91 protein-coding genes and 1 tRNA gene (2 of these 92 only partly in view) are annotated in these 115,343 nt (G+C 44.5%); 51 read left to right on the top strand and 41 right to left on the bottom strand.

Features of this window, described 5'->3' with window-relative positions:
• A protein-coding gene (locus AMBT_RS13825) for a tRNA nucleotidyltransferase/poly(A) polymerase-related protein (RefSeq protein WP_013785255.1) crosses the window boundary here: on the bottom strand, positions 1-580 show its start. The gene continues 599 nt to the left of window position 1, outside the view; only the first 580 of its 1,179 coding nucleotides appear in the window; the start codon lies at positions 578-580; its stop codon lies off the left edge, out of view.
• Between the two features lie 129 nt (positions 581-709).
• Here AMBT_RS13825 and AMBT_RS13820 point away from each other — a divergent pair, with 129 nt between their 5' ends.
• Positions 710-1,621, top strand: coding sequence for an ExeA family protein (locus AMBT_RS13820; protein ID WP_013785254.1), 912 nt, complete (start codon positions 710-712; stop codon positions 1,619-1,621).
• A complete protein-coding gene (locus AMBT_RS13815; protein ID WP_013785253.1) occupies positions 1,614-2,858 on the top strand; it encodes a general secretion pathway protein GspB in 1,245 nt (414 codons plus the stop codon). The genes AMBT_RS13820 and AMBT_RS13815 overlap by 8 nt, the downstream gene beginning before the upstream one ends.
• Positions 2,859-2,924: 66 nt before the next feature.
• Here the strand turns inward: AMBT_RS13815 and AMBT_RS13810 are convergent, their stop codons facing one another.
• The 5 genes from AMBT_RS13810 to leuA all read right to left on the bottom strand — a co-directional run bounded on the left by AMBT_RS13810 (position 2,925) and on the right by leuA (position 8,981).
• Positions 2,925-4,148 (bottom strand): cyclic di-GMP phosphodiesterase, encoded by a 1,224-nt coding sequence (locus AMBT_RS13810; protein ID WP_013785252.1) that lies wholly within the window; start codon positions 4,146-4,148, stop codon positions 2,925-2,927.
• A 151-nt stretch (positions 4,149-4,299) separates the two neighbouring features.
• Positions 4,300-4,911, bottom strand: coding sequence for a 3-isopropylmalate dehydratase small subunit (gene leuD / locus AMBT_RS13805; protein ID WP_013785251.1), 612 nt, complete (start codon positions 4,909-4,911; stop codon positions 4,300-4,302).
• A 3-nt stretch (positions 4,912-4,914) separates the two neighbouring features.
• Positions 4,915-6,315 carry a 3-isopropylmalate dehydratase large subunit gene (gene leuC / locus AMBT_RS13800; protein WP_013785250.1) on the bottom strand — a complete coding sequence of 467 codons (1,401 nt, stop codon included), beginning with the start codon at positions 6,313-6,315 and terminating at the stop codon, positions 4,915-4,917.
• Positions 6,316-6,323: 8 nt separating this feature from the next.
• A complete protein-coding gene (leuB, locus tag AMBT_RS13795; protein WP_013785249.1) occupies positions 6,324-7,421 on the bottom strand; it encodes a 3-isopropylmalate dehydrogenase in 1,098 nt (365 codons plus the stop codon).
• Positions 7,422-8,981: a 2-isopropylmalate synthase gene (gene leuA / locus AMBT_RS13790; protein WP_013785248.1), complete on the bottom strand. Its 1,560-nt coding sequence runs from the start codon at positions 8,979-8,981 to the stop codon at positions 7,422-7,424.
• A gap of 503 nt (positions 8,982-9,484) precedes the next feature.
• Here leuA and AMBT_RS13785 point away from each other — a divergent pair.
• On the top strand, positions 9,485-10,474 hold the full coding sequence (locus AMBT_RS13785; RefSeq protein WP_013785247.1) for an alpha/beta fold hydrolase: 990 nt from the start codon (positions 9,485-9,487) through the stop codon (positions 10,472-10,474).
• Between the two features lie 91 nt (positions 10,475-10,565).
• Here the strand turns inward: AMBT_RS13785 and AMBT_RS13780 are convergent, their stop codons facing one another.
• Entirely contained in the window at positions 10,566-11,360 is a 795-nt protein-coding gene (locus tag AMBT_RS13780; protein ID WP_232363144.1) for a hypothetical protein, read from the bottom strand.
• A 600-nt stretch (positions 11,361-11,960) separates the two neighbouring features.
• On the opposite strand from AMBT_RS13780, the gene AMBT_RS13775 reads away from it, so the two are divergent.
• Entirely contained in the window at positions 11,961-14,918 is a 2,958-nt protein-coding gene (locus AMBT_RS13775) for a TonB-dependent receptor (RefSeq protein WP_013785245.1), read from the top strand.
• A gap of 268 nt (positions 14,919-15,186) precedes the next feature.
• On the opposite strand, the gene eno is transcribed toward AMBT_RS13775, so the two are convergent.
• From eno to mutS, 3 genes are all read right to left on the bottom strand, one after another.
• On the bottom strand, positions 15,187-16,479 hold the full coding sequence (gene eno, locus AMBT_RS13770) for a phosphopyruvate hydratase (protein ID WP_013785244.1): 1,293 nt from the start codon (positions 16,477-16,479) through the stop codon (positions 15,187-15,189).
• A gap of 60 nt (positions 16,480-16,539) precedes the next feature.
• Positions 16,540-18,171: a CTP synthase gene (locus AMBT_RS13765; protein ID WP_013785243.1), complete on the bottom strand. Its 1,632-nt coding sequence runs from the start codon at positions 18,169-18,171 to the stop codon at positions 16,540-16,542.
• 178 nt (positions 18,172-18,349) lie between these two features.
• Entirely contained in the window at positions 18,350-20,983 is a 2,634-nt protein-coding gene (mutS, locus tag AMBT_RS13760; protein WP_013785242.1) for a DNA mismatch repair protein MutS, read from the bottom strand.
• Between the two features lie 306 nt (positions 20,984-21,289).
• Between mutS and AMBT_RS13755 the strand changes: the two genes are divergently transcribed.
• The 4 genes from AMBT_RS13755 (at position 21,290) to AMBT_RS13740 (ending at position 25,281) form a co-directional block, all read left to right on the top strand.
• A complete protein-coding gene (locus tag AMBT_RS13755) occupies positions 21,290-21,778 on the top strand; it encodes a CinA family protein (protein WP_013785241.1) in 489 nt (162 codons plus the stop codon).
• Between the two features lie 263 nt (positions 21,779-22,041).
• The gene (gene recA, locus AMBT_RS13750; protein ID WP_013785240.1) at positions 22,042-23,079 is read left to right on the top strand and encodes a recombinase RecA; all 1,038 of its coding nucleotides are present in this window, start codon (positions 22,042-22,044) and stop codon (positions 23,077-23,079) included.
• Between the two features lie 214 nt (positions 23,080-23,293).
• Positions 23,294-24,094 (top strand): ABC transporter ATP-binding protein, encoded by an 801-nt coding sequence (locus tag AMBT_RS13745; protein WP_013785239.1) that lies wholly within the window; start codon positions 23,294-23,296, stop codon positions 24,092-24,094.
• Positions 24,085-25,281 (top strand): ABC transporter permease, encoded by a 1,197-nt coding sequence (locus AMBT_RS13740; RefSeq protein ID WP_013785238.1) that lies wholly within the window; start codon positions 24,085-24,087, stop codon positions 25,279-25,281. Before AMBT_RS13745 ends, AMBT_RS13740 begins: the two co-directional genes overlap by 10 nt.
• Positions 25,282-25,348: 67 nt before the next feature.
• On the opposite strand, the gene AMBT_RS13735 is transcribed toward AMBT_RS13740, so the two are convergent.
• A complete protein-coding gene (locus AMBT_RS13735) occupies positions 25,349-25,660 on the bottom strand; it encodes an EscU/YscU/HrcU family type III secretion system export apparatus switch protein (RefSeq protein WP_013785237.1) in 312 nt (103 codons plus the stop codon).
• Complete coding sequence (gene fliK, locus AMBT_RS13730) at positions 25,657-28,245, bottom strand: flagellar hook-length control protein FliK (RefSeq protein ID WP_013785236.1); 2,589 nt, start codon at positions 28,243-28,245, stop codon at positions 25,657-25,659. Before fliK ends, AMBT_RS13735 begins: the two co-directional genes overlap by 4 nt.
• Positions 28,246-28,429: 184 nt before the next feature.
• Between fliK and ccmA the strand changes: the two genes are divergently transcribed.
• The 10 genes from ccmA to AMBT_RS13680 are packed head-to-tail and all read left to right on the top strand — an operon-like array spanning position 28,430 to position 36,592.
• On the top strand, positions 28,430-29,083 hold the full coding sequence (gene ccmA / locus AMBT_RS13725) for a cytochrome c biogenesis heme-transporting ATPase CcmA (protein WP_013785235.1): 654 nt from the start codon (positions 28,430-28,432) through the stop codon (positions 29,081-29,083).
• 32 nt (positions 29,084-29,115) lie between these two features.
• Positions 29,116-29,748, top strand: coding sequence for a heme exporter protein CcmB (ccmB, locus tag AMBT_RS13720; RefSeq protein WP_041453014.1), 633 nt, complete (start codon positions 29,116-29,118; stop codon positions 29,746-29,748).
• Positions 29,748-30,497, top strand: a complete 750-nt coding sequence (locus AMBT_RS13715) for a heme ABC transporter permease (protein WP_013785233.1) — start codon at positions 29,748-29,750, stop codon at positions 30,495-30,497. The genes ccmB and AMBT_RS13715 overlap by 1 nt, the downstream gene beginning before the upstream one ends.
• Complete coding sequence (gene ccmD, locus AMBT_RS13710; RefSeq protein ID WP_013785232.1) at positions 30,497-30,712, top strand: heme exporter protein CcmD; 216 nt, start codon at positions 30,497-30,499, stop codon at positions 30,710-30,712. The genes AMBT_RS13715 and ccmD overlap by 1 nt, the downstream gene beginning before the upstream one ends.
• Positions 30,713-30,747: 35 nt before the next feature.
• Positions 30,748-31,332, top strand: coding sequence for a cytochrome c maturation protein CcmE (gene ccmE / locus AMBT_RS13705; RefSeq protein ID WP_013785231.1), 585 nt, complete (start codon positions 30,748-30,750; stop codon positions 31,330-31,332).
• Positions 31,333-31,334: 2 nt separating this feature from the next.
• The gene (locus AMBT_RS13700) at positions 31,335-33,380 is read left to right on the top strand and encodes a heme lyase CcmF/NrfE family subunit (RefSeq protein ID WP_013785230.1); all 2,046 of its coding nucleotides are present in this window, start codon (positions 31,335-31,337) and stop codon (positions 33,378-33,380) included.
• On the top strand, positions 33,377-33,997 hold the full coding sequence (locus AMBT_RS13695) for a redoxin family protein (RefSeq protein ID WP_013785229.1): 621 nt from the start codon (positions 33,377-33,379) through the stop codon (positions 33,995-33,997). The genes AMBT_RS13700 and AMBT_RS13695 overlap by 4 nt, the downstream gene beginning before the upstream one ends.
• Entirely contained in the window at positions 33,994-34,437 is a 444-nt protein-coding gene (locus tag AMBT_RS13690; protein WP_013785228.1) for a cytochrome c-type biogenesis protein, read from the top strand. The genes AMBT_RS13695 and AMBT_RS13690 overlap by 4 nt, the downstream gene beginning before the upstream one ends.
• The gene (ccmI, locus tag AMBT_RS13685; protein WP_013785227.1) at positions 34,434-35,732 is read left to right on the top strand and encodes a c-type cytochrome biogenesis protein CcmI; all 1,299 of its coding nucleotides are present in this window, start codon (positions 34,434-34,436) and stop codon (positions 35,730-35,732) included. The genes AMBT_RS13690 and ccmI overlap by 4 nt, the downstream gene beginning before the upstream one ends.
• Positions 35,732-36,592 (top strand): MlaA family lipoprotein, encoded by an 861-nt coding sequence (locus tag AMBT_RS13680; protein WP_083820197.1) that lies wholly within the window; start codon positions 35,732-35,734, stop codon positions 36,590-36,592. The genes ccmI and AMBT_RS13680 overlap by 1 nt, the downstream gene beginning before the upstream one ends.
• 156 nt (positions 36,593-36,748) lie before the next feature.
• Here AMBT_RS13680 and galE read toward each other — a convergent pair whose 3' ends face one another.
• From galE to AMBT_RS13640, 8 genes are all read right to left on the bottom strand, one after another.
• On the bottom strand, positions 36,749-37,771 hold the full coding sequence (galE, locus tag AMBT_RS13675; RefSeq protein ID WP_013785225.1) for a UDP-glucose 4-epimerase GalE: 1,023 nt from the start codon (positions 37,769-37,771) through the stop codon (positions 36,749-36,751).
• Positions 37,768-38,070 carry a DUF6170 family protein gene (locus AMBT_RS13670; RefSeq protein ID WP_041452577.1) on the bottom strand — a complete coding sequence of 101 codons (303 nt, stop codon included), beginning with the start codon at positions 38,068-38,070 and terminating at the stop codon, positions 37,768-37,770. The genes galE and AMBT_RS13670 overlap by 4 nt, the downstream gene beginning before the upstream one ends.
• A 144-nt stretch (positions 38,071-38,214) precedes the next feature.
• Positions 38,215-39,735 (bottom strand): peptide MFS transporter, encoded by a 1,521-nt coding sequence (locus AMBT_RS13665; protein WP_041453010.1) that lies wholly within the window; start codon positions 39,733-39,735, stop codon positions 38,215-38,217.
• Positions 39,736-40,106: 371 nt separating this feature from the next.
• Positions 40,107-41,231 carry a KpsE/RkpR family capsule polysaccharide export protein gene (locus tag AMBT_RS13660; protein ID WP_013785222.1) on the bottom strand — a complete coding sequence of 375 codons (1,125 nt, stop codon included), beginning with the start codon at positions 41,229-41,231 and terminating at the stop codon, positions 40,107-40,109.
• Between the two features lie 11 nt (positions 41,232-41,242).
• Positions 41,243-41,917 carry an ABC transporter ATP-binding protein gene (locus tag AMBT_RS13655; protein WP_013785221.1) on the bottom strand — a complete coding sequence of 225 codons (675 nt, stop codon included), beginning with the start codon at positions 41,915-41,917 and terminating at the stop codon, positions 41,243-41,245.
• Positions 41,914-42,693, bottom strand: coding sequence for an ABC transporter permease (locus AMBT_RS13650; protein ID WP_013785220.1), 780 nt, complete (start codon positions 42,691-42,693; stop codon positions 41,914-41,916). The genes AMBT_RS13655 and AMBT_RS13650 overlap by 4 nt, the downstream gene beginning before the upstream one ends.
• 2 nt (positions 42,694-42,695) lie before the next feature.
• A complete protein-coding gene (locus AMBT_RS13645) occupies positions 42,696-44,516 on the bottom strand; it encodes a polysaccharide biosynthesis/export family protein (protein WP_417874139.1) in 1,821 nt (606 codons plus the stop codon).
• Between the two features lie 7 nt (positions 44,517-44,523).
• Positions 44,524-44,928, bottom strand: coding sequence for a hypothetical protein (locus AMBT_RS13640; RefSeq protein ID WP_013785218.1), 405 nt, complete (start codon positions 44,926-44,928; stop codon positions 44,524-44,526).
• A 420-nt stretch (positions 44,929-45,348) separates the two neighbouring features.
• On the opposite strand from AMBT_RS13640, the gene wecA reads away from it, so the two are divergent.
• The 4 genes from wecA to galU all read left to right on the top strand — a co-directional run bounded on the left by wecA (position 45,349) and on the right by galU (position 49,563).
• Positions 45,349-46,404, top strand: a complete 1,056-nt coding sequence (gene wecA, locus AMBT_RS13635) for a UDP-N-acetylglucosamine--undecaprenyl-phosphate N-acetylglucosaminephosphotransferase (protein WP_013785217.1) — start codon at positions 45,349-45,351, stop codon at positions 46,402-46,404.
• Between the two features lie 127 nt (positions 46,405-46,531).
• Positions 46,532-47,419 (top strand): glycosyltransferase, encoded by an 888-nt coding sequence (locus tag AMBT_RS13630; RefSeq protein ID WP_013785216.1) that lies wholly within the window; start codon positions 46,532-46,534, stop codon positions 47,417-47,419.
• Complete coding sequence (locus AMBT_RS13625; protein WP_013785215.1) at positions 47,416-48,285, top strand: glycosyltransferase family 2 protein; 870 nt, start codon at positions 47,416-47,418, stop codon at positions 48,283-48,285. The genes AMBT_RS13630 and AMBT_RS13625 overlap by 4 nt, the downstream gene beginning before the upstream one ends.
• A gap of 384 nt (positions 48,286-48,669) precedes the next feature.
• A complete protein-coding gene (galU, locus tag AMBT_RS13620; protein ID WP_013785214.1) occupies positions 48,670-49,563 on the top strand; it encodes a UTP--glucose-1-phosphate uridylyltransferase GalU in 894 nt (297 codons plus the stop codon).
• Between the two features lie 110 nt (positions 49,564-49,673).
• Here the strand turns inward: galU and AMBT_RS13615 are convergent, their stop codons facing one another.
• The 7 genes from AMBT_RS13615 to queF all read right to left on the bottom strand — a co-directional run bounded on the left by AMBT_RS13615 (position 49,674) and on the right by queF (position 57,470).
• Entirely contained in the window at positions 49,674-49,991 is a 318-nt protein-coding gene (locus AMBT_RS13615; RefSeq protein ID WP_013785213.1) for a ComEA family DNA-binding protein, read from the bottom strand.
• A gap of 227 nt (positions 49,992-50,218) precedes the next feature.
• Complete coding sequence (locus AMBT_RS13610; protein ID WP_013785212.1) at positions 50,219-51,226, bottom strand: isocitrate dehydrogenase; 1,008 nt, start codon at positions 51,224-51,226, stop codon at positions 50,219-50,221.
• A gap of 201 nt (positions 51,227-51,427) precedes the next feature.
• The gene (locus AMBT_RS13605; RefSeq protein ID WP_126872033.1) at positions 51,428-53,134 is read right to left on the bottom strand and encodes a histidine kinase; all 1,707 of its coding nucleotides are present in this window, start codon (positions 53,132-53,134) and stop codon (positions 51,428-51,430) included.
• A complete protein-coding gene (locus AMBT_RS13600) occupies positions 53,091-53,465 on the bottom strand; it encodes a DUF3192 domain-containing protein (protein WP_013785210.1) in 375 nt (124 codons plus the stop codon). The genes AMBT_RS13605 and AMBT_RS13600 overlap by 44 nt, the downstream gene beginning before the upstream one ends.
• A gap of 166 nt (positions 53,466-53,631) precedes the next feature.
• Positions 53,632-54,990 carry a nucleotide 5'-monophosphate nucleosidase PpnN gene (gene ppnN, locus AMBT_RS13595; RefSeq protein WP_041452576.1) on the bottom strand — a complete coding sequence of 453 codons (1,359 nt, stop codon included), beginning with the start codon at positions 54,988-54,990 and terminating at the stop codon, positions 53,632-53,634.
• 2 nt (positions 54,991-54,992) lie between these two features.
• The gene (locus AMBT_RS13590; protein WP_013785208.1) at positions 54,993-56,546 is read right to left on the bottom strand and encodes a GGDEF domain-containing protein; all 1,554 of its coding nucleotides are present in this window, start codon (positions 56,544-56,546) and stop codon (positions 54,993-54,995) included.
• Between the two features lie 72 nt (positions 56,547-56,618).
• A complete protein-coding gene (gene queF / locus AMBT_RS13585; RefSeq protein ID WP_013785207.1) occupies positions 56,619-57,470 on the bottom strand; it encodes an NADPH-dependent 7-cyano-7-deazaguanine reductase QueF in 852 nt (283 codons plus the stop codon).
• Between the two features lie 99 nt (positions 57,471-57,569).
• Here queF and syd point away from each other — a divergent pair, with 99 nt between their 5' ends.
• Positions 57,570-58,127, top strand: coding sequence for a SecY-interacting protein (gene syd / locus AMBT_RS13580; RefSeq protein ID WP_013785206.1), 558 nt, complete (start codon positions 57,570-57,572; stop codon positions 58,125-58,127).
• Between the two features lie 106 nt (positions 58,128-58,233).
• On the opposite strand, the gene AMBT_RS13575 is transcribed toward syd, so the two are convergent.
• On the bottom strand, positions 58,234-58,524 hold the full coding sequence (locus AMBT_RS13575) for a hypothetical protein (RefSeq protein ID WP_013785205.1): 291 nt from the start codon (positions 58,522-58,524) through the stop codon (positions 58,234-58,236).
• A gap of 245 nt (positions 58,525-58,769) precedes the next feature.
• On the opposite strand from AMBT_RS13575, the gene AMBT_RS13570 reads away from it, so the two are divergent.
• The 3 genes from AMBT_RS13570 to AMBT_RS13560 all read left to right on the top strand — a co-directional run bounded on the left by AMBT_RS13570 (position 58,770) and on the right by AMBT_RS13560 (position 60,435).
• Positions 58,770-59,135, top strand: coding sequence for a DUF3192 domain-containing protein (locus AMBT_RS13570; RefSeq protein ID WP_013785204.1), 366 nt, complete (start codon positions 58,770-58,772; stop codon positions 59,133-59,135).
• A 141-nt stretch (positions 59,136-59,276) separates the two neighbouring features.
• Positions 59,277-59,960, top strand: a complete 684-nt coding sequence (locus AMBT_RS13565) for a GNAT family N-acetyltransferase (protein ID WP_041453007.1) — start codon at positions 59,277-59,279, stop codon at positions 59,958-59,960.
• A gap of 46 nt (positions 59,961-60,006) precedes the next feature.
• Complete coding sequence (locus AMBT_RS13560; protein WP_013785202.1) at positions 60,007-60,435, top strand: GFA family protein; 429 nt, start codon at positions 60,007-60,009, stop codon at positions 60,433-60,435.
• Positions 60,436-60,493: 58 nt separating this feature from the next.
• On the opposite strand, the gene AMBT_RS13555 is transcribed toward AMBT_RS13560, so the two are convergent.
• Positions 60,494-61,750 carry a Y-family DNA polymerase gene (locus AMBT_RS13555; RefSeq protein ID WP_013785201.1) on the bottom strand — a complete coding sequence of 419 codons (1,257 nt, stop codon included), beginning with the start codon at positions 61,748-61,750 and terminating at the stop codon, positions 60,494-60,496.
• Complete coding sequence (locus tag AMBT_RS13550) at positions 61,750-62,163, bottom strand: LexA family protein (protein WP_013785200.1); 414 nt, start codon at positions 62,161-62,163, stop codon at positions 61,750-61,752. Before AMBT_RS13550 ends, AMBT_RS13555 begins: the two co-directional genes overlap by 1 nt.
• A 344-nt stretch (positions 62,164-62,507) precedes the next feature.
• On the opposite strand from AMBT_RS13550, the gene AMBT_RS22605 reads away from it, so the two are divergent.
• Positions 62,508-62,675, top strand: coding sequence for a hypothetical protein (locus AMBT_RS22605; RefSeq protein ID WP_158306774.1), 168 nt, complete (start codon positions 62,508-62,510; stop codon positions 62,673-62,675).
• Positions 62,676-63,245: 570 nt separating this feature from the next.
• Here the strand turns inward: AMBT_RS22605 and AMBT_RS13535 are convergent.
• Both AMBT_RS13535 and AMBT_RS13530 read right to left on the bottom strand, forming a co-directional pair.
• Positions 63,246-63,551 (bottom strand): DUF3301 domain-containing protein, encoded by a 306-nt coding sequence (locus tag AMBT_RS13535; RefSeq protein WP_013785197.1) that lies wholly within the window; start codon positions 63,549-63,551, stop codon positions 63,246-63,248.
• 3 nt (positions 63,552-63,554) lie between these two features.
• Positions 63,555-64,601, bottom strand: coding sequence for a DUF3549 family protein (locus AMBT_RS13530; RefSeq protein ID WP_013785196.1), 1,047 nt, complete (start codon positions 64,599-64,601; stop codon positions 63,555-63,557).
• Between the two features lie 168 nt (positions 64,602-64,769).
• On the opposite strand from AMBT_RS13530, the gene AMBT_RS21970 reads away from it, so the two are divergent.
• The 3 genes from AMBT_RS21970 to AMBT_RS13515 all read left to right on the top strand — a co-directional run bounded on the left by AMBT_RS21970 (position 64,770) and on the right by AMBT_RS13515 (position 66,406).
• Positions 64,770-65,087 carry a YqcC family protein gene (locus AMBT_RS21970; protein ID WP_158306773.1) on the top strand — a complete coding sequence of 106 codons (318 nt, stop codon included), beginning with the start codon at positions 64,770-64,772 and terminating at the stop codon, positions 65,085-65,087.
• Positions 65,088-65,090: 3 nt separating this feature from the next.
• The gene (truC, locus tag AMBT_RS13520) at positions 65,091-65,888 is read left to right on the top strand and encodes a tRNA pseudouridine(65) synthase TruC (RefSeq protein WP_013785194.1); all 798 of its coding nucleotides are present in this window, start codon (positions 65,091-65,093) and stop codon (positions 65,886-65,888) included.
• Positions 65,889-65,956: 68 nt separating this feature from the next.
• A complete protein-coding gene (locus AMBT_RS13515) occupies positions 65,957-66,406 on the top strand; it encodes a flavodoxin (RefSeq protein ID WP_013785193.1) in 450 nt (149 codons plus the stop codon).
• An 85-nt stretch (positions 66,407-66,491) separates the two neighbouring features.
• Here the strand turns inward: AMBT_RS13515 and dapD are convergent, their stop codons facing one another.
• From dapD to map, 3 genes are all read right to left on the bottom strand, one after another.
• Positions 66,492-67,316, bottom strand: a complete 825-nt coding sequence (dapD, locus tag AMBT_RS13510) for a 2,3,4,5-tetrahydropyridine-2,6-dicarboxylate N-succinyltransferase (protein ID WP_013785192.1) — start codon at positions 67,314-67,316, stop codon at positions 66,492-66,494.
• Complete coding sequence (gene glnD, locus AMBT_RS13505) at positions 67,313-69,964, bottom strand: [protein-PII] uridylyltransferase (protein ID WP_013785191.1); 2,652 nt, start codon at positions 69,962-69,964, stop codon at positions 67,313-67,315. Before glnD ends, dapD begins: the two co-directional genes overlap by 4 nt.
• Before the next feature lie 483 nt (positions 69,965-70,447).
• Positions 70,448-71,242 (bottom strand): type I methionyl aminopeptidase, encoded by a 795-nt coding sequence (map, locus tag AMBT_RS13500; RefSeq protein WP_013785190.1) that lies wholly within the window; start codon positions 71,240-71,242, stop codon positions 70,448-70,450.
• Between the two features lie 362 nt (positions 71,243-71,604).
• Between map and rpsB the strand changes: the two genes are divergently transcribed.
• The 17 genes from rpsB (at position 71,605) to tilS (ending at position 91,206) form a co-directional block, all read left to right on the top strand.
• Entirely contained in the window at positions 71,605-72,336 is a 732-nt protein-coding gene (gene rpsB / locus AMBT_RS13495; RefSeq protein ID WP_013785189.1) for a 30S ribosomal protein S2, read from the top strand.
• A gap of 123 nt (positions 72,337-72,459) precedes the next feature.
• The gene (gene tsf, locus AMBT_RS13490) at positions 72,460-73,332 is read left to right on the top strand and encodes a translation elongation factor Ts (RefSeq protein WP_013785188.1); all 873 of its coding nucleotides are present in this window, start codon (positions 72,460-72,462) and stop codon (positions 73,330-73,332) included.
• A 241-nt stretch (positions 73,333-73,573) separates the two neighbouring features.
• Entirely contained in the window at positions 73,574-74,311 is a 738-nt protein-coding gene (gene pyrH, locus AMBT_RS13485) for a UMP kinase (RefSeq protein ID WP_013785187.1), read from the top strand.
• Between the two features lie 22 nt (positions 74,312-74,333).
• Positions 74,334-74,891, top strand: a complete 558-nt coding sequence (gene frr / locus AMBT_RS13480) for a ribosome recycling factor (RefSeq protein ID WP_013785186.1) — start codon at positions 74,334-74,336, stop codon at positions 74,889-74,891.
• An 8-nt stretch (positions 74,892-74,899) separates the two neighbouring features.
• Positions 74,900-75,682 carry a polyprenyl diphosphate synthase gene (uppS, locus tag AMBT_RS13475; protein ID WP_013785185.1) on the top strand — a complete coding sequence of 261 codons (783 nt, stop codon included), beginning with the start codon at positions 74,900-74,902 and terminating at the stop codon, positions 75,680-75,682.
• Between the two features lie 54 nt (positions 75,683-75,736).
• Complete coding sequence (locus AMBT_RS13470; RefSeq protein WP_013785184.1) at positions 75,737-76,600, top strand: phosphatidate cytidylyltransferase; 864 nt, start codon at positions 75,737-75,739, stop codon at positions 76,598-76,600.
• Complete coding sequence (gene ispC / locus AMBT_RS13465; RefSeq protein WP_013785183.1) at positions 76,600-77,787, top strand: 1-deoxy-D-xylulose-5-phosphate reductoisomerase; 1,188 nt, start codon at positions 76,600-76,602, stop codon at positions 77,785-77,787. The genes AMBT_RS13470 and ispC overlap by 1 nt, the downstream gene beginning before the upstream one ends.
• Positions 77,781-79,133, top strand: a complete 1,353-nt coding sequence (rseP, locus tag AMBT_RS13460) for a sigma E protease regulator RseP (RefSeq protein ID WP_013785182.1) — start codon at positions 77,781-77,783, stop codon at positions 79,131-79,133. The genes ispC and rseP overlap by 7 nt, the downstream gene beginning before the upstream one ends.
• 58 nt (positions 79,134-79,191) lie before the next feature.
• Positions 79,192-81,669 (top strand): outer membrane protein assembly factor BamA, encoded by a 2,478-nt coding sequence (gene bamA / locus AMBT_RS13455; protein ID WP_013785181.1) that lies wholly within the window; start codon positions 79,192-79,194, stop codon positions 81,667-81,669.
• Positions 81,670-81,725: 56 nt separating this feature from the next.
• Positions 81,726-82,241 carry an OmpH family outer membrane protein gene (locus AMBT_RS13450; protein WP_013785180.1) on the top strand — a complete coding sequence of 172 codons (516 nt, stop codon included), beginning with the start codon at positions 81,726-81,728 and terminating at the stop codon, positions 82,239-82,241.
• A 174-nt stretch (positions 82,242-82,415) separates the two neighbouring features.
• Positions 82,416-82,865 (top strand): 3-hydroxyacyl-ACP dehydratase FabZ, encoded by a 450-nt coding sequence (gene fabZ / locus AMBT_RS13445; RefSeq protein WP_013785179.1) that lies wholly within the window; start codon positions 82,416-82,418, stop codon positions 82,863-82,865.
• 1 nt (position 82,866) lies between these two features.
• Positions 82,867-83,637 (top strand): acyl-ACP--UDP-N-acetylglucosamine O-acyltransferase, encoded by a 771-nt coding sequence (lpxA, locus tag AMBT_RS13440; RefSeq protein WP_013785178.1) that lies wholly within the window; start codon positions 82,867-82,869, stop codon positions 83,635-83,637.
• Between the two features lie 15 nt (positions 83,638-83,652).
• On the top strand, positions 83,653-84,801 hold the full coding sequence (lpxB, locus tag AMBT_RS13435) for a lipid-A-disaccharide synthase (RefSeq protein WP_013785177.1): 1,149 nt from the start codon (positions 83,653-83,655) through the stop codon (positions 84,799-84,801).
• Entirely contained in the window at positions 84,794-85,369 is a 576-nt protein-coding gene (gene rnhB, locus AMBT_RS13430; protein ID WP_013785176.1) for a ribonuclease HII, read from the top strand. The genes lpxB and rnhB overlap by 8 nt, the downstream gene beginning before the upstream one ends.
• A gap of 2 nt (positions 85,370-85,371) precedes the next feature.
• Complete coding sequence (gene dnaE / locus AMBT_RS13425) at positions 85,372-88,836, top strand: DNA polymerase III subunit alpha (RefSeq protein ID WP_083820161.1); 3,465 nt, start codon at positions 85,372-85,374, stop codon at positions 88,834-88,836.
• A 68-nt stretch (positions 88,837-88,904) separates the two neighbouring features.
• Entirely contained in the window at positions 88,905-89,861 is a 957-nt protein-coding gene (gene accA / locus AMBT_RS13420; RefSeq protein ID WP_013785174.1) for an acetyl-CoA carboxylase carboxyl transferase subunit alpha, read from the top strand.
• Between the two features lie 31 nt (positions 89,862-89,892).
• Positions 89,893-91,206, top strand: a complete 1,314-nt coding sequence (tilS, locus tag AMBT_RS13415) for a tRNA lysidine(34) synthetase TilS (protein ID WP_013785173.1) — start codon at positions 89,893-89,895, stop codon at positions 91,204-91,206.
• A 275-nt stretch (positions 91,207-91,481) separates the two neighbouring features.
• Here the strand turns inward: tilS and AMBT_RS13410 are convergent, their stop codons facing one another.
• Complete coding sequence (locus tag AMBT_RS13410; protein WP_013785172.1) at positions 91,482-92,381, bottom strand: GGDEF domain-containing protein; 900 nt, start codon at positions 92,379-92,381, stop codon at positions 91,482-91,484.
• A gap of 262 nt (positions 92,382-92,643) precedes the next feature.
• Here AMBT_RS13410 and AMBT_RS13405 point away from each other — a divergent pair, with 262 nt between their 5' ends.
• The gene (locus AMBT_RS13405) at positions 92,644-94,611 is read left to right on the top strand and encodes a monovalent cation:proton antiporter family protein (RefSeq protein ID WP_013785171.1); all 1,968 of its coding nucleotides are present in this window, start codon (positions 92,644-92,646) and stop codon (positions 94,609-94,611) included.
• A gap of 93 nt (positions 94,612-94,704) precedes the next feature.
• Here the strand turns inward: AMBT_RS13405 and AMBT_RS13400 are convergent, their stop codons facing one another.
• On the bottom strand, positions 94,705-94,938 hold the full coding sequence (locus AMBT_RS13400) for a hypothetical protein (RefSeq protein WP_013785170.1): 234 nt from the start codon (positions 94,936-94,938) through the stop codon (positions 94,705-94,707).
• Positions 94,939-95,328: 390 nt separating this feature from the next.
• Between AMBT_RS13400 and tadA the strand changes: the two genes are divergently transcribed.
• Positions 95,329-95,871, top strand: coding sequence for a tRNA adenosine(34) deaminase TadA (tadA, locus tag AMBT_RS13395; protein ID WP_013785169.1), 543 nt, complete (start codon positions 95,329-95,331; stop codon positions 95,869-95,871).
• A 284-nt stretch (positions 95,872-96,155) separates the two neighbouring features.
• Here tadA and mltF read toward each other — a convergent pair whose 3' ends face one another.
• Positions 96,156-97,523: a membrane-bound lytic murein transglycosylase MltF gene (mltF, locus tag AMBT_RS13390; RefSeq protein WP_013785168.1), complete on the bottom strand. Its 1,368-nt coding sequence runs from the start codon at positions 97,521-97,523 to the stop codon at positions 96,156-96,158.
• 176 nt (positions 97,524-97,699) lie between these two features.
• Here mltF and purL point away from each other — a divergent pair, with 176 nt between their 5' ends.
• Positions 97,700-101,599 (top strand): phosphoribosylformylglycinamidine synthase, encoded by a 3,900-nt coding sequence (purL, locus tag AMBT_RS13385; RefSeq protein WP_013785167.1) that lies wholly within the window; start codon positions 97,700-97,702, stop codon positions 101,597-101,599.
• Positions 101,600-101,834: 235 nt separating this feature from the next.
• Complete coding sequence (locus AMBT_RS22710; RefSeq protein ID WP_013785166.1) at positions 101,835-101,975, top strand: hypothetical protein; 141 nt, start codon at positions 101,835-101,837, stop codon at positions 101,973-101,975.
• Positions 101,976-102,066: 91 nt separating this feature from the next.
• Here AMBT_RS22710 and smrA read toward each other — a convergent pair whose 3' ends face one another.
• From smrA to AMBT_RS13370, 3 genes are all read right to left on the bottom strand, one after another.
• Positions 102,067-102,657, bottom strand: a complete 591-nt coding sequence (smrA, locus tag AMBT_RS13380) for a DNA endonuclease SmrA (protein WP_013785165.1) — start codon at positions 102,655-102,657, stop codon at positions 102,067-102,069.
• A 484-nt stretch (positions 102,658-103,141) separates the two neighbouring features.
• Positions 103,142-103,216 (bottom strand) — tRNA-Arg (locus AMBT_RS13375).
• A gap of 222 nt (positions 103,217-103,438) precedes the next feature.
• On the bottom strand, positions 103,439-115,343 hold the 3' portion of the coding sequence (locus AMBT_RS13370) for a BapA/Bap/LapF family large adhesin (RefSeq protein WP_013785164.1). The gene runs 7,205 nt beyond the window's last position; the window shows 11,905 of its 19,110 coding nt (coding positions 7,206-19,110); its start codon lies beyond the right edge, outside the window; the stop codon is at positions 103,439-103,441.

The following is a 115,343-nucleotide window of genomic DNA, read 5'->3' as shown; positions in this document are numbered from 1 at the left end:
AAAATACCTCGGGCGTGGCTTCAAGTAAACTTCGCTTGGTTTCTTGCCATACTCTCTCTGCACTTAGGCTAGTTAATTCACCAGACTTGGCCATGTCGGTCATCAGGCTTAGGGTTTCTTCAGCAATGGTGAATCCTAAGTAGGCATAGCGGGTGGCGAAACGGGCAACGCGAAATACCCGCAGAGGGTCTTCACTGAACGCTTCAGAAACATGACGAAGTATTTTTTGCTGTAAGTCTTTTTGCCCATGATAGGGATCGATAAGTTCGCCGTCTTGATCTCGGGCAATGGCATTTACCGTTAAGTCGCGGCGTTTTAAATCCTCTTCTAACGTGACCGACGTAGAAGCATCGCACTCAAAGCCTGTATAACCGCTGCCCATTTTACGTTCGGTACGGGCAAGTGCGTATTCTTCTGAGGTTTTGGGGTGTAAAAATACAGGAAAGTCTTTACCGACTTGCGTAAAGCCTTTAGCTAGCATTTGCGCTGGTGTTGCTCCTACCACAACATAATCACGTTCGGTAACGGTTCTTCCCAAAAGGGTGTCGCGTACCGCGCCGCCAACTAAATAAACCTGCATGTAACCTCTATTTTAAAATTTAACTCAGCCAATAGTTATTATTACAGAAGCAGATCGTATAAGCACACTTTGACTTCTGTTCACGCTCTGGTAGTTTAAATCGCGTTTTCAACTTCAACAGCGAATACCATGTATTTGAATTACTTTGGGTTAAGCGATAATCCGTTTTCAATCGCACCAAACCCCGATTACCTCTATATGAGCCCGCGGCACAAAGAGGCGCTAGCTCACCTTACTTTTGGGCTAAGTGAAAGTGGCGGTTTTGTTATGCTTACCGGCGAGGTAGGTACAGGGAAAACCACGGTTTCTCGTAAGTTATTGCAACAATTGCCAGATAACACCCAAGTAGCAATGATACTAAACCCAACGCTTTCTGCGCTGGAGTTGCTCGCCACGGTATGCGATGAACTTGGTTTACCGTACCAAGAAGAGAAAGCCAGCTTAAAATACTTCACCGATTTGATTTTATCTAAATTGGCAGAAAATCACCAACAGGGCATGAATACCGTGTTGATGGTTGATGAAGCGCAACATTTATTGCCAGAAGTGTTGGAGCAGTTGCGGTTACTCACGAATCTAGAAACCAACCGCGAAAAACTACTAAAAGTGGTATTAATTGGTCAGCCTGAATTACAGCAACTATTGAAGCGTAACGAGCTGAGACAGCTCGCGCAGCGTATTACTGCCCGGTATCATTTACTGCCCCTTACCGCCCCGGAAGTTAGTGCTTACATAGCGCATAGGCTTAGTGTGGCTCACGGTGATGTGAGTATTTTTAGCAAATCTACTTTGCGGGCAGTGCATCAAATAACCGGTGGTATTCCAAGAGTTATAAACTTGCTTTGCGATAGAGCATTAACGCTTTCTTTCACCAAACAACATGCCGTAGTGCAAAAGCCTATTTTCCTTGCTGCGGCACAGCAAATTCTTGGTGAAGATGTGGTCAGCCAGCGTATACAGGGTAACCGTAAATGGTGGCTTGCTAGCGCATTTGTAGTGGCTGTGTTTTGTGGCTATGGGCTAGGGAGTTTATATGTCTAACATTCTTAGTATTAGTGACCTAAAGCCCGGCATGGTGATTGTTAGAATTACGCAACAGAATGGCCCAGTTAAAATTCGAAAATCCGGCTTGGTCTCCAGTGATGCTATGGTGGAAGGCTTAGCAGAAATGGGGGTTCAGGAAATAGAAATAGATCCCGATCAAACCGTAGAGATTGCGCCTGCAGCTACAGCTGGCGTTGGACATCGAACGCAAACCCAAGCGCTATTACGTGGCCAGCACGATACCAGCGCAAAGTTCGACAAAACGCTATCTGACCAATTTAATCGCAGTTTGTTTTTGCCTACCGTGCAAGGGCTGCCTTCCATGTGGAAGGTATATGGTAAAGAGCTGGCGACTTACTCAGCGATTGTTGCAGGTGGTTTATGCTTAGGGTTTCTGATTGCCACGCGAGGGGAGTGGTGGCCTGCCGTTACCGCGTCGGTTGTGGAATCTATTCGACCTGAAGCTTCAAACACCACTGGTATCTCGAAGCAAGGCTCCCAAGCGCTTGCACAAGCCCCTTCACAGTTACCTGCGCCAGTGAACGGACAAGACAGTGAACAAGGGGCTGGACAAACGTCAGCGCCTGAAACTACGCCACTCATAGTGCCCAATGCATCTGAACAAGTATCAACGACTAGCGATAATTCACCTTCTGAAAATATCGCTTCGCAAGAAGATGGTTCAGATCGCATAGCGCAAGCCTCTAATACCAACCCAAATTCGCAGTCACTGCCAAGCTACGCAAGGACGGGAAGCCAAGCACGGACGGAAGACCAGACGCGGTCGGGAAATCAAAATGACGCTGATGATACCTTCGATTTAGCCGCGGCTGAGGAAGAAGGGCGGGTGCTTAATTCTCAAGGTAACCAAGGTGACAACAAGATTGAAGTATCGCCAGAACTGTTAGCGCGTTTTAATCAAGCGGTGGCAGCGCTGGATACTCAAGCTGAGAACAATGATTTTGAGCCGGAAACGAAAGTAACGGTACGAGATAATATTCAGCGTGTTGATCAGTTGCCTGTACGGCTATTAACGCGGTTGCCCTCTATGAATTTCAGTGCGCATATGTACGCATCACGACCAGATGATCGTTGGGTGCGGGTGAATGGCATACAAATGAGTGAAGGTGATTGGATTGACGATAAAGTGCAAATTGTTAATATTGAAGCGCAGCAAGTGGTGCTAGGTTTTGAAGAAGAACTCTTCACCATGGCGGCGCTTACTGACTGGTAGTAAAGGCGCTAGGCATTGGGTATTAAGGTGAATGTTAATACCCTTGGCTTATAGTCAGGATGCTCATTAGTCTGGCGCTTGATTTACCAATACGTCTTGAAAGAAATTCGATAAGTTCACGTTGAAATCATCGGGCCGCACGCCCGAAACAATTTCATCATCATTATCACTTAAATCTAACCGAGTAATATCATCATATTGCTGGGATGAAACGCTATAAAATGTCATCACAATGGGGCTCATCGTAATAAGTGGGTTTTGTTGGCTGACAATGGCAAGTTTCCCACTTTTTAGCCTAACAATTGAGCCGACAGGGTGCACTCCCATGCACGTGACAAACTGGTTAACCAAGGTCTGATCGAGTCTGTTATCTTCGGTGAGTCGTTTGAGGGCCTGGGTGGGGCTAATACTTTCTTTGTGGGGACGGTTGGACACCATAGCATCGTAGGTATCAATAATGCCTGCAATGCGCGCAAATTCGGAAATTTCCATTTCTTTGAGTGCTTTAGGGTAGCCACTGCCGTCTATGCGTTCGTGATGTTGCGCAATAATTGATAACACTAAATCCGAAATATCCCCGCATTGCTCCACAAGCTCAACACCAATATCAACGTGGGTTTTCATCAGTTCCCAATCTGCCGCTGACAAATCTTGAACACTGTTATGAACATCCATCGGTATCGACGACATGCCCACATCCATTAACAATGCCCCTAGACTCGCTTGGTCTATGGTTCCTCTGTCATAGCCAAGAAACTGGGTAAACATACCCATTAAAATACTACAGTTGATGGAGTGTTCTAGCAGGTAAGCGTTATTGTTTTTTATCAGAGTTAAGCAGGATAGGGCGTCCTTGTTATCAAATATGCTATCGATAAGGCTCTGGGCTAGTTCTTTTACTAATTTCAAGTCGTTTACTGCACCACGATTAAGTGCAGATAAAAAGCCGTTTTGTATATTTACCGCATCAAAGTAAAGCCCATTCGCTTCTTTCATTGCGTTTCGTGTAAGGCTAGTAGTCGCTGGCGACGGCTCTTCTCTTACCTTAGTAGGCGCTTGAACGATTGTTTCTGATGTGGGGTTGGGAGCTGAGTCGGTTGCTGGTTCGTGATTGGGAGACTTGTCGAAGTCTACTTGAACAACCTGTATCCCGCGAGATTTTAATGTATTGATAACCGTTTGGTGTTTTACAAGACCCTTTGAACGCATCCGTAAGCTGCCAGTTTGTTTAAGTACTTGGTTGATGTACATCCCCGGTTTGAGATCATCAATAGGTACTGCTTTCAGCATAAAGACTCCATTCAATTTTATAAGCGATGTTAATTACTTACTAAAGTTAGGCGAAGTACGAGTACTTCGCCATCACTACGGCGCAAAATTCCACTGAACGATACTAAAGTTTAAACTTTACGTTTAAGAGTGAGTATTTTACAGCCAGTATTTAAATCCAAGCAGGTTGCTTAGCTTCGTAAGCCGAGATTTTGTCGGTAAGCTCAAGCGTTTGGCCAATTGCATCTAACCCTTTTAGCAAGTTAGTTTTATGGTGATCCGCAATGTCGAAGCTAAAGCTATTCTCACCAAAAGTTACAGTTTGCTCTGGTAAGTTAACCGTAATTTCTAGCGCTGGATTGGCTTCTACTGCTGCAAATAGCGCGTCCATTTCACTGCTGGCAAGCGCAACTGGCAACAATTGGTTGTTAATGCAGTTGCCGTAAAATATATCAGCATAGCTGGTGGCAATAATGGTTTTAAAACCAAAATCGTTCAGCGACCATGGCGCATGTTCACGGCTAGAACCACAACCGAAGTTTTCTCTGGTAAGTAGAATACTTGCACCGGCAAACTCAGGTTTGTTCAATGAGAACTCAGGGTTAGGTACTTTTTCTTCTAAATCCAAATAACGCCAATCGTGGAACAAGTGCTTTCCATAGCCCGCACGGGTTACACCAGTTAGAAACTGCTTAGGAATAATTTGGTCGGTATCTACGTTAGCTTGGTCTAGCGGTACCGCTGTACCTGTATGCGCGGTAAAACCTTGTGTTGTATCAGACATTATTTACTCCTGAAAATCTCTAACGTCGGCGAAACGGCCCGTAATAGCGGCTGCAGCTGCCATCGCTGGGCTAACCAAGTGGGTGCGTGCACCACGGCCTTGGCGGCCTTCAAAGTTTCGGTTACTGGTTGATGCGCAGCGATCGCCAGCCACCAGTTTATCGTCGTTCATACCCAAGCACATAGAGCAGCCCGGCAAGCGCCACTCAAAGCCAGCATCGGTAAAAATTTTATCTAACCCTTCAGCTTCCGCTTGTTTTTTCACATGACCTGAACCCGGAACCACAATGGCGGTAACCGAATCGACCACTTTGCCGTTTTTAGCAATATGGGCAGCTGCACGTAAATCTTCAATCCGACCATTAGTACAAGAACCGATAAACACATGGTTTACGGCAACATCGGCAAGTTTATCGCCTGCTGATAATCCCATATAGCCCAAGGCTTTTTTGGCACTTTCTTTTTCGATAGGATCAGAGAAATCATCTGGGCCCGGCACGGGTGCATCAACACCAATAACTTGGCCTGGGTTTGTGCCCCAAGTAACCTGAGGTGCAATGTCAGCCGCTTCAAGTTCTACTACTGTGTCAAAGCTTGCGCCTTCTTCAGTGTAAAGGGTTTTCCAATAGGCTACTGCGTCTTCCCAGTCTTGGCCCTTCGGCGCATATTCACGGCCTTTAAGGTATTCAAAAGTAGTGTCATCTGGTGCAATTAAGCCTGCTTTAGCACCGGCTTCGATACTCATGTTACACACGGTCATGCGCTCTTCCATGGTTAAACCGGAAATAGCTTCACCCGCGTATTCAATAACGTGCCCCGTTGCGCCTGCGTGACCAATTCTACCAATGATGGCAAGAATAATGTCTTTCGCAGTAATACCAACAGGAAGCGTACCATTTACCTTAATAAGCATGCTTTTCGCACGGCTTTGCTTAAGGGTTTGGGTGGCTAATACGTGCTCAACTTGAGACGTACCAATACCAAATGCTAGGGCACCGAATGCGCCATGGGTGGCAGTGTGTGAATCGCCACATACTACTGTCATGCCCGGTTGAATCAGGCCTAGTTCAGGGCCCATAACATGCACAATACCCTGCTTTTGATGGCCAACAGGGTACAGCTGAATACCGTGTTGTTCACAGTTATTCGCAAGGGTGTGAAGTTGAAGCGCATTTTGCGGGCCGCATGCATCTATCGCCAACGAGCGAGTAGAAATACTGTGATCCATGGTACCAACAGTGCGCTCAGGGCAACGTACTTTACGGCCTTTTTCATTTAAGCCAGCAAAAGCCTGAGGCGAAGTTACTTCGTGTATAAGGTGGCGATCGATATAAATTAAGCTGTCTTCGCCCAATTGATCGATAATATGTGCTTGCCACACTTTGTCGTATAAGGTCTTGGCCATGGTGTTAATTACTCCTGCGCCATTAATTGTTTTACTATTTCATCACCTACTTGTGAGGTGGTAGATGCGTTCTCTCGCTTATCATCAGGAAGGAGTTCGCCTGTAAGAACCCCCGCTTCTAATGTGGCAATAACCGCTTTTTCGATAGCGTCGGCAGCATCAGTTAGGTTCATACTGAAACGCAACATCATGGCGGCAGAAAGCACCTGTGCAATTGGGTTGGCAATACCTAAACCTGCTATGTCAGGTGCAGAACCACCCGCTGGCTCGTATAAACCAAAGCCATCTTCATTCATACTAGCAGAAGCCAATAAGCCCATAGAGCCTGTCATCATGGCACATTCGTCAGAAACGATGTCGCCGAATAAGTTTGAACACAGCATTACATCAAACTGCGCTGGGTTCTTCATGATTTGCATTGTCGCGTTATCAATGTAGATGTGGTCAAGCTCTACATCAGGGTAGTCTTTTGCCACTTCTTCAGTCACTTCGCGCCATAAGCGGCTGGTCAGTAATACATTGGCTTTATCGACTGAAGTTACTTTACCACGACGTTTCTGTGCAGCTTCAAAAGCGGCAACTGCAATACGGCGAATTTCGCGTTTGCTGTAACGCATAGTGTCATAAGCAAACTCTTCTTCGCCTTCACCTTCGCGACCCTTGGGCTGGCCAAAGTAAATGCCGCTGGTAAGTTCACGAACCACCAACACATCTACACCCGATTTAGCAATGTCTTCACGCAGTGGAGACAAGGCTTCTAACCCAGGATAAATGCGGGCAGGGCGTAAGTTACTGAATAAATCAAAATGACTACGCAGTGTTAGTAACGCAGCGCGCTCTGGGCGCTGTTCTAACGGTAAGGTGTCCCACTTAGGGCCGCCAATACTACCAAATAAAATGGCATCGGCTTGCTCACAACCTAACAAGGTTTTTGAGGGCAGGGCTTCACCTTCAGTATCGATAGCATAACCACCTACAGGGTAGGCTGTGCGGTTAAATGCTACGTTGAATTTCTTTTCTACCGCATCTAAGACCTTGTTAGCCTCTTGCATTACTTCTGGGCCTATACCGTCTCCGGCTAATACGGCAATTGAGAACTGGCTCATTTAAACTCCTGCAACGCGTTCTTGTTGATTTTTCTGCTGGTCAATTTGATCAGCTAAATAAGTGTTGTTTAGTACGAAAATAAGGGCTTTAACACCAGCTTCAACAATATCGGTGGCAAGACCAATGCCGTGGAAACGACGCCCTTTATAAGTGGCGATTACACTTACTTGTGCTAGGGCATCGGCCCCTTCGCCTTTTGAATCTAATTTGAAGTCTACAACTTCAACATCTTCATGGCCCAAGATGGCTCTAATCGCATTGTATGCTGCATCAACAGGGCCGTTACCAATACTAGATTGGATAATCTCTTCTTCACCTACCTTCAGTTTAACCGTCGCGCTTGGAATGATTTCTCTTCCTGACGTTGCTTGAAGGTTCATCAATTGATAGTGAGCGTGGTCGTGCTTTTGCTTATCGAAGAATAATAAAGCTTCTAAGTCGTAGTCATAAACTTGACCTTTCTTATCAGCCAACTTCAAGAAGGCGTCGTAAACCGCTTCTAAGTCGTAATCTTCTACCTTGTAACCCAATTCAGTTAAGCGATGCTTAATCACATGGCGTCCTGAACGAGAGGTTAAGTTTAGGTTGTTTTTATTAATACCTACACTTTCCGGTGTCATGATCTCATAGGTATTTTGCGCTTTTAATACACCGTCTTGGTGAATGCCCGATGAGTGACTAAATGCGTTCGCACCTACAATGGCCTTATTCGCTTGAACGGGCATGTTACACAATTGGCTAACCAACTTAGACGTACGCGAAATTTCTTGCGAATTGATGTTGGTGTTAATACCCAACATGGCTTGACGGGTTTGCAAAATCATTGCAATTTCTTCAAGGGACGCATTACCCGCACGTTCACCAATACCGTTAATAGTACATTCAACTTGGCGTGCACCTTGTTCTACAGCGGCTAACGAGTTAGCTACTGCTAAGCCCAAATCGTTGTGGCAATGCACAGAGATAATGGCTTTATCGATATTTGGAACGCGGTTAAACAACTGCTGAATAATGCCGCCGAATTCTGTTGGCGTTGTGTAACCTACCGTATCGGGAATATTCACCGTGGTAGCGCCGGCATTGATGGCGGCTTCTACCATACGGCATAAATAGTCTATGTGAGTACGGCCAGCATCTTCACATGAAAATTCAACGTCATCAGTGTATTTGCGAGCATGTTTAACTGCTGCAACTGCCATATCTACTACTTCATCGTGAGATTTACGTAATTTCGCGCCTACGTGAATTTCTGATGTAGCAATGAAAGTGTGAATTCTAAATTGCTCAGCCACACTAAGTGCCTGTCCGCAGGCATCAATATCGCCTGCCAATGCACGAGATAAACCACAAACTACAGAGTTCTTAACTTCTTTTGCGATCATTTGAACCGAGCGGAAATCACCAGGCGATGAAACAGGAAAACCTGCTTCAATGATATCAACACCTAAACGTTCGAGTGCTAGAGCGATCTGCAGCTTTTCTTTGGCACTTAAGCTTGCAGGTAAGGCCTGCTCACCGTCTCGCAATGTGGTATCAAAGATTTTCACTTGATTTGTCATAACGCTCTCTCGTTTATAAAAGTTAAAAAAAAACCCGTGCTAAGCACGGGTTTCTGTGTAATTAATCGCTGGTCGCAATCTACCCGTGCAGTCTTGCTGCCATAAGGAGTAGAGTTAGAAGAAAGCGATTGCGCATCATTTGCGTATTTTCTTTGCCGACCAGTTGATAGCGACAATGTACCGATCCACGCCTTTAAGGTCAACCTTTGATTCTAATAATGCGTATAAATTTTGGTTATAAATAATGGTTTTTTGAAAATAGGGTTTTTATCCTACTTTTTGTTGTAATTTAACACTTTCATTTCACCTGCTTTGAATCCAGTGGGTAAAAAGCGGGTCGTTAGGATGTATATACTAATTTCATCAAATTGGTGAAGCGCTGGTATTGCCTGTTTAATTTGCCAAATTGCGATGGAATAGCGAAATTTGCTGCTTAACCAAGGCGTATTGTTTTAGTGATTTTGATAGGGTAAATCACTTACTATCTTCTTGAGAGAAAAATGATGAAGCGCGCTATTTTTTCTTTAGGTTATTCGTTTCTTATCTTCACGTTTTCAACCATTGTTTTTGCAAAACCCTTTTCGAAAAATCTAACCGACTTCGAGTATCCCTTTGATGTTCACACTTTGACATTTGAATCTCAAGGGCAGGGATTGAACATGGCATACATGTATTTGCCGGCAGAAGAAGGGCAACCAACAGTACTGTTGTTGCATGGTAAGAACTTTGCCAGTAGTTATTGGGAAACGACAGCTAATTGGCTACACAATCAAGGATATGGGGTGGTTATTCCTGACCAAATTGGCTTTGGCAAATCAGATAAGCCGGTTAATTATCAATACAGCTTTGCAGCATTAGCGAATAATACCAAAGATTTGCTCACCTCTTTGAATCTAGACGATGTGATTGTGACAGGTCATTCAATGGGCGGCATGGTGGCATCGCGATTTGCACTGCTTTTCCCTGAAATGACGAGCAAATTGATATTAATCAACCCTATAGGATTAGAGAATTATCTGCATTATGTTGAGTACAAAGATGTGGAATTTTTCTATCAAAATGAACTGAAAAAAACGCCTGAAGATATCGTTAATTATCAAAAGAAAAACTATTACGATGGTGATTGGAATAGTACCTATGCGGAACATGCTAGTTTTCTAACAGGGTGGATTGAAGGTGATGATTGGCCTCAGCTAGCCAAAGTGAGTGCATTGACCTACGACATGATATTTACTCAACCGGTTATCGAAGAATTCGGTAATTTACAAATACCTGTCACCTTAATTTTAGGTTCACGGGATAGAACCGGACCTGGGCGAGGTTGGAAAAAAGAGGGCGTTACGCGAGAGTTAGGTCGTTACGATAAACTTGGCGCTGAAGTTAAAGCCCGCAACACTGCCATAACGGTGAAAGAGCTTGACGGTTTGGGGCACTTACCACACGTTGAAGCCTTTTCTCGCTTTATAAAGCGCTACGAAGAAGCGTTGGATTAAATACCGACACTGTGCAGGGAAGTATGTATCAAGGTAATCATTGCGTTGTTGTTAAAGCCTGCCATAGGTGTGCCTTAAATAAGAACTCGGCTTAACCTTTCAGGGTGAAATTTTTCCAGTTTATGTGAGTAGACAGACGCATTTCTCGCAATGAAAGTGCTCGAGGTGCTCCCTTCGATTTATGTCGCCACATATGTCCGCTGCACGCAGATGCCATAATTGCCGTCGTAGGTTTTAGAAGTTGCCGTTTTAATACCGCATTTGCGTCGGTGAAGCAGGGAGTGTCTTTTTCTGGGGTGTACTGATTGGTTTCAATCTCACTATGCGCCACCTCGCCGTCAAGAGAAAACCATCCGTGTTTATTAGTATGAAGCGTGTTTGTGGTGCGGTTCACGCTATCTATTGAGTCGAGCTCTATATGCATACCTTCTAGCGTAGTGATGCATATCGGTACAACCAAACCGTAATCTGCATATTGCCTATACCACTGATATTTTTTATCAATAGATTGGGTGATCCCAGGGCACTTTCCAGGTTGCTTGATAAACCAACTTCCATTGTGGGGATCGATGTCTAGCGGTGAGTTATTGTCAATGAGGTATCGCGCCACACTTCGAATATGGTGGGGCAGGCCGGCTAATCGGCGGCGCAGTATCGACACATTGGCTGGGCCCTTGTGCGCGATAAGCAAAAGCTCTCTTTCGTATAACGCAGTACAAATTTCAGTGAACTGTGGTTGTGCACCACCTAGCTCGCCTGAATTGCTAAAAAAGCCTGATTGTGTGGAAGACGTATGTCCGTCGGATGCCATAATACTGGTAAGACAATAAAAAAGACGCAATAAACCTACGTTAGCAGGATTTAGGCTGGGTATCCAGAAACCCAATGCTACCAACTAATAAATATAAGTCACAGTTTGGCAGCAGGAGAATTATAGGCTGCGTGACTGAATTAACAGCCTTGAAACGCTAACTAGTTTTTCTGTAATGAATGCCCACAAATGAAAGTATCTATCCCGCCAGCGTACGGCAACAATAGCCATTAACATTTTACATTACCAATCTAGTCGCATCGAATATATTTATATAAGCAATTAGTATTACCACTTTCGAATTGGTCTTCATTTGACGAATCAATACTAAAGAATAATTATTTAATTTATCTCACGTTTTTTACCTAAAAAATAAACTCAAATTGCAGTCATTTATAGCTAACCGTCTGATAACTATAAATTAGTATCTGATTTGGATGGTGGGTGCTTTTATTGGTTAGTTGTTGTGTTGTTAATTGGCATTACAATTTATGTTAATGAGTCTGTGTTTTTGAGTGATCAAAGGTTGACCATTGTATGTTTTTCGTCTAGCTTTGTAATCATTTTGTAAATGAAGTGTATCTTTAATAGTGCAGGATGTAACCACACATAACTTAGCAACGCTGTTTTGAAAGCCTAAAAGCTCGGTTCAAAACGCTGCAAGAGGAAACACACATGGGACACAAATTATCTAAAATTACCTTAGCGATGTTATCTGCAACATCGTTGAGTTTTGCCACTTCTACCCTTGCTCAAGACGCTCAACAAGAAGCTGAAAAAGACGTAGAAGTTATACAGGTTTCTGGTATTCGCGCCTCGCTTGCCAGTGCACTAAACGAAAAACGTTTTACAAACAATTTAGTAGAAGTCATTGAAGCTGAAGACATTGGTAAATTGCCTGACCAAAACTTAGCGGAAGTGTTAGAAAACATCACGGGTATACAAATTACGCGTGAAGCGGGTGTTGGAACAGGGGTTCAGATTCGTGGTACCGACGCTAACCGAACAGAAATAAACGGCGTATCTACAGTGAGTTCAGGCGCAGGCCGAAGCGGTATCGATTTTGAAGATGTGTCAGCAGCAATTATTGCCGGTTTGGAAGTTACCAAGTCACCAGATGCGAAAACAATTGAAGGTTCTGTTGGTGGTACCATCAACCTTAAAACAATTCGTCCTCTTCAATTAACTGAGAGATTGACGTCGATTCGTATTCAAGGTGAAAACAGCAGCTTGTCTACAGACAGTGGTTTCCAACCTCATCTTTCAGCGACGTTTGGTGATAACTGGGAAAACGATCACGGTAAATTCGGTGTGGTAGTGAGTGGTAGTTATTCGGAGCAAGATGTATCGGCGTTCAGACCACGTGCTGACCGAGATAACTTAATTGCATCAGATAGCGGCGTGGCCAGTGCGCAATCCTTCGATTTCCTACCCATTCAGTTTTTCGTACAAGATTATGATAACTACGAATATGAAACGAAAAACTTTGTAGGTACCTTTGAATGGCAGCCAAACGACAACACTAAGTTTTTCTTCGATGCAATCATCAATGACCAAGAACGTTTGCAAGAAAGCTCACGTGTTCAAGCGTCAGGCGTAAGTGCACTTAACGATATTTCAGTACCGGATGCCTTCGAAACGATTAATTTCGGTTCTTTAGGTGGCACTGATTTAGGTTCAATGCAGGCTGCTCTTCGCGGTGTGATTCCAGTGAATCTTGATAACGATGACGACGATCCTAATCTTCGTTTGTCTACCGATACAAATTCTCGTATTACAGAGAGCCAAATCTTTAGATTAGGTGGTGAGTGGCAAGGCGAGAAATGGTTTGTAAGTGCTGAAGTTGCCTCTTCATCTTCAGATACTACCACTCCTAGCTTTAATACTACGCTTAACTTTATCAACCCCAATGCACCGCTAGATGCTGGTGGTGGTAACGACAACAGTGTTCCGTTTGAATATGACTTATCTGGCGGTTCACTAGCGTTCGGAATTGCTTCTGGTGCAGAATACGCACCAACAGTAGAACAGCTTTTAGACCCTGCTAACGTTGTTTTACGTGATGTGAATATAGGTAGAGATACCACTGAAAACTCAGAAGATGCGATCCGTTTTGATTTTTCTTATTACGTAGACTCGATGATCACGTCAGTCGACTTTGGTTATCGCTACAATAAATCAGCGAGCACCCGTGACGATGTTAACACCAGTGTTGGTTTAAGAAGTATGGAAGACAGTCCTCGAGGTGATTTATTCTCTGAATTACTAGTCGCTGGGCCTAATAACTTCAACGATGCGGATGGTCGCGAACTTTACGTTAGAGATTTCTTAATCATTAACCCTGAATTAGTGGCTTCAGATCCAGATGGCGTATTAGCTACACTACAACAAGCTATGGACGCACACGGTTCGACGGCTACATTGAATGCGCCAACATCAAGTTCATCAGGTTTCTTCGACATCGAAGAAGAAACACATGCACTTTATGCGCAAGCAAACTTTGAATATGAGATGTTCCGCGGTAATTTTGGTTTGCGTTATTTGCAGACAGACGTTACCTCTGTAGGTAACTCAATTACTGTTGACGGTGATGGAAACGAATTGGTATCGCAAGTAACTAATACCGGTGATTATGATTTCATTCTACCTCGATTAAATATTGTTGCTGATGTGGCTGATGATGTTGTCCTTCGCTTCGGTGCCGGTAAAGATATACGCCGACCTGACTTCGACGACTTATCTACTTCAGTAACATTTAGCACAAGCCCTAACCCAAATGTAGCTATCGGTAACCCTGGTTTAGAGCCTGAAGAAGTAACCTCTTTCGACTTAGCGGCAGAATGGTACTTTGCTGAAGCGAGCGTGTTAAGTGTTGGTATATTCCATAAAACACGTAAAGCGCTTCATGTTGACCAGATTGTAAGTGCATTTGAAGATCCAGTAACAGGTTATCGTGATCTTACCGACCCTTGTGAAGGTGGCGGTGTGTTTAACCCAATTGCTGATATCAACGTTTTTGGACCTGAACTAGGCACAGGTATTTGTGTAGGTACAGAAACTAAGATTAACGACGCTGGCGAAACCACGCAAAAAGGTATCGAAATTGCGGTTCAATATGACCTTTCAGGTTTTGAAAAAGAACTTGGTTGGGCTTCAGGTTTCGGTGTACTTGCTAACTACACGATTCAAGAGTTCGATGGTGGTGATTCAGAGAATACAGCCACTAGTCGTGCGGCAAATGTATTTGCAGCTTCTACGGGTATCGATGATATTGAAGTGTCAACAGTTCAAGGCTTACTAAACTTATCTGAAAATGCCTATAACTTTACCTTGTACTACGAGAAGTTTGGTTTGTCAGCCCGTATGCGTTACACATGGCGTGAAGCGTACCGCTCGGACGACTTCGGAAGCACATCTAGTTTCCCTTGGGGTTTCCCAGTAGTTCAGGAAGACCGTGGTCAGCTTAACGCTAGCATCAACTACGACGTGAACGAAGACTTGAACATAGGTATTGAGGCGGTAAACATTACTGAATCAGAAGTTGAGCAGTCTTGTATTAATGAAGGTGCACTGTTGTGCTTCCAAGGTCTTACCGACCGCCGAGTGACTTTAGGTGCTAACTACCGCTTCTAAATAGCGTGTAGCTTCGCTAACAACACTAAAATTGAAATACCCCAGCACGAGCTGGGGTATTTTTTTGTCTTAAATTAAGCTCGCTAGTCCTTAATTATTGTCATCTTTTTTGAAAGGGACGTTATTGAAGGAGCATTATTGAAAGGGTGTTAGGAAAAGGCTTCAAGCAGACACAAAAAAGCTGCGTTAAGAGACCATAAAATATGGGCCTTAACACAGCTTTCAATTAGATAAGTAATAAGCGCTTATTTAATATAAGCGCGTGCTATTACTGACCTTTAATTTCAGAGCGACCTTTATAAGTTGCAGCATCACCTAGCGCTTCTTCAATGCGAAGAAGTTGGTTGTACTTAGCAACACGGTCTGAACGACATAGTGAACCAGTTTTGATTTGGCCAGCTGCAGTACCTACGGCTAAATCAGCAATAGTGGCGTCTTCTGTTTCGCCTGAACGGTGAGAGATAACAGCCGTGAAGCCTGCATCTTTCGCCATCTTAATTGCGTTCAAGGTTTCAGTTAGTGAACCAATTTGGTTGAACTTGATAAGGATTGAGTTACCAATACCGTTATCAATACCACGCTTAAGAATCTTGGTGTTAGTTACAAACAAATCGTCGCCAACAAGTTGTACTTTTTCGCCAATTTTATTGGTCAAACTTGCCCAACCGTCCCAATCACTCTCGTCTAGACCATCTTCAATAGACACAATAGGGTACTTGTCAGAAAGGTCAGCTAGGTAATCACCAAAGGCTTCAGAATCGAAGCTCTTGTCTTCACCAGACAATACGTATTGACCATCTTTGTAGAATTCAGATGCCGCACAATCGAGTGCTAGCGTAATATCTTCATTCATTTTGTAGCCAGCGTTTTCTACTGCTTCAACGATAACCGCTAGCGCTTCAGCGTTAGAGCTAAGGTTTGGTGCGAAACCACCTTCGTCACCAACAGCCGTGTTTAGGCCTTTAGCAGAAAGTACTTTCTTCAGTGAATGGAAAATTTCAGCACCCATGCGAAGGGCTTCTTTGAAGCTCTTTGCGCCTACTGGCTGTACCATGAATTCTTGAATGTCTACGTTGTTGTCAGCGTGCTCACCACCATTGATGATATTCATCATAGGTACTGGCATCGAGTATTGACCAGGAGTGCCGTTAAGATCTGCAATGTGCTCGTAAAGGGCAACGCCTTTCTCTAAGGCCGCTGCTTTAGCTACTGCTAGCGATACCGCTAGAATGGCATTTGCACCATGAGTTTCTTTATTTTCTGTTCCGTCTAGGTCAATCATGATAGCGTCAATATCAGCTTGTGCTAGTGCGTCTTTACCTAAAAGCGCAGGGGCAATTTCATCGTTAATAGCGGCTACGGCTTTCATTACGCCTTTACCTAAATAACGAGACTTGTCACCGTCACGAAGTTCTAATGCTTCGCGGCTACCTGTTGAAGCACCAGATGGAGCAGCAGCACGGCCCATAACGCCTGATTCTAAGTACACATCGGCTTCAACGGTAGGATTACCGCGTGAGTCCAAAATTTCGCGACCAATAATGCGACTAATTTTCGCCATGTTTTTTCCTTAACAATTGTTTGGAAACACAAACGGGAGCAAGTGTTCCCTTATTAGAAATTAATGATTCTCTTTTTGATACTGTCCAGCAGCAGCGACAAACCCTTTAAATAATGGGTGTCCATCACGAGGGGTTGACGTAAATTCAGGGTGGAATTGACCCGCGATAAACCAAGGATGGTCAGGTATTTCGATAACTTCTACAAGTCGTTTATCAGTGGACAAACCACTTACCTTTAACCCGGCGGCTTCAATTTGTTCACGAAGGTTGTTGTTAACTTCGTAACGATGACGGTGGCGCTCGTAAATTTCACCACTGCCATACATTTCATGCACCTTAGTGCCCTCAATTAAGTGGCAAAGCTGACTGCCTAAGCGCATAGTGCCGCCGAGGTCTGAATTTTCACTACGTATTTCTGTGGTACCTGCTTCATCAAGCCATTCTGTAATTAAACCAACAACCGGATACGGTGTCTCAGGATCAAATTCAGAACTATTGGCATCTTCCATACCCGCTACATTACGCGCAAACTCAATAAGCGCTACCTGCATACCTAGACAAATACCTAAATAAGGCACTTTGTTTTCACGGGCATAGCGTGCAGCGGCAATTTTGCCTTCGATACCGCGCTCACCAAAACCACCAGGCACTAATATAGCATCTAGTTTTTCTAAAATTTGCGCGCCTTTACTTTCAACGTCTTGAGAGTCGATATAGTGGATATTTACGGTTAAACGGTTCTTCAACCCAGCATGTTTAAGGGCTTCATTAACTGACTTATAAGCGTCCGGCAATTCAACGTATTTACCAATCATACCGATGTTAACTTCAGCAGTAGGGTTAGACTCTGCATAAAGCACTTGTTCCCATTCAGATAGGTCGGCTTCTTTACAGTCTAAACCAAAGCGGTCTACCACAAGTTGATCCATACCTTGCGCTTTAAGGGCAGCTGGAATGCGGTAGATGCTGTCTACATCTTTAAGCGAAATTACCGATTTATCGTTTACGTTAGTAAATAACGCAATTTTAGAACGCTCAGTAGAAGGAAGCGCGCCTACAGAGCGGCACACTAAAATATCTGGTTGTATACCAATAGAACGGAGTTCTTTCACCGAATGCTGTGTTGGTTTCGTTTTTACTTCGCCTGAAGCTGGCATATAAGGCACTAAGGTTAAGTGCATGTACATCGCTTTTTCTCGACCTAGTTCGGTGCCTAGTTGACGAATTGCTTCTAAGAAAGGTTGTGATTCGATGTCACCTACCGTTCCACCAATTTCAACAATAGCCACATCGTGGCCTTCAGCGCCTTCAACCACACGGCGCTTAATTTCGTTGGTAATGTGTGGAATAACCTGAATAGTGGCGCCTAAGTAGTCACCTCGACGTTCACGTTTTAGTACTTCTTCGTATACCCGTCCGGTAGTGAAGTTGTTACGCTTGGTCATACGGGTGCGAATGAAACGCTCGTAGTGGCCAAGGTCAAGATCGGTTTCTGCGCCATCATCGGTAACAAATACTTCGCCATGTTGAATAGGGCTCATGGTGCCTGGGTCGACATTAATATACGGGTCGAGTTTTAACATGGTGACGGTGAGCCCGCGAGCTTCAAGAATTGCGGCTAACGACGCAGCGGCAATACCTTTACCTAGCGATGAAACTACACCACCGGTGACGAAAATATAATTTGTCATGCGAAACCTAGAACGTTGAGTTGTATTGGGTAAATATGAGTGTAGTTTAGGAACTAAACTACCCATACTTTGGACGGGTTAATAGTATACGCAAGTTAGTGTGAGCAAACAATCTGTTTGCCCACACAATCGCTTCTTTTACCTATTTGAGCGTGGCTTTCGCCGCAAGCGCTGTTTTTTATGACTGACTTAAACGCTTGAGCGTGTAAATAAGGTCTAGTGCTTGGCGTGGTGAAAGTTCATCTGGGGATAAATTTTCCAATGCTTCTACAACCGGATGGGGTTTATCTGGGAACAACAGTTGTGACTGAGATTGTAAGGAACCATGCGCCGTTGACGCTGCTTTTTTGTTGGCGCGTCTATCGTGCTGCTTGCCAGTTTCATCCCCAATGTTAGATGATTTATCAGTTTTAACATCAGCACTGGATTCAGTTTCAGAAATAAGATGCGCGTTTTCCAAAATAGCGAGTTTTTGCTGCGCCGCTTTAATAACCGGCTTAGGTACACCTGCAAGTTGTGCAACCTGTAAACCAAAGCTTTTACTCGCCGCGCCATTTTGTACGCTATGCATAAACCGGATGGTGTCGTCGTGCTCTACCGCATCCAAATGTACATTAACTACACTTTTCTCGGTATCAGGTAACTCGGTAAGCTCAAAATAATGGGTTGCAAATAGGGTATAAGCATTCAGCTTTTGGGCGAGATAGCTGGCGCATGCCCATGCGAGCGACAAGCCATCGTAAGTACTGGTGCCGCGGCCAATCTCATCCATTAAAACTAACGAATGCTCGGTGGCATTGTGCAGAATGTTGGCGGTTTCCGTCATCTCTACCATGAAGGTTGAGCGACCAGATGCTAAATCGTCAGAAGCGCCAATACGAGTAAATATTCTATCAATTTTACCAATATGGGCGTTTTGTGCGGGCACATAGCTGCCAATATACGCTAATAGTGCAATTAACGCGGTTTGGCGCATGTAGGTTGATTTACCGCCCATGTTAGGGCCGGTAATAATAAGCATGCGCTGGCTATCGTTGAGTGTTAATGGGTTAGCAATGAACGGGTCTTTCATAACCTGTTCCACCACAGGATGCCGACCTTCTTCGTAGGTCAGCGCACTTTCCATACTTAATGTTGGCCGATACCAATCCAGACTTAACGCGCGCTCGGCAAAACAGCATAATACGTCGAGTTTAGCCAGCGCCGCAGCGGTTTCAATTAACGCATTTAAGCTTGGCGCGACTTCATCGAAAAGTGCTTCATAAAGCTGTTTTTCTAGGGCTAGAGCACGACCTTGACTGGTAAGTACTTTATCTTCGTGCTCTTTAAGTTCTGGGGTGATAAAGCGTTCAGTATTTTTAAGCGTTTGCCTGCGAATATATTCGGCGGGTGCTTTGTCGCTATTGGCACGGCTAATCTCGATAAAGAAACCGTGAACCCGGTTGTAGCCTACTTTTAGGGTTGAAATGCCCGTGCGTTCACGTTCGCGTTGCTCCATGGCGTCAAGATAATCAGTAGCACCTTGAGACAATTTTCGAAGCTCATCTAATTCGCTATTAAAGCCTTCAGCAATAACCCCGCCATCGCGAATAACCACAGGCGGGTTATCGATAATAGCGTTATTTAATAAAGCTTGTAGTTCTGGGTAAGTACTGACGGCCTGTTTTAATTCATTTAGCTGTGCAACGTTATACGCCCCCAACGCTTCTTGAAGGTCGGGTAGGGTATTCAACGCGTTTTTAAGTCTAGCGAAATCCCTAGGCCTTGCTGAACGCAATGCCAAACGTGCCATTATGCGTTCAATATCGCCAATCGTTTTTAAATGACCGCGAATAGCATCTGGCTCATTGTCGATAAGTGCTTCAATGGCATCTTGACGGTTATGTAATTCGTGTTGATCGGTAATAGGCGAGTGAATATAGCGTTGTAGTAACCGGCTACCCATGGCGGTAGTGGTCGTATCCATCACGCTAAACAGGGTATTTTCAATGCCGCCGGCTAAATTGTGGGTAAGCTCTAGATTTCTGCGGGTAGCTGCATCTAATTGTACGCGGCTGTCTTGCTGTTCTTTTTGAATACGGCGAATATGGGGAAGGGCTGTACGCTGGGTATCTTTCACATATTGAAGCACACAACCGGCGGCGCCAATGCCTTTGGTTAAATCTGATACCCCAAACCCCGCCAGTTCTTTCGTTTGAAACTGAGCGGTTAATTGTTCGGTGGCGGTATCGATATCGAATTCCCACTCGGGCCGCCGACGCAAGCCTTTACGCTGTTCAATCAAGGGTAAGCTTTCAAAGCCTTCAGGATAGAGTAGTTCAGCAGGATTAATTCGTTGTAGTTCACCTAACAAGGCATCGTCAGTGTCGCACTCGACCACTACAAACCGGCCACTGGTTACATCTAATGTAGCCACGCCGTAATGCATACTGTGGCCGCAAACTGCCGCTAGTACATTATCGCGGCGTTCTTCTAATAAGGCTTCATCGGTAACCGTACCTGGGGTAACAATGCGCTGGACTTGGCGCTCTACAGGGCCTTTGCTTGTAGCTGGGTCGCCAACTTGTTCGCAAATCGCTACCGACTCGCCCATTTTCACCAACCGGGCTAAATAGCTTTCAACCGCGTGGTAAGGAACGCCAGCCATAGGAATAGGATCGCCACCGGATTTGCCCCGTGCGGTTAATGATATATCAAGCAGTTCTGCGGCTTTCTTGGCATCGTCGAAAAACAACTCATAAAAGTCGCCCATACGGTAAAACATAAGAATGTTAGGGTGCTGCGCCTTTATCGTTAAATACTGGCGCATCATAGGAGTGTGTGATTCCAAAAAATGCCTCGTGCTTTTTTTATTGCTGCTACTTGCGATAACTCAATTTGTTATATTAACAGAAGAATTATTAACAGAAGAGTGATTAAAAGAGCAGGAGTGCTAAAATAATCGCTTTTCGTATTTGCTGTGTATTATTGATACGAGTATGGAATTTTCAACCATTTCCTGAACTCATTAGTTAAGTGGTAGCTCTCACCAATGAGTACATCGGCACAGCTTAATGCTTCAAATTAATGCTTCAACGGCCGATGCTGATGATAGCGCTGATAGCAATAAAGGACATTCATGGTATCTGACAATACAACAGAGATGGTGACCGCGTTGGGTAATGCGCTTCGCCGTAAAAGCTGGACGGTTTCAAGCGCAGAGTCTTGCACCGGAGGCGGCGTTGCGTTCGCCTTTACCAGTATTGCTGGCAGTTCAGACTGGTTTAACCAAAGTTGGGTGACGTATTCAAACGACGCTAAAATGCGTGAACTAGGTGTGAAACCAGAAACCCTCAATGCGCATGGTGCGGTGTCGATGCAGACCGTTGGAGAAATGGCGGCGGGCGTTAAGTACAAGAGCGACGCGAATGTTGTGGTAACCGTAAGTGGAATTGCAGGCCCAGGTGGCGGCAGCGAAGAAAAGCCTGTGGGTACAGTTTGGTTTGGGTTTATCTGTGGTGCTAAATCAGAAACGATTAAGCAGGTTTTTGCTGGAGACCGCGAGACTGTTCGTCTGCATGCAATAGAATTTGCGATTACCCATCTATTGGCGATGTTGGCTGATTGAACAGACGATCATCTAAGATGCTACTAATAAGAACCCAACAAGCAAAATAAAATGAAAACTCAGGTTGAAACTGTATGCTTGTACAGTATAGAATGCACGCAACACTTGGTAAGGTGTCGGTAAGCAAATGTTGATGCAATGAATGCTAGCTGTATGGATGAATAATACTGTTAGTAAAGATAGTTAGTATAAATAGCAAAGGCAGCTTCAACAAAGACATCACCAACTAAAGAATTTAACCGCTAATCCTAGAGGATATTGACGTGGACAGTAATAGATCTAAAGCTTTAAGTGCCGCACTTGGGCAAATTGAAAAGCAGTTCGGTAAAGGCGCTATTATGCGTTTAGGCGACAACCAAGCGATGGACATTGAGGCTATCTCTACTGGTTCACTCACCATTGATATTGCTTTGGGCATAGGCGGCTTGCCATGTGGTCGTGTGGTAGAAATTTACGGACCTGAAGCCTCGGGTAAAACGACACTTACCTTGCAGGTAATTGCAGAGGCTCAAAAGAATGGTAAAACTTGTGCCTTCGTAGATGCTGAGCACGCACTTGATCCAATTTACGCGTCGAAGCTAGGTGTAAACATCGATGAGCTTTTAGTTTCTCAGCCTGATACGGGTGAACAAGCGCTTGAAATTTGTGACATGCTGGTTCGTTCTGGCGGTGTTGATGTCGTTATTGTTGACTCGGTTGCTGCCCTTACGCCAAAAGCGGAAATTGAAGGTGACATGGGTGACTCACACGTTGGTTTGCAAGCGCGATTAATGTCGCAAGCATTGCGTAAACTCACAGGTAACATCAAGCGTTCAAATACCTTGTGTATCTTCATTAACCAAATTCGTATGAAAATTGGTGTAATGTTCGGAAGCCCAGAAACAACAACTGGTGGTAACGCACTTAAGTTCTACTCTTCAGTACGTTTAGATATCCGCCGTATCGGTGCGGTCAAAGAAGGCGATGAGGTAGTAGGTAACGAAACTCGCGTTAAAGTAGTGAAAAACAAAGTAGCACCGCCATTTAAGCAAGCTGAATTCATGATTCGCTACGGCGAAGGTATAAGTAAAGAAGCTGAGCTTATCGACTTAGGTGTTAAGCAGAAATTGGTTGATAAGGCCGGTGCTTGGTACAGCTACAAAGGTGATCGTATCGGTCAGGGTAAAGCGAACGTAATGAAGTTCCTAAAAGAAAACCCAGCTATTGCCGATGAGATTGAAAAACAAATTCGCGCTGAGCTACTTTTACCTAAGACAGTGAAAGTAGAAGAAGCACCTGCTGCAGAAGATGATCAGCAGTAGCGACTAAACTGACTATAAAATAGCGCATTTGTGTTATTTAAAAGCCCACCAAATGGTGGGCTTTTTTGTGTTCAAAAAACATACTTCTTAACACTTTAATTCTATATCTTGGATTGAATTAAAATAAAAAAACAGTAAAGCTGTAATAAAAATAGAAAGGCAAAGACTAGTACTGTAAGCATTCGATTTAAATAATAAAAAAAGGGAAGGGATAATGATTGATATATCTAGTCTTGCTAAACGCTTTGAGGTGGAGAACCCCAAAAAGCTAAGTGAGCAAGAGAAAAAGGATCCACGATTAAAAGGGCGCTACTTTCAATCAGTGAAGGATGTATCGTTTTCATGTGGTCAAGGAGAAGTGCTTGGTTTGCTTGGCCCTAATGGAGCAGGAAAAACCACTACATTACGCATGCTTTCAACCGCACTTAAGCCAGATAGCGGCACCGTGGTAATTGATGGTGAAGACGTGCTAGCCAACCCAATAATTGCGCGTAAAAAAATAGGGTTTCTGTCTAGCTCAACTGGTTTATATGGCAGACTGACTGGGCGAGAAAATATTGCTTATTTTGGCGAATTACATGGCATTACTAAATCGATAATTTCTGCACGTATTGAAGAAATGGCTGACTTACTCGACATGCAGAGCTTTTTAGATAGACGCGCAGAAAACTTCTCATCTGGTATGAAACAAAAAACAGCCATTGCCCGCGCTGTTATTCATGAACCTTCCTTAGTTGTGCTTGATGAGCCTACTACAGGCTTAGATATTATGGCCACCTCAACAGTGATGGACTTTATTCAGCGCCTTAAAGATAAAGGAACGCCAGTTATTTTTTCTACCCATCATTTGGATGAAGTTCAAATGCTTTGCGACCGTGTAACGGTGATCAATCAAGGCGAAAGTGTATTTAACGATTCCCTTGCCGCTTTTAGTGCGCTATCTGACGGACAAATGCATAAAAGCTTTTTGCACACTTTAAAAATGAATACAGCGGAGGTGGGGCAATGTGGTTAATTTTTAAAAAAGAATTCAAAGAGTTATTGCGCGACCGTAAAACTATTATTTTCATGATTGTGTTGCCTTTACTGCTTTTCCCATTAATTTTCGGTGTCGCCATGTTTTTCATGAATTCCGCCGCTGAAAAGGCCGAAAACGTTGTATTGAAATATGCCATTGTGGGCGAGCAATATGCGCCAGAGATGTCGCAACAATTCGCTAATGAAGCTGACAAATTTACGATGGTGGATATCCAAGGTGAAGCTGACTATGCCAAGCTCATTAAAGATGAAACACTAGACTTTGTTCTAGTTATCCCAGAAACCTTTAACAACGAGGTTCTCACTTCTGGTCAGCATAAGCTGCAATTGTATTTAAATGACGCAGGCTTAAATAAAGTGTTAGGAAGAGTGTCTGAAATTGTCGATGTTTACACTGATGAATTTCAAAAAACGGCCTTTGCTAATTTAGGACTGAATGAGTCACAGCAGCAAGCGTTACTCGCGCCTATTGTCATTGAAAAAGAAAACATAGCGGATGATCGTGAAGTATGGGGTGAACGCTTGGGCGGGTTATTACCTTATTTCATTTTCATTTTATGCCTACAAGGTGCTATGGCACCAGCATCAGACTTAGGTGCGGGTGAAAAAGAGCGGGGTACGCTAGAGACACTATTAATATCGCCGATGGAGCGTTATAAACTGGTATTGGGAAAATTCTTTACCATCGGTGTCGCGGGTCTAATTACAGCACTTATCACCGTATCTTCCATGGCCATATGGGGCATAGTTTTGTCTCAAGGGTTGGCAATTGAATTTGTAGCAGAGGTGATGGCGATGATTGGCATCATTGATTTTGTGCTTATCTTTTTAATGCTAATTCCGGTGGTGGCAATATTTGCCGCGGTCTTATTGTCTCTTTCTATTTATGCTCGATCATTTAAAGAAGCCCAAAGTTATATGGGGGCACTTGTTATGGTAGTAGTTTTCCCTGTGTTAATTGCAATGATGCCGGGGGTTAAATTAGAAGGTGGTTGGATTTGGGTGCCACTCACCAATGTAGCATTAGCGATGAAAGAGTTATTCAAAGGCACTATGGATTATTTTGCCTTGTTCGGCATATTTACTTCTACAGTCGCCATCGCCGCCGCACTCATTGCATTTTGTGTGTACTGGTTTAATAAAGAGAAAGTACTATTTAGATAGTAGGGTAAATCAACCCAACATAACTTAAGATGAAAAGCAGCGACTTTGATAATTTCAAAGTCGCTTTTTATACCTCATAATTTATATGCTTAACCACACCTTCCCAGCCAGGCGGTATTTTTCCTTGTAGTACATAGGAATATGCTAGCAGTTCGGCGATAACAAAATACAACGATTCGGGTATATCTTGCCCTAAATCTAAGGTGCTAAGCACTTCGCTAAGATAGGGGTCTTCATGAATAAGAATGCCAGACTCTTCAGCCATGGCGATAATCGCTTCTGCAAGATCTCCGTAGCCTTTTGCGACAACTTTTGGGGCTGTTTTTTTATCGCCACCATCATACTTAAGCCCAATCGCACGCTTTGCTTTCTCACTCATACTCGTGTCTCAAAAATTTGATGTGGGCGTTTATTTAGTGTGTCAGGAATATGACCCCGCTGAAAACTCATTTTCTCGACATTCAGCCCTAAATCAGCCAATCGTCGTTCTAAATACGGCAAGGTATCAGCAACACGAGTCAGTACGGTTTCGTTGGAAGTATAGAGGTCGATGGTAATGGTATCGGTGTCTATCTTGGATTTAGCGAGGAGTTGGCCCGCATCACCGATATCTAGCTTCATTGTGACATTCCATAAACGTTTCTCGCCATCTTTGTCTTCTTTTCCGTGTTGTCGATCTGGCTCTCTTTGCACTAAAAGTTCAGCCGGTGCGTAATGTTGAGATACAGAAGGTAATGCATAGAAAAAACGATCTTGCCCCTGAACCCGGTTTTCGGCTTGAGCCACTTTGCTGTGTTGATGGTTCGCTAATAAGGTTTTTAAATTAGCCAGTAAGTTTGTGCGACTATCAAGATTGGCAACATCTTGCGCAACGCGGCTAGAGGGGGCAGAACCAGAGGTATTCGTTATTGTTTTACTTATAATGCTATCAGGTGAATCAATTTGTACTTTGAGAGATGGCTGTCTCGATAGTGCTCTACCCGCTAAAGACAGTTGTAACAATGCCACTAAACCTTGTACAAAATTAGAGGCGGCAATGGGGGACGTCAATGATAACGGCGTTACCGCGATAGCGGGAGCGTTAAGTAAACCATAAATGCGCGACGCTATAGATGAATCGGTATTATTTTGAGTCGCCTGCATGCTCTGTTGGTTGTTTGGCGTTGAGGTTTTTGCCTCTACATTATTTTTCTCTATATCCTGTGAACCAGTAACTTGATTTGCAGTTTTATCGTTTGTAGTGGGCGTATTTGAAGCTGCCCCAGTGTGATTACCTAGCGTATCTTTACCTTGAGTGGCAGTACCTTGAGTAGCAGTACCCTGAGAGCCTGTACCTTGAGAGGTATTGCTCTGTATAACATTACCGCGAATGCTGTTCCCCGAGCCACCGAGCAAAGCTATTAGCTGAAAAATGCCTTTTCGTAAACTGGTATCAACGTTACCTGTATTAATATCTCCAGCGCCCGTTTTTAAACTAACAGTATTGTCATTTGTAAAAGCGTTAGTCTCGTGGCTCGAGTTAGGTGAAGCAGGTGTGGTAGTTGCATTGGGTACCTGCGGTGTTACTAATGGTCTAGCACTGGGTAATGCGTTGCTGTTCATTCCTGTAATTTGCTTTGCAATTTGTCCTAATACGGCAGTGGTTTTATCGCTGCCTTCTGCAGTCCCGCTAAGTATTGATGTTAATTGTGTTAGCGCTTGTTGAGTGGACCCCGTCTGACTAAGTAATGCTCGAGATAAAGTAACAATAGCCTTGTGAACATCGGTCCCTTGTATCGAAGCACCTTTGCTATCTACCGCAGTTGAGAATTCTGGTGACAACGTAATTGATGACGAATTTGAAGCATGATTAGCACTGTCTGTTTTTGCTCGTTGAGCTACATTTTCACTACCATTTGCCGAAGTTTTTCCTGTAGTCTCAGTCAAAGCGGAACTATTTCCAGCCGTTTTTTCAATCCCTTTTCCAATCCCTTTTCCAACTATTGCTCCCACAGGAATAGCTAAAGCGCTAAGTTTGGTGGTAAGTTGCTCTGAAGCTCTTGGAATGACAGTACCGCTATCGGATGTGGGGAACGTCAATACTGCCTGACTGGCAGCGGAATACGATGTTAACGTATTGCCCTTAAGGCTGAGCATAGATACTTGCTGCAAAGTATTTTGTGATTGAATATTAGGGAGTAGCTTAGCGATGGCATCAGGCACATTCCCGTTAACAGGGTTACCATGCCCGAAGGCGATACCTTGGGAACGCAATGCATTGGTGAGCACAGTCGTAATTTTGCTGTCGGTCACTGATAGAGGCGCGGCTTGTAACGTGGAAGCTGCTGATTGAGTACCTTGACTCGCTAAGTTTGCTTGTTTCGCTGACGTTACTGAAACAGTCAATTTACCAGTATCACCAGGCACTTGATTAAGTGAAAGTGAAACCAGCTTGCCATTGTTTTTGATATCGGCGCTCAATTGCGCTGCGGCGTCAGGCTTTAGTGATAAATTTAACGGCTGACCATCTGCCAGCGTTAGACTCAGTTGATTACTCGTTAATTGCGTAACGGTTGCTTGCACGTCAACACGCATGCTTTGTTGTGGTGTCGGCATAGACGCCAGCATTGTCGCTAGAGAAAGTGAAAGGGTTTTAAGCTGCATCGCGGTAACTTGACTGGTACTCATGCCTGTTTCAGTGCTAATAAGGGCAGCTTGAGTTACTCCACCTTGGCTGAAAGAGGTTAATTGAGGGCGCTGTGGCGGCAATAAATCTGCGCTTTTCAACAGTGAAACCTGTGTTGCCGGTTGCCCTTGCGTTTGAATAGCAAGTATCTGTTCAGGCAATCGCGCCACCGTTACCTTTGCGGCGGTATCGAGCGCCGCAGCTTGGGATAAATTATTCAACACGGATGCTGCCGACGATTTCGACCCTGAAGTATCCTGAGTAATGTTTGAAAGCAGTGCGCTTAACTGTGATGTCATATGGAGCTTATCGGCCAGGGGAGCGACGAGTTTAATCCGTAATGGAAAGTATAGGTAATAAGCGGGGCATATCACCGTGTTTGTTGTTGAAGTAAATCATATTTAATCATAATTCGCGACTGCGAAAGAAACTTACTGTGATAAACTACGCCGGTTTTGAACAGTGAATAGTAAAGGAGCGTGTGTGTCCGATTTATGTGCATCTGGACTAACTTGCATAAAACGCGATCGTGTTTTATTTGACGATTTTTCGTTAAATCTTAATGCAGGGGAATTAGTATATTTGCGTGGGCCTAACGGTGCAGGCAAAACCAGCCTTTTGCGTATCCTTACTGGCTTAAGTTCGCCCGAATACGGTGACGTGACTTTCGACGGCGTGAATATCAGTAGCAATCCTTCATTATATTATCAAAATCTTATTTATTTAGGCCACAAAAGCGCATTAAATGGTGCATTGTCTGCCATTGATAATTTACGCTTTTGGCTAGCGCAACACGGTATTCAAAATCAAGATGTTACCCAAGCATCCGATATCGGATGCACCATTTATCAAGTGCTTGAACGCTTAGGGTTAGTTGGCCTTGAAGATGTGCCTGTCAGATTCTTATCTGCTGGACAACAACGTCGTGTTGCACTGAGTCGGCTTTGGCTCAAGAGTGCAACAGTATGGGTATTAGATGAGCCTTTCACCGCACTTGATAGCGCAGGTGTAATATTACTTGAGCGTAAAATGAAACAGCATGTGGCAGACGGCGGCATGATTATTACTACTTCCCACCAAGCGCTGTCTTCTGAAGCGGGTCCGCACCGCTGTGTCGATTTGGAGTACCGGTTTTGAATCCCTTACTACTCGGTATCTTCAAACGTGATATGCAGATTGCGTTTCAGCAAAAAGCTGAGCTGGTTCAACCCCTCATGTTTTTATTGATGGTGGTTACCCTATTTCCTTTGGGCGTAAGCCCTTCTCCAGAAACGCTGCAACGTATTGGCCCCGGCGTTATTTGGATCGCGGCTATATTGTCATCCTTATTAGGGATGGAACGGCTTTTTCGTGATGATTTTATCGATGGTTCTTTAGAACAATATACCTTAAGTGGCATGTCATTGCCGGCCGTTGCTACGGTTAAAGTACTGGCACATTGGCTAGTGAGTTTTGTTCCATTATTGATTTTGTCGCCGTTGCTCGCGATGTTTTTAAACCTAAGCATGGATATGTTTATAGCATTAATGCTTACTTTGCTAATTGGCACACCTTTGCTGTCGCTAATTGGCGCTATTGCAGTGGGATTAACGGTGGGGTTAGCACGGGGCGGACTGCTTTTAGCATTGCTTTTAATTCCCGTTTTTATTCCGTTACTGATTTTTGCCACGTCTGCTGTAGATTCTGCCGCACTGCAATTACCTTATCACCCTCAACTTGCTATTATTGGCGCCATGCTGTTACTGGCTGCTGCCGCTGCGCCGTTTGCCATAGCTTATTCTTTGAAAGTGAGTCAAAACTGATGTGGAAGTGGTTACATCCTTACGCTAAAACAGAAAATGCTTACCAATTGTGCCTAACTTTGCAGCCTTGGTTGTGGATTGGTGCATTGTTATGCTTGGCCGTAGGTACAGTGTGGGGGCTAGCCTTTGCACCACAAGATTATCAACAAGGTGATTCGTTTCGCATTATCTACATTCATGTGCCCAGCGCCATGTTGTCTATGGGCACCTATGTGGCTATGGCGATTGCGGCCTTGGTAGGAATGGTATGGCAATGGCGAACGGCCTATATGAGCATGATAGCCATGGCGCCAGTGGGTGCTGTCATGACTTTTATTGCGTTATTTACCGGTGCAGCCTGGGGTAAACCTATGTGGGGCGCGTGGTGGGTATGGGATGCACGCCTAACCTCAGAACTTATTTTGTTATTTTTGTATATCGGGGTTATTGCGCTCTATGGTGCCTTTGAAGATAAACAACAGGCGGGTAAAGCAGCAGGCGTGATGGCTTTAGTCGGCGTAGTAAATATTCCTATTATTCATTACTCCGTAGAATGGTGGAATACCTTGCATCAAGGGGCCACCATCAGCAAGTTCGATCAGCCTTCTATTGCGCCTGAAATGTTGTGGCCGTTATTAATTAGTTTATTAGGTTTTGCATTTTTTATTGGGGCAGTGACTACGGTAAGGCTACGCAGCGAAATTGTGCGCCGTGAGATGCATCGCCCTTGGGTGCAAAAATTAGCGCACGCAACAAGTGAGAATAGCTAATGCAGTTTGATTCATTCTCAGCATTTTTAGACATGGGAGGTTATGCCTTCTATGTTTGGTTATCTTTTGGTGTGACCTTTGGAGCAATGATACTGCTAGTAGTATTAAGCTTTAGGCAACATAAAGGGTTACTGAAGTCGGTTTTAAAAGAACAACAGCGTCAGGTGCGAATTAAAGAAGCGAGAGAAAAATCACACGCTTCATCAGCACAGTAAGTTGTAGTCAGTAGTTTTTAAAGTGAGATAGTGGCATGAACCCTAGAAGAAAGCAGCGTTTGGCGGTAGTGGGCATTGTTGGGCTGTTAATCGCCAGCGCAATTGGTTTAATGCTTTATGCATTAAACGACAGTATCGATTTATTTTATACGCCAAGTGAAATTATTGAAGGTAAGCAAGGGCAAATGCCTCATGTTGGTCAGCGGCTTCGTATTGGCGGCATGGTCGTACCTGGTAGCGTGAGCCGAGACAGCAAAAGCCTAGCGGTGTCCTTTGATTTGATAGATACGGGCCCCATCGTTACGGTGACCTACACGGGGATACTGCCTGACTTGTTTCGTGAAGGCCAAGGGATTGTGGCTACCGGTGTGCTTACTTCGGCAACAGAAATTACTGCGCAAGAAGTTCTTGCTAAGCATGATGAAGAATACATGCCACCAGAGCTGGCAGAAAAAATGAAGGGAATTAAACATGAAAAACCTGCCAATATGCCCGTCACCGATGCGTCATCTTCTTATCAGTATGAAGCAAGTCCAGAATTAGCGTCAGAAACAGCATCAGTGACGGGAGCAGAGCCAAGTTCAAAGCCAATATTAAAGTCTAAGCCAGGAGGCCAGTAACCATGGTGCCTGAGATTGGGAACATTGCGTTAACACTCGCCTTAGTATTATCTATATTGCTTGCAGTTTACCCGCTTTGGGGGGCTCATCGTCAACACGACACGCTAATGGCTACCGCAAAGCCCTTGGCGATTGGATTGTTTGTTTTTACCCTAATCGCGTATTTGTGCTTAACCTATGCCTTTGTTACCGATGATTTCAGTGTTGAGTATGTGGCGCAGCATTCCAACAGCCAGCTTCCACTTGTCTATAAAATTACTGCAGTTTGGGGCGGGCATGAAGGTTCGTTTTTGCTGTGGGTTTTAATGCTGTCAATTTGGACGGTAGCAGTCGCCATATTTAGCCGAGGTATTCCTCTTACCATGGTTGCAAGGGTGCTATCGGTGCTAGGTATGGTTGGTATTGGCTTTTATTTGTTTATGCTGCTTACCTCAAATCCCTTCAATAGCATGTTGCCGTTTTTCCCTGTCGATGGCCGAGATTTAAACCCGCTTCTGCAAGATTTTGGCATGATCATTCACCCGCCAATGTTATACATGGGGTATGTAGGCTTCTCAGTGGCGTTCGCTTTTGCTATTTCTGCATTGATTTCAGGTCAACTCGATTCCACATGGGCGCGTTGGGCTCGTCCGTGGGTCATTGCTGCCTGGGCGTTTCTTACTGTAGGTATCGCTCTTGGTAGCTGGTGGGCTTACTACGAACTTGGCTGGGGTGGCTGGTGGTTCTGGGATCCCGTAGAAAACGCATCCTTTATGCCTTGGTTGGTGGGAACCGCCTTGATGCACTCTTTGGCGGTAACGGAAAAACGAAAAGCCTTTAAGTCGTGGACGGTATTACTCGCTATTGCTGCGTTTTCGTTGAGTTTGTTGGGAACCTTCTTAGTTCGCTCAGGAGTGATTGTTTCCGTTCACTCTTTTGCAAGCGACCCAACACGTGGGCTATTCATACTCGGTATTCTTATCGTGTTGAGTGGCTTTGGCTTGTTGCTATATGCCATGCGCGCTTCAGCTTTAAAGAGCCCCGGTCGATACCAAGCGTTTTCTCGTGAAGTATTGCTCATGGGTAATAACGTATTTTTGTGTGCCGCTACGTTAGTGGTGTTACTTGGTACCTTATTGCCACTTGTTCATAAAGAACTAGGGCTAGGCAGTATTTCAGTGGGGGCGCCATTTTTTAATCAAATGTTTACCCTGTTGATTGTGCCGTTTGTGTTGTTCTTAGGCCTTGGGCCTTTAACTCGCTGGAAACACCAGACTGCAGGTGCACTCAAAAATCAGTTGCTTGTCGCTGGTGGAATTGCAATAAGTGCAGCGCTTTTGGTCAATTTTAGTTACGACACTCCACAGTATATGGGTGTACTGGGCATGATACTCGTGTTTTGGATTTTGATTACTACCGTGCAAGAAGTGCTTCAGCGCGTTAATGCTAACCCAAGTAATACCAGTACATTTACAAAGCTACGCAAGCTTACGCCAAGTCATTGGGGCATGGTATTAGGCCATATCGGGTTTGCCATCAGTATTATCGGCATTACTTTAGTGTCTAACTATGAGTTAGAGCGGGATGTAAGAATGGAAGTGGGCGAAACAGTAGAGCTTGGCGGTTATGCTTTTACTTTTACCGATATTAAGCCTTTCCAAGGCCCTAATTACACCGCTGATGTGGGTGTATTTGATGTGAACAGGGCGGATGAATTTGTTGTACATTTAGAACCAGAAAAGCGTATGTATACAGTTCAGCGTATGCCAATGACAGAAGCGGCAATTCATTCTACGGTATCGCGGGATTTATTTATTGCCATGGGCGAGCCCCTTGATGATGGAGCCTGGGCAGTTCGTATTTACATAAAACCGTTTGTAGCATGGTTATGGGCAGGCGCGGTTGTCATGGCGATTGGCGGTATATTCTCGATCAGCGATAAACGCTATCGCATGACCAAAGTGAAAAAAGTGGCGAAAGCTATTAACCGCATGACAGGAAAGGCACACCCCCTTGAAGCGGATAAGAAAAATACAAGTGATGCCGGCAGTCAGGAGGTCACACAATGAAAAAGGCGCCTTTAGTTGTCATTCCATTGGTGCTGTTCTCTATGCTGGTGATTTTCTTGTTCCAAGGGTTGTTTTCAGACCCACGAGAGCTAGATTCACAAGTTAAAGGCAAGCCACTGCCCGAATTTACATTACCCGATTTAATGCAACCCGATACCACCTACACCCCAGATTCACTGAAAGGTGAGGTGACTATTGTGAATGTATGGGGAGTGTGGTGCGTAACCTGTGCGGTAGAAATGCCGTATTTAACCCAGCTTAAAAATGAGCTAGGAGTAAAGTTTGTAGGTTTGTACTTTGACCAAGATCTTGACCCTGACTTTGGGACAAAAACACTCACCCGAGTGCAACAAGAAGTTACTAGTATGCTAAGGCGTTACGGTAACCCTTATGCATTTAATATTTTTGATGTATATCGCGATACGTCTCTAGATTTAGGGGTTACTGGCGCCCCAGAACACTTTGTACTGGATGCTAACGGGGTTATTCGCATGCATCATATTGGTGATATCAACGAACGTGTATGGCAAAACAAAGTGGGGCCGCTTTATCAACAGTTAGTGGCCGAGGCCGATGGTAAAAAGGAAGCAGAAAGCACTAAGAGAGTCGGCGAATGAAACGTTTACTATTCGTTATCACTTTATTTATCGCTTTTTCTGCTTGTAGCGCTGAAGATAACTTTGCGTTTGATACGCCTGCGCAACGTGCTCAGTTTTTGAGTTTAACCGCCGAACTACGTTGCCCTATGTGCCAGAACCAGAATATTGCCGACAGTGATGCCATGATTGCCCACGATATGCGCCGTAAAGTTTATGCGTTGTTGAAAGAAGGCAAGTCTGAGCAGGAAGTTATTGATTTTATGAAAGCCCGTTACGGGGATTTTGTGCATTACCAACCACCGGTAACCATTGCCACCATGTGGCTGTGGGCTGCACCTGTGTTGTTTGTCGTTTTCGCGCTTTTTTTTGTAGTACGCCGGAAGTCTTCGACAGCTCCGCAGGATATCAAAGCCAAACTGGCTAAGGCAGATGCATTGCTTGAGCAGGAAAAAGAATGAGTTGGACTGAGTTTTATATTGTTGTTTCAGGGTTAATTACCTTAGTACTTATGCTGTTGGCATTCCCTTGGCTTCGTAGAAAAAATCACGCTAAAGCGGATAACCTAAGCAACACGCAAATTGTAAAGCAGCGATTGCAAGAGCTTGAAAGAGAAGTGCAAGAAGGCTTAATCACCGAGCACGATATGCGAGTGGCTGTTGATGAACTAAAAGTCGCATTGGTTGATGAAAGTAGTTTTGAATCAACACGTACTGGCACGGCAGGTCTTCCTTTACTTATTGGTGGTCTAGTCGCCGTCGTTGCGGGTGTAGTGGTATACGCTTCGGTGAATCAATTTAGCCAAGTGCAGCGTGCCTCTGATGCTATTGCAGCGTTACCAGAGTTAAGCGCACAATTAGCCAGTGGCAATGGAAGTGATTTAGGGCCCGAAGACGTGGCTAATTTGGCATTGGCCATTCGTCAACGCCTACGAGAAGCCCCTGAAGATGATACGGGCTGGCTATATTTGGGGCGGCTTATGTTAAGCCTAGGCCAAGAAGTGCAGGCCATTGAAGCCATAGATAAGGCCGTTGCGCTAAAACCTGGAAATACGTCTCACCAAATTACGCTAGCCCAAGCTTTGATGACTACGGGTGATGTGAATAACCTCAATCGCGCACAAGGTGTGCTTAAGGGGTTATTACGCAGTACGCCAGAAAATGATAATTTAGCGCTAATGATGGCGGTGGTTTCTGCGCAGCTAGGCGATTTAGAAAACCTAACCCGTTATTACGGGCAAGTTAAAGATAAGCTACCTGCGGGTAACGATATTGGTCAGCGACTTGCCATGCGAGAGCAAGAACTTCAAGCGCAAGACGGGCAAGTGCTTGTACTAGATAATAGTCCCATAGATGAATCATCTGGTACGCAAGCGCCCGCGATTGAAAAGACGACTAGTACGAAAACAGGTTTTAATATTACCGTTAATGTATCTGATGAAGCCCGTTCAGCGTTACCGCAATCCGGCTTTCTTATTGTGTTTGCGCAAGATGCTAACTCAGAAAACAGAATGCCGGCGGCCGTGGTTAAGATCCCGTTACAAGATTTTCCTGTCACTATTGCATTAGATACGGATAATGCAATGATGCCGCAATACACATTAGACTCACTCAGCAAAGTTACGCTTACCGCTCGAGTATCTGCTGATGGCGATGTATCTGTATCGCCTGGGGAATGGGAAGGTAGTCAAGTTACCGAGGTGGCACCTCAAAACGTGAAAGACATCAACGTGATGATAGAGAAGGAATTATTGTGATTAAATTTTCAAAATGGGTCTCGGTAAGTGCGCTTTTATTAGCGAGTTTGTTAGGCGGGTGCGCAAGTCAGCAAGTGTCTCAACAAGTTGAGCAAAATAACACATCCGTTCAAGATGCTGGCGACCCTAGAGATCCCCTCGAGCCTGTGAACCGCGTGATGTGGGATTTCAACTGGGAAGTATTAGATGCTTACGTTTTAAGGCCTATCACGGTTGGTTACGTTACCGTGATGCCGCAGTTTGCCCGTACCGGTTTACTTAATGCCGCTGAAAACTTGCAAGAACCGGCAAATTTTATGAACAATATGTTCCAAGGCAAAGTTGATGATGGAATGGACAGCTTAGCGCGTTTCGTACTTAATTCGACTGTGGGTCTGTTTGGTACTATTGATGTTGCTTCGCACATTGGAATAGTCGAAAAAGAAGAAGAATTTGGCGAAACTATGGGCGTGTGGGGTGTAAATACCGGCCCCTATTTAATGCTGCCTGCGTTAGGGCCTAACGATCCTAGAAGCTTTACGGGTAGTGTTGTTGACGGCATGGTATATCCTATGGCGATTATCGATGGGCAGTTTGCTATTGCTCGGTACTTGGTTTCCCTATTAGAGGGGCGTGCTTCATTAATTGACCAAGAGCAACAACTTGAACAATCAGTCGACGACTATGCGTTTGTGAAAAATGCTTATTTCGAAAACCTAGCGTTTAAAGTTACCGATGGCAAAAGCGGTGATAAAGCGTTAGAAGAAGACCAGCTTGATGATTTTGCCGAGTTCGAAGCCATGCTGGAGTATGAAGAAACAGATGTTGAAGCTGACGATTCAAAAGAAGAGCCAGAAGAGGATGGCCCTGAAGGTAATTAATTCATAGCTCTATGATACTACTAGTTTACAGCTAACAAAGTAAAAAAAAGCAAAATAAAACAAAAAAGCCCCTTAACGACAGTTCGTTGAGGGGCTTTTTCAAATCCTGCTTAGCGCACTATTGCGAGCTATCTTACTAAATATGCGATAGGCTGATTAAGCTTTAGGATAGCCCTGAGGATTTTGTGATTGCCAATTCCATGTGTCTGCACACATGGCCTCTAAGCCTTTCTCAGCGTGCCAATTAAGTTCAGTAGCTGCCTTAGTCGGGTCTGCGTAACATGCCGCTACATCGCCTCCACGGCGCGGTGCTATAGCATAAGGGATTGTTTTACCCGATGCCTTTTCAAACGCTTTGATCATATCTAACACTGAGTAACCTTGACCAGTTCCCAAGTTATATTTATCAAGGCCCATATTCAAAGCAATTCTATCAATCGCTTTCAAGTGCCCATTAGCCAAGTCTTCTACGTGAATATAATCACGTACACCAGTACCATCATGGGTATCGTAATCGTCACCAAATACGCTGAGTTTTTCTAATTTTCCCGTAGCGACTTGTGAAATATAAGGCATGAGGTTGTTTGGAATACCGTTTGGATCTTCACCAATGCTGCCTGATGCGTGTGCGCCTACTGGGTTAAAGTAACGAAGTAGCACAATGTTCCATTCGCTGTCTGACACAAACAAATCAGCCAACACATGCTCTACCATTAACTTAGACATACCGTAAGGGTTGGTTGGGTGTCCCGTGGCCATGTCTTCGCGTAAAGGAAGGGCTGCAGGATCGCCATATACTGTAGCAGAAGAGCTAAACACAATATTCTTAACGTTGTGCTTTTGCATTGATTTACACAGGGTAAGCGTGCCATACACATTGTTTTCATAGTAAGACAGGGGCTGCTGAACCGATTCTCCTACGGCTTTTAGGCCCGCAAAGTGAATAACCGCATAAATCGTATGCTCGCTAAATATACCATCAAGCACAGCAGTGTCGCGAATATCACCTTGAACGAAAGTGACGGATTTTCCTGAGATAGCCTCAACACGTCTCAGTGACTCTGCACTCGAGTTCGCCAAGTTGTCCAAGACAACAACGCTGTAATCTTGTTCGAGTAGTTGAAGTACAGTATGACTTCCAATGTATCCTGCGCCACCGGTAACCAAGATGGTTTTCATGCATGCTCCTTGTCTGAATTAGGTGCCAAATGTTTAGCACAGATAGAATGTTGTATAGGCTTAACTAAAAGCGGGTACAGCAAAAATACGAGTCCCGCCCACAACAGTGATGTCCAGTTCGATGCGGTTTGTAATATAAGCACAAAAGCGGGTATGAAAACCAGTAGCTTGAGCACGTTCATGAGTGTTTTTTCTGGAACGGTCATTCGTGAAGCTGCTCTGTCTAAACGCTTAACGCGTTCAGTAAGAGGGAGACCTTTTAGCTGAGGAATATTTCGGGTGGAAAAATAAAATTTCATAGCGTACTCAAATAAAAACCGCCGACACATATTGTGTAACGGCGGTTATTGTAGGTGATTGCAGGAAAGGTTCAAACCGTAATTGGTCTAATGAGCTCTTTTCAACAAAAATTTAATCACCTGTTCCTATCTTTATTAATCAACTTAGGCTTGCGACTCAACGCCAGCTTTTTCCCAAAAACGTGATTTGAGACTCAGCAGTGCGATCACAATACCGATAGCAATACTAAACAACGCGATTTGTAGGTAAAGGTTAGGCATTTCGGCTACATTTTCAGGATCGAAATTACCTGACAATAGGCCGGCAATAATGTTACCGATAGAGTAGGTTAGAACGAAAACCCCCATCATTTGACCAGCAAAACGCTTAGGCGATAGTTTACTTACCGCACTAAGTGCAACGGGGCTTAAACATAACTCACCAACAGTATGTAAGAAGTAAGTAGTGACCAACCACATAGGGGCTACTTTTAAACCTTGAGCAGCGTACTGAGAGGCCATAAACATTACCAAGAAGCCTGTTGCCATAATCACAAGACCAATTGCACACTTAAGGGTATACGAAGGGTCAATCATACGCTTAGCAAGGTTAATCCAAAGCGCAGCGAAGAAAGGCGAAAGGATAATAATAAATAGCGAGTTAGAAAGCTGGAACCATACGGTTGGAATGGTAGAAAGCCCGAACCATGACGTGAAAATTGAACCAGCAGATAAAGCTCTGTCGGTATAGTTTTGAGCGAACAAGTTTAAAGATGAACCGGCTTGCTCAAAGCCTGACCAGAAACAAGCCGAGGCAATACAAACTAAAAATAATGCCCACATGCGTCTTTTTTCATTGTCGCTTAATGCGCCTTTGAAATAGATAAAACCAAAATAAGCAAAAAATACGACAGTGAAAAATACAGCCACTTGCTGAGCGAGTGCAAGAGGGTCAATAACAATTGTCCCCATGTGAGCAAGAACAATAACAACGACAGCTAACGCTACGGTTGTAATAACGGCTGTCCACGCGGTTTTCTTAGCGCTGCCTGTGTAAGGATTAGTTGGAGCCGTTGAGTCTGACGCTAGCGACGAGTTGGTGAAGTAATATTGAATAAGACCAATAGCCATACCAATCGCTGCCGCACCAAAGGCATAGTCCCAGCCCCAGTTTTCTTGTAGGTAACCTGTTACCAAATAGGCAATAAGAGAGCCGATGTTGATACCCATATAATAAAGGGCATAACCACTGTCCCTGCGAGCATCATCATCGCCATACTGCTGCCCTACCATGGCCGAAATATTGGGTTTTAATAGGCCAGTCCCAGTTGCTACAAGGATTAAACCTACAAAAAATAAGTTCTGTAAGTCGATAGCAAGTACCACATGGCCTAAGAAGATGATAATACCACCGTACCACACGGCTTTTTTACCACCGATGAGACGGTCAGATAACCAACCTCCTGGTAAACCTAAAAAGTAAACTGCGCCGGTATAAAGGCCGTAAATTGCCCCTGCGGTGGCTACCGTAAAACCAAGCCCTTGAGTTTGTAGGCTGGCTGTCATAAATAAAACAAGAAGGGCACGCATACCGTAATAACTCATGCGTTCCCACATTTCTGTGAAAAACAGCGTTCGAAGGCCCCCTGGATGGCCGAAAAAGCTGGTGTCGTTAGATTTTTTTATAGTCACGTTATCATTCCATATTAATTATGGTTGTTATAGTAGAGTGCTTAATGCATACACTCTTTTGATATAGGTCCAATAAAGGATAAGCCGTTATACTAAAGCTCGAGTGAAGACACAAGATTTGGGCGATAAACTCTACTTTTAAGCCTGTCAAAAGCACGTTTTGTTTGAAAATTGAGCGTTGCCGCTTGGGTTGCTCTTTATGCTTTTCGCGGGCTGGCGCTAAAAATATGAGGGAATAGCTTACTGCCTGTCGTTTACTTGAAAATTTGTATCGCACTCTTTTTTACGACGAATGTATTACTACGAATGCTATTAAGAATATAGCAGCGAAGTGCGATACAAATCAGGTTTCAAGGTATTGTCCGTTATAGCTCTCTAATTGTAGCTAATACAATTCGAATGATGCCATAAAGCAATAAAAGTATTACGCCAAATAACACCAAATTGTAAACCACTGTTGGGTACTTATTGTCATCCGGCAGAGTAGGCGTCTCAATAGTTACTAAGTGCTGTAATTTCTGATAGGTTTCCACTCGGGCATTTTCAAGGGTAATCAGTGAAGAAGAAAATGCTTGTATAGCTAACTGTAACTGAACCTGTAGGTTGCTGTATTGCGCCATCAGTTCACCTACGGAAAGGTCAGTATCAGAGCTATCTGGGTCAGTGGTACTAATCTGCTCTTTGCGCTTATTAATTTCACTCTGCAGTGCACCAATTTCTCGCTTGATATTAATCACCTCAGGAGCAGCATCAGACATCATGGTTGAAATGGTACTCAACTCTGCTTTCTTTTGTGCCAAGGTGGCTTCTAACGAAAATGCAATTTGCTGGAAAGCTGCGCCTTCTGCGGTAGGGTCAAGCACATTATATTTTGACTGAAAGCCTAAAATTTCTGTTTTAGCTTGTTGAAGTTTTTGCTCAACAATCTCGTGCTCACCCTTAGCGAAGGTTAGCTTTGATTTGGCTAGATTGTTGTTGATATTGTTTATAAATTCTTCCGCTTTTACCACAATAGCTTGGTTTATGACTTGCGCGAATTCGGGGTTAAAAGCACGGGTACGAAGTGAAATAACAGAAGAGGCTGAATCTACACTCACTTCAACGTGGTCTAAGTAAAACTGATAGAAGCTTTCCTGCTTATGAGAACTTGATAAGCCGCTAAAAAAGTCGGCCTCGTCAGACATGTAATGTTCTCTTAGGTTAATGGTCTCATCCAAGTACTTAATCATGTCTGCAGATTTGATATAAGCTTCTACTAGTTGGCTTTCATTTCCCATGCCGCCAGAGCTAATACCTGCCGACATCAGTAATGAAGATGGGTCGAAACTACTGCCGCCATCACTTGATTTTACGATTAACTGACTTTGGCTTTCGTATTGAGGTGCAGCCCATACAATGAGATAGAAGGCATATAAAAACCAAGGCAGCACAAGCAAAAGCGTTTTATGCTGTTTCATCAGTTCATTCAGCTTAGTAAGAGTTTTTTCCACGTGTAATAAACCTATTTTAACGATTTTTTGTTAGCTGCATCTTGCGTGTACACGTCAATGCCTTCTTCGAGATCAGCGTAATACGATAATTTACCATCATCTATAATGACGGCGGATGTACAGAATTCTCGAATTTGATCGAGTTCATGACTTACCATGATAACGCCGGCAGTTTCACTTTTTTCTTTAAGTGACGCTCTGGCTTTTTTTCTAAAAAGTGGGTCGCCTACAGAAGTGGCTTCGTCAATAAGATAAATATCAAAGTCAATATTCATACAACAAGCAAATACAAACTTAGCCCGCATACCTGATGAGTAAGTGCGCACGGGTAAGTCAAAGCGCTTATCTAACTCAGCAAAAGCTTGAACCTTCTCTTCGTATTCCGGTAACGACGCCACGTTATTGATACGACCGATGAAACGTGTGTTCTCACGGCCTGTCATTTGGGGATGCACGCCTGTTTGCAGTGCAACTGGCCATGACATCGCTTTATTAGTAAGCACGCGCCCTTTATCAGGGTATTCACTCTTCGCTAACATGCGAAACAAGGTGGATTTACCCGCACCGTTTTTACCCAATATGGCTACGTTGTTCTCGGTTGGAAAGTCAAAGTTAAGATTTTTAAATATATATTGGGGCCCCATTTTACTCGGGTAGCTTTTTGTCACGTTCTCTAGTTTGATCATCGTGACAATACCTTTTTCCACGTAATGTGATACAGAGAAAGACTCAAGAATAAGAATACAATGGTAATTTCTACCACAAAGCTAAACGATACCCCTTTATGTCCGTAAGACTCAAAACAAGCATACCGAGCAAGCTCGTTAAAGTGGACTAGTGGATTCCAAGTGAAATACGGCCAGAGGTATTCGGGCATATCTTGAAGGCTGAAAAATACACAGGAAATAAACATAAGGGGGCGTGTAAGCATTGATTTTATTTTGTCTACTTCAGGAACGAAAGCAACCGCAATACCAAACACTAAACCAATTGAAACAGAAAATAACCAAAGTAGGATGTAAAGGGTGATAAATAGCAGTGGGTCATGAATCTTGAAGCCGTCACCGAGTAAATAGAGTGCTAAAGCAAGTAGTGCAATCACTACGGTTTTAATTGATAATTCAACAAAGCCCGCAGTCACTATAGCCGCAAGCGGTTGAACCTGCCTAAATGCATATAATGGTTTATTTCGTCGAATGGACGTTGATACTGACTGAAGATTGGAGGTAAGTGTCTGAAGGCCAACTAAACCAATCATCATGAATATGAATAATGGTATAGAGTGAACATCGTCGCCGCTGATCAAGCCTCTTATAAACGAAAGGGCAGCAATGAAAATAAAAGGCTCTATAAAGGCCCAGCTGAGCCCAAATTTATCATTGAACTTACTTTGAAACTCACGCAGGAAAAGTGCGAAAATCACACTTCTCCAAGCGTAAACTTGTTCTTTGAACGTTACCATAACTAGTCTGTGGCTACGTTCGCAGCAATGGCGATTTGATAGACAATTTGCGTAATATCTTTTACTGCCTGAAGCACTTTGGTATCAATAGCCGGCAGCACAATGATTTGATCGCCAGGTAATAATTTAGCGCCACTGCCGTTAGCCGTTAAAATACCATTATCAATATTAGCAAACGCAACGTTGCCATTTTTGCGCACAATCAAGATACGCTCATCTTCAGCCCGTTCGGTAAAACCGCCAGCCCATGCAATATAATCTTCAGTATCTGCGTCAGGGTTAAATACAACCGATTGAGGGAGTAAAACTTCGCCACCAATATGAATAAGATCCGTAATTTCTGGGATCACAATCGTATCATTAGGTTCTAAAAGAATGTTCGCAGTGTCGCCATTTTCAGACACAACCACGCGGCCTTGGGGTTCTACTTGGCGTGCTCTGGCAATAAAATCAGCTACAAGTTGAGCTTCCTGTGCGCGAATAGCACCTTCACCGGTAGAACTGATAGGAGCAGTATACATACTGCGCTCTAATCGCTCTAAGCCTTGCTCGATAATTTCTCTTTGCTTTATAGCAACACTTTCTCGCAGGAGATAAATATTCTGCGTATCGGACAAGGTTGTATCAGCTTCAATATGATCAAGCACATCAAGCAAGCGTGTACCTTTGTCTACCATCAATTGTGATGCACCTGAAAATGCGCCAGCTACATTAATACGATAAATTTGTGCTTCATTATCAGCCACGTACTCTACTGTATCGCCGGCTTTTAAAGGCAAGCTTTCAAAGTCGGTTAAGCTTAAGTAACGTGCAAACTGTTTATTATCTCTTACGCCAGCGACAGAAGCATGAGAAGCAAATTCACCCGGTCGTGCAAAGTAGTTCACTACCTCGCCAGTGAGTTCCTCATCTGAAAACTCAAAGGTGAAACTATTTCTGGCACCGGCTTCCACCACGATAGTATTGCCGATAGGGCGAACTAATATGGTGTCACCATCTTTAAAAGAAATTTTTGGAAGCTTGCCGTTCCTGAAAAATGCATATAAATCAGCGGTTGCAATAACTTCGTTGTCGCGAATAACATCTATTTTACGGAAGCTACCACGTTGAAAATCGATACCTCCCGCCCGTTTCAAGTAATACAGAACACTATCAGATGCTAAGCCCGCATATTGCCCAGGACGTAAAATTGGACCAGAAACATAGACAGCCACAGGTGTTGAAGTAAGTAGGTTGACGTATACATTTACATCGTTGGTATAAACCTGACGAATTTTACTACTGACTGTCTGGTTTACTGAACCCGCAGGCGTGTTAGCAACCAGAATTGGGCCAATATTGGGTATAAATATGTTGCCTTGGTTATCAACAGTAGAAACATCTGAATAATTGATTGCACCCCAAAGCCATATAGAAATTTTATCCCCAGGCGCAACCAAGTAGTTATCGTTTAAACCTGTGGTTCTTTCTGACTCGAAGCCGCCAAGAAAAAGGTTCGCAGCAAACGGTGGGTTAGCCATTGCTTTTTGTAGGGGGAAAACACTTTCAATAGTTGGCTCACCCGGAAGAGAAAGGCCGTCTCTTGGCTGAGTGCTAAATTGCCCCATTGTACTTTGTGCGCTACCTGCGCCGGGCAGTGTACGTTGACTCTGAACGCTGAGAGGGGACACGCCAGCTGCAGTACTAGAGGTTGATGACGAGCCTGTTTGTTGGGCGCGTTGTCTTAACTGTTCTATTTGTTCCGCACTCTGCGCGTAAACTGTTTGAGAAGATAAACTGATTGAAAGTACAGCTGCAGCGGTAAAAGAAACTAAATTTAACAACTTCAACTTATTCTCCTCGTGATTGAGCCGAGGCTACTAATGGGCTCAAAATAGACCAAGCTCCGTCGCGTTTACAAACGGTAACCTTGTCTTTGGTATATTCATTTTTGGACTGGGTGGCAGAAAGTGCAGCTTGAAAGCGAATGCAGTCGTTACCGGTTGCCGAGGTATACAATTTAGTCGCCTCGTAATCAATGCCTTCAAGCATAATTTGAATGCTCTGCCCCTGACTAAACGAAGAATTTAAATTTGGAATGCTTATTGCTACATCTTCTTCGGCAGACAAAGAGTATGCTAGCGAAGCGTGTACTAGTGGAATATCGGCGGTTGTCGATTTAGGCACATTACTGCACGCCGCGAGCAAGCTGGTAAGCGCAACGAGTAAGAAAGCCCTTTTTTGCGTATTTAACATTGACTGTCATATCCATATAGCAATTTGGCGCTAGGATACCATAAGAATAAAAAAAAACATGTTTTCGTCACGGGTTCGGCATGAATTACGTTTTGATGGATGCTTATTTGCTCTAAAGACAGTGTTCACAAGGCATTGTGTATGAAAATTGTTCAAAGTGTTGTGTTAATTAGCCTGGATTCATTCTGTTACAAAAGTTTTTGCTACTAAGGGTGGTTACAACAAAGAATGTTTATTATGATAAGGAGGGTTTTCCTATCCTGTTCAAATAAAAGAATGAAACCCTCGGTAGGTCGTTAAAGGACGTTGTTTTAATATGGATACCAATTTGGTTTACATGTCACACTTTAGAAAAGCACCTATCAGTGACGCACTGATTGTTGGTGGTATGGGCCGTGGTGGCACGAGGTTTTGTTTAATATGTTAGCGTACCTGCAGTTTGTTCCCCTTTTTACTGCGTTTTTTGTAGCTCTCATTTTGTTAGTGGTGATGACACCGTTAGCACATCAATTTGGCTTGGTTGATCAACCAAGCGCAAGAAAGCGCCATGCGGGCATTATTCCATTAACTGGCGGCGTCGCCATCTTTATGGCGGTATTGGTTGCGAGTGTTGCTACTGATGTATGGATGAAAAATAATCCTCTATTCTTTACTGCTTCTGCTTTTGTTGTGCTTCTTGGTATGCTTGACGACCGTTTCGACTTAAGTGCCAAAGGGCGTTTAATGTGTCAATTCGGTGTGGCTTCAATTATGGCGTGGAGTGCGCAAAATTATGTCACCTCGTTAGGTAATATTTTTGGTAGTGGCGATATTGCGCTAAATATCGGTGGGTATTTCTTTACTGTTATTTGCGTAGTGGGTGTTATCAATGCCTTTAATATGATTGATGGTATAGATGGTCTTGCAGGAGGCATGAGTTTGGTCATTCTGCTTACCTTGGCGGGGTTTCTCACTGCTACTGGCAACGGCGCTGCCATTATGGAACCATTAATTATTGTGGCTGCCATCGTACCTTTTTTAGCCTTTAATTTAAGTTGGAAGGGGTTTAAAGGAAATAAAATATTTATGGGTGATGCGGGCAGTATGTTCGTGGGCCTAACGATAGTATGGTTATTAGTCGACCATACCCAAGGTGATAGCGCTGCATTTAGACCAATTACCGCCGTATGGTTGGTTGGATTGCCATTGATGGATATGGCTGCCATTATGTACCGCCGTGCACGCAAGGGGCAATCTATGCTCCGTCCCGACCGCCAACACTTACATAATATTTTTATGCGTGCTGGGTTATCGAGTCGTCAATCTCTCATCGCGATACTATGCATGGGCGCCTGTTATTGCGTAATTGGGATCTTGGGTGAACTATACCTTGTGCCTGAATACGTCATGTTTTGGGGTTTTATTTGTTTACTTGTCTTGTATAGTATCGTCATTCAGAACATTTGGAGCGTACTTCGCTTTATCAAAAAGCGTTAGAGTAATACTTATAATGCGTTGATAAATTGAATGCTAGAAACAAATTTCGAACGCTGGTGTAATAAGATTAGAAAGCGCTTTTCTTTTACTTTCCCATGTATCAACGCTTTAAAATTGGTAATTCTGTTTGGACTCAAACCTTTCAATTCTTCACAACAACTATAAGAAAAAACGTGTTGAAACCTTAGTCGCCATGGCGGTTTACGGGGGAGACAAGGTTGAGTGGGTAGAGCAAGCAATTGATAGTATCCTCAATCAGACCTATCAAGACTTTGTCTTTACCATTGTAATTGACGGGGAAATTTCCGTTAAGATGATGAATAAACTCAAAGATAAAGCCTTTTCTGATCATAGGATTATACTAGCCCAAAATGTGACTAAACCTGGTTTGGCTAGCTGCATGAACAAAGCGGCTGAATGGGGATTATCGTTGAACCCTTCCTACTTCGTGAGAATGGATGCGGATGATATCTCGATTTCTACTCGACTCGCACGGCAAATAAGTTATTTGCGAAAGCATGCTTATATATCAGTACTGGGTTCAGCACTGACAGAAATAAACGAGCATGGTGGCAAAGTGGGGGCGCGAGTTATGCCTTCATCTCACAAGCAAATTGTCAGCATATTACCACGGCGGTGCTCACTGAATCATCCAACTGTAGTAATACGTTACACGGTGTTTGAACAGGGTTATAGATACGACAGCAACCTAATGAACACACAAGACTATTTTCTTTGGGTAACCCTGGCTTCTAACGGCTTTGTATTTAGAAACCTTAAAGATCGTTTATTGAACTTCAGACGCGTAAACAACTTTTATAAGCGCAGAGGCTTTAGTAAATCACTCAACGAATTTAGAGCAAGGTTCAATGCCATGCTTAAACTAAAAAAGTTAACGCCTTACAATGCTGCATATGCATGTGGTGTGCTAGCGCTTCGATTGATGCCAGGGAAAGTCGTTAAATTAGCGTATAAACTCGATCGTCATTTATTGGATAGGTTTGGTAAACATTGAACTGTGGAATTGTCGTTGTACTTTATCGCCCTGATATTCAACATGTGCAATCACTCATCGATGGGTTCATTCACTGTGAATGGCCGATTGTATTAGTCGACAATTCTTCTGAAAAAACTGTCTTATCGCTTTCTTCTCACTGCCAGTACTTCCACTATCCTGAAAACGTAGGCATTGCCGAGGCTCAGAATGTAGGCCTCAATTATCTATTTAAAAATGGTCTTTCACATGCGGTAGTGCTAGATCAAGATAGTCTATTTACGGTAAATATGGCAGTAGAATTATTAGCTCAGTACCACGAGCTTGAGCGTTCCCATAAAATAGCGGCACTTGGCCCTTCAATACATTGTCAATTTACTGATAAGGTTGCTGTAGGCCGAGTTCAAAAGGGACGTCAAATCGATAGCAAGGTTAGAGAAGTAAAACAAATTATTGCTTCAGGTATGATGCTATCTTCTTCAGCATTTTCTACAGTCGGAAATAAAGAAACAGGCTTATTCATAGACGGTGTGGATCATGAGTGGTGCTGGCGTGCCAATAAGCTCGGTTTTTCTATATTTCAGTCTTTATCAGTATGCATGCCGCACCGTCAGGGCGATGATCGCGTAAAGGTGCTAGGCCTAACATTCAAGCAAGGCGCACCTATTCGACTTTACTATCAAATGAGGAACGTATTACTCTTAGCGCGAAGGGGATATGTACCACTTTATTGGAAGTGCCGTCATCTTCCCGCAATACCGCTACGTTATATTGTCAATCGATTCTATTTTCCTGATGGGAAGAAGCGTGGGCATTATTTATTGAAAGGGCTGGCCGACGGTATTAGTGCGAAGAAAGGAAAGATTCAAGAGCCTAGTATAAAGTAGGCTTTACGTTATTTATGCAATGGTTTTAGTTGGAATTCTAAAAGCACTGCTTAACGAATGTAAGCTTTCACTAAAGATGTGCAGGTGATAATTTTTGGTGCATATCGCTGAATTAAAAAGGGGCGTTGATTAGCCAAATCCTTTTATTTCAAAAACATTATTTTTCAATGATGTTGCGCTGATCAGCACCAGTTATATGTGATATGAATTGAAATATGTGCTTCATGATGAAGCTTTTTATTTTTATAATAGAAATCATTGTGAAGTGAACTTTAAGTTTTATTAAAGCGTAACCGTTTCGAGCCAAAATGAAATTGTGAGTATGGAATGTGGATTGCATACATCATTTTAGGTTGAGGATTATCAGTACAAGGACATTAAATTATGAGTCAAGTAAAGAAAGCCGTTATTCCAGTTGCGGGTCTAGGTACCCGAATGCTTCCTGCTACAAAAGCAATTCCTAAGGAAATGCTTCCAGTGGTAGATAAGCCACTTATTCAATATGTTGTGAAAGAATGTGTCGCAGCAGGGATAAAAGAAATTATATTGGTAACCCACGCTAGTAAGAACAGTATTGAAAACCATTTCGATACGTCTTTTGAGCTTGAAGCCACATTGGAAAAGCGTGTTAAGCGTCAGATACTTGAAGAAGTACAGTCAATTTGTCCGAAAGATGTCACCATCATGCATATACGCCAAGGTGTAGCGAATGGTCTCGGTCACGCTGTATTGTGTGCCCGTCCTATCATTGGTGATGCACCTTTTGCGGTAGTATTACCCGATGTGATTATTGACGATGCAGCAAGTGATCCGAAAAAAGATAACCTTGCAGACATGGTTGCTAAGTTTAATACCACCCGTGTTAGCCAAGTTATGGTCGAGCAAGTTCCTCAAGAAGATGTAACTAAATTTGGTATTGCTGACCTTGATGGCGCCGCAATTGAGCCCGGTGAGTCTGCGAAAATCCACAAAATGGTAGAAAAACCTGCGCTTGATGAAGCACCGTCTGATTTAGCTGTCGTGGGTCGTTACGTGCTATCTGAGAAGATTTGGGACTTACTAGAGTTCACTCCTCCTGGTGCCGGCGATGAAATTCAACTTACAGATGCTATCGATGCATTAATGAAGGTTGAACAGGTTGACGCTTACTACATGAAAGGTAAGAGCCATGATTGTGGTAGTAAACTAGGTTACATGAAAGCTAACGTAGAGTACGCGCTTAGACACCCAGCGTTAGGCCAAGAATTTAAAGAGTATATTGCTAGTCTTAGCATCTAGGGTTACAGTATCTAGGATCACAGTATCTAAAATTACAGCTATTTAAAAGCGCGCTCATGGCGCGCTTTTTTGTGCGTGTCTTCCAAACTGAGTAACACCAATTGTGTTTTTTAGTCTTTTACTACAACATAACCCTGTAACTTAGATAGCATCTTTTCACCAATGCCCTTTACTTCAGTTATTTGGGCAACTTCTAAAAACGGTCCAACATCTTGACGGTAAGCGATAATCGCTTTTGCCTTAGAAATACCTACGCCGGGTAATGTTTGAAGCTCTTCAATACTCGCGATATTAAGGTCGATTTTTGTCGCGATACCAACACTTACCATCGATGATGAAGCATCATTATCTAATGGGGCAGCCGATATGCCTGGTGTGTAAATAAATAGCGCAGATAAAACCAGTAAGCTTGTTAATTGTCTTTTCATTGTCATTCCTTGTTTGGGTGTACACCATTTGTACAGCGTTGATGTTACCTACAGAGACAAATATGAAAAGACCAGTTTTGGGACAGTTTTGTCAGACGGCCATCACTAGCTTAAGGCGTTTTTTCTTTTTTGTGTGAGGGAGGAGAAAAGAGAAGAATGTATGCAGTAAGAGACAGATACAAAAAAGCGGGCTTGAAGCCCGCTTTATCAATGAGGTCTATTTAGCCTTAAAGGCGGTCAATTAACGCTTGAGTAAATTCATTTGTACCGGCTTCACCACCAAGGTCGCGAGTAGTGCGGTCGCCAGTTTCAATAACATCTTTTAATGCGCTACGAATCTTTTCTGCTTTATCACCCATGTTCAAGTATTCAAGCATTTGAGCCGCTGCAAGAATAACTGATGTTGGGTTAGCCAAGTTCTTACCTGCAATATCAGGAGCAGAACCGTGAACAGCTTCGAAAATAGCACAGTCTTCACCAATGTTAGCACCAGGAGCCATACCAAGGCCGCCAACAAGTCCTGCACACAGGTCAGAAAGGATATCACCGAATAAGTTAGTCGTAACAATTACGTCGAACTGATGTGGGTTCATTACCAACTGCATACAGGTATTATCTACAATCATTTCTGTAGATTCGATATCTGGGTAACGTTCGCCCACTTCACGAGCTACTTTTAGAAATAAACCCGAAGTAGACTTCAAGATATTAGCTTTGTGAACGGCAGTAACTTTCTTACGGCCTTCACGACGCGCTAATTCGTATGCGAAGGTTACAATTTTTTCAGCGCCGTCACGGGTGATTTTACTCATCGCTTCAGCTTCGTTACCGTCTTCTGAAACCACTTGTCCAAGACCCGAATACATACCTTGAGTGTTTTCACGCACGGTAATGATATCAATATCTTCGTAACGCGCTTTAGTGCCTTTGAACGAGATCACTGGGCGTAAGTTTGCGTAAAGTTTAAATTGTTTACGTAAGCTAACGTTAATTGATGTGAAACCTTCGCCAACTGGTGTAGTTAGTGGGCCTTTAAGTGCCACTTTATTTTTAGCAATAAGGTCTAGTGTTGCTTGTGGTAGAAGTTCACCATGCTCTTCAAGGGCAACTAAGCCTGCATCTGCGTAGTCATAGGCAAAATCACAGCCAACTTTATCTAAAATTTTAGTGGTTGCATCAATAATGTCTGGGCCAATGCCGTCACCGCGAATGACTGTAATGTGTTGCTGAGTCATGTGGAAGGATCCTCTGATAATTCTATTGTCAAAATCGTTAGGTTTACTACATTTTAGCTTAGCGAGCGAAACGCGCCAAAGAAGACCGCCTCATCTTGTTATTGTTATGAAAATTAGGGGGAGCTCATTGAAGCGGCGCTAAGCGGCGTATTTTATACGATAGCGGGGCTAAGTTATAGCCATTCGTAAAGATTAATTTTACTAGTGCAAATTAAGTGGGCAAAACAGATATTCGCCGAGTCCTTCCATCACGCGGCAAACGTCTTCACTTTTCAAGTCTATGGTTCTTCGCAGTGTATCGAAGGTGTTGTCAGTGGCGGTATCTCGCACCTTCAACGGGAATAAGTATTCTCTGGCAAGACCGAAAGACAGTTGTAAAATGGCATGTTCCTTTTTCAAAGAAGCGGCCACCTCTGCGTGGCGCCGACCAGACTGGTGAATCACTGCTCGCCATGTCGCACTTTGGTGCCAATTTCCTGCAAGTTCACCTGAAATAATATGCCATGAAGAAACGCCTTTAACCTTGAAAGCGTTATCTATCTGAAAGTAGTCTTTGTGATTAACGGGTAGTTGAGTCGCTACTTTTAATCCTGGCAGCGTGAATAAAGGCGCACACAAAAATGTGGTCACTAGAGCGGCAGATTGAGGGGTAAATTTGGTTTTTGTTATTGATGCTAACTGCGCTGCAATACCACACGCCAAAGAGGTAAATTGTTTGCTGATGGCAAGCAATGGATATTGATGTTGGGTTAAGCGTTCTATTAAGGCATGTTGTACCAGCATATCGCCCACTCTTTCCAAACCATAGGTTAATATTGCTTGTTTAAGGCTTGTAACCGGGAGTTTAAGGCGATTGTCTAGGCTAGCAGTGGAAAGCAAGAACTGCTGGAAGCTGGGTACCTTCTCTACCTTTTGACATAAATTAGGTACATCCACATCAGCTTTTTGCAATTCATCAATAATCTCTATCAGGGCTAAGGGGGGGCGCTGAATAGGGAAGGTTGTGGGTAAAAAAGGCTGCTCTCCTTTCACGCTTCGGGCGTTCTCACAAGCTAGATATTGATCTGAGAAATCTTCAAAGCTCAGATACAGCTCTTTAGGGGCTAAAAGGGTATTACGCTTAACCCATAGTATTTTCTCGTCCTCATTCCTACTTGGTGAATGAACAAGCGCATGCTGTTTTTGTATATCTATCACAATAGCGGGGTGCGCTTTTACGTATACCCTAGCTCCAGGTGAAGGTATTGAAATGAGTGATGCAATAGGATGCAAGAAAGTTCGCTGCATGGTGGGTACACGCTGAGCGATAAACGCCAGAAGACTCGACCTCGAGTGACTGTCAGTACAATAAGAAAACACACTGGTTATTAGGCTTATGCGTTGCAGTGAGGTTAATTTTGCTTCGCCAATATGTTTTATGGATTGTGAGCTGAAAAGCACTTTTTGTAACGCGATAATCTGTCGCCACATGGTGAGGTTATGGTCGTTAATGAACGTAAGTAACGCTTTTTTTTGACTAATTATCTGGCCTTTTGAGGTATTAGCCACATTAGAAGAAGCTAGATTAGAAGCGACTAAATAATACGTAGCCAAGTGGGCCGCAATAATATGCTGTAAAAAGTGGTCGTTATAGTTATTGAGTTTGCCAAACAGTGCTAGGTTCAACATATGCCGGGTGAGAGTATCAATGTCACTCGTACACTTTTGAAGTGCTAAAGGAATGGCGGGGTGGGTTTGAGTAAATGAAAGTGTAAGCTTAGCTCGCTGAAGACAGGTATTAACAGTGTCTTGAGGCGATGAAGTCAGTGCAGGTAGCGAAAGCAGAGCGTCAGAAAGCTCAGAAGCATCATTGAGCTCCATTTGGCTAGCTTTGCTGGTAACTTGAATACGCCCCGTCGCCCCACGCAATTAATTTCTCATTTTCAAACAATAATGGCGTGCATTCGTCTTGCGTGGTTAAACCATCTGCACGAACGTGCTGTGTACGGTAAAACATCACTTGAATAGCATTTTCATTTTGTCGTTTGGCTTCGGTAATATCAGGCGAACCAAGCAAGGCCAGCACTTCCTCTCGGGTGCTACCCAGCTTTAATTTGGTAATTTGCACGCGGTTATATTCTTCGCGATCTTTCCAGTCCATATTTTCAGGTTTATCGGGATAAACTGAAATCACTAGAAATACAAAAGCTGCATACAATGCTATGCCAGCAAAAATGAGTCGAATTACCTTGGAGTTCATAACCCTAACTTTTCGTTTTTCTGCGCTAAAATAAACAATTTACAACATGTATATAGGTTACAAACTGTAATTTCGCAGTTCCTTTATTTGAATAACTACTTAAGTCTACAGTGTACCGTAAAAAGTTCATCGACGGTAAGTGTTAAACGTAAGGAAATGCGTCTAGCTATTTCTCAATGGTATAGCACGGTGTGTATGCAGAGCCGGGAAGCTTCATTCTCTGTTGAGAAACAAAAGATTCTAATAGTGTATCAACCCGCTCCATCAACGTTGCATCACCTGTCAGCCTAAATGGCCCATGCTGTTTAATGTGCTGAATCCCTTCTGCCTTAACGTTACCAGCCACAATACCTGAGAATGCTTGCCTTAGCGCTATCGCTAGCGAAGCATTATCCTGATCATGATGTAACGCTAAATCTGACATGGTTTGATGCGTAGGAATAAATGGACGCTGAAAGTCTTCTTCTATCTTTAGTGACCAATTAAAGCTGTAGGCATCGCCCATTGCTTCTCGGTACTTTTTAACTCTCCCAAGCCCTGTGCGCATAACCCGAGCAACTTCTTCAGGATCGTCAACAATGATCTGGTATTTGCTCTGTGCTTCTTTCCCTATCGTCGTACCGATGAATTCATCAATGGCTTCAAAGTAAGTCTCAGAACCCGCTGGACCGGTAAGGATGACAGGGAAGGGCTGCTGGGCATTTCGTTCATTCATTAATATGCCAAGCAGATAAAGTAACTCCTCAGCGGTGCCAACGCCGCCGGGGAAAATCACAATGCCGTGGGCTAGGCGAACAAAGGCCTCAAGGCGCTTTTCAATATCTGGCATGATGACGAGTTCATTAACAATCGCATTGGGTGGCTCTGCTGCGATAATGCTAGGTTCAGAGATACCAATGTAACGGCCTTCCTTATATCGTTGTTTAGCATGCCCAATGGTAGCCCCTTTCATGGGCCCTTTCATTGCACCTGGGCCACAGCCTGTACAAATATTCATTTCTCTGAGCCCTAACTGGTAGCCCACTTCTTTTGTATATTTATACTCAGTTAGATTAATAGAATGCCCGCCCCAGCACACCACCGTATTAAGGCTATCGTTTCCTTCAAGTGCCTGTGCATGGCGCAACATGTCAAACACCATGTCGGTAATGCTCACACTATCGGCTGGCGCACTTTTGTGGGTAAACGCATACTTATTACCCATATAAAGCAGATCGCGAAGCACGGCAAAGATGTGCTCATGTACACCAGTAACTAAAGTGTCATCCACAAAAGCAACTTCTGGTGGATTTACCAATTCAATTTTAACGCCGCGTTCTCTACGTACCAGCTTGATATCGAAATTTTCGTAAGGCGCAAAAAGCACTTCGTAATCATCTTCATCGACACCACTATTTAGTACTGCTAAGCAACAGTTTCTGAACATGCCATACAGTGCACTATTTGTTGTATCTTGTAATTGAGCCACTTCAATTTGCGACAACTGACTCATCCAACCAACAGGATTTAACTGCACTTTCTTCATACTTATTCGTCTCTGTCAGTAATAACGCGGTTGCGACCGCTATTTTTAGCTTGGTAGAGCAAGTTATCAGCACGTTCAAAAACAGCGTCTGGGGTGTCACCTTTATTGAAAAATGAAGCACCAAATGATGCCGTTATAGTGACTTTTTCTTGCTTAAACTTAAACGGTAAAGAGGCCAGTTTCGTTCTCATGGTTTCAAGTAAACTGATGACTTTTTGTTTATTCATACCGGGTAGAAGTAAAACAAATTCTTCACCGCCCCAGCGCGCCATAAAGGTGTTCTCTGTTAATTGTTGTTTAAGGTTCTTTCCTACCACTTGTAGTGTTTTATCGCCGGCAGCATGACCGAAACGGTCGTTGATTGACTTAAAGTGGTCTATATCGATGACGGCCACCGCTAAATCATCACCGTTATCTTGCCAAGACTGAACTGCTTTCGATAACTTTTCATTGTAAGCTTGGCGATTAGGTAAGCGGGTAAGCGGGTCGGTTTGGCTCAGCATCATTTGCTCAGCCAGTTTCTTTTTATAGGTTAGGGTTTGTTTTTGCAGCTGCTCAATTCTGCTTTGCATTGAGCCAAGTAACCCCATTAACGATGCTTGACCTTGTGAGTCTAATTGCGCTTGTTCATTCAATGTGCTGGCAATATTTTGAACACAGAATTGTGTGTGTTCTTTTAGAGACTCCAAAGAGTCGCTGTGTGATACCGCCTCTTCAATACTTTCAATATGCGACTGAAGCTGCGCATTACCGACTTGTCGTTGCTCAAACTGAGTCCGGCTATTTTCCATGCTTAGCTGAATGTCTCCTCCCATTTTGCCTATGGAGTTATGCAAGCTTTGAATAACCTTGCCAGTTAGGCTGGCCTCAGCCATGGCGTCTTGTACTATCATTCGAAGGATAACAACACAGCTTTTAAGCAATTGGTCTTCCGACATACCTTCCGTCAGTTTTTTCTGTATATCAACTAATTGACTGTCGTCAGGTTGGCGCTGGGCATAGCTGGCAATAAGTTGGTTTAGTTCCTCTAAAATAGACTTATAAAGCGGGTTCACCGTATTGTCTTTATTGCTTTCTTTACTATTTTCCAGTGCAGGTGCTTCACCCTTATTCTTTCCAGCTTCAAGCTCACTGGCTGCACTACTCGCCAATGCCGCATGATGCAACTCAATAGCCTGCTGGAATAGCTTGTAAATACTAAAAATATCCCCTACCGGCTGGTTCAGAGTTATCAATTGCTGTGTGGCTCGTTTTTGAAGCACTTCATCTTCAAACACTACTTTTTGAAGACGCTTAGTTGCACTTTCCAGCAAAGCCACAGTTTCAATACTGTATTTTTTTAATGTCAGTTCTTGATGTTGAAGCGCGCTATTAAGCTTGTTGATGCTTACCGTAGCAAGAGTAAAGTTTGGCGTGCCGGACAAATGCCCTCTCAATATTTGTAGTTCGCTATCAACTTTGTCGGAAAACCCTTCATAAAAGGCAGACAAGCGAACGATAAATTGTGAAAGTAGCGTATTGTGTTGCTTATAAGTTTGAAGCTGTTTGGCGTCCATAATTGTTGTTTACTCAACCTTAGGTGAAGTCATCCTGCACATTTAATGATTCTATTAAATCTGTGCGCTAAATTATTGGCGAGCTTGCCTTTTATTTGCGTAGGGCGTTTCAAAATTAGAGCGGAAAGGGTTTATGTCGAGCCCTCCACGTCTTGTGTAACGCGCGCATACTGTCAACTTCTCAGGTTGGCAGTGTTGCATAATGTCACAGTAAATTCGCTCTACACACTGTTCATGAAATTCATTGTGCTGCCTGAAGCTAATCAAATATTTTAGTAAGCCTTCGTGATCTATGCTTCTCCCTTCATAACGAATTTGCACACTGGCCCAGTCAGGCTGACTGGTAATAAGGCAATTCGATTTAAGTAAGTGGGAAACCAAACTTTCAGCCTTTTTCTCGTCCGTTACTTTTAACAGCGATGTGTCAGGCTCGTAAGTTTCAACTGAGATATCAAGTTCATCAAGCAGTACACCTTCAAATTCTTTAAAAGTTAATGTATTGAATTGATTGGGAAGCGTTAAGCTGACCATCACGGGCTCACCCGCACATTTTGATAGGTCGGATGCCAGTGTGGCTCGCACATCTTCAGGGCTTTCAAAAGCGGTTTGATTAAAGCTATTTAAATATAACTTGAATGACTTCGACTCTATGAGATTTGCAGAAGTAATAGGTACATTACATTCAAGCAAGGCTACGTGAGGCTTTCCTTTTTTGTTGAGCCAAGACAATTCATACCCAGTCCATGTATCAATACCTGTAAAGGGCAGGGCTTCAGCGTTCAACGATAACGTATCTCGGCTTAAGCTACGGGGTACGCCCTGAAGTAGGTTAGGGTTGTAATGAAATTCATATTCAACCTGCTTCCCCAATGAAAGATCCTTGGGCGCTGAAATAGAAATTTTATCGTTTACCTTCGAAGTCATATTTACCTATATATTCTAACCGTTTTAGATGTGCCGTCTTACTTGAACTTGGCACCTTATACCTATAGTGTACCTCAAAAATATTGGTGTAACCCCATAATGGCCTTAACAATTAGTAATGAATTAACCCAACTTATCGGTGCTTTCACTTCCCATCATGAGCGCAGTGGCAGTCTGCTGACTATACCTTATGATAGTCAATGGCCCTCACCTTGCTACTTAAAGCAGGGTGATGAGGGTGAATTGGTACCGTGGGAGCCCAAGCGCCAAAGTGACAGTCAGCAGTCTGCGCTAAGTTTTAAGAATGTTGAAGAGGCATTAGACATTAAGCTCAACGCTGATTTTTGTCAGTTCTTTACCCAATTTTTCAGTAACAATTTACCAGTAGCTGCAGAGCATGGGGCTTGTGAGTTATTGCAAGTTTGGAATGAAGAAGACTTTGAGCGGCTTCAACAAAATTTAATTGGACACCTATTAATGAAAAAGAGACTGAAACAAGCGCCAACACTCTTTTTTGCATTAACCGATGAAGATGATTTTGTTTTGAGTGTGTTAAATAGCACTGGAGAAGTGGTGTTAGAACAAGTTGGAAGGCCACCACAAAAAGTCATTTCGCCAAGCCTGCCGGCATTCATAGCCACACTACGAGCTGAATGAGTTTTTTGTGTCATGCCGTGCTGAAAAAAGACACGGCATGTAGTCGTTACCAATGAAGGTGGCGTTTAAAGCTAGTGACGTCAGGGACTTTATTAAGTGTTTAGGCTTACTCAATAGATGCTTCTAGCCGCTTTTGTAGCATCGCCATTTGCTGTTCAAGCAACGCCACCCGTTTTGAAAGCGACGCAATGGTTTCTACTTCCTTCCCGTTAATAGATGCAGGATCTGATGCGCCATTCGCAGCATTAAAATGTTTGATAGCTTCAATAGCCTCTGTTACCGATGCTTTAAAAGGCGCTTTTGCTCTAAGTAGTGCCACAGAAGGCGATGTCCCTTTTTGCACCATTTGCTGACATACAATCATTAATTTCTGCAGATTATTATTTTGCAGTGACATTTCATTCGCCAATAAATTACAAGACGTCCAGCTTATCCACTTAAGCTTGATTTCGCTAGGGTTTTTAACCAATAAATTGTGTCAAACTGACCACTAATTAATATAATAAACCACGTGTTATGAATTTAATAATCACTAAATTTAACTAAAGCTATTAAAATCAGAAGCTTAAACAATTGGTCTCATTCTTGATTACCTAATTGCATATAACAAAACTACAAACGATAAAAATCAGAGGAAATCACATGAAATCGATTATCTTACCACTCGCATTAGCATCATCATTCTTACTTACTGGTTGCGTGGTATCTGTAGGTGGGGGGAGTGATAGCCATTATGGTACTGATGTAGAAGACCGAGAATACAATAACCGCAAACATATCTCGAACCTTGAAACAGGAATGAGCTATGAAAGCGTATTAAGAAAAATGGGGGTGGCTGATTTCAACGAGCTTTATGAAAAGCAAGACGGTACCTATCGCGTATTGTTTTATCGTACTCAAAGAACCATGGGTGATGGCATAACAACGAAAGATGAATGTACGCCAATAGTATTTAAAGATAGTGGCCTAGTAGGGTGGGGTGATAGCGCTTACCACCTAATGAATTAAGAGTAACATTAATTTAACATCTTGGTGTTTTTGCCGTAAAGTGACCATTAATTGGTCACTTTTTGCATTCTGTGACTATTAATTTATAGATTATTGAGGGCTGCACCTATGACAAATGACACACTAACCGACGGCCAAGCGATGAATGCACAAGGGGTCAATGAAGCATTAGAGCCACTTGTGTCATCCCTTGAAGCTATCAAAGCCATTTACCTTGGTGTAGATGATTTGAAGGTTGCTGCTTCTATATTATTTAATGCGTACGTAGATGATCCACTTTTTAGCGACATATTTCAGGCTGAAAAAGAAGGTTATGAGAGTCGGTTGCGCTCTGCTATCAGAGAAGAGTTAAACGCTTTTTGGGTGGCAGAGCAACCTATTGTAGGGCTGTTCGATGGCGAGCGACTACTCGCGGTCGCATGCCTTACCGCGCCAGACGCTGCATTTGGTTCTGGGCGTTACTGGCATTGGCGTTTGCGTATGCTACTTACCGCTGGCCTTTTCGGCACAAAGCAAATGCTAGAAAAAGAAGAAAAAGTTCGCGCACTAGTCCCTGCGGTTAACTTTCATATGCTAAGTTTTATTGCCGTTCACCCTGATTATCAACACCATGGACTAGGTCATACACTATTAGGTGCTATTGACAGCGTAGTGGAAGAAGATGCTAAAAGTGAAGGGGTAGCAGTGTTTGTTACAGTAGCTAAACACAAGCCCTTTTTTAACGACGATAACTATGATGTGGTGGGAGAGCTAAGCCTATCTCACGTAAAAGGCGATGTAATGTTTAGGCGAAAGCCTGCAAAAATTGTCATAAAAAATGCGTAAACTGGGTGAGGACTTTACGTTGTTTAATAAATAAGGTGGTATGCAAATGCTAAGTGCGCAAGGAAGTTGCCTGTGCGGGGCTATTACCGTAATGGCGGAGAATATTAACCCTAAATTCACTGTTTGCCATTGTGATTCTTGCAGACAGTGGGGCGGTTCGGCGCTGTTTGCATTACAATGCGGTACGCAGGTCAAATTCGAAGACACGACCTCTAGTGGTAATAACGTTAGCATTCACCGGTCGTCAGATTGGGCTTCTCGCGGTTTTTGTGGCAACTGTGGTACTCATCTATTTTACAAGCTCAATGAGACCGGTGAGTACAATATTCCTGTCGATATATTTCAAGCACTAGATGGGTTAGAAATGGATATGCAGTACTTCAGCGATCAACGCCCGCACTACTATTGCTTTTCTAATAAAACAAAAGAAATGACCAAGGCTGAAATTCTGGCGTATTTCGCTCAACAGTCTTGAGTTACCAACAGGCAAAGCATGCACCGCTATTAACACGGGAAAGAAGCTATCCGACGTATCAACATTTAATGCGCGGGATCTCTTCCCATCGGGTAGTGGCTCTTTTCGTTAAGAAGTCTCTTTTCATGGCAAAATTTTGTTGAAAGCCCCTAGCCCCAAAATGCATCGTGTTTCTGCCATATCTAGCGTTTGTACTGTCAAGCACTGCCATTAATGCCGAGTTGTCCGTACTGGGTGTAAATAAATCGTCTTGGCGATATTTTTCGTCGCAAATGTCCAACAGACCCACACCCACTTTGTAGTAACGCACGCCTGGAATAAACAGTTTATTGAGCGCATCAGACGCTGCGTGAATAATATGTCGAGTATCATTGGTAGGAACAGCAAAGCTGGAAAGCGCCGACTGCTTAACATATCTGCTATCGTCATGAGGCGAATTTGCCGCAAAGAAGGTGGCGCTGTGAGCGAGTGAGTGTTGAGCGCGTAGTTTTTTAGTGGCTATTTCAGCGTGGGTGGCTAACGCTGCTCTCAATTCATCTTGTGTGGTAACTCTCTTTCCAAAACTACGGGTGCTGTAAATTTCTTTTTTAGCGGGTCTTATCTCATCCCACGTCATTCTTAGTTCACCCTGAAGTTCTCTCACTGTATTTTCTAGCACAATAGAAAAATACTTACGCATTTTAGCGGGGGATTGTTGTGACAGTGTATAGGCATTATTAATACCCATGGCCATCAATCGTTTTTCCAAGCGCCCACCAATACCCCATACATCTGCTACTGCCATGCGGGGTAATAATGCCTGCTTTTCTTGCTGCGTATTAATAACCGCTGAACCTCGAAAGCCGTCCAGCTTTTTTGCAGCGTGATTAGCTGCTTTAGCAAGGGTTGGAGTGGGGCCAAATCCAACGCCCACGGGAAGCTTTACCTCACGCCAAATAGTTTTTCTTATCTCATAGCCTAGGGCCAGCCATTCACTATCATGTAGGCGTGGCGAAAAGCGCATGAAAGCTTCATCAATACTGTATTCGTGCAATTCATCACAGAATTGAGACATGACAGAAAACATTTTTGAAGACACATCGGCATAAAGCTCATAGTTAGACGAGCAAACAACAACCCCTGCTTTTTTTGCTTCCTCTTTCACCTGAAAATAGGGAACGAACTTTTTAAATCCTAATCTTTTGGCAATAGGGCAGGCTGCGACCACGCAGCCATCGTTATTGCTCAACACCATAACGGGTTTGTTTCGCAGATTAGGGTTGTAGATTTTCTCGACCGATGCATACATAGAAGTGACATCTACTAGCGCAAACACTACTCACCTCCTAGTCGACGGGAGAGTTTTTTGTGAAGCCTAATGGAGCGCGTTACCACCCCTTCTATTGAAAATTCATCGCCTTCTTTTAAAAAGTAAGGTTTGTACAAGGGTGATGAAGAACGCAAGCAGCCGTGGCGTTTGTCTACACGCTTACAGACGAACTCACCGTTTAAGGTCGCCACAATAATGCACATGTCAGAAATATCTTCAGCTCTTGAGACAATCAGCAGGTCGCCGTCATGAATGCCATCGTCCATCATCGACTTGCCTTGTGCGTAGCCAATGAAGGTAGCAGCAGGTTTATCAATAAGCAGAGAATCTAGACTCAAGCCTAGTTCGGTATATTCTGCAGCAGGCGACTCGAAGCCTACGATGCCCGCTTGTGCAGTGATAGGAATAAATTTAAGCATACACTTCAAAAATACTGTTTATTTGTACAGTATTTTAGTGGGTTCATACTCATCAATCAATCTCAGTACAGAAAATACTCGTCTTAATGGCGACTGTAATGACCGGCAAAATTCGCAATTGGTCATAATGACGACAAGCTTTGTACGACATTTCCTACAAAAGTGTAGGAAATGTGGGTTTTTTTTCGTGGTTTATATCTAGACTAAAGTCTAACGTTGTTGATTTTTATAGGTTTTTCATTTTCAGATCATATTAACTCCTTATTTTCTCCTTAATTTATTGTAATTCTGCCTAGCGGGAATTCTTGGTAGGGATATTATTAATGGCGTCACAGGGAAACACGATGAGTCAGGATGATTTTAAGGACAACCTTGGACAACTTAAGGAAGAGAATCCCTTAACAGGAGTGAGGGGAGATGGAATAGCAGGAAGCATCACAGGGATGATAAGCGCACCGGACGTGCTGAAATGGAATTGCCAAAGAGACAAGCAAGGAAAGCGCAAGCGATAAGGAATCGCAACAGGAAGTAGAAAGGATTTGGCGAAGGATCGTCATAAAAAGGAAAGATATAGGATATATCGTAAAGGAAAGCTTGGAAGGCTTAAGCAAGGATAGTTTGCGCAGGATGCGCAAGAGCAAGGCAGCTCAGGAACGAACGGACCGCTTAAGGATTGAGCTAGTTGCACAGGATGTGTAATGTAGAAAGGATGAAAGGATAGGAACACTAGCTTTTGCTGGCAAGGAACAGCCTTAGGATGAGGCCCCCACGTGCAGGATAGATGGGATGCTTAGGATAAATGGAAAGGGATTTACGCAAGGATGGGTAACTCGCACGGGAACACGCGAGAGAAGATGGAAAGGGGCGTATATGGATTTTAATCGGGAAGATTTTAGTCGCAAAGGAACGCAGAGAGGGAAACTCAAAATTCCAGGAAAAGGGGTAGCAGAGAGGCTACCCCTTTTTTTTGCGTAATTTTTGGCGTTGCCACTAAAACGCTCACGTTTAAAGACGCCCATTCCGCTCGGCATAGTCATCTCGTTCATACCTAATACTATAGCGGGCTAACGAATCCGAAGAACTTAATTAACTCTGTGAGGTGGTAAGGTAGTTCTTATAATATGTTTGCCTACTAACTCCACTTCTCCGCTGTATCTGTCTTCACCATTACCGGAAAATTCAAACACAAAGATATTATGCCAATCAGGCTTGCTGTAGTTGAAGGTAATGCGGGTTTTGGCTCTGGCAATACTGAGCAGTTGCAGTTGATTGTTTTTACAGTACTGGCGCAGGTAACTATCAGTAAATTCGGAAATACTTCGTATGCGCCAAAACTGAAAGGCGACAAAGCCTAAGCCCAACCATAAGGTTAATTCAAGAAGTGTCATTCATTACCCCTTAGTTTGTGAAAACAGCGTGCCAATTGCGCTGGCCAGTAAGTCACTGCGTTCTGGGGTTCTTAGTATGCCTAGTACTAATTCACGTAACTGGGGTACTTGAACAAGATCAGAGAAGAAGCCGCGGAATACGTCGCCATTATAGTTTTCTTGGTTATCGACCTCGGCAACCGCTTCAAAAAATAGCAGCAGTAATTTCTCGTCCATTTGCTGAAAATGGCGGGCAGCAATAACACTTAATATATCTAATCGGTTCAATTTCTTAGCTTCAAAGTGAGACACTAATTGCGTATATATAGTGTCGTTTTTGGTCTCACAAGACAAACCCCGTAGCGCGGCTAAACTTATTTCATCACCGTCTAACACTGAAAGCATGCATTGGTTAAGCCGCTCAGATACGTTCGCAACTTCGGCCATTTCCATAAAAGCCCGTTGAAATGGTTCGGCAAAAAGTGAAAAGTTACGCAGCACACTGTCTTGCACTTCTTGAGCGTTTTCCATTGAGTCTAATCTAATGACCACATCCGCAATTGCCTGTAAGGGAATGGTTTGCCAGTCAGCCACCTGCGGCGCTTTCACGTAGGCGATAACATACTGTGCGCTGACGCTAATCGGCTGATTCAGCTTCGCGCGAACCAGTGCATTAAATTGCGCAAGTAATGACTGCGCGGGCACAAATGAATAAGGATTATCTGGCAATGTGTTAGCCGCTTCAGAATCATCAGAAATTGATTGGCCTAGTGCATCGACAATAATTTGCAGAAAATGGTTTCTTGAAGCCGCTACCACTAATCCCTGCTCGTCTAGAGGGAGTTTGATAAACCAAATATAGTGCTGATTTGAGCTATTTTTATTCCAAAAAACAATGCCGAACCACGCATGTTGCTGGCGAGGGAAGGGCGCAACAGTTGAGCCATTCTCAATATCCAAAAACGCCTGATTGTCTAAAGCGGTAAGTCTTCGACCCATATCAAAAACAATATATTCTGTACCTGCATGCAATAAAAATTCGCTGATAGAGTTAATACTGTTTGCGTTCATTTCAGGCGTTCTCACTTCATAAAACTGATTTTAGGGCGCAAAGTTTAGCATATTTTAGTTGCCGACAGGCAAAGGCATTGTTCTTTTAAAGGTGCGAGCGGAATGAGTGCTGCCTCTGGTATACTGCCGTCCAGATCTATACGGCAAACCTTAAACCATGTAATGACTATGAAGTTAATAGAAGAATTCGAGTATCATTTAAATACGCTAGAAACAGCGATGCGCCAAACTAAAACGTGGCCGAACAAATCACCTAGCAAGGCGCAATTAGCCAGTACTGCCCCTTTTGCTATTGATACCCTGTCTTTTTTCGAATGGCTGGCGTATGTTTTTGTGCCTAAATGTCATTACTTAATAGCGATGGGTCAGCTACCAGGGAAGATGGCAATTTCCCCTGCAGCGCATATGTATGCACCAGACTGTCCCGAATCTATCCTAGTTCAGTTGCTTGCACTTGATAAACTTACCGAACGCAATAAGAAGTAATTTATGCCTGAAGAATTTCCATTTACCCAATGTGAAACCCCAAGTGAAAAGGCTGGCAGCAATAGTGTGCAGCCATACCCGCCGCTTAATATTTTATATCAAGATGAGCATATCGTGGCCATTGATAAACCGCCGGGTTTATTAGTGCACAGAAGTCCTATCGACAGGCATGAAACTCGCTTCGCCGTGCAGACATTAAGGGATCAGCTCAACAAGCACGTATTTCCCGCTCACCGACTAGATAGGCCCACATCCGGTGTACTATTGTTTAGTTTTGACAGTAAAACAGCGGCGCTGCTTGGCCAGCAGTTGATGAATAAGCAGGTGCAAAAGCAGTATCACGCTATTGTTCGTGGTTATGTTAAACATTCAGGGCTCATCGATTATGCGCTCAAATATCGTTACGATAAAATTGCCGATAAACATAAGCGCCCGCAGCAGGCACCTCAGCAAGCCACAACGGTATACGAAAGTTTAGCGAACTATGAATTACCTTTCGCCGTAGGTAAATATGAAACCGCCCGCTATTCATTAGTAAAACTTTTGCCCTCGACAGGACGCAAACATCAATTGCGTCGTCATATGGTACATATTAGGCACCCTATTTTGGGAGATACCACCCACGGAGACGGAAAACAGAACAAATTTTTGCAAACACACTTTAGTTTTCAGAATTTGGCCTTAAGTTGTACGCAGATGGGTTTTTATCACCCGATAACCGGAAAGTGGCTATCGGTGTTTGTTAGAATGCATTCAGAAATGCAACGAGTGTTAGATGCGTGGCAAGAATATCAGGTTTAAGGTTTGGGCTAGAAAGTGTGATGCTTAAACGGGAAACCCACACGATTTGAAAAGATAATGAGGAAGTAATGGCGACATTAAAAATTTTTGCAGGTACCGTGTATGGCAATGCGCAACATGTAGCAGAGCAAGTTGAAGAAAATCTTGCAGAGCAAGGTGTAGATTGCGAGCTTGAGAGCGATCCTTCAGTAAGCGACTTTACCGATGCCGACGCTATCTTATTGATTACTTCTACGACTGGCCAAGGCGATGTTCCACCAAACTTAGAATTTGTCTTCTCTGATTTGAAAGACGAGTTTCCATTGCTAAACGACAAGCCTTTTGCTGTTGCTGCGTTAGGTGATAGTAGTTACGGGGAAAGTTTTTGTGGAGCCGGTCGTCAATTCAATGAATTGTTATTAGAGCTGCAAGGTAAAGCAGTAGCCGACATGCTAGAAGTGGATGCCCTTGAGACCCTTGAACCTGAAACCATGGTTATTGAGTGGGTTAACGGTATTAAAGCTCAGTTAGGCGTGTAACGGGGTTCGACAATTATCTCAAAAAATAGAAAAGGGCGCTAGGCGCCCTTTTTTAATGCAAAACGTTTAATACGTGAATACAGACTTATTCAACACCACGTAGTAGGGCATTAATACCTACTTTAGCACGGGTTTTAGCGTCTACTTTCTTCACGATAATGGCAGCGTATAGGCTGTATTTACCGTCTGGGCTTGGCATGTTACCAGAAACCACTACTGAGCCAGCAGGAACGCGGCCATAATGTACTTCGCCGGTTTCACGGTCATATATACGGGTGCTTTGGCTAATGTAAACGCCCATTGAAATAACTGCGCCTTCTTCAACAATAACACCTTCAACAATTTCAGAACGTGCGCCAATAAAGCAGTTATCTTCAATGATAGTAGGGTTCGCTTGAAGTGGCTCTAAAACACCACCAATGCCTACGCCGCCAGATAAGTGAACGTTCTTACCGATTTGTGCACAAGAACCAACCGTTGCCCATGTATCTACCATGGTGCCTTCATCAACAAATGCACCAATGTTTACGTACGAAGGCATAACAACCGCATTTTTACCAACGAAGGTACCCGTGCGGACTGCAGCAGGAGGCACAATACGCGCGCCATCATTAGCAAATTGTTCAGCAGTATAGTTGCTGTATTTCAAAGGCACTTTGTCGTAGTAACGGCTTTCAGCGCCTTCAATAACGTCGTTGTTGTGGAGGCGGAAGAAAAGCAAAACGGCTTTCTTTAACCACTGATGAACAACCCATTCGCCCGCGATTTTTTCAGCTACACGCGCTTTACCGCTATTAAGCAAAGCAATAGCATCGGCAACGGCTTGTTTCACTTCTGCTGGTGCAGAAGATGGGCTAATGTTGTCGCGGTTTTCGAAGGCGTCTTCAATAATGGCTTTCAATTCATTCATGGTATCGTGATATCTTCAAGTTGATCGAGTTTAAACAAGATACGCTTTTTCAAGCTCACTTGTTGTTCTTGGGTTAATGCTTTGCCAGCATCATTACTGACAATAAATATATCTTCTGCGCGCTCGCCGATAGTAGCAATTTTTGCCAGCTTCAAGGTGACATTAGTATCAACAAAAGCATGGCCAATTTTAGCTAAAATGCCGGGCGCGTCTAGTGCTTCTAACTCAACGAGTGTCGCTTCATCGCTCACACCGAAAAAGCGTACTTTAGTAGGCACGTCTAGCTGTTTCATTTGTCGAGGTAGTTTACGCTTATTTTCGTGTGAACGGCCTGGTTTTTCAAGCTGGGTGCTAATCGCTTTTTCTAGCGATTGAATTCGGGACTCAGATGTTAGCCTGGAACCATCATTTTCAAGCACCAACATACTGTCAAACACATAGCCATCGCGGGTTACGGTAACATGGGCGTCGTGAATAGAGCAATTACGACTGTCTAAAACGGAAGCTACTTGTGCAAATAAGGCTTTTCTATCTTTACCGAAAAGAAAAATTTCCGTGCCGCCTTTTGCACTGTTGTCATTGGCTTTAACGAGAAGCTGGTCGCTATCTGGTGTTAGCCAATCATCCTGAGCCTTAACGATTTCTTCGGTATGCCATGCAATTTGGGTGGGCTTGAATCGTACAAAATAGTCATCATCTAACCGCGCCCATAATCCATCAATGGATTCAGAGCTAACCCTGCGTTCGTGCAGAATTTGTTGCGCTTGATATTTGTGAGTAGTCACTCGCTCACTTAATGTTACTTGGCACTGTAACCCGTTATCTAATGCTTTTTGCGTCATTAAATAAAGTTCTCTAAGCAGAGATGCTTTCCAATCATTCCACAAATTATCGTTGGTTGCCCGAATGTCTGCAAGGGTAAGGGTATAAAGTAAATTTAAGTGGTTGTGGCTTCTTACCGCGCCAGCAAATTCACTGATAACGTCTGGATCGTAAATGTCTCTGCGCTGCGCCACTACCGACATTAGCAGGTGGTTTTCCACTAGCCAGCTTATCATGGCCGCGTCGTTCGCCGGTACATCATGCTGTTCACAGAACTTAGCAACATCAATGGCGCCTAGCGTTGAGTGGTCGCCGTTACGACCTTTAGCGATATCGTGAAATATAGCAGCAATATACAATACTTCTGGCTTGTCTAGATTGCGACAGATACGGCCACAGCGTGGAAAATCTTTGTTCTCTTTCGAGAAAAAATAATTCACGTGCTTCACTAAGCGGTGCGTATGTTCATCCACTGTGTAGGCGTGAAACAAATCAAATTGCATCATCCCTACAATGGCATCCCACTCAGGTAAGTAAGCTTGTAAAATGCCGTACTGATGCATAATGTCCCAACCAAAATTAAAAAAGTCGGGTTGTTTTAGCAAGACCATGAGCTTTTCACGGCAAGCGGGGCGCTCAACAAAGTAAGCATTCTCAAATGTACGATGTGCGTTTCTTATTTGGCGAATACAAGTGGTGCTTAAACCTTGAACTTCAGGGGTATTAGTGACCACATTTAAAAAGTCTAAAATGGCTTCTGGCGAAGAAAAAGCATTCTCATGGCGAGGCGAAATCATATTATCGAGTAATTCGAAATCTTCGTTAATAATCGCGGTACGCTGAACACTCTGATTAAGCATGTCATACTTGAACCGTTGCAAAAGCATTTGGTTCAATTCAGAAACTCGGGCAACGGTGCGGAAGAAGTCACGCATCATCTTTTCAACTGAACTTTTTCCTTCTTCTCCATACCCCAGCATGGCGGCAACATCAGGTTGGTAATCAAAAAGAAGGCGGTTTTCACTTCGCCCTGCAACCAAATGTAAGGCACAACGCATTTTCCACAAATGCATTCTACAGGTGATTAATTCGCTGTGTTCTTGCTCGGTAAAGTAGCCGTGCCCCACTAGGTTCCAGCCGTCATATTCTTTAAAGTGTTTTTTTGCCACCCAACCAATAGACTGGATATCCCTTAAACAGCCTGGGTTTTCTTTGATGTTAGGCTCTAGGTTGTACGCTGTACCGTTAAATTTAGCGTGACGTCGCTTTTGTTCATCGTACTTGGCCGAGAAAAACGCTTTACTCGACCAAGAATTTCGCCCGTTTACTTCATCCCACAGCTTTTCAAAAATAGATTCGCTGCCGCAAAGCAATCGACTTTCTACGAGGTTAGTGGCAATGGAAATGTCGTCTTTGGCAAGGCTGACGGTTTCTTTGATGGTACGTACTGACTGACCCACATCAAGCTTAATATCCCAAAGCAGAGTAATAAAACGACTGACTTTTTCTTGGGTGTCGGGCTTAAGGGTTCGTTTGCTCACTATCAGCAAATCAATGTCGGAATAAGGTTGAAGGTGCCCGCGTCCATAGCCACCTACGGCACATAATGCTAATTCACTTTCATTGTCTAAACCGTAGAGGTGCCACAAATGGCACAAAAGGGCATCAACGAATTGTGCACGCCCAGTCACAAGTTGGTTAACAGGAATGCTATCGAATGACGCTTTTATCCATGCATAGCTATCTTCTACACACGACTTGATGGCAACTAAGTCGTCAACCGACGTTATTTGATCAATATTTTTTATTAGGGATTGCAGCGTCAAATTACACCTTCTATGCGTACAGCTTTTTGAACACACTGAACCTTACCATGAAATGAAACGAAATCGCAGTGCCGATTAGTTGCATACCCAAGGCAATATTGTGAATAAATATACGAAAATGTTATAGGTATGCTGCAAGCATAAGATGAAATATGACAGCGCTATTTTCAAGGCGGGCAATAGGACTGATAGCAATAGGGCTGATAGCAATAGGACTGATAGCAATAGGACTGAAAGTAACAGTCAATGCGATAGCTCAGAGGAATAGCGTGGTAACTAGTGTGCTGTCGTTCCTGCTAAAAACCTGTGATGTACATTCGTAACCAACAACGAAAGAAAGGAAAAAAGCATGAAGGCGTAGTAGAAGTATAAAAACATATAGCAACCAAAAAAGTTAAGCTGCTATATGTTTATATAGGCGATTCAAACACTAAATAAAGAGTGCTTATCGAAACTGACCATTATTTGTCAGTGTGCAAAACGTTAACTGTGTGAAATCACTCGCGGAAGGTCTTCTTCGTCACGCAATGTTAATACTTCCACACCGTCTTCGGTAACCAGTAAGGTATGCTCCCATTGTGCACTTAAACTTCTGTCTTTGGTTACTACCGTCCACTGGTCAGGAAGAATTTTTGAGTAACGCTTACCTGCATTCACCATAGGTTCAATGGTGAAGCACATGCCCGCCTCAAGCACATCGCCAGTGCCAGGCTTACCGTAATGCACGATTTGTGGCTCTTCGTGGAAACTCGCGCCAATACCATGACCACAGTACTCGCGCACGATTGAATAGTTATGCGCTTCTGCGTGGGTTTGGCAGATATGACCAATATCGCCCAATGTCATACCCGGTTTTACTTCTTTAATCGCTTTATATAAGCATTCTTGTGTAACTCGGCTTAAACGCTCTGCCATAATCGTTGGCTTTCCAACGGTAAACATCTTAGAAGTATCACCGTGGTAACCATCTTTAATAACAGTGACATCGATATTAATAACGTCACCATCTTTCAATTTTTTGTCCGAGGGGATGCCATGGCAGATGCAATGGTTTACAGACGTACAAATTGATTTAGGGAAAGGCGGGTGACCATAGTTTAATGGCGCAGGAATAGCTTGCTGCTCATTAACAATGTAATCATGACAAATTGTATTTAACTCATCTGTCGTTACACCCTTTTTTACATAGGGTCCAATCATAGTGAGTACATCGGCTGCTAGTTTTCCAGCCACGCGCATTTTTTCGATTTCTTCAGAGGTCTTAATAATTGCTGACACAGCGTCTCTCTATTCGTTTATTTAGGCCGTTACGCTACCGCTTGTAAAATAGGGCAGAGGTTAACGCACAGAATATATCTATATAGGTATATTTTAGCCATTAGGATTGAATGTGTATAGGGGCAGTCTTAAAGAATGCAAGTAATGGCAAAACTGGCAGTAAAACTTGAGTGGGTATGCGTAATATGGTATAAAGCGCGCGCCCTGACGGAATGCCCTTAAAAGCGTTTGGTCAAAAGGGTAAATTAAATTTAATTAAAACACACATATACCAACACTGCGTATCGGGGTGTTCTACTTATTTACTTAGGTGGGATCGATACAATGGGTATATGGAGGCCTAACCCCGAGAGGAAATTAAAATGGCAAATGTTTCAATGCGTGACATGCTGAAAGCCGGTGTGCATTTCGGTCACCAAACTCGTTACTGGAACCCTAAGATGAAACCATACATCTTTGGCGCACGTAACAAAGTTCATATCATCAACCTTGAAAAAACAGTTCCACTTTTCAACAACGCTCTTAACTACCTATCAAGCGTAGCATCTAAGAAAGGGAAAATCCTTTTCGTAGGTACTAAGCGCGCTGCTGGCGATGCGGTAAAAGATGCAGCTGTTAAATGTGACCAGTTTTACGTTAACAAGCGTTGGTTAGGTGGTATGTTGACTAACTGGAAAACAGTTCGTCAATCAATCAAGCGTTTGAAAGAACTTGAGCAGAAAAGCCAAGACGGTACTTTCGAAAAGCTGACCAAAAAAGAAGCCCTAATGCTTCAGCGTGAAATGGAAAAGCTTGAAAACAGCCTTGGCGGTATCAAAGATATGGGCGGCTTGCCAGACGCTATCTTTGTTGTCGATGCAGACCACGAGCACATTGCTATCACAGAAGCACGTAACCTGGGTATTCCAGTTGTTGGTGTTGTGGATACTAACTCTAACCCAGATGGTGTTGATTACATCATTCCTGGTAACGACGATGCAATCCGCGCAGTTCAACTTTACTTGGATGCCGCTGCTAACGCTGTGATTTCTGGTCGCGAAAGCAACCTTGAAGCACAAGCTGAGCAAGACGACTTCGTAGAAGCAGCAGAGTAATTCTGTTCGCTTTACTGTCATATCAAAAGCATATGATAGTGCAACAATACGAAACGTATTGAGAGGGGCGATAACGCCCCTTTTACCTAACCGAATTTATATTTATTGCTGAGGAATTGAAAAATGGCAGTGACTGCAGCACTAGTTAAAGAACTGCGCGAGCGTACAGGCGCAGGTATGCTGGATTGTAAGAAAGCCCTGGTTGAAACGGATGGTGACATTGAGCTAGCCATTGAAAACATGCGTAAATCAGGCCAAGCGAAAGCAGCTAAAAAAGCAGGCCGTATCGCAGCTGAAGGTGTAATCCTTACTAAAGTTCAAGACGGTCGCGCGACTATGCTTGAAATTAACTGTGAAACAGATTTCGTAGCACGTGACGAAGGTTTCCTTAAGTTTGGTAACGAGTTGCTAGAAATAGCAGCCGCGAACAACATCAACGATATCGACACGTTGAATGCGTCTGAACTTAACGGTGCTAAAGTAAGCGACGTTCGTGACACATTAGTGGCGAAAATCGGTGAAAACATCTCTCCTCGTCGCGTTATTAACGTTGAAGGCGATACACTAGGTGCATACGTGCACGGCGGTCGTATCGGCGTAATCTCAATTCTTACTGGTGGCAGCGAAGAGTTGGCTAAAGACATTGCAATGCACGTTGCAGCGGCTAGCCCTCAGTTCGTTAAGCCTGAAAATGTTCCAGCTGAAGTTGTTGAGAAAGAGAAAGAAATCCAAATCGGTATTGCAATGCAGTCTGGTAAGCCAGCTGATATCGCAGAGAAGATGGTTGCAGGCCGCATGAAGAAGTTTACTGGTGAAGTAAGCTTAACTGGTCAGCCTTTCGTTAAAGATCCTTCAATCAGCGTTGCTGAGTTGCTTAAAAACAACTCTGCTGATGTTGTTAACTTCGTACGTTTCGAAGTTGGTGAAGGTATCGAGAAGAAAACCGAAGACTTTGCAGCAGAAGTTGCAGCACAAATGGAAGCGGCCAAGAAATAATTGGGCGTTTATCTTTTGCATTGTGTTAATGTCAGATAAACTACAAGGCACCTCTTCGGAGGTGCTTTTTTATAGCTACTACCCGCGGGTTACGGTTTTGCTAAGGTAAGGTAGAGTGCAAAACGGTAAAATCTTTAAACGCTTACGAAAGCATTTTGTCCTATTCTTTTTACCTGCAAAAGCAGTGTGTAAATAATAGAAAAGCATAAGACAAAATGGGTTTACGAGGACATATCGAATAATGAGTATCACACCGAAATCAGCATATCGACGCATTCTGTTAAAGCTAAGTGGCGAAGCCCTTATGGGTGAAGAAGGCTTTGGTATCGATCCTAAAGTACTTGACCGTATGGCCCAAGAAATCAAAGAACTTGTTGAACTAGGTGTTCAAGTAGGCTTGGTTATTGGTGGCGGAAACTTGTTCCGCGGCGAAGGGCTTGCAAAAGCAGGCATGAACCGCGTTGTAGGCGACCACATGGGTATGCTTGCTACCGTAATGAACGGCTTAGCCATGCGTGATGCACTGCATCGTGCCTTTGTTAATGCGCGTATGATGTCAGCTATTCCTTTGAACGGCGTGTGCGATGCTTACAACTGGGCAGAAGCGATTAGCTTATTAAAATCTGGCCGCGTGGTTATCTTTTCTGCGGGCACAGGCAATCCTTTCTTTACGACCGATTCAGCCGCCTGTCTTCGCGGAATTGAAATTGAAGCCGATGCCGTGCTAAAAGCCACAAAAGTTGATGGCGTTTATAGCGATGATCCGGTTAAGAATCCAGATGCTACTTTGTACGATCAACTTTCTTATCAAGAAGTCCTTGAGAAAGAATTAAAAGTGATGGACCTGTCAGCGTTCACACTTGCTAGAGATCACAGCCTTCCTATTCGTGTATTTAACATGAACGAAGCAGGTTGTTTGAAACGTGTCGTTATGGGTGAGCAAGTTGGCACCCTAATTTGTCACGCTGACAATAGTTAATTAAGAAAATAGGAAATATAACGTGATTGATGAAATTGAATTAGATGCGCAAGAGCGTATGGATAAAAGCATCAGTGCACTTAAAGGCCAGTTTAGCAAAATTCGTACAGGCCGTGCTCATCCAAGCTTATTAGATGGCATTATGGTACCTTACTACGGTACAGATACACCGCTAAAGCAAGTCGCTAACGTCATTGCGGAAGACAGCCGTACATTAGCACTGACGGTTTTTGATAAAAGTGCTATTCAAGCTGTTGAAAAAGCAATTATGCAGGCAGATTTGGGATTAAACCCAATGAGCGCTGGTGGTTCTATTCGAATTCCACTTCCTCCGCTTACCGAAGAGCGTCGTAAAGACCTTATTCGCGTAGTGCGTAATGAAGCAGAAAACGGTCGAGTTTCAATTCGAAATATTCGCCGCGACGCTAACAGCGACGTAAAGGAATTACTTAAAGAGAAAGAAATCAGCGAAGATGAAAGCCGCGCAGCGGAAGAAAATATTCAGTCTTTAACGAATGACTTCATTAAGAAAGTTGACGGCATGCTTGCTGTTAAAGAAAAAGAACTGATGGAAGTGTAACAAGTATTATGATTGGGAAGCGGTCAAACGCAGCCAAAACGACTGATACAGTAGGGCCAGCATCCGTTGTTGGCCCTAAACATGTTGCTATCATTATGGATGGCAATGGTCGTTGGGCGCAAAAGAAAGGGAAAATTCGTACCTTCGGGCACAAGGCAGGTGTTGAGTCTGTTCGAGCAGTGGTACGCTTTGCTCGTCAAACTGGCATTGAGTCTTTAACCTTGTTCGCTTTTTCAAGTGAAAACTGGAAGCGTCCCGAAGAAGAAGTCAGTGTATTGATGGAACTGTTCAATTTAGTATTAAACAGTGAAGCCAAACGACTCCATAAAAATGGCGTTCGCTTAAAAGTAATAGGCGATTTAAGTGCTTTTGATAGCAAGTTGGTTGGAAAGATCCGCAAAGCGGAAGAAATGACTTCTGGCAATAACGATCTTGTCCTTAATATCGCAGCTAATTACGGTGGCAGATGGGACATTGTTAACGCTGCAAAAGAAGTGGCTGAAAAAGTTAAGCAAGGCGAAATGTCCCTTCAAGACATTGATGAGGCGGTTTTTAATCAACATACCTCTACGGCAAGCCTTCCAGAGCTCGATCTTCTCATACGCACCGGTGGTGAACACCGAATCAGCAACTTTTTATTATGGCAATGTGCGTACGCCGAATTGTATTTTACCGATGTGCTATGGCCAGACTTCAATGAAGATGTTTTTCAATTAGCCGTAGATGATTTTAATGTTCGCCAACGACGATTCGGTCTTACCGGTGAACAAATTGATACTGCCAGCAGCTAACTCTATGCAGGCAGGCATCAGGGCAGGCCTGAGCACAGGAGCCGAGAGCCAATTATGCTAAAACAAAGAATAATAACAGCGTTAATTCTCGCGCCTTTGGCGCTATTTTCCATACTGTTTCTGCCTATCTTCTGGTTTGAAATTGCAATTTCCGGTGTGGTTGCCATAGGGGCTTATGAATGGGCTAATATGTCCGGCATATGTGAGCGTCCTAAAAAAATACTCTTTATGGCAGCAGCATTCGCTATCTGCATTAGCTTATCCTTAATTGTTGATACCAGTGTTATTTGGTATCAAGGTCAACTTCACGATTTATATCACGGTATTTTAGGTGTAGCGGTAGTGTGGTGGATAGTGTCTCTATTCATGGTTATAGCCTATCCTAAATACACTAAGTTTTGGCGTGAAAGCCGCACTGTACGCACCGTGTTCGGCTTACTTACCTTAATTCCAACTTGGGTGGCGGTTATTGCCCTTCGTACTAGTTTGCATGATGTAGACCCATTTTATGGCGCATCACTCATCTTTTACGTGTTGGGTATTGTATGGGCTGCTGATATTGGCGCTTTCTTCGTAGGCGTTAAATTTGGTCGCCACAAGTTACGTCCTAATGTTTCTCCAGGTAAAAGTTTAGAAGGTCTTATAGGCGGCATTGCAGCTTCATTTGCCATTATTGCTTTTGCTGCATTGCACTATCAGGTTGAGCCTTCCCGCATTTGGTTGCACCTCATTATCGGCGGCGTTACCGTGGCGGTTTCAGCATTAGGTGACCTTAACGAAAGTATGCTAAAACGCTGTGCGGGTATTAAAGATAGTGGAAAAATCTTGCCTGGACACGGCGGAGTGCTTGACAGAATCGATAGCTTAACTGCTGCATTTCCGGTCTTTGCGTTCTGCTATGTAACGTGGATGGCGTGATGCAAACCGTTACCGTTTTAGGGGCAACCGGCTCTATTGGTTGTAATACCCTCGATGTTATTAATCGTCATCCTGAAAAATACCGCACCTTTGCCATTACTGGCAATGGTCAGCTTGAATTACTTATGCAGCAAGCGCAGAAGTGCTCGCCTCGATTCGTGGTGGTTGCTGATGAAGCTAGGTACAAAGAGGCTTGCACGCTAGCGACAGAATACAATATCACCGCCGAAATACTCTGTGGCGCTAAAGCATTAGAAGACGTGTCTTGTGCAGCCGAAATCGATACCGTGATGGCTGCCATAGTGGGGGCGGCAGGTTTGCTGCCTACATTAGCGGCGGTAAAAGCGGGCAAAAAGGTATTACTAGCAAATAAAGAAGCGCTAGTGATGTCTGGTGCATTATTTATTGATGCTGCAACACAAAGCGGCGCTGAAATTTTACCTATAGACAGTGAGCATAACGCTATCTTTCAATGTCTCCCTCAAGGTTATGAGTATGGCGAATTGGAGAAGGCGGGTATTAGCAAGATTTTGCTAACAGGCTCAGGGGGACCTTTCAGAGAGCGTGAATTGAGTTCCTTTAATGCTATTACGATTGATGAAGCGAGCAGCCACCCTAATTGGTCTATGGGGCGTAAAATCACGATAGATTCGGCCACTATGATGAATAAGGGGCTTGAGTTTATCGAGGCCTGTTGGTTATTTGGTGCTTCACCAGACGACATTCAAGTGGTGGTCCACCCACAAAGTTTTATTCATTCGATGGTGCAGTATGTAGACGGTTCGGTTATAGCGCAGCTGGGTAACCCAGATATGCGTACCCCCATTGCTTATGGTCTTGCCTACCCATCTCGCATTGATGCTGGTGTTAAGCCATTAGATTTTTCCGATATGGCTAATTTTAGTTTCGAAACGCCGTGTTTCACGCGCTATCCTAATTTAAAACTCGCCATTGATGCATGTAGAGAAGGGCAGGCAGCTACCACCCGTTTAAATGCTGCAAATGAAATAGCGGTTGCCTCTTTTCTAGAGGGGAAAATAGGGTTTACGGATATTGCAGTAGTCAATGAAGAAACCCTAAACAAAATGGAACCAGTAACCGTTTCATCTATCCAACAAATCCTTGAACAGGATACTGCCGCCCGCGCGGCAGCAGACCAAGTCATTAGAGGTAAGTTCACGTGTTAGGATTTTTATGGAGCTTAGGTGCATTTATTGTCGCGTTAGGTATTTTAGTCGCGGTACATGAGTGGGGACACTTCTACATAGCGCGGCGTTGCGGCGTGCAAGTAGAGCGTTTTTCTATTGGTTTTGGCAAGCCGCTTTGGCGTAGAACCAGTAAAACAGGCACTGAGTATGTGATTGCTATGATCCCGCTTGGTGGCTATGTACGCATGCTTGATGGGCGAATTGACGATGTACCCCCAGAGCTAGAACATAAAGCGTTTAACCATAAACCAGTGTTACAGCGCATGGCCATTATTTTTGCTGGGCCTGGCGTGAATTTTATTTTTGCTGTGTTTGCATTGTGGTTGATGTTTTTAATTGGCCTACAAACCGTAAAACCCGTTATTGGTAATATTGAGCCTGACAGTATTGCTGCTCAAGCAGGTATTGAGAAAGGCGATGAAGTCATTAAAGTAGGCTCCCGTAGTACTCCAGACTGGGAGGCGGTGAACCTTGAAGTGGTGTCTTATATTGGTCAAGAATCAGCGCTAGTTACTGTATTGACCCAAGATAAAACAGAAAAAGAAGTAACATTTACACTTGAGGGTTGGAACTTTGACCCTGATAGCGAGTCTCCTTTAAGCAGTCTAGGAATAACCCCTTTTCGTCCTAATCCAACTTTGGAAGTGGGTTTTGTTGGAGAGGACAGTGCAGCACAAAAGGCTGGTTTGCAACCAGGTGATAAATTACTCGCTTTAAATGGTGATGAATTAACCACGTGGCAGGCATTAGTTGATGTGATTGTTGAAAGCCCTGGAGATTCGGTTGTATTGTCGATTGAAAGGGATGGACAACCCCAGCAACTGCGTGCAACGATAGCGCGCCGCGATACACCAGAAGGGCAAACTGGGTATTTAGGGGTCAGTCCAACGTTTGAAGCTTGGCCTGAAGGGTATGTGTTTACCCATCAATATGGCATAGTAGAGGCCGTTGGAAGAGCGCTAGATAAAACGTGGCGCTTAATGACACTCAGTGTTGAGATGATAGGCAAATTGGTTACCGGCGATGTTTCGGTGAAAAATTTAAGTGGGCCTATATCCATCGCTCAAGGAGCAGGAACCAGTGCCGGTTACGGCTTGGCTTACTTTTTGAGCTTTCTTGCCTTAATCAGTGTGAATTTAGGCATAATTAATTTACTACCCTTGCCCATGCTAGATGGTGGTCACCTGATGTTTTACATCGTGGAATGGCTTACCGGCAAGCCTGTACCTGATGCGGTACAGGAGTGGGGTTACAGAATCGGTGGCGTGCTTCTGTTTATGATAATGGGTATCGCTATTATGAACGATATTGCTCGCATAGCCTGATGAAAGTCAGGAAACATAAAACAGCTAACATAAAACGCGGCCAGGAAAAGAAAAATAGATGAAGTTAAAACAGTTAGTAGCAGCCGGAGCCATTTTTTCCAGTGCTAGCTTTGCCAATGCTGCGGCGCAGAATAGTGAATTCGTTGTAGAAGATATTCGAGTAGAAGGTCTACAACGGGTAGCACTAGGTGCAGCCTTAACCTATTTGCCAGTTCAGGTTGGTGATGAGCTAAATACCTTCCGGGTAACTCAGCTTATCCGTTCTCTGTACTCATCAACGCATTTCGAGAACGTCGAAATTCTGCGTGACGGCAACACATTGGTAGTACGCGTAGCCGAACGGCCCACAATAAGTAACATTATTTTTGAGGGCAACGATGATATTAAAGATGAGCAGCTCCAAGAAAGCTTAGATGGCAATGGCGTACGCTTAGGCGAGCCTTTAGATAAAACCGTTCTAACGTCAATTGAAAATGGCTTGAAAGATTTCTTTTACAGCATTGGTAAATATAACGCTGACGTAACAGCGATTATTACACCGCTTCCTCGAAATCGTGTCGATTTGAAATTACTTTTTGAAGAAGGTGATGCGGCTAAAATTCAACAAATCAACATCGTTGGTAACGAGATTTTTACTGATGCAGAGTTGATGGATCAGTTCGAGCTACAGTTCGATACACCATGGTGGGATTTCTTGTCAGAAACTCGCTATCAGCAACAAACGTTGCAAGGTGATATGGAATCACTACGTAACCACTATTTAGATCGTGGTTACCTCCGCTTTAATGTTGATTCTACACAAGTATCTATGACTCCTGAAAAGTCGGGCATTTACGTTGCAATGAACGTAAGTGAAGGCGAGCAATACACTATTTCAGAAGTGGAACTAGTGGGTGATGTGCTTGGACATGAAGAATATATTCAGCGTGTATTGCCACTTACGCCAGGTGAGCTTTATAACCAAGCTGAAGTGACTTATACAGAAGAGTTTATTAGTAAGTACCTTGGTCGATTTGGTTATGCTTATCCAACCGTGACCACAGTACCAAACATCAACGATGAAGATAAAACGGTTAAGCTGACACTGTCTGTTGACCCTGGTAAACGTATCTACGTTAAACGTATTAAATTCAACGGTAACGTGGTTACTGCTGATAACGTGTTACGTCAGAACGTAAGCCAAATGGAAGGTACATGGTTATCAAATAACTTACTTGAGTCATCCAAGAACCAATTATCTCGTTTGACGTATATGGAAGAGGTTGAGTTTGAAACCATTCGAATTCCAGGCCAAGACGATCAAGTAGACGTTAACTTCAACGTTAAAGAGCAACCTTCTGGCTCATTTAACGCAGGTATCGGTTACGGTGACCAAACCAAGTTAAGCCTTCAAGCGGGTATACAGCAAGATAACTTCTTGGGTACAGGTAAGCGTGTAGGCTTGAACTTAAGTACGGTTTCTTATCAACGTTCAGCACAAATCACGTATAACGACCCGTATTTTACTATTGATGGCATAAGCTTAGGGGGTTCATTAGGGTATAGTGAATTTGATGGCTCAGACTTTAACGTTATCCAGTACAACTCTAAGCAGTGGTCTGTAGGTGCAAATGTCGGTTATCCGATAAATGAATTTAACCGAATCAACTTCGGGCTAACGTACAGCAACGTAGAGCTTTATAACCGTGGTTATTATGAGCAAACGGAACAGTTTTATAATCAGTTCCTTGACGGAGATGATCCTGATGCGCCCATTAAATACCATAGCTATCTTGCCAGCGTAAGTTGGAGTCGTAGTACATTAAACCGTGGTTTATTCCCTACGGCTGGCTCGTCACAGCGTGCCTCATTTAGTATCACTACACCTAATTCAGATGTAAACTACTTCAAAACCTTGTTTGATGGGAAGTGGTATTTCCCACTGTCTAGAAATCAGCGTTGGTCAGTACTTGCAAGAATTAGAATGGGTTACGGTAACGGCTATGGCGATGTAGACGGTAACGAGCAAATATTGCCATTTACCGAAAACTTCACCGCAGGTGGTTCGGATTCACTTCGTGGATTTGAAAACAACACCGTAGGTCCGCGTGGTATCATTCGCTCGCCAAGTGGCTCTTTAACAGGCCCTGATGGCGAAGTGTACCCAACCGACCCTATTGATGATGTAATTACATTATCAAGCCGCAGCCTTGGTGGTAACGCCATGGCACTAGGTGGTCTTGAGTTAATTGTTCCCACACCTTTTGTGGAAGCAGATATGGATAACTCGGTACGAACCAGTCTATTTGTGGATGTGGGCAACGTGTGGGATACTGAGTTCGATTACGACCAATATAAAGACTTTAGTCAATCTAGTACTCAGTATGGTTCATTGATAGACTATTCTGATTGGTCACTGTATCGTAGTTCTGCTGGTATTTCGGTACAATGGATTTCACCAATGGGACCGATGGTATTTAGCTTCTCAAGAGCTATTCAAGAACGTGAGGGTGATGATGCTAAATTCTTCACCTTTAATATCGGTCAGACATTCTAAAATATTAAACGGGGCCATTGGCACCCAGATAAAAAGATGGATAAAAGGAGTTCCTTTTGAAACAGTTGGTTAAACATATTGTTGCAGGTGCAATGCTTGGTAGCGCACTAGTTAGTACTTCAGTAATGGCAGAGCAAAAAATTGCTGTTGTTGATGTTCAGGGCATTTTTCAAGCTATGCCTCAGGCTGCTGAAATCCAAAACGCCATTCAGGTGGAGTTTAAAGACCGCATCGAAGAAGTTAATCAACTTCAACGTGATGGTCAGTTCTTCGCAGAACGTCTTCAACGCGACGCAGCAACAATGAGCGCTCAAGAAAAGAAAGAGCTTGAGCAAAAAATGTTGGCTGTACGTGAAGAGTTAGCAGAAAAAGCACAACCGCTTAAGCAAAACATTCAGCGTCGTAGCAACGAAGAACAAAACAAATTATTCAGCCTTATCAAGCAAGCAATTGATTCAGTTGCCGCTAAACAAGGTTATGACATTGTACTTAACGCAACGGCAACGCCTTTCGTAAAAGAACAATACGACATGTCAGAGCAAGTATTAGAACAGGTTAGCAAAGTAAACTAAGGCAGTAATGCTTACAGTTTGTCGCTAATTTCATCAGACCAACGCCCGAAAGGGGTTGGTCTGATTTGTTTTTTGCGCCTAACAGCGTATGGTTGCCGCCGTTTTAGTAATTTACGGCGAGTTTGTGACCATGAAACAGTTTTTAGGTCATGCTTGCACTATAGGAGATAGTTTTTGACCACTTCACTCAATACCATAGAAATCCAGGAAATTCTGTCGTTACTTCCTCACAGATACCCGTTCCTGTTGGTTGATCGAGTAACAGACTACGTTCTGGGTGAATCAATTAAAGCGTATAAAAATATCACTTTTAACGAGCCTTGCTTTACCGGGCACTTCCCAGGCCGCCCTATATTTCCAGGCGTGCTGATTCTAGAAGCCATGGCACAAGCCGCGGGCGTTCTTGGTTTTAAGACCATGGGCCAAAATGATAAATTGTATTTATATGCAGGAATTGACAACGCTCGATTTAAGCGTCCTGTTGTACCTGGAGACAAACTAGAGTTTGATGTTGCCTTGGTAAAAGAAAGACGGGGCATCTGGAAGTTTAAAGGCGTTGCAACTGTTGATGGCGAAAATGTATGTGTTGCAGAGTTTATGTGTGCAATGAGAGAGATGACCTAACGTGATCCATCCTACTGCGGTAATTTCAGATAAAGCATCTATTGGCGAAAACGTCACTATTGGTCCATTTTGCGTGATTGATGATGATGTGACGATTGGCGATGGATGCGTATTGAAGTCCCATGTGGTCGTTCGCGGCACCACCCGCATTGGCAAGAATAATACTTTCTATCAATTTTCATCTATTGGTGAAGATTGCCAAGACAAAAAATATGCTGGTGAACCCACAAATTTAATTATTGGTGATGACAACGAGTTCCGTGAAGGCGTGACTGTGCATCGTGGCACCATTCAAGATAACAGCGAAACTATTATTGGTTCACGATGCTTGTTTATGGTTAATTCACACATTGCCCATGATTGTGTGTTAGGTAATGACATTATTTTAGCCAATAATGTGGCCGTTGCTGGGCATGTTCACATCGATGATTTCGTTATTGTGGGCGGTGCGGTTGGCATTCATCAATTTTGTAAAGTGGGTGCACATGCGTTCTTGGGCGCAGGCGGTATTATTCTTCGCGATACGCCTCCTTTTGTGATGGTGAGCGGCACTAAAAATATTCCTCAGGGCATTAACTCTGAAGGTTTGCGACGTCGCGGTTTTGATAAAGATGAAATTATGGCCATTAAACGGGCCTATAAAGTCATTTACCGTGAAGGCAATACGGTGGCTGAAGCCGTGGAGATACTTTCTTCGCAAGAAGCAAGTTCTAGCGGTGTTGCTCTCATGACTGAGTTCTTGAAGAACGCAGAGCGTGGCATCATTAGATAATATGAGCCTGCTATCATGAGTAAACCTTTGCGTATCGCCATGGTGGCAGGCGAGCCATCAGGCGATGTACTCGCCGCTGGTATGGTTGGCGAATTAAAACGCTTATACCCTGATGCAATTATTGAGGGGATAGGCGGGCCTAATATGCAGGCTCAAGGTTTTCATAGCTTATTTGATATGGAAACCTTATCTGTAATGGGCTTAGTGGAAGTACTGTCCCATTTACCCGCTATTTTAAAAGTCAAAAAAGCGCTGCTCGCCCATTTCTCTAATAACCCGCCTGATATTTTTGTTGGCATAGATGCTCCTGATTTTAACCTTCGGGTAGAAAAAGAACTTAAAGCGAAGGGTATTAAAACCATTCATTACGTTAGCCCAACTATTTGGGCGTGGCGTGAAAAGCGGGTACATAAAATTGCCAAGGCGGCAGGGCGAGTGCTGGGTTTGTTTCCTTTCGAGCAGCAAGTTTATGATAAGTACGATGTACCTTATACCTTTGTTGGTCACACTATGGCAGATAGCATAGCGTTAACACCTGACCAACAAGCGTCTCGCAAAATGCTCAATCTACCTATCGATAAAGCGGTTTTGGCGGTACTACCAGGTTCTCGCCGTGGTGAAGTTGATACGCTTCTGCCTATTTTTATTAAGACGATGGAAAAAATTGCCGCGCAGAGACCGGATATTGAATTTGTGATCCCCGCTGCCAATATGCATCGTCTAGAACAAATTAATAGCATGTTGAAAGAGGCTAAAAACGTAACTGAAAGGCTGCCTATTCACGTTACTGAGGGGACGTCTCGCGATGCCATGATTGCCAGTGATGTCATATTGCTCGCATCTGGCACGGCTACATTAGAAGCTATGCTGTGTAAACGCCCCATGGTAGTGGCGTATAAATTGTCGCCAATAACCTATAAAATTATGCAGCGTTTGTATAAAGCGCCTTTTTTCGCCTTACCTAATTTATTGGCTAATGAAGCGTTAGTACCAGAACTGCTTCAAGACGACGTCAACCCAGACACATTAAGCCAGCAAGCCCTAACTTATTTCGACAGTGACAACACTGACTTAATTTCCCGTTTCACCGACCTCCACCATACGCTAAAATGCAATGCTGATAAAACAGCAGCACAAGCTGTAGTGGAGGAATTGTTTGCATAAGTTAATAGCCGGCGTAGATGAAGTTGGAAGAGGCCCACTTGTTGGGGATGTGGTAACCGCCGCCGTTATACTCGACCCTGCCAACCCTATAGTAGGGTTAACCGACTCTAAAAAGCTCAGCGAAAAAAAACGTATTGCGTTAGCCGCTGAAATAAAAGCGAAAGCGCTTTATTGGCATATAGGGCGCGCCACACCAGAAGAAATCGACACCCTCAATATTCTCCATGCTACCATGTTAGCCATGAAGCGTGCTGTGGAAGGTTTAGCGGTAACGCCAGACTTTGTTCGGGTTGATGGTAATCGATTACCTGATTGGCCTTATGCTGCAGAAGCTGTGGTTAAGGGCGATAGTCTATACGCTGAAATTTCTGCCGCTTCCATCATTGCCAAAGTAGAACGTGACAACGATATGCTGGCATTGGATGAATTACATCCAGAATATGGTTTTGCTGGCCATAAAGGTTATCCTACAAAAGCGCATTTTGAAGCACTCGCCACCCACGGCGTGATTGATGGTTATCGCAAAAGCTTTAAACCAGTTAAGGCACTACTACAAGAGATTCAATAATTATGTCCTCGCCTTTTATTCATTTACGCGTACACAGCGATTACTCCATGATGGATGGGCTTAATAAGGTTAAGCCCATACTTGGCAAAGTATCCGAGTACAACATGCCTGCTGTGGCGATTACCGACCAAATGAATATGTGTGGTTTGGTAAAGTTTTATTCTGGCGCACATGGGCTTGGCATTAAACCTATTATTGGTACCGATTTCTGGGTGACCAATGAAGCCTTCGGCGATGAGCCGTTCCGTCTTACCTTGCTTGCGATGAATAACGAGGGCTATAAGAACATTACGGTTCTTATTTCTAAGGCCTACTTGCGAGGTCACGTTGCGCATAGAGCGGTAATCGATCAAGACTGGCTTATTGAACATGCAGAAGGCGTAATCATACTCTCTGGTGCTCAACTGGGGGATGTTGGTGTTGCACTTACTAAAAATAACACCAGCTTGTTGGCAGAATCATTGGCCTTCTATAAAACCCATTTCCCAGACCGTTTTTATCTTGAGCTAATTCGTACTGGTCGCCCTGGTGAAGAAGATTACTTACATCGCGCGGTAGAATGTGCCGAGCGAGAAGGCTTGCCTGTAGTGGCAACCAATGAAGTGTGCTTCATTAATAAAGAAGGTTTTGACGCGCATGAAATACGAGTATGTATTCATGATGGCTACACCTTAGATGATACTCGCCGACCTAAACGTTACAGCGACCAGCAATATCTTCGTACCAGCGAAGAAATGGTGGAGCTGTTCAGTGATATTCCTGAGGCCATAGAAAATACGGTTGAAATCGCTAAGCGATGCAACGTTACAGTACGATTAGACGAATACTTTTTGCCCCAGTTTCCTACTGGTGGCATGACCACTGAAGATTTCTTAGTCAAAGTGTCGGAAGAAGGGCTTGAGCGCAGGTTAGCGTTTCTGTTTCCTGATGAACAAGTACGGGCAGAAAAACGCCCCGAGTACGACGACAGGCTCCGTATCGAGTTAGAAGTAATCAACCAAATGGGTTTCCCTGGCTACTTCCTTATCGTAATGGAGTTCATTCAGTGGAGTAAGGACAACAATATTCCAGTAGGCCCAGGTCGTGGTTCTGGTGCGGGCTCTCTAGTGGCTTACGCATTAGATATTACCGACCTCGACCCGCTTGAATTCGACTTGCTATTCGAACGATTCCTTAACCCAGAACGGGTATCAATGCCGGATTTCGATGTTGATTTCTGTATGGATAGACGAGATGAAGTTATCGACCACGTTGCCGAGCTTTATGGTCGTCAGGCGGTATCGCAGATTATTACCTTTGGTACCATGGCGGCAAAAGCCGTGGTGCGCGATGTGGGCCGAGTACTAGGTCACCCTTACGGTTTTGTGGACCGTATTTCAAAGCTTATTCCACCAGACCCTGGTATGACCCTTGAAAAAGCGTTTGCTGCCGAGCCTCGTTTGCCCGAAGTGTACGACCAAGACGAGGAGGTTAAAGATCTCATCGATATGGCGCGCATTTTAGAAGGCGTAACGCGAAATGCAGGTAAACACGCTGGTGGTGTAGTTATTGCGCCAACCACTATTACCGATTTTGCGCCGCTATACTGCGACGATGAAGGTAATAACCCTGTTACTCAGTTCGATAAAAACGATGTTGAAACCGCAGGGCTAGTCAAGTTCGACTTCCTTGGATTACGTACGCTAACCATTATCCAGTGGGCCATTGATATGGTGAAGGAAGGGAAGGGTATTGACATTGATATTACCTCTATTCCTTTGGCGGATGCAAAAAGCTTTCGTACCCTGCTAAATGCGGAAACTACCGCGGTGTTCCAGTTGGAATCCCGAGGTATGAAAGAGCTAATAAAACGTCTTAAGCCAGATAGTTTTGAAGATATTATCGCATTGGTAGCCCTATTTAGACCGGGTCCTTTGCAGTCGGGCATGGTAGATAACTTTATCGACCGTAAGCATGGCCGTGAAGCTATTTCTTATCCCGATGCTGAATACCAACACGAATGTTTGCAAGAAATTCTGGAGCCTACCTACGGCATTATCTTGTATCAAGAACAGGTAATGCAGATTGCGCAGGAAATGGCGGGCTATTCCCTAGGTGGCGCCGATTTGTTACGTCGTGCTATGGGTAAGAAAAAGCCAGAAGAAATGGCTAAGCAACGTGGCGCGTTCGCTGAAGGCTCGAGGAACAATAACATCGACCCAGATTTGGCGATGAAAATTTTCGACTTGGTAGAAAAATTCGCCGGCTACGGGTTTAACAAATCTCACTCTGCTGCTTACGCCTTGGTGTCTTATCAAACCTTATGGTTGAAAGCCCATTATCCTGCTGAATTCATGGCCGCAGTAATGTCGGCCGATATGGATAATACCGATAAAATTGTTACCTTGGTTGATGAATGCAGTCGAATGGGTCTTGAGTTATTGCCCCCAGACTTAAATGCAGGTAAGCATAAGTTCACCGTCGATGAAAAAGGCAGAATTGTTTACGGCATTGGCGCCATTAAAGGGGTAGGTGAAGGCCCCATTGAAGCCATTATCGAAGCCAGAGAAAACCAAGGTGCGTTTAAAGATTTATTCGATTTTTGTGCAAAAATTGATATTAAGCGCGTTAATAAACGGGTATTGGAAAAACTAGTACTTGCCGGCGCGTTAGACAATTTAGGGCCTCACAGGGCTGCACTCATGGCATCTTTACCTGATGCTATCGCAGCCGCAGGGCAGCATGCCAAAGCGGAATCCTTTGGGCAGTCAGACATGTTCGGATTGCTAACGACTGAGCCTGATGAAGTAGAGCAAGCTTTTGCCGATGTTCCGTTGTGGCCAGAAAAAGTATGGTTGGAAGGTGAAAAAGATACCTTAGGTTTATACCTTACAGGGCACCCTATTAATCAATACGTAGAAGAAATTAGGCATTACACTGATGGAAGGTTGGTTGACTTAAAACCCACAGGCAAGGAGCAAATGGCGAATGCAGTTGGCCTAGTGCTTGGGGTTAGGGTAATGACCAATAAACGGGGAAGACGCTGGGCTATTGTCACACTTGATGATAAAAGCGCGCGAATAGACGCTCGTTTTTTCCCGGATACCTTCGAACAGTATGAATCTATGCTAGAAACTGACAAAATATTGCTTATAAAGGGACAGGTCAGCTTTGATGATTTCTCTGGGGGCAATACAATCACCGCCCGTGATGTAATGGACATTGTTCAAGCACGGGAGAAAAACGCGAGAGCATTGGCGTTAAATGTTGAGACCCAGTTGCTTGAACCGAAAAAGATTAATCAAATGCAATCTATCTTGCAGGCCTTTAAAGGCGGAAGTTGCCCGGTGCATTTATTAGTAACCCATCCTGATGCTGAAGCACTGATTACGTGCGGTGCACGGTGGTTTGTTACACCAGAAGATCAACTTTTGCACGATCTCAAACAATGTTTGGGAGAAAAAGCCGTTTCAATCCTCTACCATTAATGGGTAGAGTTCGATAGATTGACTATCTCGCGTTGGCATTGACAAGCGCAGTACGAATAGGACATACAATGAGTATACAGTTTTTGGACTTTGAACAGCCGATAGCCGAATTAGAAGCAAAAATTGAAGAGCTTAGGTTAGTAAATCAAGGCGGTGAATTCGATGTTGGTATTGAAGAAGATATTAACAAGCTGCGTGGTAAAAGCGCAGAGCTAACAAAAAAGATTTTTTCTGACTTAGGCGCGTGGCAAGTATCACAACTGGCCCGTCACCCTATGCGCCCTTATACGCTAGATTACATTCCGCGTATTTTTACCGACTTCGATGAATTAGCGGGTGATAGAGCTTTCGCTGACGACAAAGCCATTCTTGGCGGCCCAGCTATGTTAGATGGGCAACCTGTGATGGTGATTGGGCATCAAAAAGGGCGCGACACCAACGAAAAAATTAAACGTAACTTTGGTATGCCTAAACCTGAAGGTTATCGTAAAGCACTCCGTTTGATGAAAATGGCAGAGCGTTTCAATTTACCAATTATTACTTTCATCGATACCCCCGGGGCTTACCCAGGTGTGGGCGCTGAAGAGCGCGGTCAAAGTGAGGCTATCGCGAAAAATCTGTTTGAAATGGCAGAACTTACGGTGCCCATCATTTGTACCGTTATTGGTGAAGGTGGTTCTGGTGGTGCTTTAGCGATAGGTGTGGGTGATCGTGTGAATATGCTTCAGTATTCCACGTACTCGGTTATTTCGCCGGAAGGTTGTGCGTCAATTTTGTGGAAAAGTGCAGAAAAAGCACCATTAGCCGCAGAAGCAATGGGCGTAAGTGCAGGCCAGATTAAAGAGCTTGGCTTAATTAATAGTATTGTTGAAGAGCCGTTAGGCGGCGCTCACCGAGACCATACTAGTATGGCTGCGAACTTAAAAGCCGTGCTTAAACAGCAATTAAGTCAACTTAAGAGCTTAGATACCGCCGACTTGATGGAAGAGCGTTATCAACGCCTTATGTCTTTCGGCTACTGCTAGTTAAACGAAGCGAGTAGAATGAGCCTAGCAAGTGAGTGAGATTGTAAATCACATCTGCGAGTCTATCACCGCAGCACTTGCTGATACTTCATTTAGAGCGCCACCTCTTCTCGTTGTTGCTTACAGCGGAGGGGTGGACTCCTCTTTATTACTTCACGCCTTGCATGTCTTTCGCAAGCAAACTTCTACACCAGTGCATGCCGTTCATATACATCATGGGTTGAGCAATAATGCCGATACGTGGTTACGCCACTGCCAATCTGAATGCGACAAATTATCGATTCCGCTTACGCATTACCACGTTGCCGTTGATAATGGCGCTCGTAAGAGTCTTGAAGCTGAAGCCAGAGATGCACGCTATAAAGTGCTTCATGAGTTTTGCCATACCCACAATGGGGTACTCTTATTAGGACAACACGCTGAAGATCAACTAGAAACTGTACTGTTGCAGTTAAAGCGCGGTGCGGGGCCACAAGGGTTGTCAGGCATGGGAGCGCAACAATGGCGAAATGGGGTACTTACCCTTCGTCCCATGTTAGCACTTCAGAAAAGCGATATTGTTGATGCCGCGAATCGCCTTGATTTGCAGTGGGTCAATGATGAGTCAAATGCCGATGATCGCTACGATCGTAATTTCCTCCGCAATCAGATTATCCCTGCGTTATCTGAGCGATGGCCTCAATTATCCAATACTGCACTAAGAAGTGCCCAGCTATGTGCAGAGCAAACGGCCTTAGTAACAGAGCAGGCTGAAATATATCTTAGTCAGTGCTTAGTGACAGATACTCAGTTAAAAGGCGCAGAGCTGCTTACCTTATCTAAAAACTGGCAACGAGCCGTATTGCGCCAATGGTTTTCAAAACAATCAGCGTTGCTTCCCTCTCAAGCGCAACTAATGCAAATAGAAAATATGCTAATGGCGAAACAAGATGCTGCGCCTGAAGTGTCGTTTTCTTGGGGCAAGCTCGCCAGGTTCAATAATGACCTATACTGGCTATCAAAGCGCAACACTCAAGTACCGCAAGCCATGGACATAACAGATAGTGTCGACACCGAACTGTATTGGTTGAGAGAACCACTAACATTAAGGGTGGTCCATAACGCATTGGGCGCAGTAATGATTAAAACTGGCGTGAAGGGGCTTCGCGTAAAACCCAAAAGTGCACAGGTATCGAAGTTACTTAAAGATTGGTTTAAGCAATGGAAAGTCCCTACGTGGGAGAGAGCCGAAGTGCCTCTACTCTTTTTAGATGAAGAGGCGGTGGCGCTGGTAGTAAATCGAAAAGTCGTTATCTTGGAAACCATGCCACCGACGTTAGCTGTTGAAATAGTGGGTGTAGACTAAAGTCTATCTTTGTGAGTAATAAGGTGTCGGAGTAGGCAAATATTTGCCAGTGGGCAAAAGTAAGCTGTGACTTCATGGCAGCCGTGCCAAAACATGCTTATTTACTTAGATATATTTATTATACCTAATATACGTAAAAAGCGTCGTCTCTACGCTACGATAACCACTGTGGTACTATCGTTATTTTTACTGAAGCACTGTCGCTAATTTCCGCCAACATTGCTAAAAACGCTACGCAGGATACTTGATTCACTAAACTTGTGTGACCGAGGGGGTTAAGCGGCTAAGTAGTTATTTTTACCAGATTGCTTCACTTTGTATAACGCAGCATCGGCGCGGTCAAAAAGCTTACCGGTATCGTCACCCTCACGGTAAATAGCGCCACCTAAACTGCACGATACATTCATGCGTCTTAAGTAACTTGATTGGTTGATACTAAGCTGAATACGCGATGCGGCACATTCTAACTGAAATTGTGTTTGGCAATCTAAAAGGCAGCAGAACTCGTCGCCACCAAATCGAAATGCTTCATCTTCATCTCTTAGTACTTGTTGTAACTGAGACGCTACATGGACTAAAACGTTATCACCTTCTCGGTGACCGTGGCTGTCATTAACCGATTTGAAATTATCTAAGTCTATGACAAGCAATGAAAAGCCTTCCTCGTGACGCTGAGCCCATCCTAACTGACGTATTAGTGCCTGATCGAAGCCTGAGCGATTCCCCAAGCCAGTTAGCACGTCTTTAGTCGTCATCTGGTGTAGGCGTAAAAAAGATTGTGCTTGAGCGACTTGTTTAGCAAATAGTTCATGAAGTTGCTCTAGTGCATTACGTTCAGAAAGGGAAAGCGGTACTGCGAAATAATAATGCGCAGTTGCGGGTTTACCTTCCTGAGAGGTAACACCTGGCAATGGTATCGCCACAAGTGTTGACGATAGTTTGGCATTTCCGTATACCCAACGGGTGTCTAAATCCGATAAGCTTAAACCGGTCAATGAGAAAAAACCATTCAATTGGCGAAAGTAAATTTCACCAAGCTTTTCCAATTCCAACGTAGACAAAATCTCGCTGATGAAGGAGGTTATTTCACTGGCAGATAACGCCTGACCCGTGCTAGCAGGAGGATAAAAATTGTCATGTTGTGTGCTATCGTAGATAGTAGTAGAGAAATCCACGGAAATGCCCCTTTAGCAATACGGAAAAATATACATAAGTGGAAAGTGTCAAAATTTGCCGCTTATGCTAATTTGTTAGTAGGTATTAGCAAGCTTAATGCCAATTCCTGCAATATTGCTTTGCGATATAGGCTATTAAAAATGTAGGGTCGCTAGGGCTGCTGTAATACTTTGATGTTCAGTCGTATTTTAATTTAGATGTGCGTAAGTTTTAACCAGCGCGGAACATTAAAGCCTCAAATTAACGGTAGGGAGATGTGAAGTGAGTGCCGGTTTTTTGAACGTGATCGCGTTAATGTTTATTGCCGTTTGTAGTGTGGCTATTTTTAAGCGCATCCATTTACCGCCAATTTTAGCGTATTTATTTGCAGGTATATTAGCGGGCCCACAGCTCTTTGCGCTTTTCGCTCACCCTCAAGAAATGCATTTGCTGGCTGAAACCGGCATCGTTTTTTTGCTCTTCTCACTAGGGCTGGAATTTTCCCTACCAAAGCTAGTGGCCATGCGCTCATTAGTATTTGGCGTTGGGGGTGGTCAAATGCTGCTGACCACCGCTGTATTTACCAGCATTCCTTATTTATTCGGGTTACCTATCAAAGCTTCCATTATTATTGGTGGAGCGCTGGCACTAAGCTCTACCGCTATAGTCATCAAACAAGCAACTGAAATGGGTATTCTCAATAACAGAAGAACCCAGCTGGCTGTTAGTATTCTGCTATTTCAAGACCTTGCCGTTGTTCCATTCCTTATTGCTATTCCCTTGCTTGCTCAAAGCGGCGAGGTGAGCATTGCGTTTGCCTTAGGTGAAGCCTTGTTAAAAGGTATATTTGTCATCGCGTTTTTAATGTCGGTAGGCAAGTGGGTGTTGCCTTGGGTCTTTAGAGAAATAGCCAAAACCCGCACCGATGAGCTCTTTGTTCTTACCACAATTTTAATCGCGCTATTGGCTGGCGGCCTAACCTATTACTTTGGGTTATCGATGGCGCTAGGGGCTTTCCTTGCGGGAATGATGCTAGGGGAGAGCCAATACAAATACCAACTTGAAGCCGATATTCGCCCCTTTCGCGATATTTTAATGGGATTGTTTTTCGTTACCGTTGGCATGCAGCTCGATATAAATGTGCTGTGGAGTAACTTCTTTACCATTGTTCTTGGCGTTGTTGGGCTGATGATTATCAAAATTCTTATGGTAAGAATGGCCGCTGCGTTTGTGAAAACTAATCCTCTGGATGCATGGTCGGCGGGTATTAAGTTATGTCAAATTGGCGAGTTTAGTTTCGTTATTGCTGCATTGGCGACCACTTATGGTGTGCTTACCACTGGGCAATCTTCTCTCATTGTGAGCATGGGGGTATTGAGCATGGCGCTAACGCCTTGGTTAATGAACAACAGTTTGGTATTTGCAAAGCGTATTGTGGCCAATAAGAGTGAAGACAATGCGCACAATACGTTAATAGTGGATAACGATTTAACCAACCATGTTGTGATTTGTGGCTTTGGCAGGGTGGGGCAATCGGTAGCTCGCATGCTGAAGATGGAAGGCATTGCATTTATAGCGATTGATATGGACCCAGTTCGTGTGCATGAAAGTAGGAACGCTGGTGAGCCAGTGCTGTTTGGCGATGCCAGTAAAAAAGACATTCTTAGTAGCGCCAATGTTGAAAAAGCAAAGCTTATCTTAGTCACCTTTGACCAACCTGATAAAGCAAAACAAGTTATTAGTGGCACCCATCAAATAGATAACACCGCAGATGTTATGGTGCGAACTAAGCGAGACTATCAGTTAGATGGTTTATATTCTGCGGGGGCAAATCAAGTCGTACCCGAGTTGCAAGAAGGTAGTTTGATGCTTATTTCTCAAGTACTGCATTACGCCGGTGTGCCCATGTCTCGAATCTTAAAGCGTGTTCGCGCGGAACGAAAAGGACGCTACGATCACTTGCATGGATTCTACCCAGGGGAAACGACTGAAATTAGCTACGGCACTGAGGATAAACTCGAATTCATACACGCTGTGGTGCTTTCAGAACATGCTGCATGCATGGGAAGCAAAATTAAAGATATCGACTTTGCCAAAATGCGGGTTCGTGTACGGGGATTAAGAAGAAATGGCACCGAGGTAAAAGATCCCGACCATGAAGCTGTGTTGCAACCCCATGATGTGCTGGTTATTGCCGGCAAACCTCGGCGCGTAGAACGCGCTGAGAGAAAACTACTGGAAGGCAGCTAGCCGACAACAGAATGCTTTAGACCGTTCTGATAAAAATTCGAAGTACGAACACGCTTTCAAAAAGGCACTTAGGAAAAGCGTTTTACAAAAAGCCTATGCAACTTTGTCTTTTTCCAAGTCGGCAAACTGTTTTTTCAGGTCGTATTTTTCATCGGTTACAATTTTTTCAAGCACAGAAACCCGTTCTTTGAGTGATGCGATTTCGGCTTCATAAGCTTTCGATGCCTTGTCAGATACTTTATTCGACTTTTTTGTTTTTACTGAGTCTGTGATGCTCACAATAGCCCAAGCGATAATAGCAACAATAGCAATGGCGGTCATATTCATGGAACTTTCCCTTCAGTTTGTTTTGAATTGTTCTGCACTCAGTGTAGGTGAAAAATTGTATTCTTTCCTACAAGCCAAGCTTACAAAGCGACTACGCTAAACCCACTTTTTTCGTTACTATAGCGCTTATAAATACGCTTTTTGGGAAAAAAGTGTAAATAAATACGTAACTGTACATTAAAGCTTTTGAGCTACTTCATATAGAATAAGCCGATGGACAAGTTTGTATTTACGTTATCACTCTGTAATTCGCAAGTATGTCTATAACAAAGATAGCAAGATGGCTGCCATTGTTATAAATTAACTATAAATCAATTGTTTATAGTAATTTCTATTAATTGGATTATGTTGGTGAAAATCTAATTCACAAAAAATTAGTTAAATTAACGAATGAATGACGAAATTAACAACTCTAAACGCATGGTAAAGCATACAAAGTGGATGCAGCACGCCCTTAGCCTAGCGGATAAAGCAGAAGCAATGGGAGAGGTGCCGGTAGGGGCTTGTGTTGTACACAATGGTGAATTAATTGGTGAAGGGTGGAATACGCCTATCACAGATAGCGATCCTTCCGCTCACGCAGAAATGAATGCGGTAAGAATGGCGGCAAAGCACTTACAAAACTACCGTACTACCGATGCCACGCTTTATGTCACTTTAGAGCCATGTTCAATGTGCGCAGGAATGTTGGTTCACGCCAGAATTAAGCGAGTGGTATATGGTGCCAGCGATGCTAAGACTGGGGCGGCAGGGTCAGAGATGAATATTTTGAACCATCCATCACTCAATCATCAGGTAGATGTCATATCAGGGGTGTTGGCCGACGACTGTGCTGATAAGATTTCAGCATTTTTTAAACGTCGTCGAGCGCAGATAAAACTAGATAAAAAAGCCAAACAAGCGGCGCTTAAGAATTGCGGGTCAACTGAGTAAACATCTCACTGGTGACAAACAGTTTGCGGCGTTGTAGTACTTTTTGATGCATTCTTTTTAGCATCACTCTACGTCTATTATTATTTTTCAATTTTATTCCTTTCCTAAATAATTTGTTTCTTTTCATTTTGCCCTCCTTGTTAATACAAATTGGGAAATTGAATAAGGCATATTCTCATTTCATCGTTTCTGCACTTATGCCTTAGCTAGCCGAAAAGGCCAGTTACATTCGATATTACTTATCTTAGATGACATCATAATGACAAAATTCAATATGGCGCCAGCTAAATTCTTCCTTGTTCATCTAGCCAAAGAAGACTGTCGTAATATCGGCGAATATTGTCTACATACTGAAGCGCTTCATCGCCCCGAGCGTACCCATAACGTGTTGTTCTGTAGTACTTCTTTTGCCTTAGCTGTGGAAGCCGTTGTTTTACATCTACCCACAAATCTGGATTGCCGCCCTGACGCTCTGTAAGAATTCGGGCATCTTCTAAATGACCTAGGCCAAGGTTATACGCCGCCATTGCCATCCAAGTTCTATCCGGGTCGCCAATTCTTGCAGGAATTCGTCCTAATAAGCTGGCGAAGTAGCGAGAGCCACCGCGAATACTTTGTTCTGCGTCGGTACGATCTTCAACATCCCAGTCATTAGCCGTGTCCATGGTCAGCATCATTAAACCGCGAACGCCAGTACGAGAGATTGCATCAGGATCCCAGTGGCTTTCTTGATAACTCATTGCGGCTAATAGGCGCCAATCCAAATCACCTGCATATTGCTGAAACATACTTTTGTAATCTTTTAACAGCGACTCGGCGGATTGATTAAATGCACGGCTGTCTACGTAGTCAAATTGCCTAATGTGACCAAAATACTTTTCTTCTAATACGGTAAACCACCCTGATTGATGCACGGTACCAAAATATTCAATAATGGCGGCTTTAATAGAATCATCTAATTCAGGGTTTAGCGCCCATGCCATTGGCATTTCTTCTCGTACGGTTAGGCCTACGGCCAAATTAGGGTGTCGTCTTCGTTGCAGCGCAAGACGGTTACTATCTGCAAGGGTATAGGCAATTTCACCTGTAGCCACTTTTTGTAGCAGTTCCTCGGCATCAGAATCTTCTGTGGTGACTAACAGGGATTCACTAGCGCCGTTTAATACTGCAAGTAGCTGCGCTTGACTGCTTCCCGACACTGCTACAACAGGGTCGACAAGGCTATCAAGTTCTCGAGGTCGTGTGGTGCCCGCGCGGTATACCAAGTGTTGCGCAACAGTTTGATATGCAGGACCATAGGTGAAGCGCATCAGTAAGGCATCGGTAACCGCGTCACCTGTGGCCACAATATCTAGGTTGCCTTCAGCAAGTTGCTCTAGCATCGCGTCGTAACTGTAGAAAGGATATAAGTCGAGCGTTACCCCGACATAATCTGAAAAGCCGGCAAGTAATTCATATTCAAAACCTTGCGGACCTTCGGCGCCATTATAATAAGTCGCCGCGCCATAAAGCGTGCCTACCTTTATTGAACCGCGCTCAATTAATGACAACAGAGCGTTCGGAACGGTAGGAGAGCCACAACTTGAAGCGAAAAAGCATAATGCGATAAAAAAAGTTGTTTTTAATCGCTTTTTGTATTGTTGTAACGGCATAAACCTTTTCTTATTGTTGTAAATTGGGTTTTGAGAAAAAAAACTGCAACATAGCCTATGTTGAAGGTTACCAATAGAACATAAATCCTCTATAATCCGCGCCGAAATATTCATCAATTACAGAGGCAACGCGTCCCATTGATGGTCGTTGTTTCTGAACAACCAGGTAAAGCAATATGTTGGTCCTTCGAGGCGCTCCCGCACTATCAGAGTTTCACCAAACTAAACTGATTGCAAAGCTGGGTCAATCCGGCATTAAGGTGAAAAACCTATATAGCGAATATATTCACCTTATCGATTCAGAAGGTGAACTCTCGCAGCAGCAATTAGAAATACTTAAAAAGCTGCTTACCTACGGGCCTGCCCGACAAACCCAAACGCCAACTGGCAATCTCTTCGTGGTAACACCCCGACCAGGCACCATCTCTCCTTGGTCTACCAAAGCAACTGATATCGCAAACAATTGTAGTCTGAACACGATTAATCGTATAGAGCGAGGCTGTGCTTTTTATATAGAAGCAGCGCAACCGCTTAGCGATGCTGACTATAGTCTTCTTGCTGCCCACTTGCATGATCGCATGACGGAAACTGTTTTTCCTGATACAGCAGCGGCAGAAGTATTGTTTGCACATACTAAGGCGAAAACCTTTACATCAGTAGCGATACTCGAAGATGGCAAGCAAGCGCTTGTGGATGCCAATATTCAACTTGGTTTAGCACTGGCTGATGATGAAATAGAGTATTTATTCGAAAGCTTTACGCGTTTGGCGCGCAATCCTACCGACGTAGAGCTTTACATGTTTGCGCAAGCGAACTCTGAACATTGCCGCCATAAGATTTTCAACGCCAGTTGGACCATCGACGGTCAAGAGCAAGAAAAATCCTTGTTCAAAATGATCAAGAACACATTTGAAGTGTTACCCGATCATGTTTATTCGGCCTATAAAGACAACGCTGCTGTTATGTCTGGATGGGAAGCAGGGCGTTTCTTCCCGAACCCACAAACTCATCAATATGAATACCATCATGAGAATATCGATATTCTGATGAAGGTAGAAACCCATAACCACCCAACCGCTATTTCACCTTTCCCAGGTGCGGCAACAGGCTCAGGTGGTGAAATTCGTGATGAAGGTGCTACCGGTCGTGGTTCTAAGCCAAAAGCAGGTTTGGGTGGTTTTAGTGTGTCTAACTTACGTATTCCAGGGTTAGAACAGCCGTGGGAAAAAGACTACGGTAAACCACAACGTATCGTGAGCGCGTTAGATATTATGCTAGATGGCCCACTAGGTGGCGCTGCATTTAATAATGAATTTGGTCGTCCGAATTTGCTTGGTTATTTCCGTACCTACGAGCAAGAAGTGAATAGCTTTAATGGCGTTGAAGTACGTGGTTACCACAAGCCTATTATGCTTGCTGGTGGCTTAGGTAATATTCGCCGTGAGCATATTGAAAAAGGCGAAATTACCGTAGGTGCCAAACTTATCGTACTTGGCGGCCCTGCAATGAACATTGGCCTTGGTGGGGGCGCAGCTTCTTCCATGGCATCAGGTCAGTCAAATGAAGATTTAGACTTTGCTTCGGTACAGCGTGAAAACCCAGAAATGGAGCGTCGTTGCCAAGAAGTTATTGATGCGTGCTGGCAGTTAGGTGATAACAATCCTATCCAGTTTATTCACGATGTGGGCGCGGGTGGTTTATCGAACGCGCTGCCTGAATTAGTTAACGATGGCGGACGTGGCGGTAAGTTTGAACTGCGTAATGTATTATCTGACGAACCAGGTATGACACCACTAGAATTATGGTGTAACGAATCACAAGAACGTTACGTGATGTCAGTAGCACCAGAAAACATGCCGGTGTTTGAGGCGATTTGCGCCCGTGAACGCGCACCTTACGTTGTAGTAGGGGAAGCCACTGCTGAACAAGAATTGAATGTAAACGACAGCCAATTCGATAACCAGCCTATAGACATGCCCCTTGATGTGTTACTTGGCAAACCGCCTAAAATGCATCGCGATGTGACAAGTAAACCATTAGAAACCACAAGCTTTAATGAAAGCGACATTACATTGGCCGATGCGGCATCACGTATATTGTCGCTACCTACTGTGGCGGAAAAAACTTTCCTTATTACTATTGGCGATCGCTCGGTAACAGGTTTGGTTAACCGAGATCAAATGGTTGGCCCTTGGCAAGTACCTGTAGCCGATGTGGCGGTTACCGCCACTGCTTTTGATACCTACCACGGTGAAGCCATGGCGATGGGTGAAAGAACCCCCGTTGCCTTGTTATCTCATGGTGCGTCAGCGCGTTTAGCCGTAGGTGAAGCGTTAACCAATATTGCCGCAGCGAACATTGGCGATTTAACCCGTATTAAGCTTTCAGCAAACTGGATGGCAGCGGCAGGTCACCCTGGTGAAGACGCTGGGTTGTATGAAGCGGTAAAGGCCGTGGGTGAAGAGCTTTGTCCTGAATTGGGATTAACCATTCCGGTAGGCAAAGACTCCATGTCGATGAAAACTGCATGGCAAGAGGAAGGCGAAGATAAAGCGGTAACATCACCGTTATCGTTAGTGATTTCTGCTTTCGGTGCAGTAAAAGATATTCGTAAAACGGTCACACCAGAGCTTCGCACCGATAAGGGTGACAGCCAACTATTACTCATCGATTTAGGTGAAGGCAAAAACCGCCTTGGCGCGAGTTGTCTTTCACAAGTGTACGAGCAATTAGGTGATGCTCCTGCAGATGTGGTTTGTGCGCAACGTTTGAAAGCCTTCTTCAATGCGGTACAAACGCTAATAGAGAAACAACTGGTAGTGGCTTACCACGACCGTTCTGATGGTGGACTATTCACCACGGTAGCTGAAATGGCCTTTGCCGGTAAAACCGGTGTAAGTGTTGCGCTAGACGGCATTTCAGGTTCAGAAGCGAGTTCAGACTTATCTGTGTTGTTTAACGAAGAGCTTGGTGGCGTACTTCAAGTGTTAGACAAAGACATAGAGGAGATTAATGCGGTACTCGCGTCTTTCGATTTAACGGATATTAGTCATTACATCGGTACGTTAAATACCACCGACACCATTGAATTTACCCGTGACAACGTGGCAGTGCTAAACGATAGCCGCGTAGCCATGCGTACCACGTGGGCCCAAACCACTTTGGCAATGCAAAAACTTCGCGATAACCCAGTATGTGCTGAACAAGAACATGCCGCTAAGCAAGATGCTGCCGATCCAGGTTTACATGCTGCGCTAACCTATAACGTAAATGAAGATATTGCTGCGCCATATATCGCGAAAGGTGTGCAGCCTAAAGTCGCCATCTTACGTGAACAAGGCGTAAACTCGCACCTTGAAATGGCTGCTGCATTTAATCGCGCTGGTTTTAACGCTGTTGATGTACACATGAGCGATATCTTAGCCGGTAAAGTCACTCTTGATGACTTCGCCGGTTTAGCTGCTTGTGGTGGTTTTTCTTACGGTGATGTACTTGGAGCCGGTGAAGGGTGGGCGAAATCAATCTTGTTCAACGAGCTTGCACGGGATCAATTCGCTGCCTTCTTCGACCGTAACAGTACCTTTAGTTTAGGGGTTTGTAACGGTTGCCAAATGCTGTCTAACTTGAAGTCACTTATTCCTGGTACTGAACATTGGCCGCACTTTGTTGCTAACCAATCGGCACGTTTCGAAGCCCGTGTAGCCATGGTAGAAGTGACTAAATCTGCCTCTGTGTTGTTGCAAGACATGGCCGGTTCACGCATGCCAATTGCTGTATCACACGGTGAAGGGCAAGCAGAGTTTGCAAGCGACAGCGCGCTTTCGTCTGTAGCATCGCAAGTGGCACTTCGTTATGTTGATAACTACGGCCAACCTACTATGCAATACCCAGCTAACCCGAATGGTTCGCCTGAAGGTATCACTGGGCTAACCTCTAGTGATGGACGAAGCACCATAATGATGCCGCACCCTGAGCGCGTGTTCAGAGCGGTGGCAAACTCATGGCGTCCAGACGATTGGCAAGAAGATGGTGCGTGGATGCGCATCTTTAGAAATGCCCGTCGTTTTGTAGGATAAAAACGCGCTTAAGCTTAGTAGAGGTAAGATGTTCTTATCTCTACTTTTTACTTAAATGAGCGTAAAGCGTGTCAATAGATTGGCAAAGTGTCAAAAAATTGTACTGAGGGCTTGTCTTCGATAAGTCACTGATCTATTGTAGTGCAATGCAGGGATTGCAGACAGGTTACAGGAGTTTGTTTTAAGGGTTGTACCAACAAAAAATATTGTTGGTGTTGATAACAAGAGACGACGAATGAATCGTTCATCAAAAGGGTTTGGCTTAACCGGAGTAGCCATAGCGGTTGTGCTGATGTTTGTTACTGCTGTTTTCAGCAGTTCAGCTAAATCTGCCGACGTTACTTCAACGCTAGTTGTGCAGTCTTCAGTTAAGTAGTCTGAAAGTGAAATTCTAACGCCAGTATCTGTGTTCAGATACTGGCGTTAATCACTCAGCTTTACCAATTCATTTTACCTATCTTGCGCTATTAGCCTTTTCTATTTTTCTCTCTGTTGATCAATTTCTGATCGGGATGTTTCTTCAACAATACATACGTAGCTGCAAACCCACCGTGCATAGGCTGCGCTGTGTGGTAGGCAATGACCTCTTCTAACTCAAGCAACCAGTGATTAACAAAGCTTTTCTTGTAAGCAGGAAAAGGTTTACTCTCTTCGCCCTTGCCGTGCTTAATCAATAATGCCCTTACACCCCGTTTATGTGAGTCGGTTATCGCTTTGTATAGTGCATCTCTACTTTGCTCAATCGTCATGCCACTGAGAGAAAGGGTTTCTTCTAATGGGTATTTACCCATGCGTAATTTTTTGAACACACCATCTTGAATACCCGGTTGTTGGAACAAAATGAAATCGTCAGGCTTTACCGGTGTTATCCCTTCTAAGCTTAGCGGGCTTTTCAGCTTTTCCCGTTCACTGCGTTGACGCGCAGCACGCCGCTTTTTTTCAGCTATCGCATTCTCTGTATCATGCAGCAATGCTTTGTTTGAAGGTTTAATAGGTTTTACATCTTGCATCTCTGCAAAGAATGAATGTAAATCATCATTGGTTTCAATATCAGTCATAATTTTCTCCCACACTCAGCGAAGCGTTACTGCCATGAATGTATTCGCTACGCCAATACTACTTTATAACGTTGGCCTGAGTGAGCACTGTCTTACTAAGAAATGAATATGGGGCTGTTTGTTTGATTTTCTACGCTCATATTTCATGGGCTGATCCTAATATCGCATCATTTTAAAAGCTGAAGTCGAGGTCGTTGTTTGCATTGTTAGCGAATGAATCTTATACGTAGCAACTTTAGCGATGGGTTACTATTAGCGGAAGTGGCTTAAATCAACAAGGTCTAGGTGCTAGATTTTGTTGGAAGGGGGAGGAGAATGATCACACTAGGGCATGGCGATAGAGCCTCAGTTGCTTATTATGGAACGACATTTTAGATACCTAGTTAGGTAGCTTATGGGGAATAACTTATGGGGAATAACTCCAGGAAAGGCTGAACGCAACACGATTAATCTTGCTAACTACTGAAGTCGGAGTTAGCCAAGATGGCGTCCCCAGCTGGAATCGAACCAACATCTAAGCCTTAGGAGGGCCTTGTTTTATCCATTAAACTATGGGGACCTAACGTTGTGATAAACTATTATACGTAGTTCCGTTAAATACGAAACCTTTTGATTAATCAATGAGGTGCCGAAGGTTTCCTTGGTATAGGTTTAACATTTACCTGCTTGTTCGTTGTATAGAATAATTAGACGTTGTAAGCGGTGAGTTTCGCAGCTCTCTAAATAAAAAAAGGCCCTGATACATCTGTATCAGGGCCTTTATCGTTAAGCCTCTTTTACATTAAATATCCGTTGTTGGGAATTTATCGATTGCTGTTTTTAGCACATCTGACTCCGTTGGAGTCGCAATGCCAATACTGCCGTCACTCTCTTTAGAAGTATCACCAGACACCTGCCCAGACTCAGCTACCGATGTGCTATCGCTTTCAGAATCAGAAGGAATAGACTCTATCGACGGTAGAATCAAATCTTCTGGTGGAAGCTCAAGATCTACGGTATCAATCGTTACTTCGGTTTCCAGCCCGATGGTAACAATATCGTTTTCCTCTGGAAGGGTAATTATATCTTCCGGCAATGTGCTCTCAGATGTCACCACTTGAGAATCAGTGTTTAACTCGACGGTTTGTTCAGACTGCCCACTAAATTCAATAACGTTAGGCGCTTTGGGTTCATCAGTAGCTTCCGTTTCTGAGCTTTGTGATGCACTTACCGACTCCGATGAACTATTTGCCATAGTTTCAGCTGAGTTACTTGTTTCTGCTACTGGTACACCTTCGCCAGATGCCGTCACAAATACGTTAAACTCAGCCTGTTCGACAGTACCATCTGGATACTCAATACGGTAAGTAAAGGTATCTGTTAAGGTTCCACTAAATACGGCTTGCGTATTGTCCGGGGTATAAGTGTACGCGCCCGTTTCGTCAATTTGCAGCGTGCCGTAATCACCCACTAACGTAATGCCGCCCGTTGGGTCTTGGAACGTTGTTCCATCAGTAGAGAGGGTTACGTCGTACGTTGAACCAAACAGTACATCGTTTTCGAACAGGTTGCCGATCGCGGTTTGAATTTCTTCAACAACAAATTGATCTAAGAAGTGAACTGTTGAGCTTAAATCGACACTAACGCCACCAAGAGCACTGGCTGCTCCTGTGTCCACGTCCATTGTCACTCGGTACTCACCTTCCGTTAGACCATAAGAAGTAAATACACCATTACCGTCGAGGCCTAATAAACCTATCAACTGATCGCTGGAAAATGTCTCTACAACTTCCCACGTGCCGTTGTTATTTCGTTCAATGAATAGATCGAGTCCTGAGCCGAGAGAGAGCAGATCACCGCCATCTACGGTGAGAGTGATATCTTGGACGGTATTTTCGGCAACGATAATGCTATTACTTACTGTATCTACATTAGAAGGTATAACAATAGTCACACCGAAGAGCTCAACCCCTAGAGTCCATTCATAGGTAAGAGCATCTGGCTCTGACACTCCAGCCGCAGTGGCAAAATCATAGATCAGCTCTGCCCGCGCCGAGTCCGCAGATACCCCTTGTCCTGATAGGTTGAAGTTTAAGTTTGCGGTAGAGGTGTTAGTACCATCTGAAATGGTGTAGCTGAAACTATCTGTACTACCCAAGCCATCGCGCACGCCGTTGGCTACATAGGTGTAGCTACCGTCTTCAAATATAGTTAAATCGCCATAGTCACCCTCAATGGTAATGCCAGATAAACCAGTACCTAATACGGTCACCGTCTCACCATTGGTAGGGGTAACTTGCGTCACTACGCCGCCCTCGGCAATACTATCGGCCACATCGCCTGTGTTAGCGGCATCGATAACATTACCCGATGTTGTCGTGCTTCCTTCAAACGCGTATTCAGTGAGCGTTGACGTTATATCGGTAGATTGTAGTAAAGTGAGCGTATTGCTTAGTAATGCTGCCGCAACCGCGTCTAATACGGTATCTGCCAGTGTACCCAGCCCTAATAGATTAAGTCCTGTGGTAATGGTACTCACTAAGTCGCCTGCGCCTATGGTATCTGCTGCGCCTAAAGCTGGTTCCAGAATGAAATTGCGTACAACTGTACCTAAACCAAGCCCATTTAATACGCTGGCGTTAGTGCCGTTTAGTGCGGCCTCAAGGGCAGTTAGTACCACCTCTTGGTTTTCTTCACCAAGAACCACGCCGCCATCACCTAATTCCGTTAATGTAATGGAACCGTCGCTATCTTGATCAAATAAGGTTTCAAGGGCGCTTTCGTCGTTGCGAACAACCACGGTGTAATCACCGGCAGGTAGCCCTGAGAATTTTGCTACAAGGGTGTCATCGCCGGTTAGTCCGATAAGGTTTATACCCACCGCATCACCTATTAACGGGTTGTCCGGCGTCATTGCTGTTGCGACCACGTTGCCATCTGCATCAATAATATCAACACGATACGCATCGGCTACGGCAACCAGCGCTGTTTGGCTGACCTCTACAACCACTTCACCAAAGAAACCCGCGTCAACGGTAAGCGTTGTGCTAGCCTCTGGCGAACCCGCCGCAGGTGAACCTTCGGCTAAGCCAATGACTTGGAAGTCGCTGTCGGTGACTGGGGCGTTCACAATGGCGGTTTGTGCGCCCAGCTCCATATCATTGTTATCGGTTTGGGCTACTACTGGTGGGAAGTCGCTACCAGATATGGAGATGGTAAGTGCCGCAATATCAGAGGTTTCACCGTCTGATAAGGTGTAGTTAAACACTTCGTCTTTGCCAATTGCGCTGCGGTCGCCGTCGGTGGTATAGGTGTACGTACCGTCTGCAGCAATTTCTAGTACACCATAATTACCTTGAATAGTAACTGTACCTGTAGCAGGAACAGCAACGCTATCACCAGATGCATTGGTAACAAGCGTCACTTGCGCGCCGTCTAAGATAGTGTCTGCGCCCACGCCACTTAAATCACCATTAATCAGGTTACCTTGCGCCACTAAATCACCCGAATAAGTGTATTCCGTTAACGTGGTGGTAATGTCAGTGTCTTGTAAAAGGGTTAAGGTATTGCTAAGCAACGCATCGGCAACAACACTTAAAATGTCATCAAAGAAGCCAGTTAAGCCAATTGCATCAAGAGGGGCGGTAAGTAAATTAACAAGCTGGCCTGCGCCAATGACTGTAGTCGTATCCAGAAGTGTCTCTAGTACTCCCCTTACTTGCGTGCCAACCGTATCAAGTGGAATACCTAAAACGTCGGTATTTAACGTGGTTTCAATAGTATCAAGAACGACTGCTTGATTATCGGGCCCAAGTACAACGCCAGCTGTACCAAGTTCATCAAGGTCAACATCGTTACTATTGTCGTTGTCCAATAAGTCTTCAAGTAAGTTCTCATCATTGCGGACCACCACACTGTAGTTGCCAGCATCAAGGCCTGCTAACGTGAACGAAATGGTCTCGTCGCCGGTAACATCAAAAATGTCTAGGCCACCGACATCGGCAAGTTGTGAATCTGCGCTTACTCCTTTGTAAACAAGCTGACCGCTCTCGTCATACACCTCAACAATGTAGGCATCGGCAACAGCAACCAGTGCTATTTGGTCAACCTCTACTAATACTTCACCCACATGGTTAGGGGAAACGGTAAAGGATGCACTTGCATCGACACCACCTGTAGACTCAGCCAAGCCGATAACATCTACGTTGCTGGTGGTCTCTGGTGGGTTCACCGTCACCACAGGCTCACCCATATCAACGGCGTTGCCGTCGTTTATGGCATCAAGCGCTTGTACAACTACGTTTTGACTAGCGGTACTCGCAGTATTTCCTGCCTCATCAGTGACGGTTGCCACTACGGCATAGGTACCCGCAGGTAACGTTGTGCCAGTTAAATCCAGGCTCCAGTTGCCGCTGCCATCAATAGTAAGTTCAGGGTCAGTGCCAAAGGTATAGGACGTGCCATCAACGGTAACAGTTAGGGTAGTATTGTCACCAAGGTCCACCGTTCCATTAAAGATAAGCGTGCTATCGCTCGTTATAAAGTCTCCAGCCACCCCAGAGTCGTTTGAAATACTATCGAACGTCACCGTTTGGCCATTATTGTTTTCATCAATACTGGTATCGATAACAATTGAACCTGTAGCTGAGTCAGAATTACCTACAGCATCTGTAGCGGTAACCGTTGCCGTATAATTACCTTCAGCGAGTAATGCGACAATATTGTCAGCTAATGTCCAGGTACCGTTACCATTATTGGTAGCGGTGTAGTCATTCCCGTCAATAGTGACCACCACAACCGCGTTCGGGTCGTTCACCGTACCAGTAAGCGCTGGCGTGGGGTCGTCGGTGGTCAGATCGTTAATGGCCACCGTAGGCGCGGTGGTATCAATTACCACCGTGCCCGTGTTGGTTACCGTGTTACCCGCGGCATCCGTTGCAGTCACTGACGTTGGGTAACTACCTTCAGCTAACGAGGCAACTGCATCATCGGCTAGTGTCCAAGTACCGTTACCGTTATTAGTAGCGGTGTAGTCATTGCCGTCAATCGTCACCACTACAATCGCATTCGGGTCGTTCACCGTACCGGTAAGTTCCGGGGTAGTGTCGTTAGTAGTAAGATCGTTAATGGCTACCGTAGGCGCGGTGGTATCAATTACCACCGTGCCCGTGTTGGTTACCGTGTTACCCGCGGCATCCGTTGCAGTCACTGACGTTGGGTAACTACCTTCAGCTAACGAGGCAACTGCATCATCGGCTAGTGTCCAAGTACCGTTACCGTTATTAGTAGCGGTGTAGTCGTTGCCGTCAATGGTCACCACTACAATCGCATTCGGGTCGTTCACTGTACCGGTAAGCTCTGGTGTGGTGTCGTTGGTGGTTAGATCGTTAATGGCTACCGTAGGTGCAGTGGTATCAATTACTACAGTACCTGTGTCGGTATCGGTATTACCCGCATCGTCAGTTGCAGTAACAGATGTTGGATAACTACCTTCCGCGAGTGTAGCAACTACGTCATCGGCCAGCGTCCAGGTACCGTTACCATTATTGGTAGCGATGTAGTCAACGCCGTCGATGGTTATTACTACAGTAGCCGTTGCGTCATCAACTGTACCCGTTAGTACAGGCGTAGTGTCGTTGGTCGTTACATCATTAATGGTTACTACAGGTGCCACTGCGTCTACCGTATCAGACGCAGGTGCGCTGGTATTGCCAGCGTCATCTGTGGCGGTTGCTGAAACTACAACGCCATCTGCCAATGGTGTATCTGGCGTAATACTCCAATTACCGTCGCCATCAGCGACAACGGTGAAATCAGGTGTGCCGTCACCGTCTACATCAACACTAACTAACGCACCTGCTTCGGCAGTGCCTGTGATCTCAGTGCCGTTACCGGCATCAACTGTGGGGGCTGTAGGTACAGTGGTATCAATCACTACTGTGCCTGTATTGGTGCTGACGTTACCGTCAGGGTCGGTTGCAGCAACGGTGGCGGTATAGCTGCCTTCCGCCAATGTGGCTACTGCGTCGTCAGCTAGCGTCCACGTGCCGTTACCGTTATTAGTGGCGGTGTAATCATTCCCGTCGATGGTGACCACAACGGTAGCTGACGCGTCATCAACTGTACCCGTTAGTGCAGGCGTAGTGTCGTTTGTCGATACATCATTAATGGTTACTACAGGTGCCACTGCGTCTACCGTATCAGACGCAGGTGCGCTGGTATTGCCAGCGTCATCTGTGGCTGTTGCTGAAACTACAACGCCATCTGCCAATGGTGTATCTGGCGTAATACTCCAATTGCCGTCTCCATCAGCGACAACGGTGAAATCAGGTGTGCCGTCGCCGTCTACATCTACATTTACCGTTGCGCCCGCTTCGGCTGTGCCGGTAATTTCAGTGCCGTTGCCCGCTTCCACGGTAGGTGCCGCTGGTGCTGTAGTATCAATTACCACTGTGCCCGTGTTGGTGCTGACGTTACCCTCTGGGTCGGTTGCAGTAACGGTGGCGGTATAGCTGCCTTCCGCCAATGTGGCTACTGCGTCGTCAGCTAGCGTCCACGTGCCGTTACCGTTATTAGTGGCGGGGTAGTCAATACCGTTAATGGTAACGACTACCGTAGCGGTATCATCGTCAACTGTGCCTGTCAGTGCAGGTGTTGTGTCGTTGGTGGTCAAATCATTAATTGCCACTACCGGTGCTATAGCGTCAACCGTATCAGACGCAGGTGCGCTGGTATTGCCAGCGTCATCTGTGGCGGTTGCTGAAACTACAACGCCATCTGCTAATGGTGTATCTGGCGTTACGCTCCAGTTACCATCACCATCGGCAGTCACGGTGTAATCAGGCGTGCCGTCGCCGTCCACATCTATATTTACAGTTGCGCCAGCCTCTGCAGTGCCTGTAATCTCAGTGCCGTTACCGGCATCAACTGTGGGGGCTGTAGGTACAGTGGTATCAATCACTACTGTGCCTGTATTGGTGCTGACGTTACCGTCAGGGTCGGTTGCAGCAACGGTGGCGGTATAGCTGCCTTCCGCCAATGTGGCTACTGCGTCGTCAGCTAGCGTCCACGTGCCGTTACCGTTATTAGTGGCGGTGTAATCATTCCCGTCGATGGTGACCACAACGGTAGCTGACGCGTCATCAACCGAACCCGTTAATGCCGGCGTAGTGTCGTTGGTGGTGACATCATTGATGGTCACCACAGGTGCTACGGCGTCTACTGTGTCAGATGCAGGTGCGCTGGTATTGCCAGCGTCATCTGTGGCGGTTGCTGAAACTACAACGCCATCTGCCAATGGTGTATCAGGCGTAATACTCCAATTGCCGTCGCCATCAGCGACAACGGTGAAATCAGGTGTGCCGTCGCCGTCTACATCAACGCTAACTAACGCACCTGCTTCCGCAGTGCCTGTGATCTCGGTGCCATTACCGGCATCAACTGTGGGGGCTATAGGTACAGTGGTATCAATCACTACTGTGCCTGTATTTGTACCAACATTACCCTCTGGGTCGGTTGCAGTAACGGTTGCGGTATAGCTACCTTCTGCAAGAGCCGCCACTGCATCGTTGGTCAGTGTCCAAGTGCCATCACCGTTATTGGTGGCGGTATAATCCACATCATTGATGGTAACAACCACCGTGGCTGTTGGGTCGTCAATCGAACCAGTAAGCGCCGGTGTAGTGTCGTTAGTTGTTAAATCATTAAAGGCTACGACTGGCGCTGCCGCATCAACCGTATCTGAGGCTGGATTGCTAATGTTACCCGCCACGTCAGTCGCCGTTGCTGTCACTACAACGCCATCGGCGAGGGGTGTATCAGGCGTAATACTCCAATTGCCATCTCCATCAGCAGTGACGGTGAAATCTGGGATACCATCACCGTCTACATCAACATTGACCTCGCTGCCTGCTTCGGCGGTACCGGTAATTTCGGTGCCGTTGCCCGCATCCACAGTTGGTATTGCAGGTGGTGTAGTATCAATAACTACAGTACCTGAATTTGCACCTACATTACCATCGGCATCAGTGGCAGTAACGGTTGCGGTATAGCTACCTTCAGCAAGAGCAGCCACGGCATCGTCAGCCAGCGTCCAGCTTCCATCACCATTGTTAGACGCGGTGTAGTCCACACCATCGATAGTGACTACTACGATAGCGCTTGGATCATCAACCGTACCGATTAACTCTGGCGTAGTATCATTAGTGGTTAGGTCACTGATGGCAACCACTGGCGCAACAGCGTCTACCGTATCTGACGCTGGTGCACTGACATTGCCTGCTTCATCAGTGGCGGTAGCCGTCACTACCACACCATCGGCAAGCGATGTAGCTGGCGTGACTGACCAGTTGCCATCGCCATCCGCGATAACGGTGAAATCTGTCGTACCGTCGCCATCTACGTCTACACTCACGGTTGCGCCTGCTTCTGCGGTACCTGAAATTTCATTGCCATTACCTACATCGACAGTAGGTGCTGCAGGTACAGTGGTATCAATCACTACTGTGCCTGTATTGGTGCTGACGTTACCGTCAGGGTCGGTTGCAGTAACGGTGGCGGTATAGCTACCTTCAGCAAGAGCAGCCACGGCATCGTCAGCCAGCGTCCACGTGCCATTACCGTTGTTGGTGGCGGGGTAGTCAATACCGTTAATGGTAACGACCACCGTGGCGGTTGGGTCGTCCACCGAGCCAGTAAGTGCAGGTGTGGTATCGTTAGTCGTTAAGTCATTGAAGGCAACCACTGGCGCAACAGCGTCTACCGTGTCAGATGCTGGACCACTAGTATTGCCTGCTTCATCGATAGCCGTTGCCGTTACAACCACACCATCTGTTAGCGGCGTAGTGGGTGTTACTGACCAATTTCCATCGCCATCAGCGGTAACCGTAAAATCAGGTGTGCCATCGCCGTCAACGTCTACGTTTACGACAGCTCCCGCTTCGGCAGTACCGGTAATTTCAGTACCATTGCCAGCATCAACAGTGGGTGCCGCAGGCGCAGTGGTATCGATAATTCCGCCATTTTCGTTTGCGGTTGCCGTATTGCCCGCACCATCTGTCGCCGTTGCAGTGACAGAATAATTACCTTCAGATAAGGCTGCTGGCATATCTACAGAAAAGGTACCATTGGCTTGAACGGTTGCGTCAAACGTTTGCGTGTTGCCAGCATTATCGGTAACGCTGATGGATACCGTGCTGCCTGGAGGGATATCTGTAGTTCCGGAAATGGTTGGGGTTGTGTCGTTTCCTGTACCAAGCGGATCCAAGGTTAGGTTCGGCACCGCCAGATTAATATTTCCGCTAGTAGTATCAGACGCTGAGTTTCCAGCTGCATCGGTGGCGGTAGCGGTAACATCGAAGTTTCCGTCTGTCATTGCATTGGGCACGTCTGCGCTGAAATTACCGTTGCTATCGACAATAGCCGTAAATGTCTGCTCAGCGCCTGCGCTGTCAGAAACGGTAATGGTCACTAAACTGCCTGCGCTTAAATCGGTGCTGCCGGTGATCGTGGGCGTGGTATCGTTGCCTGTGCCTTGTGCATCTAGGGTAATGGTTGGGGCGGTTGTATCTACGCTGCCGTTTGTTTCAGTAGCAGTACTCTCATTGCCGGCTGAGTCTTGGGCAACCGCCGTGACGGTATAGCCTCCCTCAGCCATAGGGGCAGGCACATCGGCTGAGTAACTGCCATCTACCTGAACGGTTGCATCGAAGGTCTGGCTTACGCCTGCGTTATCTGTAACCGTAATAGTCACCGTTGCGCCAGCAGGCAGGTCACTATTACCCGATATAGTCGGCGTTGTGTCATTCTCTGAGTCTAGTGCGTCTAATGATAGGGTAGGGGCTGTTGTATCAATAACGCCCGTATTGTCTACAACATTGGTGCTATTACCTGCATCATCACTCGCGGTGGCCTCAACGCTGTAAGCCCCTTCTGCTAAAGGCACAGGCACATCCACCGTAAAGTCTCCATTTACATCAACAGTCGCTGTGATGGTTTGAACATTTCCTGCGTTGTCAGTTACCACAAGGGTAACTTCACTACCTTGCGCTAGGTTAGTGCTACCAGACAGAGTCGGCGTCGTGTCGTTGCCTTCCTCAAGTGGGGTTAACGTCAACAACGGCGGTGTAGTGTCTATGTTTCCAGTATCACTCGCTGTCGCTGTATTGCCTGCATCATCGTCGATTGCAGCGCTTACCGTGAAGTCGCCTTCAGCTAAATTGGTACCCGGGGATATAGAGAAGGACCCATCGGCCTGTACGACTGCACTTAAGGTCTGGGTCGCACCAGCACTATCGGTTACCAAAATGGTGATTACAGAGCCTGCAGGTTCATCGGTTGAGCCTGTAATAAGCGGAGTAGCGTCGTTAGTGGTATCTGCAACATCTATAGTCAGTGTAGGTACAAGTGTATCAACTACGCCTGCTTCATTATCTGTTGTACTGTTCCCTGCTGTATCGGTGGCGGTTACTGAGACAGTGAAACTGCCTTCAGCCATCGCTGCTGGCACGTCAGTGGAGAACACGCCACCCGTGGTAACCAGTGCGTTAAACACCTGGGTATTGCCTGCGTTATCAACAACGGTTATTTGAACTGTAGAGCCTTGCGGTAAATCTACGGTACCGCTAATGGTTGGTGTTGAATCACCTACCGTGCCAGGTTCGTCCAGCGTGATAACGGGGGATAGGGTGTCTATTACGCCTGTTTCAGCGTCGGAGGCTGTATTGCCAGCCTCATCAACAACCGTTGCTTGAACCGTGTAGTTACCCTCCGCCAAAGTGACAGGTACGTCTACACTAAAGGAGCCGTCGCTTTGCACCGTTGCTGACAAGGTTTGTACATTTCCAGCATCGTCCGTCACTGTAATAGAAACCGTGCTTCCAACAGGTTGATCTGCGGTACCGCTAATTGTTGGCGTTGCATCATTGCCAATTCCCAGTTCTGTCACATCAATAGTCGGTGAAGTGGTATCTATCACACCGCCAGTTTCGGAATCAGAGCCTGTATTACCCGCGCTGTCATCTACCTCAGCGACAACAGTGTAGCTACCTTCGGCCAAATCAGTAGGTACGCTTGCACTGAAGGTACCGTCGCCTTGTACGGCTGTAGTAAAGGTTTGAACTGCTCCAGCATTATCTGTCACTGTTAAGGTGATGGTGGCACCAACTGGGGCGTTAGTTGTGCCTGAGATGAGAGGGGTCGCGTCGTTTGTTTGACCAAGGGCATCTAGCGTAATGTCCGGGGCGCTAGCATTAATATTGCCGCTACCAGTTACTGTCGTGCTATTGCCCGCAGTATCGCTGGCACTGGCTGACACATTGTAGTCGCCGTCAGCAAGCGCGCCAGGTACTTCAACAGAGAAAGCGCCATCCGCGTTAACCGTAGCGGTAAGATTTTGTACATTGCCACCAGCATCGGTGACAACCAACGTTATAGTCGCACCTTCTGGTAGGTCGGTGGTACCACCTAATATTGGCGTTGCGTCGTTGCCGCTTGCCACCGGGTCTAAGTTGATAACAGGTGGGGTGGTGTCAATAACACCGTTGTTATCAATCGCTGTGTTTTGATTACCTGCATCATCAGTCGCCGTCACTTCTACGGTGTAATCGCCTTGTGCTAGGTCAACCGGCACATCAGCGCTAAAGCTACCGTTCGCTTGAACTGTGGCGGTGAAGGTTTGCGTATTGCCTAGGCTGTCAGTCACGCTAATGTTTACTGTGTTGCCCGCAGATAAGTCGGTAGTTCCCGAGATAGTCGGCGTAGCGTCGTTAGTCAGGTCTAGTGCGTCTAGCGTTATCGTTGGCGCTGCTGTGTCTATGACACCGCTGTTATCTATTGCCGTTGCAGAATTACCCGCATCGTCAGTAGCAGTAACGGTTGCGCTGAAACTGCCTTCAGCTAAATCGGCGGGAACATCAGCACTGTAAGTGCCATCGTTTAGCACTGTGGCTGTGAATGTCTGGGTGTTTCCAGCGTTGTCTGTCACGCTTATGCTTACCGTATCGCCAGCATTGAGGTCTGTGGTGCCAGAGATAGACGGTGTTGCATCATTACCAAGCCCTTGTGCATCAATGGTGATTGATGGGGCCGTTGTATCTATGTTACCCCCATTTTCAGTTACCGATGCACTGTTGCCTGCGCCGTCTGTGGCTGTAGCAGTAACAGAATAGTCACCTTCAGATAAGCCTGCAGGTACATCAGCAGTAAAGCCACCATCACCTTGTACTGTGGCGGTGAATGTTTGCGTGTTTCCAGCGCTGTCAGTCACGATTAGCGTTACCGTGCTACCTGGTGCTATATCGGTATTACCTAAAATAGTCGGCGTGGTGTCGTTATCTGCTCCTAATGGTTCAAGCGATAAGGTCGGCGCCGCTGAGTTTATATCGCCACTTACTGTATCTGTAGCGGTATTACCCGCTGCATCAGTCGCAGTTGCAGTAACGTCAAAGTTTCCATCAGCCATAGGGTTAGGCACATCTGCACTGAAGTCGCCGTTATCATCTACGGTTGCAGTAAACGATTGCTCAGTGCCAGTGTTATCAGTGACTGTGATAGTCACTGTGCTTCCTGCGTCCAAGTCTGTACTACCGCTAATAGTTGGCGTGGTATCGTTTCCAGTGCCAAATGGATCTAGGGTAATTACTGGCGCTGTGGTATCTACGCTACCACCAGTTTCAGAAGCAGAACCTTGGTTGCCCGCCGGGTCTTGA

This window comes from Alteromonas naphthalenivorans, from assembly GCF_000213655.1.
Classification (GTDB): domain Bacteria; phylum Pseudomonadota; class Gammaproteobacteria; order Enterobacterales; family Alteromonadaceae; genus Alteromonas; species Alteromonas naphthalenivorans.
This window is presented reverse-complemented; position numbering and strand designations above follow the sequence as displayed.

Coding starts and splice junctions, on each gene's coding strand:
- AMBT_RS13570 (WP_013785204.1), top strand. CDS start 58,770: ATGAAATCGATTATCTTACCACTCGCATTAGCATCATCATTCTTACTT.
- AMBT_RS22710 (WP_013785166.1), top strand. CDS start 101,835: ATGAATCGTTCATCAAAAGGGTTTGGCTTAACCGGAGTAGCCATAGCG.
- galE (WP_013785225.1), bottom strand. CDS start 37,771: ATGAAAACCATCTTGGTTACCGGTGGCGCAGGATACATTGGAAGTCAT.
- AMBT_RS22605 (WP_158306774.1), top strand. CDS start 62,508: ATGAGTCAGGATGATTTTAAGGACAACCTTGGACAACTTAAGGAAGAG.
- AMBT_RS13560 (WP_013785202.1), top strand. CDS start 60,007: ATGCTAAGTGCGCAAGGAAGTTGCCTGTGCGGGGCTATTACCGTAATG.
- leuA (WP_013785248.1), bottom strand. CDS start 8,981: ATGACAAATCAAGTGAAAATCTTTGATACCACATTGCGAGACGGTGAG.
- AMBT_RS13575 (WP_013785205.1), bottom strand. CDS start 58,524: ATGTCACTGCAAAATAATAATCTGCAGAAATTAATGATTGTATGTCAG.
- queF (WP_013785207.1), bottom strand. CDS start 57,470: ATGACTTCGAAGGTAAACGATAAAATTTCTATTTCAGCGCCCAAGGAT.
- leuB (WP_013785249.1), bottom strand. CDS start 7,421: ATGAGCCAGTTCTCAATTGCCGTATTAGCCGGAGACGGTATAGGCCCA.
- AMBT_RS13815 (WP_013785253.1), top strand. CDS start 1,614: ATGTCTAACATTCTTAGTATTAGTGACCTAAAGCCCGGCATGGTGATT.
- ccmD (WP_013785232.1), top strand. CDS start 30,497: ATGCAGTTTGATTCATTCTCAGCATTTTTAGACATGGGAGGTTATGCC.
- AMBT_RS13690 (WP_013785228.1), top strand. CDS start 33,994: ATGAAACGTTTACTATTCGTTATCACTTTATTTATCGCTTTTTCTGCT.
- rpsB (WP_013785189.1), top strand. CDS start 71,605: ATGGCAAATGTTTCAATGCGTGACATGCTGAAAGCCGGTGTGCATTTC.
- dnaE (WP_083820161.1), top strand. CDS start 85,372: ATGTCCTCGCCTTTTATTCATTTACGCGTACACAGCGATTACTCCATG.
- AMBT_RS13655 (WP_013785221.1), bottom strand. CDS start 41,917: ATGATCAAACTAGAGAACGTGACAAAAAGCTACCCGAGTAAAATGGGG.
- uppS (WP_013785185.1), top strand. CDS start 74,900: ATGATTGGGAAGCGGTCAAACGCAGCCAAAACGACTGATACAGTAGGG.
- AMBT_RS13715 (WP_013785233.1), top strand. CDS start 29,748: ATGTGGAAGTGGTTACATCCTTACGCTAAAACAGAAAATGCTTACCAA.
- leuC (WP_013785250.1), bottom strand. CDS start 6,315: ATGGCCAAGACCTTATACGACAAAGTGTGGCAAGCACATATTATCGAT.
- AMBT_RS13755 (WP_013785241.1), top strand. CDS start 21,290: ATGGTATCTGACAATACAACAGAGATGGTGACCGCGTTGGGTAATGCG.
- AMBT_RS13745 (WP_013785239.1), top strand. CDS start 23,294: ATGATTGATATATCTAGTCTTGCTAAACGCTTTGAGGTGGAGAACCCC.
- leuD (WP_013785251.1), bottom strand. CDS start 4,911: ATGTCTGATACAACACAAGGTTTTACCGCGCATACAGGTACAGCGGTA.
- AMBT_RS13470 (WP_013785184.1), top strand. CDS start 75,737: ATGCTAAAACAAAGAATAATAACAGCGTTAATTCTCGCGCCTTTGGCG.
- fliK (WP_013785236.1), bottom strand. CDS start 28,245: ATGACATCACAGTTAAGCGCACTGCTTTCAAACATTACTCAGGATACT.
- dapD (WP_013785192.1), bottom strand. CDS start 67,316: ATGAATGAATTGAAAGCCATTATTGAAGACGCCTTCGAAAACCGCGAC.
- ppnN (WP_041452576.1), bottom strand. CDS start 54,990: ATGAAGAAAGTGCAGTTAAATCCTGTTGGTTGGATGAGTCAGTTGTCG.
- AMBT_RS13670 (WP_041452577.1), bottom strand. CDS start 38,070: ATGAAATTTTATTTTTCCACCCGAAATATTCCTCAGCTAAAAGGTCTC.
- ccmB (WP_041453014.1), top strand. CDS start 29,116: ATGCAGATTGCGTTTCAGCAAAAAGCTGAGCTGGTTCAACCCCTCATG.
- lpxB (WP_013785177.1), top strand. CDS start 83,653: ATGAGTAAACCTTTGCGTATCGCCATGGTGGCAGGCGAGCCATCAGGC.
- AMBT_RS13610 (WP_013785212.1), bottom strand. CDS start 51,226: ATGACTCAGCAACACATTACAGTCATTCGCGGTGACGGCATTGGCCCA.
- AMBT_RS13400 (WP_013785170.1), bottom strand. CDS start 94,938: ATGAATATGACCGCCATTGCTATTGTTGCTATTATCGCTTGGGCTATT.
- tadA (WP_013785169.1), top strand. CDS start 95,329: ATGAATGACGAAATTAACAACTCTAAACGCATGGTAAAGCATACAAAG.
- AMBT_RS13695 (WP_013785229.1), top strand. CDS start 33,377: ATGAAAAAGGCGCCTTTAGTTGTCATTCCATTGGTGCTGTTCTCTATG.
- wecA (WP_013785217.1), top strand. CDS start 45,349: ATGTTAGCGTACCTGCAGTTTGTTCCCCTTTTTACTGCGTTTTTTGTA.
- mltF (WP_013785168.1), bottom strand. CDS start 97,523: ATGCCGTTACAACAATACAAAAAGCGATTAAAAACAACTTTTTTTATC.
- AMBT_RS13615 (WP_013785213.1), bottom strand. CDS start 49,991: ATGAAAAGACAATTAACAAGCTTACTGGTTTTATCTGCGCTATTTATT.
- AMBT_RS13640 (WP_013785218.1), bottom strand. CDS start 44,928: ATGTTAAATACGCAAAAAAGGGCTTTCTTACTCGTTGCGCTTACCAGC.
- AMBT_RS13600 (WP_013785210.1), bottom strand. CDS start 53,465: ATGAACTCCAAGGTAATTCGACTCATTTTTGCTGGCATAGCATTGTAT.
- pyrH (WP_013785187.1), top strand. CDS start 73,574: ATGAGTATCACACCGAAATCAGCATATCGACGCATTCTGTTAAAGCTA.
- ispC (WP_013785183.1), top strand. CDS start 76,600: ATGCAAACCGTTACCGTTTTAGGGGCAACCGGCTCTATTGGTTGTAAT.
- AMBT_RS13565 (WP_041453007.1), top strand. CDS start 59,277: ATGAATGCACAAGGGGTCAATGAAGCATTAGAGCCACTTGTGTCATCC.
- AMBT_RS13515 (WP_013785193.1), top strand. CDS start 65,957: ATGGCGACATTAAAAATTTTTGCAGGTACCGTGTATGGCAATGCGCAA.
- AMBT_RS13740 (WP_013785238.1), top strand. CDS start 24,085: ATGTGGTTAATTTTTAAAAAAGAATTCAAAGAGTTATTGCGCGACCGT.
- syd (WP_013785206.1), top strand. CDS start 57,570: ATGGCCTTAACAATTAGTAATGAATTAACCCAACTTATCGGTGCTTTC.
- AMBT_RS13785 (WP_013785247.1), top strand. CDS start 9,485: ATGAAGCGCGCTATTTTTTCTTTAGGTTATTCGTTTCTTATCTTCACG.
- ccmE (WP_013785231.1), top strand. CDS start 30,748: ATGAACCCTAGAAGAAAGCAGCGTTTGGCGGTAGTGGGCATTGTTGGG.
- AMBT_RS13700 (WP_013785230.1), top strand. CDS start 31,335: ATGGTGCCTGAGATTGGGAACATTGCGTTAACACTCGCCTTAGTATTA.
- AMBT_RS13590 (WP_013785208.1), bottom strand. CDS start 56,546: ATGGACGCCAAACAGCTTCAAACTTATAAGCAACACAATACGCTACTT.
- eno (WP_013785244.1), bottom strand. CDS start 16,479: ATGGCGAAAATTAGTCGCATTATTGGTCGCGAAATTTTGGACTCACGC.
- purL (WP_013785167.1), top strand. CDS start 97,700: ATGTTGGTCCTTCGAGGCGCTCCCGCACTATCAGAGTTTCACCAAACT.
- ccmI (WP_013785227.1), top strand. CDS start 34,434: ATGAGTTGGACTGAGTTTTATATTGTTGTTTCAGGGTTAATTACCTTA.
- AMBT_RS13650 (WP_013785220.1), bottom strand. CDS start 42,693: ATGGTAACGTTCAAAGAACAAGTTTACGCTTGGAGAAGTGTGATTTTC.
- tsf (WP_013785188.1), top strand. CDS start 72,460: ATGGCAGTGACTGCAGCACTAGTTAAAGAACTGCGCGAGCGTACAGGC.
- galU (WP_013785214.1), top strand. CDS start 48,670: ATGAGTCAAGTAAAGAAAGCCGTTATTCCAGTTGCGGGTCTAGGTACC.
- AMBT_RS13810 (WP_013785252.1), bottom strand. CDS start 4,148: ATGCTGAAAGCAGTACCTATTGATGATCTCAAACCGGGGATGTACATC.
- mutS (WP_013785242.1), bottom strand. CDS start 20,983: ATGATGCGCCAGTATTTAACGATAAAGGCGCAGCACCCTAACATTCTT.
- smrA (WP_013785165.1), bottom strand. CDS start 102,657: ATGACTGATATTGAAACCAATGATGATTTACATTCATTCTTTGCAGAG.
- AMBT_RS13735 (WP_013785237.1), bottom strand. CDS start 25,660: ATGAGTGAGAAAGCAAAGCGTGCGATTGGGCTTAAGTATGATGGTGGC.
- truC (WP_013785194.1), top strand. CDS start 65,091: ATGCCTGAAGAATTTCCATTTACCCAATGTGAAACCCCAAGTGAAAAG.
- AMBT_RS13535 (WP_013785197.1), bottom strand. CDS start 63,551: ATGACACTTCTTGAATTAACCTTATGGTTGGGCTTAGGCTTTGTCGCC.
- AMBT_RS13775 (WP_013785245.1), top strand. CDS start 11,961: ATGGGACACAAATTATCTAAAATTACCTTAGCGATGTTATCTGCAACA.
- AMBT_RS13765 (WP_013785243.1), bottom strand. CDS start 18,171: ATGACAAATTATATTTTCGTCACCGGTGGTGTAGTTTCATCGCTAGGT.
- accA (WP_013785174.1), top strand. CDS start 88,905: ATGAGTATACAGTTTTTGGACTTTGAACAGCCGATAGCCGAATTAGAA.
- bamA (WP_013785181.1), top strand. CDS start 79,192: ATGAAGTTAAAACAGTTAGTAGCAGCCGGAGCCATTTTTTCCAGTGCT.
- AMBT_RS21970 (WP_158306773.1), top strand. CDS start 64,770: ATGAAGTTAATAGAAGAATTCGAGTATCATTTAAATACGCTAGAAACA.
- AMBT_RS13550 (WP_013785200.1), bottom strand. CDS start 62,163: ATGCTTAAATTTATTCCTATCACTGCACAAGCGGGCATCGTAGGCTTC.
- AMBT_RS13530 (WP_013785196.1), bottom strand. CDS start 64,601: ATGAACGCAAACAGTATTAACTCTATCAGCGAATTTTTATTGCATGCA.
- AMBT_RS13820 (WP_013785254.1), top strand. CDS start 710: ATGTATTTGAATTACTTTGGGTTAAGCGATAATCCGTTTTCAATCGCA.